98 protein-coding genes, 1 tRNA gene and 5 pseudogenes (1 of these 104 running past the window's edge) are annotated in these 115,343 nt (G+C 62.1%); 58 read left to right on the top strand and 46 right to left on the bottom strand.

What is annotated here, in order from left to right; genetic code table 11:
• A pseudogene (locus ACOJB8_RS14545) lies at positions 1-205 on the top strand (GNAT family N-acetyltransferase); the annotation flags it as partial.
• A gap of 25 nt (positions 206-230) precedes the next feature.
• Here ACOJB8_RS14545 and ACOJB8_RS14550 read toward each other — a convergent pair.
• The 3 genes from ACOJB8_RS14550 to ACOJB8_RS14560 all read right to left on the bottom strand — a co-directional run bounded on the left by ACOJB8_RS14550 (position 231) and on the right by ACOJB8_RS14560 (position 2,471).
• Positions 231-1,583, bottom strand: coding sequence for an MFS transporter (locus ACOJB8_RS14550; RefSeq protein ID WP_475013066.1), 1,353 nt, complete (start codon positions 1,581-1,583; stop codon positions 231-233).
• Positions 1,584-1,740: 157 nt separating this feature from the next.
• A complete protein-coding gene (locus ACOJB8_RS14555; RefSeq protein WP_342946375.1) occupies positions 1,741-2,154 on the bottom strand; it encodes a hypothetical protein in 414 nt (137 codons plus the stop codon).
• An 86-nt stretch (positions 2,155-2,240) separates the two neighbouring features.
• The gene (locus ACOJB8_RS14560; RefSeq protein WP_069266332.1) at positions 2,241-2,471 is read right to left on the bottom strand and encodes a hypothetical protein; all 231 of its coding nucleotides are present in this window, start codon (positions 2,469-2,471) and stop codon (positions 2,241-2,243) included.
• A 295-nt stretch (positions 2,472-2,766) separates the two neighbouring features.
• On the opposite strand from ACOJB8_RS14560, the gene ACOJB8_RS14565 reads away from it, so the two are divergent.
• On the top strand, positions 2,767-4,713 hold the full coding sequence (locus ACOJB8_RS14565; RefSeq protein ID WP_475013069.1) for a putative bifunctional diguanylate cyclase/phosphodiesterase: 1,947 nt from the start codon (positions 2,767-2,769) through the stop codon (positions 4,711-4,713).
• A 139-nt stretch (positions 4,714-4,852) separates the two neighbouring features.
• Here ACOJB8_RS14565 and ACOJB8_RS14570 read toward each other — a convergent pair whose 3' ends face one another.
• Together ACOJB8_RS14570 and ACOJB8_RS14575 are read right to left on the bottom strand one after the other, a co-directional pair.
• Positions 4,853-5,266: a hypothetical protein gene (locus tag ACOJB8_RS14570; protein WP_342946376.1), complete on the bottom strand. Its 414-nt coding sequence runs from the start codon at positions 5,264-5,266 to the stop codon at positions 4,853-4,855.
• A 224-nt stretch (positions 5,267-5,490) separates the two neighbouring features.
• On the bottom strand, positions 5,491-6,240 hold the full coding sequence (locus ACOJB8_RS14575) for a hypothetical protein (protein WP_475013285.1): 750 nt from the start codon (positions 6,238-6,240) through the stop codon (positions 5,491-5,493).
• Positions 6,241-6,525: 285 nt separating this feature from the next.
• Here ACOJB8_RS14575 and ACOJB8_RS14580 point away from each other — a divergent pair, with 285 nt between their 5' ends.
• Positions 6,526-7,461, top strand: a complete 936-nt coding sequence (locus ACOJB8_RS14580) for a metallophosphoesterase family protein (RefSeq protein WP_069266329.1) — start codon at positions 6,526-6,528, stop codon at positions 7,459-7,461.
• Between the two features lie 86 nt (positions 7,462-7,547).
• Positions 7,548-7,844, top strand: coding sequence for a cupredoxin domain-containing protein (locus ACOJB8_RS14585; RefSeq protein WP_069266367.1), 297 nt, complete (start codon positions 7,548-7,550; stop codon positions 7,842-7,844).
• 70 nt (positions 7,845-7,914) lie between these two features.
• Here the strand turns inward: ACOJB8_RS14585 and ACOJB8_RS14590 are convergent, their stop codons facing one another.
• On the bottom strand, positions 7,915-10,161 hold the full coding sequence (locus tag ACOJB8_RS14590; RefSeq protein WP_342946377.1) for an alpha/beta hydrolase domain-containing protein: 2,247 nt from the start codon (positions 10,159-10,161) through the stop codon (positions 7,915-7,917).
• 307 nt (positions 10,162-10,468) lie between these two features.
• On the bottom strand, positions 10,469-10,774 hold the full coding sequence (locus ACOJB8_RS14595) for a hypothetical protein (protein WP_342946378.1): 306 nt from the start codon (positions 10,772-10,774) through the stop codon (positions 10,469-10,471).
• 295 nt (positions 10,775-11,069) lie between these two features.
• On the opposite strand from ACOJB8_RS14595, the gene ACOJB8_RS14600 reads away from it, so the two are divergent.
• The 4 genes from ACOJB8_RS14600 (at position 11,070) to ACOJB8_RS14615 (ending at position 15,834) form a co-directional block, all read left to right on the top strand.
• Complete coding sequence (locus ACOJB8_RS14600) at positions 11,070-12,530, top strand: amino acid permease (RefSeq protein WP_475013072.1); 1,461 nt, start codon at positions 11,070-11,072, stop codon at positions 12,528-12,530.
• 17 nt (positions 12,531-12,547) lie between these two features.
• Positions 12,548-13,300: a hypothetical protein gene (locus tag ACOJB8_RS14605; protein ID WP_475013074.1), complete on the top strand. Its 753-nt coding sequence runs from the start codon at positions 12,548-12,550 to the stop codon at positions 13,298-13,300.
• 342 nt (positions 13,301-13,642) lie between these two features.
• Positions 13,643-15,433: a nitrite/sulfite reductase gene (locus ACOJB8_RS14610; RefSeq protein ID WP_475013077.1), complete on the top strand. Its 1,791-nt coding sequence runs from the start codon at positions 13,643-13,645 to the stop codon at positions 15,431-15,433.
• Positions 15,430-15,834, top strand: coding sequence for a DUF934 domain-containing protein (locus ACOJB8_RS14615; RefSeq protein ID WP_342946381.1), 405 nt, complete (start codon positions 15,430-15,432; stop codon positions 15,832-15,834). The genes ACOJB8_RS14610 and ACOJB8_RS14615 overlap by 4 nt, the downstream gene beginning before the upstream one ends.
• An 83-nt stretch (positions 15,835-15,917) precedes the next feature.
• Here the strand turns inward: ACOJB8_RS14615 and ACOJB8_RS14620 are convergent, their stop codons facing one another.
• Entirely contained in the window at positions 15,918-16,619 is a 702-nt protein-coding gene (locus ACOJB8_RS14620; RefSeq protein ID WP_342946382.1) for a glutathione S-transferase, read from the bottom strand.
• A gap of 146 nt (positions 16,620-16,765) precedes the next feature.
• On the opposite strand from ACOJB8_RS14620, the gene ACOJB8_RS14625 reads away from it, so the two are divergent.
• On the top strand, positions 16,766-17,341 hold the full coding sequence (locus ACOJB8_RS14625; RefSeq protein ID WP_342946648.1) for a TetR/AcrR family transcriptional regulator: 576 nt from the start codon (positions 16,766-16,768) through the stop codon (positions 17,339-17,341).
• 156 nt (positions 17,342-17,497) lie between these two features.
• Here the strand turns inward: ACOJB8_RS14625 and ACOJB8_RS14630 are convergent, their stop codons facing one another.
• Positions 17,498-18,676: a porin gene (locus tag ACOJB8_RS14630; RefSeq protein ID WP_342946383.1), complete on the bottom strand. Its 1,179-nt coding sequence runs from the start codon at positions 18,674-18,676 to the stop codon at positions 17,498-17,500.
• A 598-nt stretch (positions 18,677-19,274) separates the two neighbouring features.
• Between ACOJB8_RS14630 and ACOJB8_RS14635 the strand changes: the two genes are divergently transcribed.
• Complete coding sequence (locus tag ACOJB8_RS14635) at positions 19,275-20,090, top strand: hypothetical protein (RefSeq protein ID WP_475013080.1); 816 nt, start codon at positions 19,275-19,277, stop codon at positions 20,088-20,090.
• A gap of 149 nt (positions 20,091-20,239) precedes the next feature.
• On the opposite strand, the gene ACOJB8_RS14640 is transcribed toward ACOJB8_RS14635, so the two are convergent.
• Complete coding sequence (locus tag ACOJB8_RS14640) at positions 20,240-20,581, bottom strand: BON domain-containing protein (protein WP_069266319.1); 342 nt, start codon at positions 20,579-20,581, stop codon at positions 20,240-20,242.
• A gap of 379 nt (positions 20,582-20,960) precedes the next feature.
• Between ACOJB8_RS14640 and ACOJB8_RS14645 the strand changes: the two genes are divergently transcribed.
• The gene (locus ACOJB8_RS14645) at positions 20,961-21,926 is read left to right on the top strand and encodes a LysR family transcriptional regulator (protein WP_475013082.1); all 966 of its coding nucleotides are present in this window, start codon (positions 20,961-20,963) and stop codon (positions 21,924-21,926) included.
• 34 nt (positions 21,927-21,960) lie between these two features.
• Here ACOJB8_RS14645 and ACOJB8_RS14650 read toward each other — a convergent pair whose 3' ends face one another.
• The 13 genes from ACOJB8_RS14650 to ACOJB8_RS14710 all read right to left on the bottom strand — a co-directional run bounded on the left by ACOJB8_RS14650 (position 21,961) and on the right by ACOJB8_RS14710 (position 37,351).
• Positions 21,961-22,743 carry a substrate-binding domain-containing protein gene (locus tag ACOJB8_RS14650; RefSeq protein ID WP_342946385.1) on the bottom strand — a complete coding sequence of 261 codons (783 nt, stop codon included), beginning with the start codon at positions 22,741-22,743 and terminating at the stop codon, positions 21,961-21,963.
• Positions 22,744-22,786: 43 nt separating this feature from the next.
• Complete coding sequence (gene tcuC, locus ACOJB8_RS14655) at positions 22,787-24,082, bottom strand: MFS transporter (RefSeq protein WP_069266316.1); 1,296 nt, start codon at positions 24,080-24,082, stop codon at positions 22,787-22,789.
• A gap of 276 nt (positions 24,083-24,358) precedes the next feature.
• Positions 24,359-25,099, bottom strand: a complete 741-nt coding sequence (locus ACOJB8_RS14660; RefSeq protein WP_069266315.1) for a 3-ketoacyl-ACP reductase — start codon at positions 25,097-25,099, stop codon at positions 24,359-24,361.
• A gap of 201 nt (positions 25,100-25,300) precedes the next feature.
• Positions 25,301-25,531, bottom strand: coding sequence for a hypothetical protein (locus ACOJB8_RS14665; RefSeq protein ID WP_141710752.1), 231 nt, complete (start codon positions 25,529-25,531; stop codon positions 25,301-25,303).
• Positions 25,532-25,668: 137 nt separating this feature from the next.
• On the bottom strand, positions 25,669-26,106 hold the full coding sequence (locus ACOJB8_RS14670; protein WP_368603020.1) for a hypothetical protein: 438 nt from the start codon (positions 26,104-26,106) through the stop codon (positions 25,669-25,671).
• Positions 26,107-26,412: 306 nt separating this feature from the next.
• Complete coding sequence (locus ACOJB8_RS14675; RefSeq protein WP_069266312.1) at positions 26,413-27,351, bottom strand: LysR family transcriptional regulator; 939 nt, start codon at positions 27,349-27,351, stop codon at positions 26,413-26,415.
• An 87-nt stretch (positions 27,352-27,438) separates the two neighbouring features.
• A complete protein-coding gene (locus ACOJB8_RS14680; protein WP_475013085.1) occupies positions 27,439-28,080 on the bottom strand; it encodes a TetR/AcrR family transcriptional regulator in 642 nt (213 codons plus the stop codon).
• A 102-nt stretch (positions 28,081-28,182) separates the two neighbouring features.
• Positions 28,183-29,046 carry a 4Fe-4S dicluster domain-containing protein gene (locus tag ACOJB8_RS14685; RefSeq protein ID WP_342946388.1) on the bottom strand — a complete coding sequence of 288 codons (864 nt, stop codon included), beginning with the start codon at positions 29,044-29,046 and terminating at the stop codon, positions 28,183-28,185.
• Positions 29,047-29,056: 10 nt separating this feature from the next.
• The gene (locus ACOJB8_RS14690; RefSeq protein ID WP_475013087.1) at positions 29,057-32,035 is read right to left on the bottom strand and encodes a molybdopterin-dependent oxidoreductase; all 2,979 of its coding nucleotides are present in this window, start codon (positions 32,033-32,035) and stop codon (positions 29,057-29,059) included.
• 192 nt (positions 32,036-32,227) lie between these two features.
• On the bottom strand, positions 32,228-32,968 hold the full coding sequence (locus tag ACOJB8_RS14695; protein WP_069266309.1) for an OmpW/AlkL family protein: 741 nt from the start codon (positions 32,966-32,968) through the stop codon (positions 32,228-32,230).
• Positions 32,969-33,287: 319 nt separating this feature from the next.
• On the bottom strand, positions 33,288-35,291 hold the full coding sequence (locus tag ACOJB8_RS14700) for an acyl-CoA synthetase (protein WP_475013089.1): 2,004 nt from the start codon (positions 35,289-35,291) through the stop codon (positions 33,288-33,290).
• Positions 35,288-36,244: a fumarylacetoacetate hydrolase family protein gene (locus ACOJB8_RS14705; protein WP_342946391.1), complete on the bottom strand. Its 957-nt coding sequence runs from the start codon at positions 36,242-36,244 to the stop codon at positions 35,288-35,290. Before ACOJB8_RS14705 ends, ACOJB8_RS14700 begins: the two co-directional genes overlap by 4 nt.
• Positions 36,245-36,280: 36 nt before the next feature.
• On the bottom strand, positions 36,281-37,351 hold the full coding sequence (locus ACOJB8_RS14710) for a VOC family protein (protein ID WP_368684706.1): 1,071 nt from the start codon (positions 37,349-37,351) through the stop codon (positions 36,281-36,283).
• A 350-nt stretch (positions 37,352-37,701) separates the two neighbouring features.
• Here ACOJB8_RS14710 and ACOJB8_RS14715 point away from each other — a divergent pair, with 350 nt between their 5' ends.
• A complete protein-coding gene (locus ACOJB8_RS14715; RefSeq protein WP_069266305.1) occupies positions 37,702-38,457 on the top strand; it encodes a TetR/AcrR family transcriptional regulator in 756 nt (251 codons plus the stop codon).
• A gap of 18 nt (positions 38,458-38,475) precedes the next feature.
• Here the strand turns inward: ACOJB8_RS14715 and ACOJB8_RS14720 are convergent, their stop codons facing one another.
• The 6 genes from ACOJB8_RS14720 to ACOJB8_RS14745 form a co-directional block, all read right to left on the bottom strand.
• Positions 38,476-39,210: a membrane integrity-associated transporter subunit PqiC gene (locus ACOJB8_RS14720; protein ID WP_368727863.1), complete on the bottom strand. Its 735-nt coding sequence runs from the start codon at positions 39,208-39,210 to the stop codon at positions 38,476-38,478.
• Positions 39,207-40,802, bottom strand: a complete 1,596-nt coding sequence (locus tag ACOJB8_RS14725; protein WP_475013092.1) for a PqiB family protein — start codon at positions 40,800-40,802, stop codon at positions 39,207-39,209. Before ACOJB8_RS14725 ends, ACOJB8_RS14720 begins: the two co-directional genes overlap by 4 nt.
• A 15-nt stretch (positions 40,803-40,817) precedes the next feature.
• Positions 40,818-42,203, bottom strand: a complete 1,386-nt coding sequence (locus ACOJB8_RS14730; RefSeq protein ID WP_475013094.1) for a paraquat-inducible protein A — start codon at positions 42,201-42,203, stop codon at positions 40,818-40,820.
• Between the two features lie 103 nt (positions 42,204-42,306).
• Positions 42,307-43,770, bottom strand: coding sequence for an efflux transporter outer membrane subunit (locus ACOJB8_RS14735; protein ID WP_368603011.1), 1,464 nt, complete (start codon positions 43,768-43,770; stop codon positions 42,307-42,309).
• A 2-nt stretch (positions 43,771-43,772) separates the two neighbouring features.
• Entirely contained in the window at positions 43,773-46,946 is a 3,174-nt protein-coding gene (locus ACOJB8_RS14740; RefSeq protein WP_475013096.1) for an efflux RND transporter permease subunit, read from the bottom strand.
• Positions 46,943-48,121: an efflux RND transporter periplasmic adaptor subunit gene (locus tag ACOJB8_RS14745; protein ID WP_342946397.1), complete on the bottom strand. Its 1,179-nt coding sequence runs from the start codon at positions 48,119-48,121 to the stop codon at positions 46,943-46,945. Before ACOJB8_RS14745 ends, ACOJB8_RS14740 begins: the two co-directional genes overlap by 4 nt.
• 235 nt (positions 48,122-48,356) lie before the next feature.
• Here ACOJB8_RS14745 and ACOJB8_RS14750 point away from each other — a divergent pair, with 235 nt between their 5' ends.
• The gene (locus tag ACOJB8_RS14750) at positions 48,357-49,037 is read left to right on the top strand and encodes a TetR/AcrR family transcriptional regulator (protein WP_069266299.1); all 681 of its coding nucleotides are present in this window, start codon (positions 48,357-48,359) and stop codon (positions 49,035-49,037) included.
• A 25-nt stretch (positions 49,038-49,062) separates the two neighbouring features.
• Here the strand turns inward: ACOJB8_RS14750 and ACOJB8_RS14755 are convergent, their stop codons facing one another.
• Positions 49,063-49,245, bottom strand: a complete 183-nt coding sequence (locus tag ACOJB8_RS14755; protein WP_069266298.1) for a hypothetical protein — start codon at positions 49,243-49,245, stop codon at positions 49,063-49,065.
• A 509-nt stretch (positions 49,246-49,754) separates the two neighbouring features.
• Between ACOJB8_RS14755 and ACOJB8_RS14760 the strand changes: the two genes are divergently transcribed.
• Positions 49,755-50,939: a porin gene (locus ACOJB8_RS14760; RefSeq protein WP_342946398.1), complete on the top strand. Its 1,185-nt coding sequence runs from the start codon at positions 49,755-49,757 to the stop codon at positions 50,937-50,939.
• A 221-nt stretch (positions 50,940-51,160) separates the two neighbouring features.
• Here the strand turns inward: ACOJB8_RS14760 and ACOJB8_RS14765 are convergent, their stop codons facing one another.
• Complete coding sequence (locus ACOJB8_RS14765) at positions 51,161-52,348, bottom strand: TIGR03118 family protein (protein ID WP_342946399.1); 1,188 nt, start codon at positions 52,346-52,348, stop codon at positions 51,161-51,163.
• 394 nt (positions 52,349-52,742) lie between these two features.
• Between ACOJB8_RS14765 and ACOJB8_RS14770 the strand changes: the two genes are divergently transcribed.
• The 10 genes from ACOJB8_RS14770 (at position 52,743) to ACOJB8_RS14815 (ending at position 64,704) form a co-directional block, all read left to right on the top strand.
• Positions 52,743-54,491: a hypothetical protein gene (locus ACOJB8_RS14770; RefSeq protein WP_368618411.1), complete on the top strand. Its 1,749-nt coding sequence runs from the start codon at positions 52,743-52,745 to the stop codon at positions 54,489-54,491.
• Positions 54,492-54,813: 322 nt separating this feature from the next.
• Complete coding sequence (locus ACOJB8_RS14775; protein WP_368618410.1) at positions 54,814-56,988, top strand: TonB-dependent receptor; 2,175 nt, start codon at positions 54,814-54,816, stop codon at positions 56,986-56,988.
• A 21-nt stretch (positions 56,989-57,009) separates the two neighbouring features.
• Positions 57,010-57,708, top strand: a complete 699-nt coding sequence (locus tag ACOJB8_RS14780; protein WP_475013099.1) for a MotA/TolQ/ExbB proton channel family protein — start codon at positions 57,010-57,012, stop codon at positions 57,706-57,708.
• Between the two features lie 2 nt (positions 57,709-57,710).
• A complete protein-coding gene (locus ACOJB8_RS14785; RefSeq protein ID WP_475013101.1) occupies positions 57,711-58,109 on the top strand; it encodes an ExbD/TolR family protein in 399 nt (132 codons plus the stop codon).
• 1 nt (position 58,110) lies between these two features.
• Entirely contained in the window at positions 58,111-58,848 is a 738-nt protein-coding gene (locus tag ACOJB8_RS14790; protein ID WP_475013103.1) for an energy transducer TonB, read from the top strand.
• Positions 58,845-60,434: an alkaline phosphatase family protein gene (locus ACOJB8_RS14795; protein WP_368618406.1), complete on the top strand. Its 1,590-nt coding sequence runs from the start codon at positions 58,845-58,847 to the stop codon at positions 60,432-60,434. Before ACOJB8_RS14790 ends, ACOJB8_RS14795 begins: the two co-directional genes overlap by 4 nt.
• A 7-nt stretch (positions 60,435-60,441) precedes the next feature.
• Positions 60,442-61,158: a response regulator transcription factor gene (locus tag ACOJB8_RS14800; protein ID WP_368618405.1), complete on the top strand. Its 717-nt coding sequence runs from the start codon at positions 60,442-60,444 to the stop codon at positions 61,156-61,158.
• 19 nt (positions 61,159-61,177) lie between these two features.
• A complete protein-coding gene (locus ACOJB8_RS14805; protein ID WP_475013106.1) occupies positions 61,178-62,506 on the top strand; it encodes a sensor histidine kinase in 1,329 nt (442 codons plus the stop codon).
• A 592-nt stretch (positions 62,507-63,098) separates the two neighbouring features.
• The gene (locus ACOJB8_RS14810; protein ID WP_475013108.1) at positions 63,099-63,416 is read left to right on the top strand and encodes a hypothetical protein; all 318 of its coding nucleotides are present in this window, start codon (positions 63,099-63,101) and stop codon (positions 63,414-63,416) included.
• A 319-nt stretch (positions 63,417-63,735) separates the two neighbouring features.
• Positions 63,736-64,704 (top strand): Dyp-type peroxidase, encoded by a 969-nt coding sequence (locus ACOJB8_RS14815; RefSeq protein WP_475013288.1) that lies wholly within the window; start codon positions 63,736-63,738, stop codon positions 64,702-64,704.
• A gap of 49 nt (positions 64,705-64,753) precedes the next feature.
• Here the strand turns inward: ACOJB8_RS14815 and ACOJB8_RS14820 are convergent, their stop codons facing one another.
• From ACOJB8_RS14820 to ACOJB8_RS14830, 3 genes are all read right to left on the bottom strand, one after another.
• Entirely contained in the window at positions 64,754-65,128 is a 375-nt protein-coding gene (locus tag ACOJB8_RS14820; protein ID WP_069266294.1) for a TraR/DksA family transcriptional regulator, read from the bottom strand.
• Between the two features lie 37 nt (positions 65,129-65,165).
• Complete coding sequence (locus tag ACOJB8_RS14825) at positions 65,166-65,807, bottom strand: MarC family protein (RefSeq protein WP_475013110.1); 642 nt, start codon at positions 65,805-65,807, stop codon at positions 65,166-65,168.
• 745 nt (positions 65,808-66,552) lie between these two features.
• A complete protein-coding gene (locus ACOJB8_RS14830) occupies positions 66,553-67,977 on the bottom strand; it encodes an aminotransferase-like domain-containing protein (RefSeq protein WP_368603002.1) in 1,425 nt (474 codons plus the stop codon).
• Between the two features lie 320 nt (positions 67,978-68,297).
• Here ACOJB8_RS14830 and ACOJB8_RS14835 point away from each other — a divergent pair.
• The 8 genes and pseudogenes from ACOJB8_RS14835 to ACOJB8_RS14870 all read left to right on the top strand — a co-directional run.
• Positions 68,298-68,423, top strand: a pseudogene (locus ACOJB8_RS14835) (cytochrome d ubiquinol oxidase subunit II); the annotation flags it as partial.
• Positions 68,424-68,755: 332 nt separating this feature from the next.
• The gene (locus ACOJB8_RS14840) at positions 68,756-71,032 is read left to right on the top strand and encodes an FdhF/YdeP family oxidoreductase (RefSeq protein WP_475013112.1); all 2,277 of its coding nucleotides are present in this window, start codon (positions 68,756-68,758) and stop codon (positions 71,030-71,032) included.
• 99 nt (positions 71,033-71,131) lie between these two features.
• Complete coding sequence (locus tag ACOJB8_RS14845; protein ID WP_475013113.1) at positions 71,132-72,520, top strand: cytochrome ubiquinol oxidase subunit I; 1,389 nt, start codon at positions 71,132-71,134, stop codon at positions 72,518-72,520.
• A 4-nt stretch (positions 72,521-72,524) separates the two neighbouring features.
• Positions 72,525-73,532, top strand: a complete 1,008-nt coding sequence (gene cydB / locus ACOJB8_RS14850) for a cytochrome d ubiquinol oxidase subunit II (RefSeq protein WP_342946406.1) — start codon at positions 72,525-72,527, stop codon at positions 73,530-73,532.
• A 133-nt stretch (positions 73,533-73,665) separates the two neighbouring features.
• Positions 73,666-74,577, top strand: coding sequence for a bestrophin family protein (locus ACOJB8_RS14855; protein WP_475013114.1), 912 nt, complete (start codon positions 73,666-73,668; stop codon positions 74,575-74,577).
• A 61-nt stretch (positions 74,578-74,638) separates the two neighbouring features.
• A complete protein-coding gene (locus ACOJB8_RS14860) occupies positions 74,639-74,893 on the top strand; it encodes a hypothetical protein (RefSeq protein WP_141710751.1) in 255 nt (84 codons plus the stop codon).
• Positions 74,894-75,309: 416 nt separating this feature from the next.
• Positions 75,310-76,209 (top strand): LysR family transcriptional regulator, encoded by a 900-nt coding sequence (locus tag ACOJB8_RS14865; protein WP_368602997.1) that lies wholly within the window; start codon positions 75,310-75,312, stop codon positions 76,207-76,209.
• A gap of 14 nt (positions 76,210-76,223) precedes the next feature.
• Positions 76,224-76,745, top strand: a complete 522-nt coding sequence (locus tag ACOJB8_RS14870) for a DUF1269 domain-containing protein (RefSeq protein WP_475013117.1) — start codon at positions 76,224-76,226, stop codon at positions 76,743-76,745.
• Between the two features lie 212 nt (positions 76,746-76,957).
• Here the strand turns inward: ACOJB8_RS14870 and ACOJB8_RS14875 are convergent, their stop codons facing one another.
• The 3 genes from ACOJB8_RS14875 to ACOJB8_RS14885 form a co-directional block, all read right to left on the bottom strand.
• Positions 76,958-77,290, bottom strand: a complete 333-nt coding sequence (locus ACOJB8_RS14875) for a DUF6566 family protein (RefSeq protein ID WP_069266285.1) — start codon at positions 77,288-77,290, stop codon at positions 76,958-76,960.
• A 34-nt stretch (positions 77,291-77,324) separates the two neighbouring features.
• Positions 77,325-77,783, bottom strand: a complete 459-nt coding sequence (locus ACOJB8_RS14880; protein WP_218108667.1) for a hypothetical protein — start codon at positions 77,781-77,783, stop codon at positions 77,325-77,327.
• 570 nt (positions 77,784-78,353) lie between these two features.
• Positions 78,354-78,593: a hypothetical protein gene (locus ACOJB8_RS14885; RefSeq protein WP_368727891.1), complete on the bottom strand. Its 240-nt coding sequence runs from the start codon at positions 78,591-78,593 to the stop codon at positions 78,354-78,356.
• Between ACOJB8_RS14885 and ACOJB8_RS14890 the strand changes: the two are divergent.
• The 4 genes and pseudogenes from ACOJB8_RS14890 to ACOJB8_RS14905 form a co-directional block, all read left to right on the top strand.
• Positions 78,567-78,740 (top strand): annotated as a pseudogene (locus tag ACOJB8_RS14890) (encapsulin); the annotation flags it as partial. The gene ACOJB8_RS14885 and the pseudogene ACOJB8_RS14890 overlap by 27 nt on opposite strands.
• A 41-nt stretch (positions 78,741-78,781) precedes the next feature.
• On the top strand, positions 78,782-81,589 hold the full coding sequence (locus ACOJB8_RS14895; protein WP_475013118.1) for an ATP-dependent Clp protease ATP-binding subunit: 2,808 nt from the start codon (positions 78,782-78,784) through the stop codon (positions 81,587-81,589).
• A 117-nt stretch (positions 81,590-81,706) separates the two neighbouring features.
• Positions 81,707-82,378: pseudogene (locus ACOJB8_RS14900) on the top strand (substrate binding domain-containing protein); the annotation flags it as partial.
• Between the two features lie 46 nt (positions 82,379-82,424).
• Positions 82,425-82,550, top strand: a pseudogene (locus tag ACOJB8_RS14905) (nitric oxide dioxygenase); the annotation flags it as partial.
• Between the two features lie 25 nt (positions 82,551-82,575).
• Here ACOJB8_RS14905 and ACOJB8_RS14910 read toward each other — a convergent pair.
• Positions 82,576-82,815 (bottom strand): hypothetical protein, encoded by a 240-nt coding sequence (locus ACOJB8_RS14910; protein ID WP_069266280.1) that lies wholly within the window; start codon positions 82,813-82,815, stop codon positions 82,576-82,578.
• A gap of 350 nt (positions 82,816-83,165) precedes the next feature.
• Positions 83,166-83,906 (bottom strand): IclR family transcriptional regulator, encoded by a 741-nt coding sequence (locus tag ACOJB8_RS14915; protein ID WP_368684688.1) that lies wholly within the window; start codon positions 83,904-83,906, stop codon positions 83,166-83,168.
• A 195-nt stretch (positions 83,907-84,101) separates the two neighbouring features.
• On the opposite strand from ACOJB8_RS14915, the gene ACOJB8_RS14920 reads away from it, so the two are divergent.
• The 10 genes from ACOJB8_RS14920 (at position 84,102) to ACOJB8_RS14965 (ending at position 95,283) form a co-directional block, all read left to right on the top strand.
• Positions 84,102-84,803, top strand: coding sequence for an RraA family protein (locus tag ACOJB8_RS14920; RefSeq protein ID WP_475013120.1), 702 nt, complete (start codon positions 84,102-84,104; stop codon positions 84,801-84,803).
• Positions 84,803-85,759: a hydroxyacid dehydrogenase gene (locus tag ACOJB8_RS14925; RefSeq protein WP_475013121.1), complete on the top strand. Its 957-nt coding sequence runs from the start codon at positions 84,803-84,805 to the stop codon at positions 85,757-85,759. Before ACOJB8_RS14920 ends, ACOJB8_RS14925 begins: the two co-directional genes overlap by 1 nt.
• A 19-nt stretch (positions 85,760-85,778) precedes the next feature.
• Positions 85,779-86,717 (top strand): SMP-30/gluconolactonase/LRE family protein, encoded by a 939-nt coding sequence (locus tag ACOJB8_RS14930; protein WP_475013122.1) that lies wholly within the window; start codon positions 85,779-85,781, stop codon positions 86,715-86,717.
• An 82-nt stretch (positions 86,718-86,799) separates the two neighbouring features.
• Positions 86,800-88,176, top strand: a complete 1,377-nt coding sequence (locus tag ACOJB8_RS14935; RefSeq protein WP_475013124.1) for an MFS transporter — start codon at positions 86,800-86,802, stop codon at positions 88,174-88,176.
• Positions 88,177-88,250: 74 nt separating this feature from the next.
• Positions 88,251-89,423, top strand: a complete 1,173-nt coding sequence (locus ACOJB8_RS14940) for a porin (protein ID WP_475013126.1) — start codon at positions 88,251-88,253, stop codon at positions 89,421-89,423.
• An 11-nt stretch (positions 89,424-89,434) separates the two neighbouring features.
• Positions 89,435-90,478 carry an amidohydrolase family protein gene (locus tag ACOJB8_RS14945; protein WP_475013128.1) on the top strand — a complete coding sequence of 348 codons (1,044 nt, stop codon included), beginning with the start codon at positions 89,435-89,437 and terminating at the stop codon, positions 90,476-90,478.
• Complete coding sequence (locus ACOJB8_RS14950) at positions 90,479-91,756, top strand: MFS transporter (RefSeq protein ID WP_083245373.1); 1,278 nt, start codon at positions 90,479-90,481, stop codon at positions 91,754-91,756.
• Positions 91,753-92,997 carry an MFS transporter gene (locus ACOJB8_RS14955; protein ID WP_475013130.1) on the top strand — a complete coding sequence of 415 codons (1,245 nt, stop codon included), beginning with the start codon at positions 91,753-91,755 and terminating at the stop codon, positions 92,995-92,997. The genes ACOJB8_RS14950 and ACOJB8_RS14955 overlap by 4 nt, the downstream gene beginning before the upstream one ends.
• Positions 92,998-93,014: 17 nt before the next feature.
• A complete protein-coding gene (locus ACOJB8_RS14960) occupies positions 93,015-94,343 on the top strand; it encodes an MFS transporter (RefSeq protein WP_475013131.1) in 1,329 nt (442 codons plus the stop codon).
• 1 nt (position 94,344) lies between these two features.
• Positions 94,345-95,283 carry an amidohydrolase family protein gene (locus tag ACOJB8_RS14965; protein ID WP_475013133.1) on the top strand — a complete coding sequence of 313 codons (939 nt, stop codon included), beginning with the start codon at positions 94,345-94,347 and terminating at the stop codon, positions 95,281-95,283.
• A gap of 184 nt (positions 95,284-95,467) precedes the next feature.
• Here ACOJB8_RS14965 and ACOJB8_RS14970 read toward each other — a convergent pair whose 3' ends face one another.
• Positions 95,468-95,950 (bottom strand): hypothetical protein, encoded by a 483-nt coding sequence (locus tag ACOJB8_RS14970; protein ID WP_368727844.1) that lies wholly within the window; start codon positions 95,948-95,950, stop codon positions 95,468-95,470.
• 254 nt (positions 95,951-96,204) lie between these two features.
• Positions 96,205-96,345, bottom strand: a complete 141-nt coding sequence (locus ACOJB8_RS14975) for a hypothetical protein (RefSeq protein WP_368610338.1) — start codon at positions 96,343-96,345, stop codon at positions 96,205-96,207.
• A 774-nt stretch (positions 96,346-97,119) separates the two neighbouring features.
• Between ACOJB8_RS14975 and ACOJB8_RS14980 the strand changes: the two genes are divergently transcribed.
• The gene (locus ACOJB8_RS14980; protein ID WP_368602982.1) at positions 97,120-98,340 is read left to right on the top strand and encodes a sensor histidine kinase; all 1,221 of its coding nucleotides are present in this window, start codon (positions 97,120-97,122) and stop codon (positions 98,338-98,340) included.
• A 193-nt stretch (positions 98,341-98,533) separates the two neighbouring features.
• Here the strand turns inward: ACOJB8_RS14980 and ACOJB8_RS14985 are convergent, their stop codons facing one another.
• Complete coding sequence (locus ACOJB8_RS14985; protein ID WP_069266268.1) at positions 98,534-98,917, bottom strand: hypothetical protein; 384 nt, start codon at positions 98,915-98,917, stop codon at positions 98,534-98,536.
• A 246-nt stretch (positions 98,918-99,163) separates the two neighbouring features.
• Here ACOJB8_RS14985 and ACOJB8_RS14990 point away from each other — a divergent pair, with 246 nt between their 5' ends.
• The 9 genes from ACOJB8_RS14990 to ACOJB8_RS15030 all read left to right on the top strand — a co-directional run bounded on the left by ACOJB8_RS14990 (position 99,164) and on the right by ACOJB8_RS15030 (position 105,587).
• Complete coding sequence (locus tag ACOJB8_RS14990) at positions 99,164-99,604, top strand: Hsp20/alpha crystallin family protein (protein ID WP_342946424.1); 441 nt, start codon at positions 99,164-99,166, stop codon at positions 99,602-99,604.
• A 15-nt stretch (positions 99,605-99,619) separates the two neighbouring features.
• A complete protein-coding gene (locus ACOJB8_RS14995) occupies positions 99,620-100,027 on the top strand; it encodes an Hsp20/alpha crystallin family protein (RefSeq protein WP_069266266.1) in 408 nt (135 codons plus the stop codon).
• Between the two features lie 363 nt (positions 100,028-100,390).
• On the top strand, positions 100,391-100,831 hold the full coding sequence (locus ACOJB8_RS15000; RefSeq protein WP_069266265.1) for an Hsp20/alpha crystallin family protein: 441 nt from the start codon (positions 100,391-100,393) through the stop codon (positions 100,829-100,831).
• 40 nt (positions 100,832-100,871) lie between these two features.
• Positions 100,872-101,285: an Hsp20/alpha crystallin family protein gene (locus tag ACOJB8_RS15005; protein ID WP_475013136.1), complete on the top strand. Its 414-nt coding sequence runs from the start codon at positions 100,872-100,874 to the stop codon at positions 101,283-101,285.
• Between the two features lie 80 nt (positions 101,286-101,365).
• Positions 101,366-101,647, top strand: coding sequence for a DUF6566 family protein (locus tag ACOJB8_RS15010; protein ID WP_069266263.1), 282 nt, complete (start codon positions 101,366-101,368; stop codon positions 101,645-101,647).
• A 105-nt stretch (positions 101,648-101,752) separates the two neighbouring features.
• Positions 101,753-102,061, top strand: coding sequence for a hypothetical protein (locus ACOJB8_RS15015; RefSeq protein WP_256094838.1), 309 nt, complete (start codon positions 101,753-101,755; stop codon positions 102,059-102,061).
• A 233-nt stretch (positions 102,062-102,294) separates the two neighbouring features.
• Complete coding sequence (locus ACOJB8_RS15020; RefSeq protein ID WP_069266262.1) at positions 102,295-102,537, top strand: hypothetical protein; 243 nt, start codon at positions 102,295-102,297, stop codon at positions 102,535-102,537.
• Between the two features lie 32 nt (positions 102,538-102,569).
• Positions 102,570-103,163, top strand: coding sequence for a hypothetical protein (locus ACOJB8_RS15025; RefSeq protein ID WP_256094837.1), 594 nt, complete (start codon positions 102,570-102,572; stop codon positions 103,161-103,163).
• A 231-nt stretch (positions 103,164-103,394) separates the two neighbouring features.
• Positions 103,395-105,587 carry a hybrid sensor histidine kinase/response regulator gene (locus tag ACOJB8_RS15030; RefSeq protein ID WP_475013139.1) on the top strand — a complete coding sequence of 731 codons (2,193 nt, stop codon included), beginning with the start codon at positions 103,395-103,397 and terminating at the stop codon, positions 105,585-105,587.
• Between the two features lie 410 nt (positions 105,588-105,997).
• Here ACOJB8_RS15030 and ACOJB8_RS15035 read toward each other — a convergent pair whose 3' ends face one another.
• Positions 105,998-106,717, bottom strand: coding sequence for an alpha/beta hydrolase family protein (locus tag ACOJB8_RS15035; protein ID WP_475013140.1), 720 nt, complete (start codon positions 106,715-106,717; stop codon positions 105,998-106,000).
• A gap of 539 nt (positions 106,718-107,256) precedes the next feature.
• Here ACOJB8_RS15035 and ACOJB8_RS15040 point away from each other — a divergent pair.
• Together ACOJB8_RS15040 and ACOJB8_RS15045 are read left to right on the top strand one after the other, a co-directional pair.
• Entirely contained in the window at positions 107,257-111,129 is a 3,873-nt protein-coding gene (locus tag ACOJB8_RS15040; RefSeq protein ID WP_475013142.1) for an autotransporter outer membrane beta-barrel domain-containing protein, read from the top strand.
• Positions 111,130-111,368: 239 nt separating this feature from the next.
• Positions 111,369-112,553 (top strand): endo-1,4-beta-xylanase, encoded by a 1,185-nt coding sequence (locus ACOJB8_RS15045; RefSeq protein WP_475013143.1) that lies wholly within the window; start codon positions 111,369-111,371, stop codon positions 112,551-112,553.
• A gap of 140 nt (positions 112,554-112,693) precedes the next feature.
• Here the strand turns inward: ACOJB8_RS15045 and ACOJB8_RS15050 are convergent.
• The 3 genes from ACOJB8_RS15050 to selA all read right to left on the bottom strand — a co-directional run.
• A tRNA-Sec gene (locus ACOJB8_RS15050) sits at positions 112,694-112,789 on the bottom strand.
• A gap of 46 nt (positions 112,790-112,835) precedes the next feature.
• On the bottom strand, positions 112,836-114,764 hold the full coding sequence (selB, locus tag ACOJB8_RS15055) for a selenocysteine-specific translation elongation factor (RefSeq protein ID WP_475013145.1): 1,929 nt from the start codon (positions 114,762-114,764) through the stop codon (positions 112,836-112,838).
• A protein-coding gene (gene selA, locus ACOJB8_RS15060) for an L-seryl-tRNA(Sec) selenium transferase (RefSeq protein ID WP_475013147.1) crosses the window boundary here: on the bottom strand, positions 114,761-115,343 show its final stretch. It continues 884 nt past the right edge of the window; 583 of the gene's 1,467 nt are visible here — the last part of the coding sequence; the start codon falls outside the window, past its right edge; the stop codon is at positions 114,761-114,763. The genes selB and selA overlap by 4 nt, the downstream gene beginning before the upstream one ends.

Below are 115,343 nucleotides of genomic sequence, written 5' to 3' on the forward strand. Positions count from 1 at the left end.
GGCCCAGGCCCATGGCCGCGATTTCGACTTTCGGCCGCTGCACGGCGACTACAAGGTGCGTTGGGCGGATCGCGAAACAAAGCACGAATCGCGCATCGTCGTGCTCAACGCACGCGGGCGGCTCATCGAGCTGGCGTTGTCGTGGGCCCAGGCGAGGCGCGTCTATCGAAAACTCACGACCCTTGTGATGGCGCGCCTGAGATGAGTAGCGTGCAATGCATAGGCGCCGCTCACGGCCTCACCGCACCGCCCTCCCCGTGTGTTTCGCCTTGCGGCGAATCGTCGAGCTTTTCCAGCGCCGGGTTGTGAGGGAGGACGAGCGCCGCGCCCGCGCCCACGAGCCCGGCTCCCGCAAGACATAGCAGGCCTGCGCCGAAGCCGCCCGTGCTGTCCTTGATCCAGCCCATTGCGTAGGGGCCGAAAAAGCCCGCCAGATTGCCGAGCGAATTGACGGCGGCAATGCCGCCGGCCGCGGCCGCGCCTGAAAGGAACGCGGCCGGCAGTGTCCAGATCACTGGCAGGCAGCCGAAAATACCGAAGCCCGCAATCGAAAGCGCGAGCATCTTGAGCACCGGATTATCGAGTCCCGCGGCAGCCGCAATACCGGCGGCCGCGACGGCCAGCGCAAATGCGACGTGACGCTTGCGTTCGAGCCGACGGTCGGAATGCCGACCCCACAGCACCATAGAAACGACGCCCACCGCGTAGGGCAGCGCAGTAACGAAGCCCGTCTGCACGTTCGTGAGCCCGAACGCCTTGACGATCTGCGGAAGGAAGAAACTGAGACCGTAATTGGTTGCATTCGCACCGAAATAGATGAGCGCCACCGCCAGCACGCGCGGATTGATCAGCGCCTCCAGCACGCTGAACGAGCGCACCTTCTCCCGATGACGGCGCTCCTGCGCCTGGCGATCGACGAGCCAGCGGCGCTCGTCGTCGGCTAGCCAGCCGGCGTCGGCGGGTTTGTCGGTCAGATAGAACAGCACGGCCACGGAGAGCACGACCGCAGGGATTGCCTCGATCAGATAGACCCACTGCCAGCCCGCCAGCCCCCCTCTACCGTCCAGCGAAAGCAGCGATCCGGATATCGGGCCGCCAATCACCGTCGACAACGGAATGGCCGCCATGAAATAGCCCACCACGCGCGCGCGATATTTGGCGGGAAACCACAGCGTAAGCAGAAAGATGATGCCGGGGAAGAAACCCGCCTCAGCGATACCGAGCAAGATACGCAGTCCGTAGAATACGTGCGCGTTCGACAAGCCGGTGAAGCGGGCGAGGTCCGGAATGAACGCCATCGCGCCCGCGATGATGCCCCACGTGAACATGATGCGCGCGATCCAGCGCCTTGCGCCGAAACGTTCGAGCAGCAGGTTCGACGGCACCTCGAAGAAGAAATAGGCAATGAAGAAGATCCCTGCGCCAAAGCCGAACGCGCTCGCGGAAAGATCGAGTGCCTTGTTCATCTGCAATGCAGCAAAACCGACGTTGACCCGATCGAGATACGCCACGAAATAGCAAAGGATCAGGAACGGCACGAGCCTTGCCATTACGCGCGCCATGGTGCGGTTTTCAAGCTCCATTTCTGTCTCCTTCGAGGCCGGCTCCGCTGCGCGGTTCGCCAATCACGGGCCGGACCGTTCGTCCGTTTGGAATCGTTAAAGACTAGTCGCTCGCGGCGCGATACGAAAGGGTGGTTCACATGGTGGGACATCGACCGCAAACGGCATGACAGCGGAATTAAAGCCTCGGACACGAGAGCACTTGCAGCGGCTGTGCCGCGACCCCGGGCTGGGCGCCACCGGTCGGTGTGCCCTGCGGAGGCGTCGAAACGAGGCGCACGCTGTCTGGACCGGCGTTGGCTAGTGCGTACTTCTCTTCGCTGCCTTGGGGTTGCCAGTACGCGCGAAATACGGGTCCATCGCTGAAGACGAGCAGCGTGCCATGCGTGGCCTGTCCGTCCGACACGAAATCGACCGGTTCGCCGCTGCGCAGTGCGAAGCCGCCGGCGGCGTTTGTTCCTACTAGCTTGCCGCACGGCGGCGCGGCGTCAGGCGTGGGCGTGAGGGTAGGATCTGCGCCATGTGCGGGCTGCGTCGTGAGCAACGCCACGCCGAGACATGACGACAACGCGAGCATAAAAGTCGTTTTCACGCGCAACCTCGTGAACTCGTCATCGATCTTGCGAAGCTCGCAAATCGCATTCCCGCGCGAGAAGGGAACGAATGGCCCCCAGCACCTTAAAAGTCGCCGGAGTCCTTGCCGAGCGTGTTGATATCGATCTCGAGGGCGCGGCAGACGTCGCGCACGAATTCATCCATGGCGGCCGTGCATTCAGGACTTCCCGCCGGGAAGTCCTCGGGGTTCTTCTTGCCTTGCGCACGGCGGATGGCGCGAATGCTTGCCTCGAGCGCGCGCGCCTCTGCCCAGATGGGAGGTTTGTCGGGATAGTCGGGATGTTTGCGCGCCATGGACGGTATTTCGGCAATGGCTACGCGAACTTTAGGCCGGGCCACCAAGCGAACGGCGGCACGTCCATATAGTTGAGGACGCCAAACGTTTGCGCCGAAATCATTGCATTGCGATTGACCGCCCTGGTGCGGGGAAGACCGGTTTAAGGGCACGTTGAAAGCCCCGAAGAATGAGGCGCGCGTCGACGATGAAAAGCCCGTGCGTTGCCTCCAGAAATAACGCGAGCGGTCGTAAACGGGGGTATTACATTTCGTTCCCGGCAGTTGCAACGGGACCGCCCCGACTCGCAAGACCATGTTCAACGTTCTGGCCCAGTATTGGGGAACGATTCGGCGCACTTTCCTCGCCGGAAACAGCGCGGCCCTGAAGCTGGCGCAGTTGCGCGTGATGATCTATCAGCTTCCCATGATGTATGGGCTGCTGGTCGTCAACACGTGGGGCATGGTGCTGCCCCACGAGAACGTGATTCCCGCCTGGCAGGGCGTAATCTGTCCGCTCGTGCTCACAGCATTGTGTTTCGTACGCGTGCTCTCGTGGTTGCGGCTTTCGAGGCTCCATGTGAGTGCGGAAGACGCGGCTACGATCCTGCGCAATTCCGGCAGGCTCGCCTGGGTCTTCTCCATCTCGTTCACGGCATGGTCGCTGTCCCTGCTGCCTCATGGTGGCGCGGCATTCAAGCTTCATGTCGCGTTTTACATGGCCATCACGGTTATCGGCGTCATCTTCTGCCTGATGAACGTCATCAAGGCGGCGTTCACCGTCACCGCCATTGTCAACGGCGCGCTCGTCGTCACGTTCCTGAGTTCGGGAAACGGCGTATTCGAGGCGATCGCGATCGATACGTCGCTGGTTTCGCTGGCGATGCTGATCGTCGCCTTCACACAATTCAAAAACTTCTCGGATCTCGTTGCCACACAAGCCGAAAACAAACGGCTCGCGAATATCGACAGCCTCACGAATCTCCCTAACCGGCGGGCCTTTTTCACCTCGCTCGACAAGCATTTCGATGCCGCCATGGCATCGGGCGGGCGGCTCGCGGTGGGCCTCGTCGATCTCGATGGCTTCAAGTCCGTCAACGATATTCACGGCCACTCGCTGGGCGACCACGTGCTGGCCGATGTCGCGTCGCGTCTCGCCAACGCGGCGCGCGGCACGATCACGCTTGCGAGGCTGGGCGGCGACGAATTCGGCATCATCGTCACGGACGACTGCACGGACGCTGGCCTGTCGCAACTCGGCCGTACCATCTGCGATGTTTTCCAATGTCCCATACTGGTCGGCGAGATTTCGGTTCGCCTCGGAGCGACGATCGGCTTCTCCACCTATCCGCACATTTCACGCAACAAGGCGGATTTGTTCGAAACAGCCGACTACGCGCTTTACGAAGGCAAGCACCGCTCGCGCGGCTCGGTGACGATCTTTTCGGAGACGCACCGCAACGCCATCATTCGCGAGTCGCAGATTGCCCAGGCGCTACGCTCCCCCGATCTCGCCGGCGAACTCGACCTTGCGTTCCAGCCGATCTACTCGCTCGAACGCCGGCGCACCGTCGGTTTCGAAGCCCTGGCGCGCTGGCGAAGCGCGTTGCTCGGCACGGTCCCGCCCGGTGAATTCATTCCTGCCGCGGAGCGCAACGGCGTCATCAACGGCTTGACCCTCGCGCTGTTTACCCAGGCCCTGGCCTGCGCGAAGCAATGGCCGGCGCATATTCGCTTGTCCTTTAATCTTTCCGCGCATGATTTCGCCAGTGAGTCCGCGGTGAAAGAGTTGGCCCGGTGCATCGCCGGCAGCGGCATCGACCCGGCCCGGCTCGACTTCGAGATCACCGAAACCGCGATGGCCAAGGACTTCGACCAGGTCCAGAAAGCGGCCAAGGTCCTGCGCGCGCTGGGCTGCGGTTTGTCAGTCGACGATTTCGGCACCGGTTATTCGAGCCTCTCGTACCTATGCAAACTTCCACTCACGCGCCTGAAGATCGACAGGATGTTCGTGAGCGGTCTCAAGGAGCGCACGACGGCGTTCACAGTGGTTCGCACGCTGCTCAATCTCAGCCGCCAGATGTCGCTCGACTGCATTGTGGAAGGGGTGGAAACGGCGGCCGAACTGCAAACGGTCGCAGCGCTCGGGGCAACGCTCATTCAGGGCTACTATTGTTCGCGCCCGATGGAGGCTTCGGCCGTGTCGGGTTTTCTGGAGCGCGAAAGCGAGGGCGAAACCCTGGCTCGCCTGGCGGGAGCATGACGAGTAGTCCGCATACCAGAACGGCTGCTGAACTGTTCATACGGCTGCGCGCGGCTTACGATGTGCCGAACAATCACGGAGCCCATCATGAAGCGCTTTCATACGGAGTTCCGGTCAAGTCGTGATGCGTGCGCATCGCTCAGCCGGCTAACGCGCCCAGGCAACGGCCGCACGAACGCGCCTGGCCCAGTCGCAGACGCCCGGCGCTCACGGTCACCTCATTGCCGCAATCGCACCGGCAAACCCACTTGCCATCGCCGGCATAGCGATCCGTCGTCAGCTGGCCGAACACCTCGCCGCCTTTGAGCGCAGGCGAGCCCGGCCGGGACCGCCACACGCGGCGCTGCTCGCCGCAGCCGCAATCCCGCGTCTGGCCGCCCTCCACCGCATCCAGCGCGGCCGTGACGTGGGCGCCGCAGCGGCACCGCCAGAGCCACATGCCCGCGCCGCGATATTGAAGCGCGACGAGATCGCCGAAGGCGCGGCCGGACACGTCGCGATACGGCGGAAACGGCCATTCGGGCGGCAAGGGGGGACGGATACGCTGGTTCACGACAGGTAAATGGGATTCGGCGTCCTGGTCTCAAGGGTGTCCGGCCGTTTTCGATGTGCGGGCGTGCGGCCCGGCAAAGAGGGGCGGATCATCCCCCGCGGCCGGCGAGTCACCGCCTCGTTACGGGTTATCTGTGTATTTTGGCATCTCACGTCACGAATGATAAATGGTGAACGTCCTGGCAGCAGGAGCGAACGCCATTTGACCCGCTCAGACATCGCTAGTCATTCCTGAACATCCTGTTCGCACGATGCACTGCGGGCCAGCAAACGGACGCCCACCGACTCTTTGCGCAGCCTGCGGCGCTCCAGCGCGTTGCGCAACTGACCCAGGATCAGCGTGCCGGCAATCAGCGCGAGATAGAGCGTGACGAGAACGTGACGTGCACCGTTGAGGGCGGCCTGATGGACGACGAGCGCGGCGTCGACAGGCGGAAGCAGGTGGCCCGCCCCCTCGACGGCTCGCATCATGTGGATGAAGCCCGCTGCCGAAAGCAGCGGCAACAGGACGAAGAGGATCAGCAGCGTGAGCCGCATGCGACGCGCCCACGCACGGTGGCGCAACCGGAACCACAGCCCGAGGCATCCGTGTATCCAACCAGGCGCTAGCAACGCGAGTTGCAGCCCCTGCGTGCCGCTCGTGAGCAGTACGACGATGACGCGCTCGTAGTTCGGTTCGAAACCATAGAGCGAAGAAGCAAGCCGGGTCGTCACCGCATGCCGGATCAGCAGGAGCGGCAGGCTGAGCCCCGCCCACAGGCGGATCCATTCCGCAGGCGGAAGCGCCCAGTGGCGCCGCCCATATATCGTGTGCAGCGCCAGCGCGAAATGCACCGACGCGGCGCCATACAGCGCGATCGTGCCGGGCGCGCTGCGCCAAAGCCGCAGCGCGAGTACGAGACCGTGTCCGGCAAGCTCGATCGACCAGATGCCGAGCGCGTGATTGACCAGATGCAGAAAGAGATACGTCAGCATCACGAGGCCCGACGTGAGTTGAAGCCGGCGCAGCAAGAATTGAACGTTGATCCTCGCTTCGCTGGCGCGGCGACGGGTCACGTCGACGATGTCCATATTGGTTTCCGCCATTTCGTGTGCCACGCCTGCCATACCGCGAACCCACGCCGGTTATTCCCGTGCTCGACTCGCAAAAAAAACCGGGAATAAAACAGCGGCGCTCGCGGTATTGCACGTGAAGCCCGCCCTGGAGGCGCTCCGAATTGCGCGGGCGGTCGACTTTCTGAACCCCGTCGAGAGGACATCATGTCGTCAGATCTTCCTTCCCAACCGTCACGCCGCAACGCCCTGAAATGCCTCGCCTTCGGTGGCGCCGGCACCGTGTTCGTTCTGGCCGGAGGCGTCCTCACGCCCATGGAACTGGCACTGGCGGCGAGCAGCAAAGAAAACGCCGGCGTTCCGCTCTTTTTGCAGATCAGCGACTCGCACATTGGCTTCAACAAGGAAGCCAATCCCGACGTCGCGGGCACGCTCAAACAGACCATCGACTATGTCAACGCGATGCCCGTCAAACCCGCCCTGGCGATTCACACGGGCGATATCACCCATCTCTCCAAACCCGAGGAATTCGATCTGGCGGCGCAACTCCTTTCCGGTCTCGACATTACGGAGTTGCACACCACGCCCGGCGAACACGATGTGACAGATGGACCGCAAGGCGAATACTTCAAGCGCTTCGGCAAGGCGTCGGACAACCGGGGGTATTACAGCTTCGACCACAATGGCGTGCACTTCATCGCGCTCGTCAACGTAATGCATTTCAAGCCGAACGGGCTGGGCAACCTGGGCGAGGACCAACTTGCCTGGCTGGAAAACGATCTGAAGGGCCGCACGTCGAGCACGCCGATCGTCGTGTTTACGCATATGCCGATGTGGACGATCTACGAACCATGGGGCTGGGGTACCGGCGATGCGGGCCAGGCCATGGACTACCTAAAGCGCTTCGGCTCGGTGACCGTGCTCAATGGCCACATACATCAGATCGTTTCCAAGGTGGAGGGCAATATCACGTTCCACACGGCACGCTCGACCGCCTATCCGCAGCCGACGGCCGGCGACGGACCCGGCCCCGGGCCGCTCAAGGTGGCAAGCGATCAGCTGCCGAAAATGCTTGGCGTCACCAGTATCCGGATCACGCGCCATCCTCTCGCGGCGACGCTTTCCGACACGTCCCTCGCCTGACCTCGCGTCTCGCTCACTGACCAAGGATTCGAGCCATGCTCTCCATTCACTATCGTCGCGCGTTCGCCCTCTTCTACGGGATCGGGATGCTCATGGCCGGGGCCTCCCTTGGCGTGCCTGCCGCCCAGGCGCAGGAGCCCAATGAGATCGACATCAAGAATTTCATGTTTTCGCCGATGGCTCTCACCGTGAAAGCGGGCACCACGGTGACCTGGAAAAATATGGACGGCGAACCGCATACGGTCGTCAACGATGCAGGCGTCTTTCACTCCGCCGCGCTCGACCAGAACGATACGTATCAGTTCAAGTTCGACAAGCCGGGGGTGTACAAGGTGTTCTGCGGGATTCACCCGTATATGAAGGCGACCATTACGGTGCAGTAGAGACCGATGCCGATGCGTCGTCGCGCTTGTTCCAACTCGCTTGCGCGACGCGACGACGTTCGTTCGCAGTTCAAGGATTCGGCAGCAGGGTCGGCGAAATCTGCGCAGCGTTGCTGATGAAGACATTCGTCGCATCGTCCTGCAGCAAATAGCCTTGCTTGACGAGTGCGTTTGCCGCGGCCGCAACCGCCGCTTGGTAGCGTGAGCGGCTGCCGCCATAGAGCGCGTTCAGGGTGGCCCGGCTATCGACGCCGCCTGTCTGCGCGGACGCGTTCACCGCGAACGGAATCGCCGCGCCGTTGGAGATGCAGCCTTCGCCGATCGCGTGGCCGGCACCGCGATAGTTCCACCCGGTGTAGGTTGCAAGCGGTACGCTCACATCCGGCACGAGTACGCCCGTGGTTTCGTTGCCGTTGGCGTCGACCTTGGGGACGAGAATCGTGTAGGGCTGCGCAGTGCTCACGACCGGCACGGCCTTGCTGTAGTCGGTCACGAAGACCTGATTGTATTCGCCATTGAACGTGAGACTGAGCGCTGTCGGCGTCGCGGCGGGTCCGCTCGGCACGGTCACGCTCTCGAGATCAGGGAAGCCCGTCGCGGCTTGCGTCGGCGCGACCAGATTGCCCGATGCCACGGTCGGATATTGCGAAGCGGGCGGCTCGGCGCCCTTGCCGGCCCATGCGACCAGCGCGGGAATCAATGCGCGCTCGACGGGCGTTTCTTCCACAGGCGAGCCCGGCAACTGACACAGACTGCCTGTCGCCGGCACCGTGAAGTTGCCCGTGGTCACGCCGCTGCCGCCGCCGTGCTGCGTGCCCGGCACGAGGTAGTAACGCACATTCGGCGGCAAGTGGATGTCGTTGCCCCGTCCATCGGTGACGACCAGCGACGCGGCCCCGCCCCACCATTCGAATGCGCCGTCGAGTTGCATGATCTTCGGACACGTACCGGAGGCCTCGCAACGCTTCAACAGGCCATCGGTCGCGCCACTGACCGGATCGGTCGTAACCGCGTACGTGAAGGGGAACTGGAAACCCGGCATGAAGTGGTCTTCATGCTGTTTCGACCACCGTCCCGGCTGTGCGAACGCGGCGTTGGTCCACGTGCGGCGTGCAGCGGAAATGATCGGAAACAGTCCGTCGAAAACGATCCTTCCGTGCTTGTCCTCGTTGAACCCTTGATAGAGAAAGTCCTTGATGAAGCGGCCCGACTGCGAAATGCCTTCCCCGATCGCGACGTCGAAGTTCGTATCCCGGGAGCACTTCGACGCTGCACATGCCGCATCCTTCAGATCGTTGAGCGGATTCTGGACGCCCCGCGCATCGGCCCTGTCGTAGCGCAGCCAGGAGACGAGATCGCGCAGCGCCGCAAAGCCGATGCCGTCGATGGTCGGCGCCGCGGCCTTGTAGACGAAGCTGTAAATCGTCCCCGCATCGGGCGTGACGGTCCTGCCGTTGGGACCCGGCACCGACGCAGGCGGCGTGAACTTGACCGAGTAATTCCCTTCATAGACATTGTTCGGCGTGCTGATATAGCTCCACGCCGTCACCTTGGTCGAAGGCGCCGTATAGGTTTGCACGCCGCCCGGAATGCTGCCGTAGGCCGATAGCCACGATTGCCGCGCGGTGAAGGTCACGCTGCCCGTATCGTTGAGATCGGCGGGCGGGTACGTGAGCGGAATCGTCGTCGGGTCGCCTCCCGCATAGTCGGGAATGAACTCCTCGCGCGATAGCGCAGTCATCGGCGAACCGTCCTTGTTGGTGGCCACGGGGAATCTCGTGCCGACCAGACCCGTGCCGGCCAGCGTACTCGTCCCGTTGAGCGGAATGTCGCCTTGCCAGCCGCTCCAGAGAATCGTATAACCGTGGCGCAGCAACGAAGGAAATGTGGACGGCGGGGGTGCCCCGGTATCGAGCGCACCTGCGCCAATGAACGACCCGTCGGCGAGCTTGTTGCCGCGATTCACGACGTCGTAGAAGAGCACGCGCGTGGCGTTCGCCGCGCTTTGCGGACGCAGGATCACGACATCGGTCCAATAGTCGACGTAACCATCGACGCCGACCGGCGCGTTCCTGATGTTGACAATACCGGCATTGAGCGGAGAGCGCGGATCGAGGGCGCCGTGCACGACGGCGGTGATGACCTCGTATGGCCCAGCCGCGCCGGCAGGCGTCGCACCGCCAAACGCCGGTTCGGCAGCAATAATCTGAAAACTCTTGATGAAGCCCGCGCCCCGCTGGCCAGGTTGGGGGCCGTGCGGATCGCTGTGGGCGATTCCGCCGACGAACATGCCACTCGCACCGACAATCAGTAGCATTCCTATATTTCCAGTCTTCATCGTAGAATCTCCTAACCGTGGCGAACATGGCGGAAGCAGAGTCTCGCGCCGTGTCCCTTGAAGAACGGCGAACCCGAGAGAGGCAAGGTTTTCACGCGAATGGTTCAGCATTGCGCATGCATGCTGGACCGACACGCGTGAACAGGCGTGGCGGAAGTCGAATGCTTACGATTGGCCGAAATCGTTTGATATATCTTGCGCGGCCTTGTGTATTTATAACTCGCGCAAACACGATTCCAACTGTCGTTTACGCGTACGCTGGAGGTGCGCGCGCAGGCATCACAGGTCAGCGCTTCGCGATATCGTCGCCGTGCGAGTCCTTATAGACGACCTCGACGTCGACGGTCCGGCCGTCGTCGCCGAACTCGCGCGCCTGCCTGCGCAGCGCGCGGATCTTCCACCAGAGATAGCCGACGACAATCGCGCCCACGCCGAACAGCACGGCAAGCAGCACCAGCGACAGCATCGCTGCCACCACCAGCACGATTGTGCTCACGACGACGGCGGCCAGCCGGCCGAACCATCCGTACTCGCCGATCCGGATCCCTTTCTGGTACGTCGCGCGCTGCGGCGACGGTTTGTCGTTGTCCATTCCACTTCTCCTGGCCGCCGTCCTGCTGAACCGCCCGCGCGAGCGTGGACTCTGCCTGGACAGCGGATCAATGATGCCGACGCATCCCGCGATACGCGTGGCGCATATCCCGGAAGCACATCGTGCAGATGCACATGAAGCGTTCCGAAACATCTCTGCCCCCCGCACGCCGGTCGTCGTCGTTCGGTTAACTGAAAACTTACCCATCGCCCGCTCGCGCCTGTGTCTATTCTAAAGAAGTCAGGCAAGCCGAATCGAGTCGTTTCCAGTCACTGTCGAATGGGGCAAACCTATCATGGCTGACACGAGCTACATGGCGCGCAAGTCCGTCGCCGACATAGTGGGAAGCGCCGAAGCCGAAGGCGGCCGCGCGCTGTCGAAGACCCTGGGGGCGCCAAGCATCACGGCGATGGGCATCGGCGCCATTATCGGCGCGGGCATTTTTGTCCTCACCGGCACGGCGGCGGCACAATTTGCCGGACCGGGCATCATCCTGTCCTTCGTGCTGGGTGGCGTTGCGTGTGCGTTCGTCGGTCTCTGCTACTCCGAACTGGCCGCCATGCTCCCCGTATGCGGCAGCACCTACACGTATACGTATGCGACGCTCGGCGAAGTGTTTGCGTGGATCATCGGCTGGGACCTGATTCTCGAGTACGCCATGGGTGCCGCGACGGTCGCCGTCGGCTGGTCAGGTTATATCGTCAGCCTGTTGCGCAACGTCGGAATCAGCATCCCGCCTACGCTTGCTGCCGCACCCGGCACGACGGTCCAGTTGCCTGACGGCTCGACTGTCGCCGGCATCATCAATCTCCCCGCCGTGCTGATCATCGCGATTCTCACGACGATGCTGGTGCTCGGCACGCGCGAGTCGGCACGCATCAACAACGTGATGGTCGCAGTCAAGCTGACGGTCGTGGCGGCCTTCATCGCCATCGGCGCGTTCTTCGTGCATCCCGCCAACTGGCATCCATTCGTTCCGCCCAACACCGGCGCGTTCGGCAGCTTCGGAGCCAGCGGCATTCTGCGTGGCTCCGCCGTCGTGTTCTTTGCGTTCATCGGTTTCGATGCGGTATCGACCGCCGCTCAGGAGGCGAAACGGCCACAGCGCGACATGCCGATCGGGATCCTCGGTTCGCTGGTCATCTGCACCTTGCTCTATATCCTCGTGGCTGCCGTGCTCACCGGACTCGTTCCATACGCACAACTGAACGTTCCAGACCCGATCGCCAAGGGCGTCGACGTCATTGGTTTCACCTGGTTCTCCATACTGATCAAGATCGGCGCGCTAACCGGGCTGACCACCGTGATACTCGTGCTGCTCTACGGGCAAAGCCGGATCTTCTTCACGATGTCGGAGGACAGACTGCTTCCCCATCTGTTCTCCACCGTCCATCCACGCCTGCACACGCCGCATCGAAGCCAGATGATGATCGGCACGGTCGTCGCCATCGTGGCGGCCCTCACGCCGATCGGCGTACTAGGCGAGATGGTCAGCATCGGCACGCTGTTCGCGTTCGTGCTCGTGTGCGGCGCAGTCATGTACCTGAGGCGCAGCGACTCTGACGCGAGCCGTCCATTCCGCGCGCCCGGCGTGCCGATTGTCCCCATTCTCGGCATCGCGTTTTGCGTGTTGCTGATGGTGGGACTGCCGCTCATCACCTGGGTACGGTTGATCGTCTGGCTGCTGATCGGCATGCTGATCTATATGTCTTATGGCCGGCATCATTCGCGACTACGCAATCCGGAGCGTGAATGACGGAACCGGTGGCTACCATGAACGCTCAGCGCGCGTATTTCGTTCGCACGGCACGGGCTGCAATGTACGCGGCTTCGCTCGCAACGCTTGCCGCCTGCGGAGGAAACGCATGCATTGGCCTCGATGGCTGCGGCGGCACAAGCGTGACGCCGAATGTCACCATCTCCGGCACGGCCGCGACCGGCACAGCGATCGCCAGCGCAACGGTCAACCTCAGTTGCGCTCAGGGCTCGGGGTCCACCCTGTCCGATGGCGGTGGACACTACGCAATCAAGTTCAATGCCACGCCTGCCTGCATCCTCAGCGTAAGCTCCGGCAGCGTGAGTCTGCATTCGGTGGCGTTTGCCGAGGGCACCTTCAATACGACGCCGGAGACCGAGTTGATGCTCGTCTACCTCGCTTCACAACTCGGCACGAGCGAGAGTGGTTTGATCGCGGGATTCCCGACCAACTCACAGTACCAGCAGGTACTGGGTAACGCGTCCGACGTGCAGGCTGCACAATCCGCAGTCGTCACGAATCTGCAGCAGCGCTATGCTGTCACGCTGACGGTACCGGCATTTCTCACGACATCCTTTACGGTTGGCCAGGCAGGTGTCGATAGCGATCTAGTCACGCTGGCGGCAGCAGGCGCGATAGACGCGAATGGCATGCCAGATCCGGCCGCCATCTCGCTGCTGTCGGCGGCGGGCGCCGCGCATCCGCTCACCGCGACGTCCACCCCCTCTTCCGGCACCGGCGGTACTGGCAGCGGCAGCGCAACGATGTGATGTGGACCTGGCGATGTCTGAACGGCGCCGGACCGCTGCGCCCAAAGGCGGTTAGAACCGCGTGCGAATGCCCACCGTTGCCGCGACCTGATTCACCGTTGACGATGCGCCGCTGACCCGACACGTGCTGCTACATCGCCTCGGCGTAGACGCTACGGCAGCGCGGGAAATCAAGCGACTGATCGAACAACAACACGACAACTGTCGTGTCGTGCGGGGCTTCGCCAATGGAACGCTTCTGCTGCGCTCATTTCTGCGGCATCTGCTTCTTGAGACACCGATGCGGACGCGATAACGTCGTCCTTTCTCTGTCCGCCGTATCACGGCATTTCCGCACTCACCATGTACCGCTATAACGAATTCGACAAGGCCTTCGTGGCGAGCCGCGCGGCGCAGTTCCGCGATCAGATCGAGCGTTGGCAGCAAGGCAGCCTGAGCGAGGATGCGTTTCGCCCGCTGCGTCTGCAAAACGGCTGGTATGTGCAGCGGCACGCACCCATGCTGCGCGTAGCTGTCCCGTACGGCGAACTGTCGAGCGCACAGCTTCGCGTGCTCGCTCGCGTGGCCCGCGAGTACGACGAACCTGAGGCCGAGGTATACCGCAGCGCGCTCGATGCGCAACGCAAGCTCGGTACGAGGCGGTTGCCCACGCATCACGCCCACTTCACGACACGCACCAACGTTCAATTCAACTGGATACCGCTTTCGAAGGCGGCGGACGTGATGGACCTGCTTGCGACGGTCGACATGCACGGCATCCAGACGAGCGGCAACTGCATCCGCAATATCTCGTGCGACGAGCGCGCGGGAGTCGCTCCCGACGAGATCGCGGACCCGCGCCCGTTCGCCGAAATCATGCGGCAGTGGACCACGCTGCATCCTGAGTTCGCCTTCCTGCCGCGCAAGTTCAAGATTGCGGTCACCGGCGCGACGGAAGACCGTGCGGCGACGGGCTGGCATGACGTCGGCCTGCGCCTCGTGCGCGACGAACAGGGTGAACTGGGCTTTCGTGTGACCGTGGGCGGAGGCATGGGTCGAACGCCGATGATCGGTGCGCTGATGCGTGAGTTCCTGCCGTGGCGGCACATCATGAACTACATCGAGGCCGTGGTACGTGTGTACAACCAGTACGGCCGCCGCGACAACAAGTACAAGGCGCGCATCAAGATCCTCGTGAAGGCCGAGGGCCAGCGCTTCGTGGACGAAGTCGAGGAAGAGTTCCGGCAGATCGTCGACATCGACGGCGGCCCGCACACGATCGAGCAGGCCGAGTTCGAGCGGGTAAGCCGTTGCTTTATCGAACCGCCGAAGCTCGACACGGCACGTGTCGTCGATACGCATGCCCCCGCCATGCTCGAGGCTGCAGCCACGAGCACGCCACAGCTGCAGCGCTGGCTCGAGCGCAACGTCGCGCCGCACAGGGACCCGTCGCTGCGCATCGTCACGCTCTCGTTCAAGCGCGTGCTGCAGGCACCCGGCGATGCGTCCGCCGACCAGCTCGAGCGCGTGGCGGATCTCGTCGATCGCTTCTCCGCGGGCGAGGCGCGTGTCACGCACACGCAGAACGTCGTTTTACCGTGGGTTCACGCCGACGATCTGCTCACCCTGTGGCAAGCGGCGAACGCGGCCGGCCTCGCGAGCGCGAACGTGCACCTGCTCACCGACATGATCGCCTGCCCCGGCGGCGATTTTTGCGCACTCGCCAACGCACGGTCGCTGCCGGTCGCGCAGAGCATCATGGAACGATACCAGGACCTCGACGAACTGAACGACATCGGCGAGATCGACCTGCATATCAGCGGCTGCATCAACTCGTGCGGCCACCACCATAGCGGGCACATCGGCATACTCGGCGTCGACAAGGACGGCGCGGAGTGGTACCAGGTGACGCTCGGCGGCTCGGACGGGTCGGCACGCAGCGGCGATGCGCGTCCTGGCAAGGTGATCGGCCCGTCTTTCTCCGCGCAGGAAGTGCCAGAGGTCATCGAAGCCTTGATCGGTGCTTACGTCGCGCTGCGCGAGCCGCACGGCGAATGCAACGAGACATTCATCGAGACGGTGCGCCGCGTGGGACTCGATCCGTTCAAGGCGGCCGCCGATGGGATTCGAGCCACGACGGAGGGCACGGCATGAAAACCGCCTCACGCATACGTCTTCTGGACGCTGAGGCTCATGCCGGCGATGTTTCGGCATCCACCTTGATCCTCGCGAACGATGCCGATCCGCTTGCCTACGCCATCGAAATTGCAGCTGCGTCGCGCGTGGAGCTTCAATTCCCGTCGTTCACCGATGGGCGCGCCTATAGCCAGGCCTACCTGATCCGGCGACGGCTCGGCTTCGAAGGCGACCTGCGCGCGACGGGCGAAGTGCTCGTCGATCAGTTGCTCCAGATGGAGCGCATGGGGTTTTCGAGCGCCGTGTTGAGCGCTGACGTGTCCATGGCGGATGCCCTTCGCCAGCTCGAACGCTTCCCCGCGTTTTATCAGGGTGATGCCCTGCGCGAAGCGCCGTGGCGCGGGAGCGCGTTTGACTGACCGCCTAACCTCTTACTGCATTCGTGCGCGTGGCCGTTCTAACCGGTCACCGTTTTGTTGCATCACTGGTCCGTCCCGGCCGGTTATGACGCCCGGGTCAGGGCAGCGAACACCGGCTGATTCATGACGCTCTGACGCTCCAGCATTCTTGCGTACCAGGCCTGAAGCGCATCACACTCCACAGGCACCGGTAGCTTCACAAGTTTCGCAAAGACCAAACCGCCGATGACGGTGATGTCGGCCATCGAGAAAGCCTCGCCGGCGACATAGGGTTGGCTTTTCAGAACGGCATCAAAGTAGCGCATACCCCTCAACGCCTTGTCGCGTTGACGGAACCCCCACTCCGGGTTTTGATACGTCTCGACGTCGGGGCCCAGTCCCGGCGTGCCGTGATGGAAATAGACGCTGACGGCGTCGAGCAGCTCCAGCTCGGCGCGCTTGCTCATCATGTGGATCACGCCCTTTTCGCGCGGTGTGCTGCCGGTGAGCGTAGGCGCGCCGTCGAGCGCGTCGAGGTATTCGGTAATGGCGGTGCACTCGGCGATACAGGTTCCGTCATCGAGTTCGAGCACCGGCAGCGTCCCTGAATAGTTCTTGGCCGCGATGAAGCCGGGCTTTTTGTGCTCCCCCTTGTAAAGATCGACCATCACGAACTCGACGCATGATTGCAGCCGCTTTTCAGCCAGCGCGATGCGGACGCGTGTCGGATACGGCCCTGTCGGGAAGTCGTAAATCTTCATCACTGGCACCTGGGTTGCTTCGAAATTGACGGTACTGGAAGTCATTGCCGGTTCGCTCCATAGTCGGTTGCATTGGATTGGGCCTTGTAAAGACACGTCACTCACGACCCTACCTAACGTTTGTTAGGTTAACAATAGAAGGTACAATGAGCGGTGTCAACACCCATTTCCTGTTTGCGGAGGCTGAAGCAGTGAGAAATGACGCGAGCTCAAACTCGAGGGAGAGAATCCTGGCGGCCGCCACGAGGCTCGCGCAGGCGCACGGCTATGGCGGTTTGAACTATCGTGATCTTGCGGACGAGGTTGGTATCAAGGCCGCGAGCATCTACCACCACTTCGAAAGCAAGGCTGATCTCGGCGCCGCGGTAGCGAGGCGTTACTGGGAGGATTCCGCGGCGGCTCTCGATGACATGCTGGCCAGATCGCAGGATCCGCTGCACTGCCTGCGTCACTATCCAGACACATTCCGCAAGGCGCTTGAGACCGGCAATCGCATATGCCTTTGCAGCTTCATGGCCGCCGAAACTGACGACTTGCCGGATGTCGTGATGAATGAAGTCCTGACCTTTGCCGACGTGAACGTCGCGTGGCTGAGCAAGGTTCTGTCCGCAGCGGCGGTGGTCGGTTCCCGGGAGAGCAAACAGCGCGCTCGCGCTATCTTTGCTGCCATCGCCGGCGCTCAGCTCATTGCGAAGAGCCGTTCTGATATCTCTGTCTATGACGCACTCATCGAAAGCTATCGAAAAGCTGGACTTTTGCCCGCATGAGGCGCAGGGCCTGCCGGAAAAACCGGTACGAGAGACGACCACCTGAGCCGTCCACGATGGCTTGCGCACGAACGGTGGAGCGTCAGCTGCGCGCTCGACAGCGGACCGACGCTGCTACGCCGGCCCGAGCCCGTGTCGGAGGGTATGCACGCGTCTCTAGAATATCGTGCGAAGTCCGACTGCCACGCCCACCTGATTGGTGCGGCCAATGGTGTTGGTCGGAACGCCCTCGCCGTTGACCCCGCCCGGGTAGTCGGCGGAGAAGGCGCCTGTGCCGCGCGCGAAGTCCGTGATCCCGTAGACTTCCGTGCGCTTCGTGAACGAGTATTCGGCGAGAACGGTAGCCGATTGGTTTATCCCCCTGCCGAGGGTGCCGTCGAGCAGTTCTGCGTTGCGCGTCTGCCCGTAGTAGTAGGCGAACGTGAACAGCAGCGCAGGCATGGCGTGCCAGTTCGCACCGATGTACCAGGTGTCGTCGATACGGTTGGGGCTGCCGCTACCCTTCAGTGTCGGCGCGCCAGATTGCTGCATATAGCTATCAGTCAAACCAGTCCGGTCCTGCCCCCGCAGCCAGCCGGCCAGCAGGCGGATGTCGTGGGTGATCTGAAACGCGCCGCTGATGTGCAGGAAGTTGGTCTTGGCGCCATTGATCGAGCTGCCGACACTGGTGCCAACCGAAGAGCCAGTCGCAGATGTCGGAACGGAGACCTGCTGGAAGCCTGCGTTGAGCATGGCTGGGCCGTACGTGTAAGTCAGTTCCACGGCATAGGTGGCGCCGAGACCGAGCGCGCCCGGCTGGTTGCCAAAGCCGTAAAGGGCATTGATATCCAGGCCATCGAAGCTGCCCTTGTACTTGACCGAGTTGTTGACTTCCAGATAAGGGCCGATGCCGTTATACATCCAGCTGTTTTGCCAATAGTTGCCAACGGTCAGTGGGTCGAAGATATCGCCCAAGGTGTCGTAGGCCGGCGCATATTGCCTGCCAAAGGTCAGCGAGCCCCACGTTTTGTTGGACAGACCCACGAAAGCTTGCCGACTGAACAGTGTGCCGGGCACGTGTAGCTGCCCATTGAACGCTTCGAAGCCGTTCTCGAGGCGGAAGATTGCGGACCAGCTGTCGCCCAGATCCTCACTGCCCCTCAAGCCCCAGCGGCTGTGGGTTTCCGGGCCGGACGTCATCGCAACCTGATCATTGCCACCCGGGCCAGCATTCGTCTGATACCGAATGGCTTCATCGACGATGCCGTACAGCGTGACCGAGCTTTGTGCGAATGCCGACGACGCCGCTGCAGCGAACAGCGCGCCAGTGGCACTAAAAATAAGTATTTTTTTCATTGGCAATCCACAGTAATTGATGGGTAACTGGGAAAGTCTTTTCGCGCTCGAACCAAAAGGCCGTGAACGGGAGCGTAGCGTGTCATTTCATTGCCGCACAGCTATTCGTTACAGAGTGTTGTTTATCTGCTGTGCCGGGACAGGTAGGTGCAAATCGTCTGATAACTCTATGTTCGGGAAAACGACCTGGCTGTCGGGTCTTGATGCGCCGCGCCGCTTTGAGCACGCGGCAAGCTATTCATCGCTGCGGCAGTGGCGCTTTAGTATAAGGAATGAATTAAGCGAAACAATACTTTCTTCTGTTGCGCGGTTCACAGGATTTGGCTTTCTGCGAGAGTTCGCCGCAGGATCGAGTCCAGCCTCACACGACCGCTCGCGTACTCGATGGGACCGCCCGGCCGGCTTCTGCGCGTCCGACTTGCTACACTGCGGTGGTACTTGCGCCTGGCGCATTTCACCGCGTAAAAGACACGTCAATCGCCGTTGCCCGTCTGAAACGTCTGAAGCGTCTGAAATGTCTGAAGCAGGTCGAGGCTCTCGCAGGCGACTCCGGGACGGACCCGGTGCCGCACTCCCGAGATTGGCCCGGAGGTTCATCATGTTCACGACATTTTCCCGCCTGTCGAGAACCGTCCTGGTTGTGGCTGTGTGTACTGCATCGACAGCAGCCTTTGCCAGGCACGCGAGGCAGCCAGAGGTGCCCCCCGAATCGATTTCCTCCCTGTTACTGAGCGACGACGAACGCATTGAGTACTGCGCAGAGATGCACCGTGCGTCGACGCTCGAAGAACGTCGGATGGTCGTGGAGCGCATGCGCAGTACGCTCATTCCCCGCGCAAAAGCGCAAAATCTCTCCCTCCCGCGCTGGTTGCTGGAAGGACGTCCGATGAACGGGTTCGGCGGCCCCAATGGCGTCATACCCGGACTGGATTGCGAATCGGGTATCAGCAGACCCCACGCACATGCCGTCGCGCCTGCGCGGCAGGCACCCGACCACAAGACGCCCCCCACTGAGGCGCCGCCCAGCAAGACGCCTGTTCAGGAGATCCCAGCCAGCGACATACCGGTCGGACACGACCGCGGTATCGCCTATGTCACGGGCGGCGTGGGCGAGGATGAAGCCACTACGCTTCGCAGGCTCGCCCCCGGCTATAGCATGCGGGCAACATTCACCGCCGCATCGGGCGAGTATCTCTCGGGTGTCGCCGTGCAGATATTCGGGTCCAACGGGAAGGTCGTCTTTGCCGGCACATCGGCCGGCCCCTACCTGTTCGCGCGGTTGCCCCCTGGCCACTACCGCGTCGTTGCCACATTCGACGGCGTGGAGCGGACTCGCGCGCTCTATGTTCCCACCCGCGGCAGCGTCCGATTCACACTGACATGGTCGACGACGCGCGCGGCTTCGTCCAGCTGAGTTCTCCGGACGTGCCGCCTGCCGCGAAGGCGCGGATGACCACTGATCCTGGACAGCAGCCAGCAGCCGCTCGTGGGGCGGCCATATCAGGGGGAACGGCGAAGCCGCACCCTCGCGCAAACGAAAGGGCGGCCCGCCAAAGGCCAGGGTTACTGACCCACTTCCTTGATGGTCAATGCGTTCTTGACCGAGGTCACGCCGGCAACGCCCTGTGCGACTTGAGCGGCCTTGTCGACCTGCGAGGAATCCGGAACGGTGCCTTCCAACGTCACCACGCCATCGCGAGCGCGAATCACAATATTTTCCGGCTTGATGTCCTTCGCGTGATCCAGTGCGGCACGCACTTTCTTTTCCAATGCGTGGTTGGCCTGCTTCGACGTTTGCGAAGTGGCAGGCGCCGTGCCTGTATCGTTCCCCTGCGCCCATGCGCTGACCGAAGCGGCGACGATCAGTGCGCCACCAGCCAGCTTGATTGCCTGAATACCCTTCATTCTCTTTCTCCTTTTTCAGAGTTACGACGAATCCGAACAGTGGTCTCACAGAGACACTAACGGAACGCAGGAAAACTAATGCAGCTGCGCCGACAGGTTTGTCAGGAAGCTCAAGGCCACCGCATGAATTGTACGAGGATGCTCAATTCTTCGCCGCGCCGGCGGCCGGCACGGCCCGCACGTTTTGCGCCGTAGCGCGGACAGAGGTCGGCCATAAAGAGACAACTGCGTCGCGAACACGAATGTCGTTGTGCGAAACCAGTCCGTCACACTCATGTCGGTGGCAGTCCCAAAGCTGCGGATACGGGCGTCATTTGGGTGGTGGGGATCTCTGCTGAATCATGCAAAATAGTCGGCATCCAGGATGCGGAGGCCGGTTGTGGGCGTGAACGTTGACTTGAATGACTTGCAGGCGTTTCGGGCGGTGGTGGAGCTGGGAAGCTTCCGAAAGGCCGCGGAGGCGGTGAGCATATCCCAGCCAGCGTTGAGCCGTCGGATCGACAAGCTCGAGGAAGCGCTCGGCGTGCGTCTCATCGAGCGCACCACGCGCAGCGTCACGCTCACCACCGTCGGCCGCGTGTTCGCCCAAAGCGCAGAACAACTGCTCGATGATCTTGACGTCGCGCTGCTCGGCATTCGCGATGTTTCATCGAGCCACTTGGGTCATGTGACTATCGCGTGCGTGCCTTCGGTGGCGTATTACTTTCTGCCGAGCGTCATCGCGAGCTATCATCGCCGCTTTCCACGCATCCGGGTCAAGCTCCTCGATTCGAGCGCCAACGAGGTGCTTGGCGCCGTCATCAGCGGCGAGGCTGATTTCGGCGTGAGCTTCATGGGCAGTCAAGAGTCCGAGATCGAGTTCAAAGTCCTGCTGCAGGAGCGGTTCGTTGCTGCCTGCCGCCGCGACCATCCGCTCGCACGCAAGAAGCGCGTGACCTGGGACGAGCTCTACGAACACGACTACGTCTCGGTCGACAAGACTTCCGGTAACCGCCTGTTGCTCGACCAGGCGCTCACTGCCGTGGCGCCGCGAGCACCGAGCGTTTGCGAGACCCGGCACGTGACGACCATGCTCGGATTGATTGAGGCGGGGCTCGGCGTCGCCGCCGTGCCCTCAATGGCCATGCCCGGACATGACCACCCAATCCTCACGAGCGTGCCGCTCGTCGAACCGGTGGTGAAACGACGCGTGGGAATCGTAAGACGGCGCGGACGGCCGCTCACACCGGCTGCACAGGAGTTTCACCGGACGATCATCGAGACGAAGCGTGCCGGCGTCGCACGCAGTGATGCCGTGGGCAACAGCGCGACGACGGCGAAGACGAGAAGGAAGACCGCATCGTGAGGCTGGCTGAGACAAGCCTTCCCATGGTTCCGCCTCAATGCGCGGAGACGGAATCGAGCCCGGTCGATCTCACTTCGGCTTGCACATCGGGCGATGCGAGATAGTCGAGGAGCGCCTTCGCTTCCTTCGGATGCTGCGCGCCCACGGGGATGCCGCCGGCGAAACGCGTGACGGACTGCAGAGACTCGGGAATCTTGCCAACTAAAGTTGCCCCCTGGACGGGTAGCAATTCGCTCACCTGCTGGAAGCCGACTTCGTAGGCACCGTTCGCCACCACCGACGCCACTGGAATGCGCGGAATCATCTTCGCTTTCGACCTGACCTGATCCTCGATACCGAGCTTCCTGAACAACTCTCGCTCGATATAGACGCCGCTCGCGCTGTCCGAGTAGGCAATCGACTTCGCATGCAGCAAGGTCTGCCTGAGGCCTTCCGTCGAGCCGATGTCGGGCTTTGCCGCACCTTCACGCACGACCACGCCGATGCGCGAATCGGCCAGCTCGACCCGCGATCCGGGAATGACCTTGCCTTGCTTGATCAGGTCGTCGAGTGCGTAGCCGACCATGATGACGACGTCCGCAGGCTCGCCACGCTCGAGCCGGTTGGGGATCGCTTCGGGCGATTTGCCCATCGACGGGCCGAGCGCGGTGTCGAGCGTGTTGCCCGTCTGGGAAGCGAACCTCGGGCCGAGCACCTTGTACGCAGCGGTGAAGCCCCCCGAGCTCATGACGTGCAGGTCGGCGGCCTGCACGTTCGCCGCAGCGGCCGAGGTTGCGACGAGCGCTGCCGCGCAAAGTTTCAGAAGCAGGTTTCTCATGGTCGTGGTCGTGCTGGGTTGCGATGCGAGCGGCGGAAGCGCATCAGTGCGCCGGCGTCAGTGTCACTGCGCGGCGGCGATAGAGCGCGAACGTCGCCAAAAGGGCGCACGCTGCGGCCAGGCTCATCCAGTAGCCGGGTGCGGCCTTGTCGCCGGTCATATGAATGAGCGCCGTCGAGATCGCCGGCGTGAAGCCTCCGAACACGGCCGTAGCGAGACTGTAGGCGAGCGAGAAGCCAGCAACGCGTACCTGCACCGGCATCACTTCCGTGAGCGCGACGACCATCGCGCCATTATAGATTCCGTACATGAAAGAGAGCCAAAGGAGGACGAGCAGCATGTTGACGAAGCTCGGCGCGTGAGCGAGCAGCGACAGGGCCGGGTATGCGGTCGCGATAGCGAGCACCGTCATGCCGACGAGGAGCGGCCGGCGGCCGATCTTGTCGGAGAGTGCCCCGCCGATCGGCAGCCACACGAAATTCGACACGCCGACACAGAGCGTCACGAGCAGACTGTCGGCGGTGCTCAGGTGCAGGACCGTCTTGCCGAAGGTCGGCGCGTAGACGGTGATGAGATAGAAGCTCGTGGTGGTCATCGCCACCAGCATCATGCCGGCGACGACGACGGCCCAGTTCTGGACCAGCGTGCCGAATACTTCTTTCATGCTCGGGCGATGCTGGCGCGCCTTGAACTCCTGCGTTTCCTCCAGATTGCGACGCAGCATGAAGATAAACGGCACGATCATGCAGCCGACGAAGAACGGTACGCGCCAGCCCCACGCGGCGATGGCCGGTGCGCTCAGCCACTGGTTGAGCGCAAAGCCGAGGCCCGCAGCGACGACGATCGCGACCTGCTGGCTCGCCGACTGCCAGCTCGTGAAGAAGCCCTTGCGGCCGGGCGTGGCCATCTCGGCGAGATACACCGACACGCCACCCAGTTCGGCGCCCGCCGAGAAGCCCTGTAGCAGCCGCCCGAGCAGCACGAGCGCGGGCGCGAGAAGTCCGATCGTCGCATAGCCCGGTACGAACGCGATCAGGATGGTGCCGCTCGCCATGATGGAAAGCGTAGCGATGAGGCCCTTGCGGCGGCCGACGTCGTCGATGTAGGCGCCAAGCACGATGGCGCCCAGCGGCCGCATCAGGAAGCCGGCACCGAAGACCGCGAACGTCATCATCAACGAGGCGAACTCGCTCCTGGCGGGAAAGAAAACGTTGGCGATCTGCGTGGCGTAGAAGCCGAACAGGAAGAAGTCGAACTGCTCGAGGAAATTCCCGCCTGTTACGCGGAAAACCGCGGCGGCCTTTGAATGTCTGGTCGAAAGGTTAGACGAGGGGTCCATCGAGGTGTCTCCTGAATTCTGGAACATACGCGGCGTTCCGGTCGATTGTGGCTTTCGCCATATTCGCCCGGAGCCGGCAAAACGATAAGTGCAATTTTCTGAACGATTGATGTTCTGTGGTTATCAATCGATGTCGAAGCCGCCGCGACCTTTCGTGCCGCGGCCTCGACTCAACTGGCAGTGGTCAGGGATCCGACGACCAGTTACGCGGCGGAGAGGGAGTGTCGCCGCCACCCGGTTACCCGCGAGAGAGCTAATTGACTTCGGTTGAGATCGTTACCCCATGTGAAGGCCACCATTCAGCGAGAAGTCCGCTCCAGTCGAAAAGGCCGCTTCATCGCTGGCGAGCCACGAGACAATTGAAGCGATCTCATTGGCTTCTCCGAGGCGCCTGACTGGAATGCTCTGGACGATGGCATCAAGCACTTCGGGACGAACGGCCCGAACCATATCCGTCCCGATGTACCCGGGGGATACCGTATTCACCGTGATACCCTTTGTCGCGACTTCCTGGGCAAGCGCCATCGTAAAGCCATGAATGCCTGCCTTCGCGGTCGAGTAGTTGGTCTGGCCGAACTGTCCTTTTTGTCCATTCACGGAGGAGATGTTGATGATGCGCCCCCATCCCCTTCCGACCATCCCGTCGATGACCTGCTTGGTCACATTGAAAAGACTGGTCAGATTCGTGGCAATGACTTCGTTCCAGTTCTCACGTGACATCTTGCGAAACACGCCGTCTCGCGTAATGCCCGCGTTGTTCACCAGCACATCGATCTCGCCGATCTCCTTCTTTACCTTGGCGAAGGCGACCTCAGTTGATTCCCAGTCCGCGACGTTGCCCTCCGAGGCGGTGAAGGAAAAACCGAGTGCAGCCTGCTCGGTCAGCCACCGCTCGCGACGCAATGAATTTGGCCCACAGCCGGCGACTACGGTAAATCCGTCGTTATGGAGCCGCTGGCATATTGCGGTTCCGATTCCGCCCATGCCCCCTGTTACATAAGCAATTCGCTGTGCCATTGTTGCCGCCTCCCATACGCTACGTTGGTAGATCGAAACGCTTTCAGGTACAGCTACGATGAGTCGCGTTTTACACGCACTCGAAAATCGCGTTAGAACTGTTGGACAACTCGCGAAAACCCGAAACTCATTGCTTTACATGCTGATACGGGCGCTTTGCATAACCATCCGCTCTTGCGCGAACGCGAGCGAAGCGAAGGTTTAAGGCGTTGCCCCTGGCGACGGGCCATGCTTTACAAACCCCCGGATTACCTCGGCTGCTCTCAGGTTTCCGCGCTCCTCCAGCTTCCTGGCGAGGGCGCGTGTGAATATTTTCAACTCCTCAGGTCCGTGCGCGGCCTCGAACTGAAGAAGGGTTTCCCTGATGGCTGCCTGCATGCTTTCTTCATGCAGCATGCTTGCGATGTGGGAAGCACTTCGCGCCAGTTCCATATCATGCTCGATCAACCACTGCCTATCCGCCCTGTAGCGACCTGTCGTCATATCCGCACCTTTCGCACTAGTTGTTCGAGACGCGTTCTACTCGAATGTCGACGGGAAGCCAGAGCTGTTCACGCCTAATGGTTCACTCAAAATTGCTCCGACCGCAGCGAATCGAATTCGTCACGGCAAAGATCGCTGAATCGGTTGAGAATGTCGATCGAGCCATCGGCGAGCATTTCGCGCAGTTCGACGAAAGTTTTCTCCGGGGCATCATAGGTGTCCACAATCTTTCGCCCGATCTGATCGGCTTCAATGGAAACCTCGGTGGAGGATTGGACACGCATGCGACTTATCTTAGCGAACAGACTGACGAGTGCGGTAACGTCCGGCTCTTTGTGCTGTAGCGCGTGGACATAGCATTGCGATGCCTGCTCGATGAATTCTCTATAGAGGTCCTGTCGGCGGATGCGGTCGTGCGCGAGCCACTCCGCCCTTGCCTGCGTTCGTTGAGTAACAAGAGATGTCAGGCCGCCAATCGCTGCACCGAACAATGCCGCTGTAGCTGATAAGAGTGTTGCATTCATCGTATTCAATTGGCGACGGGCCGCCTGCCCTCCAATATGTTTGCCAGGACATTGCAGGTCCACGTGCAGTCGGTCGGCAGCGGCATGTGATCCAAAAGCCGTAAGCGCCTCGCCTTCACACTCCCTTCTGTGGTACGCGCACACTCGCGACTGCGCGCCTGGCATGCGACTCCGCCATGACACCGCTCTCTACCGGGACACCAGCAAAGACTGTTAATGACATTAGATTCAATATTGATCGTTATGTCAATAATGCGCAAGACACTCGACCCTCTCAAGAAATCAATTTTCTGAGTGTCTGCTGCATCATTGGTGTTCCCGGACAACCTGTGGGCGAGTGGCACTGCCTTCACTAACCTCGAAGAACGCCGCGGCGTGATCGATAAACGCTCTAACCTTCGCTGGCAACATCGCGCGCCCTATATACGCCAGCCGGACCTCCGCCGCGGTATCCGCGATCTCGAAGTCTTCCAGCAGTCGAATGAGTCGTCCCGACTTGATGTCTTCTTCCACGAGCGCGATGGGAAGCAAACCGATGCCCAATCCCTCCAGAATGACGTCGCGGTTAAAGATCGGATTGTTCGACGATATCTCGTAGTTGATCGGGACGGCGATCTTCTCCTCTCCTGTCCGAAACGTGACAAACGGCTTGTGCATTGACGGCGGAACCGTCACGAATGCATGTTGCTCGAGATCAGCAGGATGCCGTGGCCGAGGATGCGTGCCAAGGTAAGCTTCCGTTGTCACGATGACGAGCGGTAACCGCTGCAGAAGCCGTGTCACTGCCAGATCCGTCGCCAGCATGAATGGCAGCACGATACCCAGATCGTAACCGTCGGCCGTCAGGTCAACTGGCCGCTCGGTCAGCGTGATATCGAGCGTGACATTTGCGTGCTTCCGTCTGAACGACGCAATCAACGGCGGCAACCACGTCAGGGCGGCCGTCGTGTGCGCAACCAGTCGTAACACTCCCGTCGGTAGCCGGCCGTGGTCCGCGGCGCTCGCTTCCATGCAATCCAGATCGTCGAGGACGCGGCAACACCCGTCGTAGAAGCACTCCGCAGCTTCCGTCAACGAAAATTGTCGAGTCGACCGGTGAAACAGTCGCGCCCCGAGGCGCTCTTCCAACGACGCAATCGCACGGGAGACGACCGAGGGTGACAGGCCCATCATTTCGCCAGCTCGCCGAAAGTTTTTGACTTCGACGATGGTGCGGAAAAGGCGCAAACTTTCGATATATTCCATCGTTGAGATAAACCAGGTGTCTCTGTTACGGCATTGCCGGTCGCGCTGAGGACATCGTCTTGTGACGTCTGAATCGCGAACCGATGACTACGGACCGCGAACCTGGCCTTTGACCGTCTGCGTGTTGCACATCCTGACGAACTGAAGTCCCTCAGACAGGCTCATCAGAGCGACCGCGAGCGCATCAGCGCCTCCAGACCATAGCCTGTCGGCATCAGGCACGAACGTCCGCAAGCAGTTGCTGATATGGAAGAGCGTCTCATGCCGCAATACATCAAGACGCTCCCCGAACAAATTGTCTTGACGCGCGAGAAGTTGCGCTTCGATCCAAAGGGGGAAGCAATCGCTGTCAAATTCCCCATTGCCGTAGCAGGCGATCGCGCGTGCCAGCATCTCTTTGGGCGTGCCGCCCATTTCAATGAAGGCCTGCATGTTCTCGCGGGCCAGAACTGCGTCGCGCTGCAACAGCTCAACCAGCATGTCCCGTTTGCCGCGGAAGTTCGAGTAGAAGGCTCCGCGTGTGTAACCCGCCGCCCCGGCAATGTCCTCCACGCTCGTAGCGGCCACGCCCTTCTCAAGGAAAACGGTTCTTGCAGCGTCAAAGAGGCGCTCGCGGGTCTGCCGCTTCCTTTGTGCGTGTGTCAAGCGTTCGTGCTTCATGATGTAGCGCTGGCGAGCGACGCCTTCTGCGTTCACCGGAACCGAGGCGCGCCAGCGGCGGGTTCTCAATGAGTCAACACACGTTCGGATCGCTCTATTTGTATATTACACTCACTTCTGATTTTTTCGTCAATCATAAAATTGAGGGCGTGAGCGAAAGAGATAGTGGCGTCAGGCGGCCTCGACTTCATTGGTCGACCGGGCGAGTTCGATCTCGCCCAGATAGATGCTTTCGCCCAGCTGACAGTCACGCGACGCATCGCCGAAGTCATGGCGTACCTCGATTCGATAGCGCCCGCTGTCTTTGGCCAGTCCTGCGAACCGGAAGTCGCCAAACGCGTCCGTGACGGTATCGGCAACCTTCTGGCCGCCCGTATACAACGCGACTGCGGCCGAAGCCACGCACTCGTCTACCTGCCCCACCCGTGCGCTGACGCTGCCGCCAATAAAGCAGGTATCCCAGCGTTCGAGGCCGCGATACCACACCCGGGGCTTTGTCTTGAGTTTGGGCTCCAGAACCCTGAGCCCTTCGCGTCGCGCTTTGTGTGCCATTGCAGCGTCATCGAGCCTGATGGTTTCGAAAACACCGGTAGGACATGACTGCCCGCATCGCGGCTGTTGCCAACCCTCGTCCAGCAGATGCGCGTCGAAGATCCAGATCTGTGGCAGTTGCAGTGCCTCGTTCCAGACGATCGCCCTGTACGGACAGGCTTTCACGATGTCCTTTCTGCCCCTGGCCTTCTCCGGATCGATGATGACGATACCGTCGGCGCGTTTGCGGATCGCATCGCCACCCACTCGCATGCATGGCGCGTCGTCACAGTGATTGCACATGACCGGCAGGTACGTCGTCTCGACCATGTGCGAGTCGCCCTGGACCCGGCGCAGGATGCGGATGGGGCTTTCGGCATCGACCGCTGCGGGTGCCGCGTACCCGGGAAAGTCGTTGCCCACGTGCTCGTCTCTCGCAGCGATCACGCAGTTCTGGCAGTTCTCACATTGCCCGACGTTGATAACCAGATTCCACTTGCTCATCGTGTGCTCCTCATGCTGCGCGGCCGAGCATGAACGCGTCGGCGCCTTTCCACTTTTCGACCTGCACGAGGCATGAATTCGGGCTCATACTGCTTGTCCCCGCCGTCTGGGGCCGATCAGGCGTCAGCATGTTCATGCAGCCGCCGATCTCGACACGCTCACCGGCGATTTCGATGAGCTGGAATTCAGCGCTCGCCTCGTATGACTTCACGACGCCGACGGCCACCAGTGGCGACACGTCAGCCGCACAAATAACCGCGCCGCGGTCGTTGAAGACCTTGACGAGATCGCGATGGGCAATGCCCCGGGCCGCCGCGTCGGCGGGGCCGAGCCGCAGCAGCCAGAAGCGATGCCCACCGATCAACGCGCGATGATCGTCGACGCTGTTGACCGACGAATGCTTGCCGTCGCAATGAGTGTGGAAGCTGTACCGGCTATGAGTCGCAATCAGTTGCAGCGGATAGCGCTGGGCCAGCTCGCTGCGCAGCCCCTCCCACGACGGGATATACCGGTTCAGCGGCGGCCGCTCGGGGTTGTCGGCGGTGTGCCGCTTCAGCAACTCCGGCACGAACTCGAGCTTGCCGCTAGGCGTCTGCAACCCCATGCCGAACTTTTCGGCGTATTGCGAGGGCATCGGATGCGGTTCCTGCAGATCCTTGCGACGACCTTCCGCGAACCAGCGCATGTCCACCGGATGGCGCAGTTCAGGCTTTTCGGGCGGGACGACAAAATAGCCTTTGCGGCAGAAGTTGCGCCATGAAATGTGATCCGGCAGATCCGACGATTCGAATACCCTCTTGACCCAGTCGAGTTCGCCGCATCCTTCGGTGAACACGCCGCCGAGCCCGAGGCGGGTCAGAATCGCTGTGAAGATGTCATAGTCGGAGCGGGACTCGCCCAGCGGCTCGATGCATTTGTGTTGCATCATCACCATGCGGTGATTGACGGTGTTGAAGCCGTGATGCGCATACCCGCCCGAATTCGACCATTCGCCAATATCCCATCGTTCCAGGGACGTGCACGCCGGCAGAATGATATCGGCGAACTGCGCCTCGCCCTCCATCCAGATCGACTGATTGACGACGAACTCGATGCTGGGGTGCCGGTAGGCGTCGGCCCAGCGTCCGGATTTCGTGACCGTGCTGAAAGCAGATCCGCCATAGCGATAAATCATGTGGATCGGCGAATAGCCGGGCATTGGATAAGTAAACGGCGCGAACTGCGCTTCCTGAGACATACCGTCCCACAGGTATCCCGTTGCATGACCGTTGATGATGGCGTCGGGTAGCTGCTGCCGCGGTACCATCTGCTTGACGGGATTCATGGTCAGAATGTGCGGCATTCGCTGATAGTTGTTCACCGCATTGGCGGTCCACGCGAGATCACCGGACATGCCGCCGTCCGCGTAGCCCGGGAAATAGAAGTGCAGGTCGTGCGGAGCGCCGAGCTCCAGACACCCGAAATTGACGCCTGGTTTGCCCCATCCCTGCATGGCCATCATCATGATCATGCAGCGCGCCCACTGCGCCCCGGTCGCGCCGCGTCCTGCGCCGCCGAACCCCGCACCTGTCATACCGACCGCGAGATAGACCTTCTTCTTTCCCCAGAGGCGCGCGAGCGCCCGCACATCTTTCGCCGGCACGCCAGTCTCGGACTGCTGCCATTCGGGAGTCTTCGGGACCCCATCGGATTCCCCCAGCAGATAGGCGCGCCACTCATCGAAGCCGGTCGTGCGGGTCGCAACGTAATCCTCGTCGTACAGACCCTCCACGACCCAGACGTGCATGATGGCGGTCGCGAGGGCCGCGTCGGTTTGCGGACGCACGGGAATCCAGCGCCCACCCAGCAACTGCGCGGTCGGATTGCAGTGCGGATCGATGTGAACAAACTCGATACCCAGTTCCTTGGCCCATAGCCGCCGCGGCGTGCCCTCGAATCCCGCATATGCCCCGTTGGTGCTTTCCGGGTCGCACGACCAGAAGACAATCATTTCCGCTTCCCTCAGGCAGTCTTCGATGCCGCCATAGCCTGATGGAACGCCCACGCGCATCGAATTGCCAAAGTGATGCATCGCGCCCCAGTACCATCCTTCCCAGCTATCCGGGTTCGCAGCCACCCGGGTGAAGCCAATCAGGTTGGCAAAGCGCGTTAGCGCGCTCAGGTAGTAGCCGACATTGCCCCACTGGTGATGAGACGACATCGGGAACGTAATCGAACCGGGACCGTGAACGCGTTTTTGCCGGTTAATTTCTTTGGCGACGATGTCAAGGGCCTCGTCCCAGCTAACGGGTACATAGCCCGACTTGCCGCGGTTCTGCGGATTGCGTTCCCCGTCGGGATCGAAATCGACCCGCTTCAATGGACGAAGAATGCGCTTGTCCGAATAGACGAGCGACTTGATCGCCAGCGCGTGCGGCGCAACGAGGCCTCGCCGTGGCGGGCTGAAGCGGCGCCCGCGTGCCTCTATCTCCCAACTGGCAGCATCCTTTTCGTCCAGATCGACAGGCGTCACCCGAACGATGCGATCCTCCTTGACGTAGACGAACAGCGGCCCGCCGTTCGTACAGGTGGTGTACCGGCGCGTGCCATCTCGCATCGGCGTGCCCATCGGCAGGCCGATGGTTTGCATCATGCTGAGCGTCTGCATGAACCACACCAGCAGTTCATCGTCGCCCTCCGTCACGACTTTGAAGTTCTTCGCCGCATGAATAATGTCGGCATGATCCTGGCGCGGAGAAAGGAACTCGAGGGCCGTGGCGACGTCCTTGAACAGCATGCTCACGTCCGCATCCTGATACGAGCATGCTCGCGACCGGATGCGACCGTTCCTGATCTCAATGAGGCGACCGAGGCTCCGATCCATCAACCCGATCCAGGCAACCAGGTCTCGCTCCTTGAGGCGTTCACGATAGTCGGGGAAGCGGCGCGCCGTCAGAGCGAGTACCTTCGGCAGCGCGAACAGAATCGATTTGAGTACTTGTCGCTTCATCGTTTCATCCGGAATGACACATCGCTGCAGGGAGAAAAAACAAACGCATGCTTGACCGTAGCTACGTCCAGACACGCGTCAACTGCTTGAACCGAAGGGTCGCTTTCAACCTCTGTGCTGTGCATTGAAATCTCTAATGGTGAAACTCTGCCACCCTCGCAGGCGTCCGCCTGGGACGTCGCTCGTGTTGGGTTAGAACGTGTAGGCGACATTCAGGAAGACATTCACGGGATTGATCCGGATCGTTGACCGGGAAACGATTTGCGTCCCGTTCGCCGTCGTCCCGTCCAGTGTCAAGTGAGTCTTTACGGGAACGTAACCGACACTGGCTCCAACGGACCAGTGGTTTGAAATTGCGTAGTACGCCCCGAGTTCGAATACCGGATTCCATGACGAACTGAGTGATGCGTGCGCAGACCCGCCTGGACCGAGGCTGTCAGTGACAAACTGACTGTTGGTCGTGCGAACCTGTGTGAACCAGGTGTAGTTCACGCCTACCCCGACAAAAGGTCGGAATTTCGATTGGGCGTCGAGCAGGTGGTAACGAAGAACGATAGCGGGCGGCATCGGCCGCGTCGAGCCCAGGGTGCCATACTTCGCGAGCGCGCCATCACCGTCCAGATTCACTGTCAGCGGGAGCCCGATCAACGTGGCAACGCCAATGTGATCGGTGACGTAGTACTCGGTCGTGATCCCCAGCGTATCCGTGGGCGTCGCGTGCGCTCCGGAACCCGGTAGCTGCTGATTCACCGTCATTCCGCCCACGCTTTCCACGGTGAGCGGCGTTGCGCTGCTTTGCGGCGCGACGTGAAGCCACCCTGTCGCCACGGTAAAGCTCCCAGCGGTCTGGGCGTTTGCAGTAACGGCAAGCGCAGCCGAGCAGATACAAACCGCCAGACCGGCGCAGCGAATCGTTCTCCTGTCATTCCTCACGTGTCTTCTCCTGTCTCTTAGGCCGGGATTTTTTGCTCGCACAGTTGTCACGTTCCGCTCAATGAACGGCACTGCGTTGTGTCGGCATTCATCTGTTTTAATCACAACCGGTAATGTCCGGCCAGTGTGTTATGTAGTCCTGCTAAGTTAAATGGGACCATTCTCTGACCTCTCCGATCTTTCCCTCCTTAGCGCCGCCTTCTGAACCGAAACAGAAATCGTCCAGTTGCAGGGTCCGCGGTCGTTCTTGCTGTTAGCGTTACCTTATGATCGTCAGGCTCCCTCAGTAAACGCGCAGCGTATACGCGTGAACGCGCGCCTAGCGTGTCTCGATCTGCTTAGTGCTCTTACTGTCGCCTGCCAGACCTGCCGACACAGACAGCGAAAAGGAGAAAGGAAAACGCCCTAGCGTAGTGCGCGCTAGCTCTTCTGATTCAGCACCGGGGAGATCGACGTGAACTGCAATCCCACGTGACGTGTCATCTGCAACGTTAACGGTCGCATTACCGACGCCAGCCTCGACGAGTGCCGACCGTAACGCGTCTGCCACTTCTCTGCGCTTCAGCGCCGGCTTGAATATCTTGCCGACGGCCGTGAGCGGCATCGAATCGACGACCCGTATGCCCTTCGGAAGCGCAGCGCGCTCGTTGATCCCGGCACGCAGAAACTCGGCAAGCTCCGCTTCGGTTGCGGCGACGCCGGGCTTGAGCTGGACATAGGCGACAGGCAGCTCGCCCGCGTGCATATCGGGACGCCCCAACGCAGCGGCAATCTGGACTGCCGGATGACGATGCAGTGCTTCCTCGATTGCCACAGGGTCGATATTGTGTCCACCCCGGATAATCAGTTCCTTCTTCCGCCCAGTGAGCCAGAAGTATCCGTCGGCATCACGGCGCCCCAGGTCTCCAGTATTGAGCCAACGTTCGCCGTCGCCGAGGTCTGTCCAGATTCCGCTGTCCTGCTCGGGCCTGGAATAACCAACAAACACATTTGGCCCGGAAATCACCAACTGGCCGACTTCATCGCCCGCGCAGTCCCGTACATACCGTCCCGCTTCGTCCACCATCACGGCCTTCATTGCCTGGCCAGGCAGGCACAGACCAATCGAGCCCACCCTGCGCTCTCCAAATGGCGGATTGACGCTGCTGACGCAGGCGCCTTCAGTAAGCCCGTAACCTTCCAGGATGCGAATCCCTGTACGAAGCTCGAAACTGCGAAACAGCTCGACCGGCATCGGCGCGGCGCCGCACAGGCCATACTCGAGCGAGTTGATATCGTTCTCTCCAACTGGGACCTCCAGCAGCGAACCATAGAGCGTCGGAACAGCGCTGAAGAAGTTAATGCGGTAATGCTCGACTATCTCCCAGAAGCGCTTCACAACGCCCTCACCCCGATAGCCTTGCGGCGTGCCGAGGACGACGTGGGCACCACGCGAAAACGCCAGCAGTCCTGTCACCATCACGGCGTTGACGTGAAAAAGTGGCAGCCCGCAAAATATTGTCTTACCCGGGCCGATGGTTTCGCCGAAGAATTGCCCCGCATTCCATGCATTGGCCACTTCGTTGTGATGCCGGCGCATGGCAATTTTCGGTAGTCCGGTGGTGCCGCCCGTGCAGAAGCAGGACGAAACATCATCGATGCTCGGTCGACGTGAGCCGTTGAGCACGACCCCGGACTCGCTCGAGTGAGCGGACGCGAAATCGTGAATCCGAAGCTGCGCCGGAACCACGCTTCGCATACCACCCTCGCCATGCAGCCTGGCGTTCTCACCACGCTGCAGCATCCGTGACGCAAATCCCTTTTCGCCAGGAATCCGGTCGGCCAGGTTGACGAGCACCAGGTCCCGCAATGCGGGGACGCAATGCAATACCGGTTGCACTTTTTGCCACAGTTCAGTCCCAGCCCCAGGAAATGGCGCGAGGGTGACGAGCACACTGGCGCCCGAGGCATTGAGCAGTTCGCCTATTGCATCGCTTTCGAGCAGCGGATTGATCGCGCAGACAATCCCCGCTGCTTCTCCTCCCCAGATCACGAAATGCGTTTCCGGGAGATTCGGCAGCAAATAGGCAATGACCGTGTCCTTTTGCACGCCCAGTCGCGAAAACATGTTGGCAGTGCGCGTGATATCTCGCACCAGTTCGCCGTACGTCCAGCACTCGGGGCTGGCATAGTCGTCGGCTGTCAGGAAGAAAGAGAGCGCGGGCGCCGATGGATTGATGGCGGCGCCCCGGCGGATCATTTCGTAGGTACTCGACGGAAGATCAGCCAGTTGCCCCTGTGCTTCGACAGCAAGGACGTCCTGCGCGTTCGCGACGTCTTTCATGCTGCCTCTTCGACAACGAGGTTACGTTGCGTGCCCAGATTGATGGAGCGGTCGTAGCTGACGATCTGTGCCTCGACAACGTCCCCGATCTGAAGGTACTGCGGCCTGTCCTCCTGCATCTTCAGGAAAAGCCGCCACTTCTCCGCTTCAGGCAACTGCGCGGCAGCGCGTTGCTTCTCAGGTGAAGGAATGCTCAGTGCACAACCGGAGGGCGTACCCGTTGCGAGCAGGTCACCGGTGCGCAGGTCCTGTACGCCAGACAGCTCAGACAGTGTCTCTGCGGGGCCATAGACCAGCCCGGCAGTCGTGTCATTCTGGCGCACGGTTCCGTTGACTGTCAGCGTCAGCACGAGCTCTTTCAACTTTGGCATGTCTTGCTTCTCGAGCAGGCAAAGATAAGGACCGACAGGACCAAAGGTCCGGTAGCTTTTGCCCTTGTAGAACTGCATCTGCGGAATCTGGATATCGCGCGCGGAGTAGTCGTTGACGATCACCGCCCCGGCAATGTACTCATGCAGGTTTTCGTCGGTGATCGTTTCACGGGACGTGATATCGCGTTTGAGGACGAGTCCGAGCTCGATCTCATAGTCGAGGAAGCGCACCGCGTCTGGTTTCACGACGGCCGAGCTGGCCGCAACGATGCAACTCGTTGCCTTCGTGAAGATCATGTTGAATTTCTTCACGTCCGGGTCCATGCCCGACTCGATCATATGTTGGCGATAGTTCGCGCCTTGACATATGAACTGCTGGTCGGTGGTCACAGGCGATAGCCACTGTACTTTTGCTTCGGGAATCGACGGTCCGTTGAGCGTCATAAGCCGCTCTACCGGATTGGCTGCGATAAATGCGCCTGTCGAGCTGAACTCGCCGGGAATCGGCGTGATGACGCCATCCGCGACGACACCCCACTGGGCGCGCCCATCATGAAGGTAATGCAGGACGTGAATTGCCATTGCAGAATGCTCCGGAGTCTGTGAATAGGGTGTGATTCAGGCAAAAAGCTTTGCCAGCGTCCGCAACTTGCTCAGCGTCAGGTCAGGGCTGCGGCGCAGATTTCTGACAAGCGCCACCATGCTCGCGAACGTGAACCTGGGTTTCGTGAAACTGCGCGGCATGGTTGGCCCCCATTGAGCCATCGCCTCGCGGCTTACGGCGTGAATGCCGGTCGGCTCGTTGGCGGTGAACAGGTCGCCGTCGCAGTAGTGTTCGTGCTTGTCGCCCCACGGGTCCTGCCAGTAGTCGAAAATCTGGCTGCCGAGGATATGTCGGCCGATACCCCAGGCGTGCGTCCAGCCCTTATCGCGCAGTACGCGCTGCCCCATACCGACCGCGTCCGCGTCGATGAGCTCGTACGCGCTGTGGCTGTACGTCGCCGCAAAGCCCTGGGCAAGCGCAAGTGTGTGATGATCGGCCGGCCTGTCGCCGAGATCCAGGCGCATGAACGCGACAGCCGGCGACCCGTCGGGAAGCACCTGGACATCGCTCGGGATAAAACCGAAATGGCGCGTGTACCACGCACAAGTCTCCTGATAGTCGGCGAGTTCGAGCACGACATGCCCCAGCCGGATGACTTCCGGGGCATTTTCGGGCGGTCGCTGCGTACCGTTGACCCGGACGGTGGCATCGACGGAATTGAAGGGCAGCGGTAGCCGATGCGGCAAGCTTGACGCTGGCGCCTGGCCCCATACCGCTTCGATAGCGAACCCGGACGGGTCCGTGAGTCGCACCACGTAGCCGCCGCCCGGCAGCGCAGAGCGTTCGACCTCCGATGCATCAGGCAGCTTTGCGAGCGCATCGAGCTCCGCCCGGCCGCCGACTTGCAAGCCAAATCCGACAAACCGCGCTTTCGATGCCCTACGCACTACATAACAAAAATGCGAAGGTCCGGTGCCGCGCAAAAGCAGCATCGCCTCGTCCCGCGATACGGTTTGAAGCCCAAAGTCATTGAGAAAACGCTCGGCTTGCTCGAGATCTGACCGATCGAATACCAGATAGGCCAATGCGGTCGCCTTCGCCGTCGGATGGGGGTGACGAGCCGGTTGTGAAGTAGTCAGTTTCATGGCGGAACGTAATCAGGCGGTTGCGGTGGCCGATGCGGATTCGAGAGATGTCGCGCCGACGGTGCGATAGAGCGGAACGCCAGCCGCTGGATCGCTGGCGGCCTTCCACGGGCGGCAATTCACCGACGCGCAATGGATAGCGGGTCCCGGTGCCGGGATGGGCAGACGGATAACGTGATGCGGGCCGCCTGGCGCGGCGCCATGTCTGATTGCTGTCTCCACAGTCACTCCATCAGTTCTAGTTAGATCGGTCTACGAGGCCGTTGATGACATTAAACTCATGACTGATCGTTTTGTCAATATAGACGTTCGAATCTATACTGCGGAATATGACCAGATCAGGATCCATCATGACGACCACGACAAATCGCCGGGCAGTCAAACGTGCCACGGTGGCAGCACCCGTCGCCCCTCCCCCCCTTGTCGAAGAACGGGAGCCGCGCGGTGCACGCCGCAAGCGTGAGACGCGTGCCCGTCTGCTCGACGCCGCCCTGAGGCTGATGGCGGAAAAAGGCATGGAGGGCGTGGCGATCAACGAAATCACCGAGGCCGCCGACGTGGGCTTCGGCTCGTTCTACAACCACTTCGAATCGAAGGAAGCGATCTACGCGACGCTCGTCGATAACGTTTTCGAAGAGTTCGCGAACATGCTTGACCGCCTTTCGGTGGGCATTTCCGACCCCGCCGAGGTGGTCGCGGTCTCCGTGCGCCATACGGTTCTGCGCGCGCGCACTGATCCTGTCTGGGGACGTTTTCTGATACGCGAGGGTTTTTCTGCCCGCGCGATGAGTCGCGGCCTCGGCCAGCGGCTGCTGCGCGACATCGGCAGTGGCATTGCGGCCAAGCGGTTCGCCGTTGCCGACCCCTTTATCGGCTTTCTTGCCGTGGGCGGAACGGTTCTCTGCGCCATCGCGGCCGAACTGAACTTCGTTGTGCCGGGCGCAAGCGCCGCGGGCGTGCTGAAGGAGCTCGGCTTCAGCGGCGAGCACTTTCCGGAGCGCACGGCCGCGATGTTGCTGCAAACGCTCGGGCTAAAACGCGCGGAGGCGGAAAAGATCGCCGCGCGCCCATTGCCCGTCGTGGACGAAGCTGTCGACGAAAACTGAGATCGGTAAGCCGAACAGCTAGCGCTCGAAGCGCGCAGCTGCCCCGTTGGCTGCCGTTTGCGGGCTGTCCCCGGATTGCGGGCAAGCGAGCGGCGTCTTCTCCGCTCCGCGCGATGCCCCCGCAGTCAGCAATCGACTGCCAGTCGGCCTCGCAGCGAGGCCGCGCACGACCTCGGCAATTTGCCCGGCGACGGCGCCTATCGCATGACGATGGCCGACCACAATCGCCTGATATCCATCCGCCACGGGCTCGCTCACGACGCTGTGACAGGTCAATGTATCGGCGCCTGGCGACGTGCGCACGGCCCATACGACGTCAACCAGCACATGTGAGCCAGGCCAGGATTCGAAGCGCTGGACGTCGACGGCAACCTGATACACGGGGCTGTCCTCATCGCGCATGACCGTCTGTGCGCCCGCACCGCCGGCCTGCTGGCTCACGCCCGCAATCAGCGCATAGCGGAGTTCGTCCGGCAGGGACGACGCCCAGCGATCATCCTCCAGCACCTTGACCTGTGTTGCGTCGACCTGCACCACGAGCTGACTTCGCGCGACGGCGGCCGGCACCCGAACCGGGCGTATATCTATCCGCAACGAAGGGCTTGCTTTGCTGCTCGCCATCGTCTGTGGCGCGTCCGGTCCGAGCGTGTAATAGCGCGTAGCCGGCGAAGCACACGCCGTCAGAACGGCCAGGCCAATGGTGCTCACGGTCTGCGCCATCGCGCGCCACGAGGCGGGTTGCATCAGGTTCATGGCGTGTCTCCCTTCTTGCCGAACAGCAGTGCCTGCGGATGACGCTCCAGGTAATCGGCGAGCGCATTGAGCGACTGCAGCGTGCGCGTTAGCTGCTGCATCGCATCCTGAACATCCGACTGCATCGGCGCGGCTTCGCGCAGCGTCGATTCCGCGGTGCTGAATGTCTTCTGGGCCGCAGCCAGCGTGTCACGGGCTTGCGGTACGACTTCCGTGTCCATGTGCCCGAACAGCCGGTTGGCGTTTTCCAGTGCGCCATTCAGGTTGGCGCCGATCCGGTCGAACGGTACCTGGTCCAGCTTTCTGGCGATGTCCGCCACCTGCACCTGGAGTTCGTCGAGCGTATTCGGTACTGTCGGAAGTTCGATGGGACTGCGACGCACATCGACGCTCGCGCGAGGCGCCTTCGGGAACATGTCAAGGGCGACGTAAAGCTGGCCCGTTATCAGACTCCCGGTCCGTAGCTGCCCGCGCAGGCCCTCCATCACCAGGTGCTCCAGCAATTCGTGACCGCCTGGCGTGTCCGGTGCGGGCAGCGCGTCACTGGAGCGCCGGCTGAGCCGGTCCGGATAAAGTGCCATCGACACCTTCATGCTGAAGCTCTTTTGCGCGTCGTTGTACTCGATGCCAATGTCGGTCACCTGCCCCAGCACGATCCCGCGCAGATCGACGGGTGCCCCGACGGACAACCCGCGCAGCGACTGATCGAAGCGCATCACCACATTGAGCGGCTGGCCGTCTGGCTCGCGCATGGCGTCGGCTTCGTCCGCCGCAAGCCGGAACACGGCCTTGTCGGCAGCGGGCTCGCCGGCGTCCTGCCCCGCCGGAGACTGAAACGCCAGGCCGCCGACAACGACCGTCGCCAGCGACTGCGTATTGAGCTTCAGACCGCTCGAATCGAGACGCAGATCGACGCCGCTCGCATGCCACCACCGCGTATTGGCACTGACGTAGCGGTCAAACGGCGCATTGACGAAGACATTCACGATGACCCCTGCACCGCCGGGATCGAGCGAGAATCCGACCACCTGACCTGCCTGGATACGATGGTAGAAGATGGGTGCGCCGATATCGATCGAGCCCAGCGACTCGCCCCGTAGCGTGTACTGATGCCCCGGCTGTCCGGTCGTGACGATGGGCGGGTTCTCGAGACCCAGAAACGCGGTCCGGCTTGTGGTCGAGCGCCCGATGTCCACGCCGATATACGCGCCCGAGAGCAACGTGCCGAGGCCCGAGATGCCGTTTGCGCCGATGCGCGGGCGCACCACCCAGAACCGCGTGCCTTGCGTCGCGAATTTCCCGGCGTCCTTGTCCAACTGGACGCTCACGAGGACGCGCCGCAAATCGCCGGACAGCCTGATGCCTTGCACCGTACCGATCTCGACGTCCTTGTACTTGACCTTCGTCTTGCCGGCTTCCATGCCCTCTGCGCTATTGAAAGTGACGGTTACGACGGGTCCCTTGTCGGCAATGGACCTGGCCACCAGCGCAACACCGATCAATGCGGAGATGAGTGGCACCAGCCAGATGAGGGATGGCAGCCAACGTTTGCGCGGCTTGAGTTCAGGAGGAGATAGATTGGAAAGATACATCGTTCGAAATCGGTTTCAGGAATTCCGGTGTGTGAGGAGAGGCGCAGCCAGCGCTTCATCGTTCATCGTCGAGACGGGAGACAGCGCGGCATCCGCGTTGTCCCAGATGAGCCGCGGATCGAACTGATGCGACGCGAGCATGGTGAGGATGACCACCGCGGCGAAAGCGAGCGCGGCGGGCCCCGCAGTGACGACGGCGAACGAGCCGAAATGCACCAGCGTTACCGTCAGGGCAACGACAAAGACATCGAGCATCGACCATCGGCCAATGCGCTCGACAATCCGGTACAGACCTGCCCTTTCCCGGGCGCGCCATCCGGAACCTCGATGGGCGGCAACCGTGAGTAGCGTGAGAACCACCAGTTTGAGCATCGGCACCAGAACGCTGGCGACAAAAATGACGATGGCGAGTGGCCAGTCTCCAGACGTCCAGAAGTACGCGACACCACCCAGGATGGTGTCGTCTTCCTGACGGCCCAGTGACGTCGCGTGCATGATGGGCAGCAGGTTCGCCGGAATATAGGCAAGCGCGGCGGCAAGAAGCAGGCTGAGCGTCCGTGTCAGGCTTTCCGGCCGGCGTTCATGCAGCATGTGCCGGCATCGCGCGCAGTGCTGGTGGATCTGACTTTCGCCACGCGTCTGAACGAGACCGCAGGCATGACAGCCGACGAGTCCAGCACGTTGTGCCGTGATGGCGGATGACGAACCGGCCTTGCGCATTCGCACTGGACGCGTGAAACGCCCACGGCCTGAACTCACTCGTGACCAGCGAACCCGGGCCATTCGAGAAAGCGAGATTTCGTCACGGACGGCCCAGAGCCCGCTCGGGTCAAACGAGGCGACTATGCCCAGCATGACGGTGAGCGCGCCCCATGCGAACAGTCCAGGCCCAGGGACCACCTCGGCGACGGTGACCATTTTTACGATCGTCACCAGCACGCCGAGCATGAACACTTCAACCATGCCCCATGGGCGGACGAGTTGCACGACGCGCAACATCCCGTCGAACCGCGGCGCAAGCTTGCCGAGCCGAAGCGGCACCAGTACATATAGGAGTGCGAGCAGTTCGACCAACGGAAAAAGCATCGACGCACAGAACACCACCGTCGCGACGACACGCATGTTGCCCGTCCAAAGCGTATGCACTGCGCCAAACAGCGTCGCCTCCGACGTCATGCCGTTGGCGTGCAGTTCGATCACGGGAAAAGACTGCGCTATGCAAAAGGTGATCAACGCGGCGAGCGTCACAGCGCAGATCCAGTCGAGCGACAGTCCGGCGCCAGGTAGCGCTGTCAGGTTCGCGCCACAGCGCGAACAGGTCGCGCGGTAGCCGCTGACACTGCGAGGTTTGCGAAACAGAAGATCGCATTCGTGGCAGACAATCAGTCTCTGATATTCCATGGAGAATCTAGCGGGAAATGCGGTTGCCTCCGCTGGTGCAACGCCTGCTTGCGGCGCTTGCCCCAGCGGGAACGATCGACTGGCCGTTATCACGAACACGCGTTCATCGCGTAATCGCTGCCGTCTGCTGGGCGGCTGGCAATTCACCCATCGACTGGAACAGCGCTGCCGTATCGCTCATGCGCTGACCTGTGGCGCGCGTGGCGGCGATCTGCGCGTCGAGATACCGTGATTCACTGGCATGTGTCGCAGCCGAAGGCAGCGCACCCAGGCGATGGCGCGACGCGGTATCGTCGAATGCCGTGCGAGCGGCGTCTGCGGCTTCGTCCGTCGAGGCCAATGTCTGCGCGTCGTTATCCAGTGCAGCGAGCGAATTCGCCACGTCCTGGAACGCAGACAGCACGGTCGCCTTGTAGTGCAGCACGGCGGCGTCGTACGCGTCGATCGATGCGCGGCGCTGCGCGAACAGCGCGCCACCATGAAAGATGGGCTGTGACAGGCTGGCGCCGATAGCCCACAGTCCGCCCGCGCCGGAAAGCAACATCGGCCAGCTGAACCCGCCGCGGCCCATTGAGCCCGTCAGCGAGAGGCTCGGAAAGAGTTGGGCCGTCGAGGCGCCCACATCCGCGGCAGCCGCCTTGACGGCAGCGTCCGCTGCCTGGATGTCTGGGCGCGAGCGCAACAGGTCCGACGGCACGGCGACGGGCACCTGCCCGGGCAGCGACAGGCTGTCGAGGGCCGGCACGCTCGGCGCGTTATCGGGCGTGCGGCCCATCAGCACGGCGAGCGCATGGATCGCGCACGCGCGTTGCTGACGCAGCGGCGGCAACGTCGCCGCGATGGCAGCCGCGTCCTGTTTTGACGCAAGCGCCTGTGCGCGCGAGACGGAGCCTAGCGCGTAGCGCTGCTGGTCCTCATGCGCAGCATCGTTGGACACGGCAACGAGCCGTTCGGTAAGTGCGATCTGCCGGTCGAGCGCCGCCACATTGATAGCAGTGCCGACGATGTTCGCGGCAAGCGCGCGACGCGACGCCTCCAGCTCATAAGCCTGCACATTCACACGGGCCGCGCTCGCGGAGTTCGTGTACCGCGTCTGGCCGAACAGGTCGAACGTGTAATGCGCAAACAGTTGTCCGGCAAAAAAATTGTATTGGACCTGCTCGGGCCCAAGGCCCGGCACCACGGCCGTACGCGCGCGCTCGACCTGCGCGGCGCCGTCGATCGACGGCAGCGTCGATGCGCCGACCTGTGCGCGCAATTCCTCCTGCGCGGACGCGAGCGTACGCTGCGTCGCCGCGAGGGTCGGGCTGTTGTGCAATCCTTCGTCAACGAGTGCATCCAGGTCGGAGGACCCGTAGAGCCGCCACCATTGCGAGCCAGGCGTCGCGCCGATTTCGAAGGTCTGCGCAACACCACCGGCGGACACTGTCTTCGCCGGCTGCGCGTCGGCACCGTAATGCTCGGGCGCCGGCATGGCCGGTGGCTCGCCGCTCGGCCCGAACGAGCACGCCGTCATGGCGAGCGCCACAGCCGCGGCAGCCACGGATGTCTTGTAAGTCAAACTCATGATCAACCCTCGGTATGCTCGACGACGACCTGTTGCGCGCCGCGCTCGTCACGATGGACCCTGAAGCAGGTCGCATAGAGCGCGGGCAGGAAAAACACCGTCAGCAATGTGGCAACGGTGATGCCGCCCATTAGCGCGGTCGCCATCGGTCCGAAGAATCCGGAGCGAAGCAGCGGGATCAGTGCGAGCACGGCGGCGGCGGCCGTCAGCATGATCGGGCGGAAGCGCCGCGCGGTCGCCCCGATGATGGCGTCAAAGCGCGCGTGCCCCGCTGCGATGTCCTGATCGATCTGATCCACCAGAATCACGGAGTTACGCATGATGATGCCGAACATCGCGATCACGCCCAGCAAAGCGACGAAGCCAAACGGCTTGCCGAAAAGCAGCAGGGCCGCTACCACGCCAATCAGGCCCAGCGGCGCGGTCAGCACGACGATGAACGTGCGCGCGAAGTTCTTCAGCTGGATCATCAGAAGCGTCAGCACCGCGATGATCATCAGTGGCATTTCCGCGTTGATGGACGTCTGGCCCTTGACGCTTTCCTCGACCGCGCCGCCCACCTCGATGCGATAGCCGACCGGCAATTTGGCGCGCGCAGCGGCAAGCGCGTGCTCGATGTTGCGCGTCACGTCGATGGCCTGCGCGTCGCCGCGCACGTCAGCCTGCACGGTGATCGTCGGCTGGCGATCGCGTTCCCAGATCACGCCGTATTCGAGCCCGTCGCGCACATGGCCGAGCGAGCCGAGCGGAACCGGGCCGTTCGGTGTGGGGACGGCGAGGCTCGTGAGCTTTGCAGGATCGACGCGCTCGCTTTTCGGCGCACGCAGATCGACATCGATCAGCTTGTCGCCCTCGCGATATTGCGTGACCGTGTAGCCGGACAGCGTCATCGCGAGGAAGCTGGACACGTCCTGCGACGTCACGCCGAGCTGGCGCGCGCGGTTCTGGTCGATCTCAAACGAGATCGAGCGCTCGGCCGGCTCATCCCAGTCGAATTGCACGTTGCGCGTACGCGGGTCGGCACGGACCTGCTCCGCGACCGTCTCGGCGATCGAGTGCACCGTTGCAATGTCGTCTCCGCTCACGCGGAACTTGATCGGGAAGCCGACGGGCGGCCCGTTCTCGAGTCGTGCGACACGCGTGCGCTCGCCGGAGAAGTCCATTTCCAGTTTCGCGTCGAGCCAGTGCATCAGCTCCTCACGTGCCTCGACGTCCTTCGCGGTGATGACGAACTGTGCGAAGTTCGGCTGTTGCAATTGCTGGTCGAGCGGCAGATAGAAGCGCGGCGCACCGGTGCCAACGAAGTCGACGTAATGATCGATGCCAGGCCTGCCGTGCAGGACTTTTTCGAGGCGTTGCGCTTCACGCAGGGTGGCCTGATACGAGGCGCCTTCCGGCAGCCTCAGATCGACCAGCAGTTCTGGCCGCTCGGAGTTCGGGAAAAACTGCTGCGGCACGCGGGTGAACGCAATCATGGCAAGCGCGAACAGGCCGCCGGTGACGCCGAGCACGACCCAGCGCCGCTCGATGCACCATGACACCCAGCCCGACAGGCGGCGGTAGAAGCCCGTGTTGTACACCTCCTGCTCATCGCCATGGCCCGCGCCAGCATGAGCCTTGCGCTCGGGCAGCATATGAAAGCCCAGCAGTGGTACCAGTACGACCGCGGCGAACCACGAGACGATCAGCGCGATGGCCGACACCTCGAAGATCGAGCGCGTGTACTCACCCGTACTCGATTTTGCGAGCGCGATCGGCAGGAAGCCCGAGACCGTTACCAGGGTACCGGTCAGCATCGGAAACGCGGTGCTCGAATAGGCAAATGCTGCCGCGCGCATCCGGCTCCAGCCCTGCTCCAGCTTCACCGCCATCATTTCGACCGCAATGATCGCGTCGTCGACCAGCAGCCCCAGCGCAAGCACCAGGGTGCCGAGCGACACCTTATCCAGACCGATGCCGAACAGATGCATGCACAGCGCTGTCACGGCAAGCACGATCGGAATCGTGATCACGACCACCATGCCGGTTCGCAGACCGAGCGACACCAGGCTGACGACGAGCACGATCGCCACGGCTTCTCCGACCGAGCGCACGAACTCGTCCACAGAGTGCTTGACGGCGTGCGGCATGCTCGAAACCGGCACGAGCTTTAGCCCGGCCGGCAGTGTTGCCTGCAGTTCGGCCGTCTTCGCGTCGAGCGCCTTGCCAAGGTCGATCACGTCGCCGCCCTTTTGCATCGTAATGCCGATGCCGAGCACTGCCTGGCCACCCACACGCATCTGCGTGACGGGCGGATCGTCGTAGCCGCGTTTGATGCTCGCGACGTCGCCAAGGCGGAACGTCCGCTTGTTGACCGTGATCAGCATGTCCGCTAGCGCCTGTTCGTCCTTGAATGCGCCGCTTGGGCGCACGAACACGCGATCATCCGCCGTCGTGAAGGTGCCCACCGGCGCGACGGTATTCTGCGCGTCGATGGCCTGAGCCAGTTGCTGCGGCGAGATCGACAGGTTCGTCCGCCGCGCGTTCGAGATCTCGACAAAGATGTGCTGATCGGGGTCGCCGAAATAGTCGACCTTGGCGACGCCTGGGACGCGCAACAGCACCGTACGGAGCTTGTCCGCGTAGTCGTGTAGTTGCGCGGCAGAGAAACCATCCCCTTCGAGCGCGTAGAGGTTCGTGTAGACATCGCCGAACTCGTCGTTGAAGAACGGCCCGACGGTTCCCTTTGGAAGCGTTGCCGCGATATCGCCGACTTTCTTGCGGACCTGGTACCACGTCTCCGGGACTTCCTTGACCGGCGCGGAATCCTTCATCGCGAAAAAGATCATCGACTCGCCCGGCCGCGAGTAACTCTTGATGTTGTCGACATAGGGCGCAGCCTGCAACTGACGGCCGATGCGATCGGTGATCTGCTCCTGCACCTCGCGTGCGGTCGCGCCCGGCCAGTAGGTCTTGACGACCATCGTGCGGAACGTGAACGGCGGGTCTTCCGATTGCGCGAGGTGCACATAGCCGATCACACCGAAAAGCGTGGCGAGGCCGATCAGGAAGATCACGAGCTGCTGATGCCGCAGCGCCCAGGATGAGAGATTGAAGCCGGTTGCGTCGGCGGCTTCCTTGCCGGGAGCGCTGACGGGCGCGCTATGGCGGGTGTTTTCATGGTCGCGGGCGTTCATGTCGTGGGGTCCTCCTGACGCAGCGGAGGCACCACCTGCACATGCTCTCCCGAACTCACTGCATGCACGCCTTGCAACACGACCCGGTCGCCATCGTGCAAACCGGAAGCGATCGACACCGTGCGTTCGTCGAATCGATCAATCGTGACGGGGCGCAGCTCGAGCGTGTCGCTATCTTTGCGAACGACCCATACGGCAGCGTTTTCACCCTGATGGAAAAGCGCAGTCACCGGCAGCGTGTACGGCACGCTCGCAGCATCATCGGCTGCGACAGCGAAGCTCACGTTCGCCGTCATGCCGAGGCGTACTTCGGGACCCGGTGCGGTCAGGGTCAGCTTGATTCGCCACGTGCGGCTTTGGGAATCCGCGGCAGCGGACACCTCGCGCACGGTTGCATCGAACGACTTGCCGGGAAGCGCCGGCAACGACACGCGCGCCTTGTTGCCGACACTGAGCGCGTTGACGGTGCTTTCTGGCGCGTCGCAAACGATGTCTACATCGCCCGTCCAGTCGAGGTGGTACACGGCCTGGGTGGCCTGCACGTTCTGCCCGGTATCGACGTCTTCCGAGGTGATGACGCCATCGTGATCGGCCGTTAGCGTCGCGTAGCGCAGATGATCCGTCGCAAGCGCCATCTGCGCGAGAGCAGAGGTTCGCTGTGCGAGTGCGGAAGCATAGGCGTCCTGCGATTGCTCCAGTTGCGCGGTTGCGATGAGGTTCGCGCGTGCCTGTGCCTCATCGCGGTCAAGCTGCTGCTTCGCAAACACAAGGCGATGCTCCGCCGCATCGAGCTGCGCGCGCGCGTTGACGAGGTTGTTCTGCAAATCGGTCGGATCGAGCAGCGCGACGACCTGTCCGGCCTTCACCGTGTCGCCAATGCGCACGCGCCGTTCAATGACCTTGCCGCCGACGCGGAATGATAGCGGCGTGGAATAGCGTGCCTGCACCTGCGCCGGCAGTGACGCGCTGGCCACATGTCCGTCTGGATGAACAGCGCGTGCCACCACCGGCTTGGGCTCCGGCACGACGGCCTCTCGCTGATGGCATGCGCCAAGGAGGATCGCGCTGCACGCCGCGATGACAACGGGCAACCGGTGCGTCGGCTGGAACAGGGAAGAAATCGAGGGGCGCGCCTGTTTCGGCGCGACGGGTCCGGAAAGTTTCACGATGTTCAAAAGGCAGGTGATGAATCCAGGTGAAAAAGTCATCCGCGCGGACAGATGAGACGGTGCTTGGCCATGCCCTCCGCACGGATGACATTAGACCCATAACTGATATTATTGTCAACTATGAGATGTACATCTAAAATATGAAGAAACTGCGAATTGGGAGGCAGGATTGCCAGATGGCCCTAACCTGAGTGCGAGGCATCGGCCACCGATCAAGGGGCCGGGCGCGAGCCGCGCGCCGATGACGGGGCAATCGCCCCGTCGAGCCCGACGCAAGCACGAGACGCGTGTCCGGCTGCTCAACGCCGCATTCGTGCTGGTAGCGGAAAAGGGAATGGACGGCGTTACGATCAGCGAGATCACCGAGGCCGCCGACGTGGGTTTCGGCTCTTTCTACAATCACTTCGACTCGAAGGAAGGGATCTTCGCTGCTCTCGGCGACTGGCTTTTCGACGAATTCGGAAAGACGCTCGATCACGTTGTCAGCGGACTCTCCGACCCGGCAGAAGTGATCGCCGTATCGGTACGCCACACGCTCATGCGCGCCTGCCGTGAACCGGTCTGGGGACAACTGCTGATACGCGAAGGGCTGTCCGCGCGCGCGCTCAGCAGGGGGCTTGGTCAACGGCTATTGAGAGATACTGCGAAAGGGATTTCAGAAAAGCGCTTCACGGTGGCCGATGTCTTAATGTGCGTTATTTCAGTGATTGGCACTGTGCTCGCTGCGGTCGCTGCTGAGCTTGACCTGTCAGGGTCACCCAAGCCGGCGAATCGTTTGCGCAAGGTCCTCCGGACCCGAGCCGAACAGTTCGCCGAGGACACAGCGGCCATCGTTTTGCAGGCGTTCGGCCTCAAATACCTGGAGGCGGAGAGGATCGCCCGGTGCCCACTGCCCGCGACGTCACAGAACGTGATCGACTGACGGGAAGTGGCACTGCGCCAGGCCATCAATGCATACGCCCGCTCTTTAGCTCAAGCAGACGCTCCAGTTCCAGCAACGCGTCGCCCAGCACGTCAATAGCACTGTTGGGCGTGGACGCCGTCGCAGCACTGCGAAGCGCCTCCTGAACGATCTGATGGACGTTTTCCGGTTTCGCCTTACCGCTCCTGGCGATCAAATACTTTTCCACTAGTACTCCTATAGGTATAACGATAGGTGGCGCTGGAAAGTATATGTGCGTCAGACGTTGAAACGACGAACGCAATTGTCTGTTGTCGCTTCGCGAATCAACGGCCGCAGACTTAAGTCTGTTCACAATTGATCCCCGGCCTTAACGCGGTTCAACACTCAATGTCGTGCCCACGCCACCCGTTCTTGTCGCATACGGGTGAAAGCCGCCTTAAAAATCTGCTTAATTAATCGTTTGCAAATTTTCATGCAAGCAAGTCCCGTCCTCACTGAACCAAGGAAACGCCTACTTAACCAACGTTGTTGCGGTGGCACAACTCGTTATGGAAACGATACGTATGCCGGTCGTCTCGCCACAGGTCGCAAAGTCAAATCGCCGCTCAATTGCTGCAATTTGATGAAAGAACCCATTCTCTTGCAGCACTTATTTTCAAGGGCGATTCGGCTTCTGCGCCGGGCGCGGCTATAGACTGGCGCGATCGTTTCTCTCACGTCATCGAGTGGCATCTCATGAAGAAGATTTCCATTGCCGTCGCCGTTTGCGCAGCATCTGCAGCGTCCGCGGCCAGTGCTCAGAGCTCGGTCACCCTGTACGGCCTGATCGACGCGGGCATCTCCTATACGAACAACGTCCAGAACGGCGCGCCCAGCCACGGTAGCTCGCGCGTCGCACTCGCGAGCGGCAATATCAGCGGCAGCCGCTTCGGCCTGCGCGGCAGCGAGGACCTGGGCGGCGGTCTGCATGCGATCTTCGTGCTCGAAAACGGCTTCAACGTCAACAACGGCACACTCGGCCAGGGTGGTCGCATGTTCGGCCGTCAAGCGTTTGTCGGCCTGACCGGCGATCAATACGGCACCTTGACGATGGGGCGCCAGTATGACTCTATGGTCGATTACGTCTCGCCGCTGTCCGGCACCGCGGGCACGTTCGGCGACTCTGGCTTCGCGCACGTGTACGACAACGACAACCTGCAACATACTGTCCGCTTCAGCAACTCGGTGAAGTTTGCCAGTATCGACTACGCCGGCTTCAAGTTTGGCGGCATGTACGCATTCAGCAACAGCACCAGCTTCGCCGTCGATCGTGCGTACAGTGCTGGCGCGAGCTACAACAACGGCCCGCTGCGACTGGCAGCGGCCTATCTCCAGATCAACGGCTCGGCAGCGGCGAGCACCCCTGCCGGAACAGCGAACCAGAACGTTGCGGCCGACCCCAGCGAGTTCAAGGCGACCGCGGGCGGCGGCAACCTGACGGCGGATGTGCAGCGCACGGTCGGTGCAGGCATCGGCTATACGTTCGGCCCGGCGGCGGTCAACTTTGTCTATACGCACAGCCAGTACCAGAACACGTCCGCGTTCGGCCTGAACCCGGTGAGCGGTTCGACTCACTTCGACAACTATGAACTGAACGTCAAGTACGCACTCACGCCGGCGCTGAATCTTGGCCTCATGGATACTTTCACGGACGGTCATCTGAACGGAGTGAGCAAGTCGAACATCGGCTCCGATCCGAAGTGGAATCAGGTCAACGCGATTGCGCGCTACTCGCTGTCGAAGCGCACGGAAGTGTATGGAGAAGCGATGTACCAGCGCGCGATCGGTCACAACAACGTCGCAGTGATGTACAACGCCGGCGGTTTCTCGGCGACGAGCAATCAGGTGATGGCTGCGATCGGCATGCTGACCCGCTTCTAAGCGGCCGCCAGAACCTTCATACCGCGGCCACCGAGCCGGATTGTTGTACCCGGACTGCGAGACGAGGAATATCGCATTCGGCATTGGCGTAGAACATTGCCCGCCACGTTGGCGGGCAATTTTTTCATCAGCTGCCGCTGCGCGCTTACGGTTGCACAAGCTACGAGGTGGAGTCCTTCGGCTCAACTCGAATCGACATCACGGGGGAACCACGCTGCGGTTCATTGCCCGTTCTGAGCGGACGTTCGTCCTTTGGTGCCATTGACTGGCGCAATGATACCGAAGAGTCCATTGGACTCCTTGTTGGGCCCCGCCGAAAAGTACAGCGCGTCCGGGCTTGAATTGCGCCCGCCTCCGAGCGTCAGCGTCCACAGGCCGTCAATAGCCAGTGGATTGCCGAACTCATTCTCCAGTTGATCGACGAACGTGCCGTCGTTGTCGAAGACATTGATTCGGCCGTTGCCGAAGTTGCCAACGAGGATCTTCCCGCTGAAGCGCCCGAACGCAAACGACGCTCGCGTTACGCCCCAGGGCGAGTCGAGCGTCCCCTGGCTCGCAAAGCGGCGCAGCAGGTGGCCGTCGGTATCGAATACATCGACGAATCCATGACCGCGGCCTGCAACGTCGTCATGCTTCGGACCGTCTTGCTGCGCATAGGTGACGAAAAGGTCCCCGTCGATGTTCGCGATACCAAACGGGGCGTAGCCGGCCGGCATGTTCGGGTCGGCGAAGCCACCGTCGGTCGTCGCGGGCGTGAACAACCCGTTCGAACCGTTCGGTCCGAATACATCGATCCGGCCCGCACGGAAGTTCGTCGCAAAGAGGAATCCCCCTTGCGCGTTCACTCCGAAGACGAGCCCCTTGTAGACGGCCCCGCTGGCGGCGGAGGGATTGGATGAGTTATCGACCGCGATCACAGCATTGTTCGCCGGATTCAATCCACCGGCCCAGGCGGAAATCGTGCCGTCTTCGGTCGCGAAGATGAATACGGCCGGGATGTTGGTACCTGGGACGAGAAAAGACGACGAAGGATTCCAAACTATCCCCGTGGGTGCCGCGGGCGTGGGTTTCGGCGGATTGTTGGGAAAGACGGGATGGCAGGCGCCGGCCGGTATGACGTTGCCTGGCAGCGGGATGGAGACCTGCAGCGCCACCTTTGTGCCCTGGCCGTCATAGAGCGTGGAGCAGCCGGTGGCATTGTCGTTGATCCAGAACGGACTTCCTGCCGGACTAAAGGCGATACCCCAGGCGTTCTGCAGGACCCCGTCGACCTTCGGGGCAGAGCCTGCCAGGTTGGATACAAGCGGTGTGACGACGTAAGCTTCATCGGCAGCAGCATGCCCGATTGTGAAACCGGCGGCTAAGACGATCACGGCCGCCGCTTTGAGACCCCACGAGATCTGAGACATAACTTCCCTCCGCGTCTGACTGGCGAAATATCGCCGCAGGCTAAACGACCGCTGTACTTCAAATATTCCCGCTCGACGCAAAAAATTTCCGCCAGCCACCGCATCCACAAGCCGTCATCACCTGGCGCGTCTGCTTCCTCAACGCGGTTGTAAGCCTTGCGCCATGTTCGTGTCACGCCGGGGTGTGATTCTCCGCTGGCAACCGGGCAAGCGCACGTATTCAAACATCAACGCTCTGTGCCTGGCTCCGGTCGTTGCACGGTCGTCCGCCTCAATTCCGTAAGCCAACATGTCTGCCTCCGGTTCGGTTCACCGTTCCGAGGCCCGGCCGCGTATTGAATCAGGACTGCTACTTTTAAACCGATAACATCTATCCAATGAGAATGAGGGGAACATGAGCAATACGACTTTGCGCCTGCTGCCTATCGCCGCCATCGCCTCGGTTTTGTGCGCATGTGGCGGTTCGAACCACAACAGCACTCCCGCCAGCACGTCGAACGCATCGACCGGCCCCTATACCGCGGGCAATCTGCTGGTGTCGCGCTCGGTCTACGACGCGGGCTTCACCGTGGCGGGCCAACTGCCGAACAACGGCAATCCTGAAGGCACGGGCACGGCCGCTGCGGCGGTCACCGCGGTGACGCCGGGCGGCTTCCCGAACGTATTTACGAATGATGCGAACGACCCCAACTTCGGCGTCACGGCCGAGATCTATCTCGACCAATGGGCGCCGGGCGCCACCAGCGCCGCGCAGACCACGGACATCACGGCAATGGCCAGGCAGAGCGGCTTCGACTTCTCGACGAGCTTCCCGTCGAAATCGGAACTTGGCATGAACGTCTCGCTCGACAAGAGCGCGATCACGTTCATGGGCTACAACGCGCCTATCGATCAGGTCGACATTTCGAACTCGAACACGCCGGGCGTGATCGATCCGACCAACACCGACGTGGCCGCACCGACCTACCGCACGGTCGCGCAGCTGAACCTCGCCAGCAACACGCTGTCGTTCACGCGCACCAACGCCTACGCAGGCAACAACGGCCGCGCAGCGGTGCTCGCCAACGGCATGTACTACATGGTCGGCAACGCAGGCAACTCGGGCTCGAACCCGAACCCGACCTACGGCACGCTCGACACCCTGACGATGGACACCGGTGTCCAGAGCATCGTGCCCGGTAGCGCCTGCGCCTTCACGCAGGTCATTGGCGCATTCAATACGGGCAACGGCAGCACCTACACGCCGGCCGCTGCAGGCACCGCGTGCTCGCTCGCGAGCCTCGGCACCATCACGGACTCGCTTTCGGCCCAGGTGTTCAGCAAGAAGACCAACGCTGGCGGCAACCAGTTCGGCTTTACGCTCGCCTCGGTTGCCGGCCAGGTGTTCGACAAGACCGGCAAGGACGACAATCTGCGCGGCCTCTTCGTCGATCCGAACGGCACGATGTATGTGTCGAAGGGCAGCGGCGGCAACGGCGTGAACACGGTCTACCAGGTCGGCGCGGCAGGTGCGCTCGCCAACGGTGGCAAGCTCCCGCAGAACGCGTCGATGACCATCGTGCCGGGCTTCCCGACCACGAGCGCGGCCACGCTCACCGCCTCCTCGGCCACGACCACGCCGCCGGCATGGACGCTTTCGCAGGGCGTGGGTTACCCGTTCGGTATGTGGGTGCCGTCGAACAACACGAACCTCATGTTCGTGGCCGACGAAGGCGATGGCGGCACCAGCGCGTACGCACCGAGCGGCAGCGGCGGCCTGTGGGTGTACCAGCAGTCGGGCGGCACGTGGACGGCGATCGCGCACATCACGCAAGGCCTGAACCTGGGCCAGCCTTATACGATCACCGACACAGCCGGCACCTACGGCACCGCGGGCGCGAACTACACGACTACGCCGGACGGTCTGCGCAACGTCACGGGCCAGATCAATAGCGATGGTTCGTACACGCTTTACGCGGTCACCTCGACGATCGGCAACAGCCTCGGCACGACGTTCGACGCAGGCGCCGACTCGAACCAGCTCGTTACGCTCAAGCTGAGCGTGAGCGGTCAGACGGTCACGACGAGCGGCTTCACCGTCATGCAGACCGCCCCGTACGGCCAGGTGCTGCGCGGCGTAACGCTCGTTCCGGCGAAATCGTAAGCTGAGCAAGCGCAGGCGTCCGCAGGTGCTTAAAAAATAGCGACAAGACGGCCTCCTCCTCGAGCGAGGCCGTTTTTCATGGTGGCGTAAGCAATGTAAGCAGTTCTTCCTGGAACTGAAACACTTCCCCTTCACAATCCCTTGCTTTTCGGTGCGCGCGCAACAATCGACGCGACCGGAAAAGCCAGTTTTTCCCACGCCTCTCATTCCCGCCCCGACTCCTTAACTTCGTAAGATTGCCATCACGGTCGATTAACTCCTTGTGCATACGATTGCAGCGTTACTCAAGCAGAGCGTCAATCGAAAGCAAGGACTACTACGGATGACACACCCTCACCCGCGGCTGCGCAGAAAGCCGCTTGCACAACTCATTCTGGCTTCGCTTTGCACGACGGGCGCCCCGCTCGCCTTCGCGCAATCCAGCGGAGATCTCGGCTCCGTTCAGAGCACCGCGACTTCATCAGCCGCCGTGAGCGACACCGGCGCATCGTCCAACCCGCAGTCGGCTCCCGCGCAAGCGCCCACACAGGGCTCGCTCACCGCGACCGAGCCGAAGTCGATCATCAACCGGAATTACATCCAGAACAGCACACCGCCCACGTCGAACTACAGCGACATCCTGCAGATCGCACCGAGCGTTTCGAGCATCAACCCGAACGGCCCGGGCCTCATGGAAACCCAGAGCCTGTCGATCCGCGGGTTCCAGGACGGCCAGTACAACGTGACGTTCGACGGCATTCCGTTCGGCGACTCGAACGACTTCACGCACCATTCGACGTCGTTCTTCAGCTCGCAGACGATCGGCAGCCTTGCCGTCGACCGCGGCCCCGGTGACGCTTCGCAAATCGGCTTCGCTACGTTCGGCGGCACTGTCGCCATCACGTCGATCGAGCCGTCGCTCACGCCCGCTTTCAGCGTGCTGGGTTCGTACGGCAGCTGGAACACCTGGCTCGCGGGGGCGCAGTTCAATACCGGCGACCTCCAGCAATGGGGCGATGCGCGCGCCGTGGTCGGCTACAACCACTCCAGCAGCGACGGGTATCTGAACGATGTCGGGCAGCGGCGCGACAATGTCTATTTCAAGCTCGACAAACCGATCGGCGACAACACGGTCGTCACGCTGTTCGCAACCTACAACCGGATCTACCAGAACACGTCGCTCGGCGCGACGGCGGCGCAGATCCGCGAATTCGGCCCCAACTTCGCGCTGAACAACGACCCGACGAGCCAGGCCTACTCAGGCTACAACTTCGACCGCATCAATACCGACTTCGAGTACATCGGAGTGCAAACGTTACTGGGCGGCTGGAAACTCGACAACAAGCTGTACACGTACGGCTATTACCACGACGGCTTCAACGGCCTCGACCCCAACGGCGAGACGCCGAACGGCACCAGCTTCGGCCCGAACAACGTGCCGGCCACGCAGATGGCCAACAACTATCGCGCGTTTGGCGACGTGTTCAACGCACAGCGGGAACTCGGCCCCGGCACGCTGCAGATGGGCGGCTGGCTCACGCATCAGTCGAACTTCCGCGACAACATGAACGTGGACGCCTCGCTGAACTTCGCGCTCGAGCAGTTGAACTTCACGATGCACGACGATCTGCTCACGTTCCAGCCGTATATCCAGTACGCGTGGAAGCTGCCGTACGGGCTCACGCTCACGCCCGGCGTGAAGTACGTGTCGTTTAGCCGGAGCATCGACTCGCCGCTCAATCAGAAGACCGGCGAGCCGCTGGACTTCAGCCATACGTGGTCGAAGGTGCTTCCTTCCGTCACGCTGCACGATCAGATCAACCGCAACTGGAGCGCCTATGTGCAGTACGCTCAGGGCTTTCTCGCGCCGAATCTGAACGTTTTCTACGTGCCGGACCCTTCGGCATCGGGACAGCCCGACCCCGAGCGTACCGACAACTACCAGATCGGCACGACCTGGAAGTCGGACCGCTTTACGGTATCCGCCGACCTCTACTACATCAACTTCCGCAACGCCGTGACGAGCACGACGATCGGCGGCAATACGATCTTCTCTAACGCCGGTGGCGCGGTCTACAAGGGCTTCGAGACCGAAGCGACGTTCTACGCCGGCTACGGCTTCAGCCTGTACGGCAACCTGACCTTCAATTCGGCGAAGCAGAAGAGCACCGGCGACTGGATGCCGAATGCGCCGCAACAAACGGCCGCGCTTGGCGTGATCTACGACCGCGGCCCGCTGCACGGCTCACTCATAGGCAAGTTCGTCGGCCACCAGTATGGCGATACCGGCAACCAGCAGCCCATTGGCGGCTACATGGTCACGAATCTCGCCGGCGCGTACACGATCAAGTCGCCGACTACCTGGATGCGCAACACGCGAATCGGCCTCGAGATCGACAACCTCTTCAACCGGACGAGCATCAACGGGCTCGCAGGCTACACCGTCGCGGACAACACGCCGCTTTACTGGACCATTCCGGGTCGCGCGGTCTTCGCGACGGTGTCCACCGACTTTTAACTTTGACTGGAGTTCCCTTCCATGACTGCCGACACTCTGATGAAACTAGCGAGCGATTCGGGCGGCGTGTTGTACGTCATCGCGGCGATGCTGTTCGTTGCACTGACACTGATCGTCGAGCGCACCTGGTTCCTGCAACGCGTGGCCGCCAGCGGCCGTACGGTCCTCAATCAGCTCGACCGGTCCGGCCGCGTCGATACGGCCACGCTTTCGACGCTGGCGGCCCGCTATCGCGAGCTGCCGGTGGGGCGGCTTCTGTCTGCCGCCGCGCGTATGGGCGGCGAGCACAACCGCGACACGCTCACGGCGTCGCTCGATGAAACGATCATGCGTGAAGCCCCGCGCATCGACCGCTTCCTGTGGGTGCTCGACACCATCGTGACGCTCGCGCCGCTGCTTGGCCTGTTCGGCACGATCGTCGGCATGTTTCACGCGTTTCAGGTGCTCTCGAATCCCGGCAACGCGCCCACGCAGGTGACGGGTGGTGTTGCCGAAGCGCTCGTGGCAACCGCATCCGGCATTTTCGTTGCGATGATCGGCCTGTTGTTCTTCAACGGTCTGCATAACCGTGTGCGGCTCGCCGCGCATCAGCTCGAAACGCTGAAAGTGTCGCTCGTCAACCGCATGGCGGGCCATGCGCACGAGGCGCGCTTCGAGGCCGGCGAGAATGCGCGTGACACGGTACATGGTGTGGCCGCGATCGCCCCGCAGGGAGCGTGACGATGAAGTATTTTGAAGCACGCAAAGCGCGCATCGAGATCATCCCGATGATCGACATCATGTTCTTTCTGCTGGTGTTCTTCATCATGATCACGCTGCACATGATTCCGAACGCGGGTCTCGCCACGCAGCTGCCATCCAGTTCGACCACGCAAACGTTGCCGCCGCCGAAGGTGACGGTCACGCTCGCCGAGGACGGTGCGCTTTCGGTCGACGGCCGCACGCTCACGCCCGCGCAGCTCACGGCGTTGCTGGCCGCGCAGGCCGACCCGTCGCATACCGTCGTGACGATTGCGGGCGCGGGCACCACACGCCTGCAGTATCTGGTCACGACGATGGACGCGTGCCGCGCCGCCGGCGTGAGCCAGGTCGGCCTCGCGGCCCAGCCGGCGGCGAAGTGACATGACAACCTTGTCCACCGCACGCCTCGCGCCGGAAAAGCACCGCCTGTACGCGGCGGCGGCTGTCGCGCTGGTCGTGGAAAGTGCGTTGCTCGCGGGTGCGTGGTTCATGCTCCGGCAGAAAAGCGCCGAGCCGCCGCCTCAGCGGCCGCCTACGCTGCTTGCGCTGACGAGCGCACCGGTGCCGCAGCCCGCGCCCGCTGCAGTTCCCGTTACAACGCCGGTTCCGAAGCCGCAGCCGCCGCATCCGGCGGTTCAGCCGCCACGGCCTCGAGAGACGCCGCCGGTGCGCCGCGTGGTGCATGCCGCTGCGCGGCAGCACGCAGAGGCGCCGCAGCCAAACGTGCCGATACCAGCGCCAACTCCGGCGCCGGCGACCGCGCCAACGGCCGCACCGCCCGAACGGGCGCCGCCGCCCGCGCCTGCTGTTCCGCCCGCGCCCGCACGCGCCAGTGTCAGCTTCGAAAGCGCGCTACGCGCCGCGATCCAGGCCGCGCTGCACTACCCGGAGTCGGCACGCATGGCGGGCATGTCAGGGCGAACGCGCGTCGCGTTCCAGTACCGCGACGGCGTCGTGACGGGCGCCACGGTCCTCGTGTCCAGCGGCATCGGCCTGCTCGACCGCGCCGCGCTGGCCGCCGTGCATGACGCCAACTATCCGATGCCGGAATCCGACTTCGCAGGAAAAACTCTTACCGAACAACTATGGGTCAACTTCAATCTCGCCGATCAGGAATGAATCGTCTGCTGCCTTCCATGGTCACCACGCTCGCCGCCGCGCTCGCCGGCGCTTTCGCCCTCTTGACGGGCAGCGCCGCAGCCGCCGCTTCGTTGCCCGCGCAAGCGAACGTCCACCACGTGCTGCTCGTGAGCGTAGACGGCTTGCATGCGAGCGATCTCGCCCGCTTCGTTGCCGCGCATCCGGACAGCGAACTGGCGCAGCTTGCGGCGCAGGGCGTCAACTACACACACGCCCGCGCGGTCGTGCCGGCCGACTCCTTCCCCGGCCTGCTCGCACTCGTGACGGGCGGCACTCCCGCAGCCACCGGCGTCTACTACGACGACTCCTATGACCGCGCCCTCTCCCCTCCCGGCAGCGACTGCAGCCGCATGGGCACGCGCGTGCGCTACGACGAATCGCTCGACGAGGACGACGGCCACGGCCACGACATGATCGACCCGGCCAAGCTGCCGCGCGACCCGCGACACGGTTGCGCGCCCGTCTACCCGCACGCGTACCTGCGTGTGAACACAATTTTCGAGGCGGTGCGCGACGCGGGCGGCTACACCGCCTGGATCGACAAGCACCCGACCTACGAACTGGTGGAAGGCCCGTCCGGCCATGGTGTCGACGATCTGTTCCTGCCGGAGATCGGCGCGAACTACGAAGGCCTGAGCGACGCGAAGCCCCGCGAAATCACCGGCTCGCTCGCGAAAACCGAGGCTTATGACGACATGAAGGCGCGCGCCATCGTCAACGAGATCGATGGCCGCACTCACGACGGCAGCGCAGCGGCAACCGTGCCGAACGTGTTCGGCCTGAATCTGCAATCGGTCAACGTCGCCCAGAAAATCTACGGCTATCGCGACGCCAACGGCGAGCTCACGCCAGGTCTCGACGGCGCGATCGCGCATGTCGATGCACAGTTGCGCAGCTTCCTGAGTGAACTCGACAGACAGCACCTGCGCGACGACACGCTCGTGATCGTGACTGCCAAGCACGGCAACGGGCCGATCGATCGAGCACGCCTCGACAAGATCGACGAGGCGCGCCTCGCTGGCGTGATCGACCAGGCAGCGCCCGGCGCGCTCGCGCAACTGACCACGGACCACGGCGCGCTCGTCTGGCTGCGCCACCCGTCCGCCGCGCAAAGCATCACCGCCGCGCTGCGTGCGCATGCGCGCGAACTGGGTATCGTCGACGTCATCAGCGGTGAGCGTCTCGCGCTGCGGTTCCCCGCGCCCGCCGCCGATAGCCGCACGCCGGACATCGTGATCGTGTCGCGCAACGGCGTCATATTTACGCCGCCTCACGATGGTAAGCTCGCCGAACACGGGGGGTTCCACGACGACGACACCCATGTCGCGCTGCTCATATCGAGCCCACGGCTTGCACAAGCGGGCCGCAGCGTGACGTGGCCTGTATCGACGACCCAGGTCGCGCCATCGATACTCGCGGCGCTCGGCCTCCCGCCCGATGCACTACAGGCCGTCAAGCTCGAAGGCACACCGGTGCTGCCGGATACGCGCTGGACTGCGACGGGCTCGCTCGCCTATGACGACAAGAACGCCAACGCCGCAGCGCGGCCATCGACCCGCCAATGAGCCCCCGATGAGCAGTCCGTCCTCAAGCCGCTCCCGCGTTCTGGTCGTCGAAGACGACCCCGGCGCGGGGCTCGAAATCACCGCAGCGCTCGAAGACTACGGGTTCGACGCCGAATGCGTGCCCACCGGCTTTCATGGGCTGCTGCGCGCGACCAATGGCGATTTCGATGCCATCGTGCTGGATCGCATGCTGCCGGACCTCGACGGCCTGTCGATTCTCGCGACGTTGCGCAATATCGGCAAGGAAACGCCCGTGTTGATTCTGAGCGCGCTCGATGCGGTGGACGAACGCGTTCGGGGTTTGCGGGCGGGCGGCGACGACTATCTCGTCAAGCCATTTGACGGACTCGAGCTCACGGCGCGACTGAACGCGCTGCTGCGCCGCCGGTATGCGGCAACGAGCGGCACGCCCGCAGCGTCACTGCTACGGGTCGACGACCTCACGCTCGACACGCAAACGCGCATCGTGCGGCGCGGTGCACAGCTCGTCGAACTGAAGCCGCGCGAGTACAGCCTCCTCGAATACTTGATGCGTCACGCGGGCGAGGTGGTCACACGCGCGATGCTGCTCGAGTCAGTCTGGAACTATCACTTCAACACGCAGACGAACGTAATCGACATGCATATCAGCAACCTGCGCCGCAAGTTGAGCTTCAACGGGCGCCTCTCGGCGATGGTCGTTACGGTGCGCAACGCGGGCTACATCATCCATGCAACGGCTTAAGAGGCGCGGGCATGCGCGGATGAGGAGCGTCGGCTGGCTGCTGTTGGCGTTCGTCGGCTCGGCGATCATGCTCTTCGCGCTTCTCTACTGGCTCACGGGCAGCTATCTGCTGCACGAGGTCGACGAACGCCTGCGCGGCGAGTTTGCCGAGTTTCATGCGATCAGTCGCGACCAGGCGATCGCGACCATTGGCGCGCTCAGCCATCGGGACATTGCCAGCACGCGGCCCTATGGCGTGTTCGAGGCGAATGGCATACGGCTCGCGGGCAATGTCTCGATACTGCCGCCGCAGAAGGATCGCAAGCCATTCAACTATACGGAGACGATCCAGGACGGCAACCGCACCGTGACCACGCACTATCGCGGCATCATCATTCCGACCACGAGCGGGTTGCGCATCGTGGTCGGCCATTCGATCGACGAAGTGCTCAGCTTTGACCGCACCCTGCTCAAGACGCTGTGCGCCGGCGTGGCGCTGGCGAGCCTGCTCGCGCTCGCTTGCGGCGCGGCACTCAACCACCTCGCGAACCGCAGGATTGCGGCAATCGGCGAGACCGCCCGCGAAATCATGGCGGGCAAGCTGAACCGGCGGCTCCCGCAGCGCGGCACCAATGACGACCTCGACCACCTTGCCGCGATCGTCAACACGATGCTCGACGAGATCGAACGGCTAGTGGAGGAAGTGCGCGGCGTGTGTGCGGGCGTGGCGCACGATCTGCGCACGCCGATGACCTCCCTGCGTGCTGGACTCGAGCGATCACGCCGGCGCACGGGCACATCCGACGAGTACGCTCGCGCAATCGATGAGGCAATTGGCCAGTCGGACCTCGTGCTCAATCGCTTCAGCGCGCTGCTACGCATTGCGGAAGTCGAGTCCGGCAGCCGCCGCGCGAGTTTTCGAAGGGTCTCCCTCGACGCCGTGATGCGCGATGTCACCGAACTGTATGAGCCCCTTGCGGAGCATCGCGGCCTTTCGCTGACTCTGGATACGTCCATGCCAGTCGAAGTCAATGGGGACTTCGATCTCCTGTTCGGCGCAATCGAAAACCTTGTCGACAACGCGCTGAAGTTCACACCCGAAGGCGGTGCAGTCAAGCTGAGCGCGCGGATCGACGGCGGGCAACCCTTGCTCGTCGTAGCCGATACAGGGCACGGCATCGCACCTGCCGAGCGCGGTGCTGTGCTGCGGGCGTTCTATCGCGGACACACGTCCGGACGCTCAATCCCGGGCCATGGCCTTGGCCTGAGCCTCGTCGCCGCCATTGCGCGGGTTCATGACGCGGCCATCGAGATCCTGGACAACGAGCCCGGATGCAGGATGCAGTTGCGGTTTCCGAGGGCCGGGTAACCCGGTACCTTGTAGACCTTCGGGGATTCGCCATGGGGCGAAACATCCCGCAGAACGAGTGCTCCCGATGAAAGGGAGTCCCAGCGCGCTCCGGCATCCGCGCCCGGCATACGGTCTCGCGCTGCCAAGCCCGGTCGTTGGACGCGTGCTCGCTGGTATTGCGCATCCGCGGAGTAGTCCTGACAGAAGTCGGCCGCGTCTTGCGCTCCATTTGTTCGGCGCTCGCCGCTCTTCGATCGCTTTTCTCACAAGTCCCGACCCGCCACTGCCCCGTATCGAACCGCATCAGCCAGTCGACTCGACATTCGTTATAACATCGTAGACCGTGTTTTAACCGGTACCCTCTGGAGGCAGCATGCGACCCGACAGAATCATGTTTATCCGGCACGCGGATAAGCCCGCCGCAAATGAAGGTATGGGAATCGAAGCGGACGGCAAGCCTGACGCGGAGAGCCTTTGCGTTCGCGGTTGGCAGCGTGCTGGCGCTCTGGCACGATTCTTTTGCCCAATCGAGAAAGCGCATGCGGCGCAACTCAAACCAGCCACCGTATTCGCTGCGGGTGCAGGTCCTTCGAGCAAGAGCAAGCGGTCGATGCAAACTGTGGCGCCCCTTGTTTCGCTGCTGCGTGAGACGTCGCAGGTCGACTACGTCACGACTTATCTGAAAGACGACGGTCGAGCGCTAATGGCAGACGTACTCACTCGCGCGGGCGTCGTGTTGATTGCGTGGGAGCACAAAGTGCTGCCGTCGCTCATCAGGCACATGCCGCGCGCGCCCATCGTCCCTGCAACGTGGCCCGATGACCGTTTCGACGTCGTATGGATATTCGATCGCACCGGGGACAACTGGTCATTTTCGCAGCTCCCTCAATTGCTACTTGCGGGCGACTCGACCGCGCCGATTCGCTAGGCATTACTTTTTGGTTTCGGTCCGTTCTCGCACTACCTCAGATTGGTTTCATCCGATATTAAGAATCGGAGCATGCCGCAGCTTCAGATCGCGCAAAACTACAAGTGATATGACGGAAAGAGACCGTCATTCATAAGTTTATTGCCGTTTTTTCCTGACTTCGGCGAAGAAAGTGGGTGCCCAATGTCTGCCCAAAAAATGGAGAAGCGGCATGGATGTTATCGTGATTGTGTAGCGGCTCATGCCACAAACCTGCCGTCCCTGAACATCGTCCCGATGCGATCCGGCAGTTCGCGTCACCACAGGAGGGCCCTTGAACGTGCCAACTTCGCAGATCCCATCCGCGCAACAACAAGCACTCGCGGTCGAACCGCAAGCGATCGATGCGCCCTGCTCGGCCGCCGCCGCTTTCCTCGTACTCGTGGTCAAGGACGACAACGCGTCGATCGCTCTCGCTCGATCCGTCATCGCCAGCACCGACGATCTTGTCAAAGACGTCCGGATTCGAGCCAACGGTGGCCTCTTTAGCTGCAACGTAGGGATCTCACATCGCGCCTGGGGGCCACTCACCGGGAAGCCGCTGCCGAAGGAGCTCAGACCGTTCCAGGAAGTACGGGGCGCGACTCACACCGCCGTCGCAACCGCGGGCGATCTGCTTTATCACGTACGCGCGGAATCGACGGACGTCATCGTCGAATTCGAAAGAATTCTCCTCGAAGCCTTCGGCACCGCAGTCGAAGTCATTGACGACGTGGCGGGATTCCGTTATTTCGACGGACGCGATCTGCTGGAATTCGTCGATGGCACCGCGAACCCCGATGGTCTCGATCTGCCCGACGCAACAATAGTCGCGGAGGAAGACCCGGAATATGCCGGCGGCAGTTATGTCGTGATCCAGAAGTATCTGCACGACATGGCTGCCTGGCGAGCACAAAGCGTGGAGATGCAAGAAGCCATCATAGGTCGAAAAAAATTCGATAATGTCGAGCTGGCGGACGCGACGACGGGCCAGAAATCGCACAAGACGCTCTGCACCATTGAAGATGCAGACGGAGAACACGATATTCTCCGCGACAACATGCCGTTCGCCGCGCCGGGGCGTAACGAGTACGGCACCTATTTCATTGGCTATTCACGCCATCTGTGGGTGATAGAAAAAATGCTCGAGCGAATGTTTATCGGTGATCCGCCACCGCTCCACGACCGGATTCTGGACTTCTCAAAGGCCGTAACGGGGGTGACGTTCTTTGCGCCGGCGCGACAATTTTTAAGCAGCATCGCAGGGTGATCGCGGCTACTTCCCGTCGCGTGGCGGAGTAAGTGAAAAGCGGGCGAAGTCAGCGGCCGGCATCGCGCTCGCTTTCCTCCTGTACCGTTAGGATTGCCTCGGGCAGTACCTTCAGTCGCTCGATGGGAATAGGTTTGCCGCTTCTATCGGAATACCCATAGGTGCCTTCGGCGATCTTTTCAAGCGCACGCTGGATGTCGGCGATCCTGCGGTCGTTCACGCTGCGCAGCGCCTGATTGGCGATATCCTGCTCCATCTTCTGGGCATCGTCCTCGAACTCCCTCGCCTCGTCGCCGGACGCCTCCTCCTGATTGCGCTCGGCCGAAATCGTCCCTTCTTCACCGCCGAGCACCTCGCGTTGCATCGCCAGCAAGCGCTGACGCTGATTCTCGATGAACGCTTCGCTCAATATCTGGCCAGTCATAGCGATTCTCCCGAAGACCCATCAATGACACTGCGAGCTAGTGAACCAAACCCTTGAATATTGTCGTCAAACTTGCGGCCATCATTTCGACTGCGATGGCTGCCAGTATCATACCCATCAGACGTCTGGCGATTGCCGTCACCTTGGCAGACAGAAAGCGCCCGAGATACGGCGCGGAAAACAACGCAACGGCCAGCAATGCGAGGAACACGACCAGCCCAATGGCGAGACTCCCAATCTCTCCGTTGGCGGCTGCGGCGTGCCCGAACGCGACCAGCGTGGCGATCGTGCCGGGGCCGACAAGAAGAGGCGTCGTCAGCGGGAAGATCGCCACGTCCTGATCATAGCCGCTCTCCCCCACTTCGCGTTGCTGCGGCGTGTGCTGCGCGCTGGGCGAGCCGTGTACCATGTCCAGCGCGATCAGCAATACAAGCAAGCCTCCCGCGAGACGGAAATCGTCGATGCTGACCCCAAACACGTTGAGGATCGTCTCGCCCAGCGTGACGGAGATGGCACAGCCAATTGTCACGCCGATAAAGGTTGTGGCCGCAACGGCCCGCTTCTTCCCGTCCGCCATCCCTTCGGTTAGCGAAAGAAAAACCGGGATGTTCGCGACGGGATTCATGATCGCAAAGAGCGAGGAGAAGACCTTCATCGAAAACGTGAAGTCGATGGCCATGAGTAACCTCGTGATCGCAGTCCACCCTACGATTCCAACGCGTACCGTTCGACGAACGCAGCAGACGCTTCAATCCAGCCCGGGCCGCCCGCCTTCGCGACAGGCTTGTGTGCGCCCCTTCGAGCATATCACCACGAATCGGCCACCGACGGCTTCGATGAGAGTCGGCCCACAGGCTCGCCATCGAGCTTGAAAATGGCAACGCATGTACACAGTACCTGTGCCTGCTGCGCCATGGTCTGTGCCGCGGCAGCAAGTCCCGAAATAAAATCTCCCTCATCTCTTCCGATACTTGGCATCACGTGTAAGTCCGGTGTTCGCGGGCCTGCTGGACCAATCCGTCTTGCTTGCTCGCGCGTGCCGGTGCCATAATCAGTTTCCTGACGACCAGCGGGAGTCAATCGTGGCGCTTGAGCGAAAGAGCCGAAGGCACCGTTTTCTGCACGATCTGAAGTGGATGGCCATTCTCTGGTGCGTCGGATTCGGCGCGACCGTTCTACTCACGCTACCGTTTCATTTTCTCGTTATGGCCATGATGAAGAAGTAGGAATACGCAGAGGGTTATTTCACAGGAATCCACTGCGCGCCGCGCCGCATCAGATCGACAAATAACATTCAAGTTGCGTGGTGCATGCCGTTGACCAAACGTTGACGGCACATCACGGCCCGGTACAAATGTACGACCGCGCGAACTCGTCCGATATTATGACTTTGGTTGCTGGCTTACCTGAGCAGCACGCTTTCCCTATCGCGCGCAAGACGCTGCGAGTTTGCCGACCGTGATGACCGCCTGCTCGATCTCCGGCGACCACGGCGTGCTGTAATTGAGCCGGATATAGTTGCGATAGTTGTCCGAGACGGAAAACATATGGCCCGGTCCGATCGTGATTCCCCGCGCCAGAGCGAGCTGGTAGAGCTTCATCGAATCCACCTTCGCCGGCAATTCGATCCATAACACGTATCCACCCGTCGGACTCGACGTGCGCGTGCCCGCCGGAAAAAAGCGCGCGACCATCGACTTCATCAGATTGGCCTGTTGCGCGTAGTTTTTGCGGATGCGCCTCAAGTGATGCTCGTAACCATCCCGTTCGAGATATTCGGCGATCGCGAGCTGAGGAATCACCGAAGTCGTCAGCGTATTGAGAAACTTCAGCTTTTCGACTTCGTCGCGATAACGGCCGGGTAAAGCCCAGCCGATGCGATACGCCGCTGTCAGACTCTTCGAAAATGAACCGCAGTGAAGCACCATGTTCTTTTTGTCATACGACTTGAGCGTGGTGGGATGCGAATCGCCGAAATACAGTTCGTTGTACACACCATTTTCGATCACCGGTATCCCCGCCTTCGCAAGCAGGGCGACAAGTTCGCGCTTGCGCTCGTCAGGCATCTGAAACCCGAGCGGATTCTGGAAATTCGGCATTACCATGCAGGCGGCAATCGGCCCTGATTCAATGATCTTCTCCAGCGCCTCTATTTCGATGCCGTACTCGGGGTGCGTTGCCACCTCGATCGCCTTCATGCCCGAGCGCTCGATGGCGTGAAGCATGGCGTAGAACGTGGGCGATTCCACGGCGATCACGTCGCCCGGTTTGGCGACCGCCTGCAGACACAGATTGATGGCCTCCGTCGCCCCCACCGTCACGATGATCTCGTTGGGGTCCACGGCCATGCCGTTTTCGAGGTACCGCCGGGCAATTTGCCGGACCAGTTCCGGTGTGCCCGGCGGCAGCGCGTTGGTCACGCCCCATAGTGACTTCCTGCGTCCCGCGGCCGACGCGTAGCGGTTGAGCTTTTCATAGGGAAAAAGCTGCGGGTCCGGATACGGCGAACCGAGCGGCACAGCGTCGTCGGCGCCGATGGAGCGCAGCGTGGACAGCACGAGGCGGCTCACATCGACCGTCGCCGACACCGCAATCGGCCGGCTCGTGCGCAATTCGTCCGAATGCGTGCGTCCTTCGCCCACTCGCGTGCTCACAAAGTACCCGGACTGCGGGCGGCTCTCGAGCACGCCGCGGCTTTCCAGCAGCAGATAGGCGCGTATCACGGTGGTAATGCTGATGCGGTGCTGCTGGCTCGCCTGGCGAACCGACGGCACTCGGTCGCCGGGGCGGTAGACGCCCTTGCGAATCAGCGTCTCGATATCGTCCGCGAGTTTTTCATAGAGTTTCACTGTGGCCTCCCCGGCAATCCCTCACAGCACAGTTCATACAGTGTACTGCGGCGGACGAAACTGTACTCCATGTTCCAGGTGGATTCTGTGTGTCATGCAAGCCCCTCTTAACTTCTACGCTTGCGCCTATCCAGATACCGCGCACACCTTCATGGGCACATCGGGCCGCGCAAGCAACGAAGCTGCGTTCCTCTATCAGTTGTTCGTACGCATGTACGGCACCAACAATTTCCCCGGCTGCTCGAACATGCGCCATGAGGCCACGAGCCGCGGCCTGCCGACAACGGTCGGCATCGGCGATCGTCGCCGTATTCACGCCCGTGGCCGCCGCCTCGGACAGCACCACGCTTACGTCTATGCTGATCGGCATTGGTATCGTGTTTCCGGTCATGATCGGGTACAACCTCTATCTGTTCCGAGGCAAGGTGGTACCGGTCAAGCACTAACGCCTGCGCTCCCGATAGCTAATATCGGTTAGGCGGCAGTTCACGACAACGCGCTGCATCCCTAGAATGGGGTGGAGAATTTTAGCTCCACCTCATTTTTGTTTGGACGATGGTCATGTGACGGTGTCTGTCCAGCAATGGAGATCGAGATATTCGAATATACACAACGATAAAATAAAAAGTCGAAGTTAATAAGTTAATTCTTGTTCCGAATTCGGGATTGCCTAGAATCAAGCGTGGCACGCCGGATATCATCCGCGGACTTGTGCGGTCCCGGTATGGCATTGTCCCGGCTTTTCGCAGCGTGCGTAGAAAACCCAATGGAGTTTCCCATGACGAAACTACGTGATGTGCCCGGCGTCCATCCCTACACCGGCCCCGCCGGCGGCTGGGGCGCGCTCAAAGCAACCGCGCAGGCGATTCACGATCAAATGGAAAGCATCGAGGCGCCCATTACGCTGATGCGGACCAATCAACCCGATGGTTTCGATTGCCCCGGCTGTGCGTGGCCCGACAAGGAACACCGGTCCACGTTCCAGTTCTGCGAGAACGGTGCAAAGGCGGTGACCTGGGAAGCCACCACGAAGCGGGTGACGCCGGAATTCTTCGCTGAGAACACAGTCAGCTCGCTGCTGCAGAAAACGGACTATGAGCTCGAAGACATGGGGCGGCTCACACATCCTCTTGTATACGACCGCGCCACCGACAAGTTTCAGCCCGTCGACTGGGAAGACGCATTCGCGCGCATCGGTGAGATCCTGCGCTCGCTTACGCCGGACCAGGTCGAGTTCTATACGTCCGGACGCGCATCCAACGAGGCGGCGTTTCTGTATCAACTATTCGCACGCGAGTACGGAACGAACAATTTCCCCGATTGCTCGAACATGTGCCACGAGCCGACCAGCGTTGGTCTGCCGCAATCGATCGGGATCGGCAAAGGCACTGTCTCGCTCGAAGATTTCGACTCGACCGAACTCATTCTTTCCATCGGTCACAACCCGGGCACGAACCATCCGCGCATGATGGGTACGCTGCACGAAGCCGCGCGGCGAAACGTGCCGATCATCGTCTTCAATCCGCTGCGCGAGCGCGCGCTCGAACGCTTTGCCGATCCGCAAAGCATGATTGAAATGGCGACGTTCGGCTCGACCCGCATCGCGTCGACCTACTTTCAGCTGGACGCCGGCGGCGACGCGGCCGCGCTCAAGGGCGTCATGAAAGCGCTGCTGCAGATGGAGTCGGAGCAAGGCGACATACTCGACAAGGCGTTCATCGCTCAGCACACCGAAGGCTTCGACGCCTTCGCGGCGGACCTCGAAGCCACTTCGTGGGAAGACATCGAGAAAGCCAGTGGCCTTACGCGGCCCGACCTCGAACATGTGGCGATCGCCTACGCCAAATCGAACGCGACGATCGTCACGTATGGCATGGGCGTCACGCAGCACAATAAAGGCACCGCCAACGTGCGCTTGATCGCCGATCTGCTGTTGCTGCGCGGCAATTTCGGCAAGCCCGGCGTCGGCATCTGTCCGCTGCGCGGCCACTCGAATGTGCAAGGCAACCGCACGGTGGGCATCACCGAAAAGCCGTCGAAAGCGTTTCTCGGGCTGATCGAGAAGGCCTGCGGATTCACGCCGCCCGAAGCGCACGGTCATGACGCGGTGCAAGCCATGCAAGCCATGATCGACGGCAAGGCCAAGGCGCTACTCTGCCTGGGAGGCAATTTCGCCGTTGCGCTACCGGACTCCGAACAGTCGTTTCCCGCGATGGCTGCACTCGACCTGGGCGTGCACATCGGCACGAAGCTCAATCGAACCCATCTGCTCGTTTCGAAGGAAACCTATCTATTCCCGTGCCTCGGCCGCACGGAACTCGACATGCAGGGTACCGGGCGTCAATCCATCACGGTGGAAGATTCGATGTCCATGGTTCATGCATCGGCCGGCAAGCTCACGCCCGCTTCCGAACAGTTGCGCTCCGAACCCGCGATTGTTGCCGGCATGGCGCGCGCCACGCTGCCCGCCACCAAAGTGGCGTGGATGGACCTGATCGCCGACTATGACAAGATTCGCGATCTGATCGAACAGACCGTACCCGGCTTCGAGGACTTCAACCGGCGCATTCGCGTACCGGGCGGATTCCGCCTGCCGCTTCCGCCAACCGAACGGCAGTGGCACACGCCATCGGGCAAGGCCGAGTTCTCCGTCTATGGCGGCGTGAAGGAAGACGCCGACGTGCTGGGTGCGGAAAACGTGCTGCGGCTCATCACGATCCGCAGTCATGACCAGTACAACACGACGATCTACGCAATGGACGACCGCTACCGCGGCGTGTTTGGACGGCGCGACGTGCTCTTCATGAACGCGGACGACATGGCCGCGTACGGCATCGAACACGGCGATCTTGTCGACATCGAAACGGTCACCTCGGGCCGCAAGCTGCGGCTCAAGAACATCACAGCCATTGTGTACAGCATCGCACGCGGTTCCGTGGCGGCCTATTACCCGGAAGCCAACGTGCTTGTCCCACTGGACTATATCGACAAGGAAAGCGGAACGCCTTCGTACAAATCGGTGCCCGTGCATGTCGTGCGCGCGGCGGGAAACTAGTCTCATGGTATTCCGGTAGTCCGGCCGGGTGCCCGGCTTCCCGCGGCCGGCCTGTCCTTGGCAGGCAAATGCAGTCGTCACCAGGAGCTCAGAAGAATCATGGACATCTTCGACGCATTTCATCTCGCCAGGCTGCAGTTCGCATTCACCGTCTCGTTTCACATCGTATTTCCGGCGATCAGCATAGGCATGGCAAGCTTTCTCGCCGTGCTCGAATGGCGCCTCCTGCTCACGGGCGATGCGGCCTATAAGGACATGTACCGCTTCTGGTCGAAGATTTTCGCGGTGGGGTTCGGCATGGGCGTGGTCTCGGGCGTCGTGATGGCTTACGAGTTCGGGACGAACTGGAGTGGGTTCTCGACGATTGCGGGCAATATCACGGGTCCACTGCTCACCTATGAAGTCCTGACCGCATTCTTTCTCGAGGCGGGTTTTCTCGGCGTCATGCTGTTCGGCTGGAATCGCGTGAGTCCGAAAGCGCATTTCTTCGCCACGCTCATGGTCGCGATCGGCACGCTCATTTCGACATTCTGGATTCTCTCGTCAAACAGCTTCATGCAAACACCGCAAGGCTACGCGATTCAGAATGGCCGCATCGTGCCGGTGGACTGGTGGAAGGTGATCTTCAATCCTTCGTTCCCGTTCCGTCTGGCGCATATGACCATCGCAGCCTTTATCGTTGCCGGCTTTATCGTGGCCGCCTGCGGCGCGTGGCATTTGCTTCAGGGGCGGCGCGACGTGCCGGTGAAGCGCAGTTTCTCGATGGCGCTGTGGATATTGCTCTTTCTCGCGCCGATTCAGATTCTGGTCGGCGACGCGCACGGCCTCAATACCCGGGAGCATCAGCCGGCGAAGATCGCCGCAATTGAAGGGCTCTGGGAAACCGAGCGCGGCGGCACCGCGCTCAATTTAATCGGCTTTCCCGACATGAACGCGGAAGTGACGCGTTACGCGATCCGCATCCCGCATCTCGGCAGCCTGATTCTCACCCACAGCTGGAACGGCGAAATTCGCGGACTCAAGGAGTTTCCGCCGGAGGATCGCCCGTTTTCGCCAATTATCTTCTGGACGTTCCGCATCATGGCCGGACTCGGCATGCTGATGTTGCTCACCGCCGTGGTCGCACTTTTGCTTCGTCGCGGCGGCCGCCTTTATGAAGCGCGCTGGTTCCAGTGGTTCGTATTGTGCATGGGCCCATCCGGCATTCTGGCACTACTGGCGGGCTGGATTACGACTGAAGTGGGCAGGCAGCCGTGGACCGTGTACGGCATCGTGCGTACCGTCGACTCCATGTCGCCCATTGGCGCGCAGCAGGCGGGTGTTTCGCTGCTGATCTTCGTGATTGTCTATTTTCTTGTGTTCGGAACGGGCGTCTATTACATGCTCAAGATGATGAAAAAAGGTCCGGCCACCGGAGTGGAAAGCATCGAATCGCTCAAGTATCCGGGACTGCACAATCGCGCACTCGACGCTGTGGTGGGGGAATGAGGCCATGCAAATCGATCTTCCTGTGATCTGGGCAATCATCATCGGACTCGGCGTTTTCATCTACGTGATGCTCGACGGCTTCGATCTGGGCATCGGGCTGCTGTTTCCGTTCTTCGAAGGGAAAGCCGAACGCGAGGTGATGCTCAATACCGTCGCGCCGGTATGGGATGGCAACGAAACGTTCCTCGTGCTCGGTGGCGCCGGCCTCTACGGCGCGTTCCCGATCGCCTATTCAACGCTGCTGCCCGCCAACTACATGCCGCTGATTCTTATGGTGGTCGGCCTGATTTTCCGTGGCGCGGCGTTCGAGTTGCGCGCAAAAGCCACGCGCACGCAACATGCATGGGATCTCGCGTTCATCGGCGGTTCGGCGCTCGCGGCAATGTGCCAAGGTATCACGCTCGGATCGCTGTTGCAGGGGATCAAGATCGTCGACGACAAGTTCGCGGGCGACCCGTTCGACTGGTTCTCGCCGTTTAGCGTTTTCTGCGGTTTCGGCGTGTTGCTCACGTATGCGACGCTCGGCTGCGGCTGGCTGATCCTGAAGACCGACGGCGAACTTCAGCGCAAGATGCGCGTGGTGATGCGCCCGCTGCTCGCGGTTCTGCTCCTCGCGATTGCCATCGTCAGCCTCTGGACGGTGCTAGGCCTGCCCGCCGTGAGACAGCGATGGTTTTTCAGCGGCAATCTCGGCTGGTTCCTGCCGGTGCCGATCCTGGTTGTGCTGTGCGTCGTGGGCATCTACCGCGCGCTTAACCAGAGCCACGAGTCGACCCCCTTCCTGCTCTCCCTGGCAATCTGCTTCCTCGGTTATACCGGCATTATTATCAGCATCTGGCCGTACATCATTCCGCCCTCGCTCACGATCTGGGACGCGTCGTCGAGCCACTCGAGCCAACTGTTCGCCCTCGTCGGCACAATCATCGTGCTGCCGATCATTCTCGTCTACAACGCGATGCAATATCGCGTTTTCCGCGGCAAGGTGCGTGAAGGAGACCACGGCTATCACTGAAGCACATGATTCCTCGCGGCGCGCGCAAGCTCCGAATAACTACGGCGCGCGCCAGCGAGGAAACCTGAATGGATCACGCATGCCTTAAGGCCAGGCGAACGTATTTCCTTATTCCAGATAATAAAAGTCCATCATGATCGTCCGGCCCCGAGAAAACTGGTTCCGGTTGCTGTTCGTCTGGAACGGCTCGGTTCTGTCATCCATCATCCCACAACTGTGCTTCATGGCGGTGGTGAGTACACTGGCGGTCTTCACGCACGGGCGCGTATTTGGAGAAAAGATCCCGCTCAACACCGCGCCCTTCACCCTGTTCGGCGTCGCACTGGCTATCTTCCTCGCGTTTCGAAACAATGCGAGTTATGAGCGCTTCAACGAAGCGCGGCATCTCTGGGGTGTTTTTCTGATCGCGTCACGCACGCTCACTTCGCAGATGCTTTGTTACATTCCGGAGCGCGCAGACACCTTGCGCATCGCCCAGCTGATTGTCGGATTCATTTACGCCCTCAAGCACGAACTGCGCGGCACCGATCCCACGGTGGATTTTCAGCGGCTCCTCGGCCGCGAGCAGGCCGAGATCGTAGGCGGCCAGATCTATCAACCGATGTACATTCTCAACGAAATACGGCGCGAGCTCTCGCTCCCGAAGCATCGCCTTCACACGCCCGACACGAAGTTGTGGATGCTCGACGCACAGATCGACGAACTGGGCAAGGCATTGGGCGGCTGCGAGCGTATCGCCGCAACGCCGATTCCGTTTGCTTATAACGTGTTGTTGCATCGAACCGTCTATGCCTACTGTGTTTTACTGCCGTTCGGGCTCGTGGATTCCACGGAATTTTTTACGCCGCTGCTGTGCGTTTTCATTGCCTATACGCTGATAGCGCTCGAAGCGATTGCCAGTGAAGTCGCCGATCCGTTCAGCGTCGCGCCCAATGCGCTCGCACTCGACGCGATGTCGCGCAATATTGAACGCTCCGTTTTGGAGCTATGTGGATGTCCCGTTCCCGAGCCGGTTTCTCCCGTTCGCCCCTATCAGCTTACCTGAGTGGACACGCAAGCCCATTTGAGCCGATCTCCCTGAAACTGTACGGGTTCGATCATGCGTGGTGGAAAAGAGCCCTGACGGAAAGCTGTCCGTTCTTGAGCGGCAAACGCGGTCCTTCTGGGGCACGACGATCGGCGCGGTGACGGGGGCGCTCATCGGCCTGCTCGGTGGGCCGGTCGGCTCGATTATTGGCTTTGCTATGGGGGCGAGCGCCGGGTTGACGGGCCATGCGCTACGTGCGCTGCTTGACGATGAACCGCCGTATCGCGCTGCAGAAGGAAGTCTTTCACCCTTGCATCGAGATCGGGTTCGCTGAAAATCAGGAATCCAAATTCATTTTCCACGTGGCACGCGATTGACGTAAGTGCCGACGCGAGCGGCAGAAAGCGCAACGCGAGCGCGTCCGCAGCCGTGGCACTGTGCAGGCAGCTTGCGCCAGCGCTCCCGGCACTGGGCGATCCAGTTTCCATAACAGTTCAGGGCTGGCCAGTGCTCCAACTGTTATCTACGCTCTTCACCCGGCGCTCGTGCATCCAAACTGTACTCTACTCAGTGAGTGCGATTTGTGCGTTCCGCGCATGAGTCCCCCCTCTTACTCTTGTTCCATCGCCACGTCGCCTCTTCTGGATGCGACGCAAGAATTGGAGCTAAAGAAATGAGAGGAATCGTATGTCAACGCCACTTACGGAAGGACGCACCGCGAATATCCCCGGCCACGGCAGGGAACGCAATGTGAATCTGCTGGAGGCTATGCGGATTTACGTCAGAGTCGTGGAAAGAGGCAGCATCTCGGGCGCAGCAAGAGATCTGGACATCGGCCAGCCGGCCGTCAGCGAGCGCATCGAGCGGCTCGAAAAGTACCTTGGATGCCGCCTACTGCTGCGCAACGCGCGCGCCTTCAAGTGCACACCTGAGGGAACCATCTTCCATGAACGCAGCAAGGCTGTTCTAGGCGCTGTGGAGCAAGCCGTGGCCGAAGTCTCGAACGACGAACAGGCAATGAAGGGCGCGATCCGTATTGCAGCGCCGCATTGCTTCGGCGAAACCCTTCTGCCGGAGGGCGTCAAGCGTATCCGTGAAAGCTATCCGCGCATCGACATCGAGCTCGTGCTCAACGACAAGGTCACCGATCTTGTCACCGAGGGCGTCGATATCTCGTTTCGTCTCGGACAGCTGGGCGACGGTGCGTACATCGCGTGGCCGCTTGGGGACATCGAACGCGTGCTCGTTGCTTCGCCGGATTATCTGAGCCGCAGCGACGCGATCGACGACCTGGCGGATGTCTCGCAACACAATCTGATCCGTGTGAAGGGTGCTTTCGATGCGGACCTGCTACCCATCTGCCGGGACGGCTCGCTCATAGATTCCGTGCCGGTTCAGACGATCATCAAGACGACGCATTGGCGTCCGATGTATGAACTGGTCTTGGCTGGACTCGGGCTCGGTGTGCTCGAAGCGCCGGCCGTGAAGGACGCCCTCGCGACCGGCGAACTGGTGCGGGTGCTTCCCCAATATGAAGTGCCCGCGCTTGCCCTGAACCTGCTTATCCAGCCGCAGCGTCCAATTGCCCTGCGGGTCCGCAAAGTCGTCGACACGCTCAGAAGCTACATCTCGGAGGCGTTGAACCAATAGTTAATATCGGAATAATGTTCAATGACGCGAGCATCCCGATTGACTATCTTGAAGAGTCCCGGATGATGATCACAGGAGAGGCCATGACTCAGAAACTGATCGTGGCAACGTTTGGCAATCTGGATGTCGCTCAAAGAGCTTCGCGCGATCTGCACAATTTCGAAAAGGACGATGACTTCAAATTTGAAAGCGGCGTGATGGTCGAAAAGACTGCGGACGGCAAGCTGCACGTGCTGACGCAATACAGCGAGCCGCACTGGGGCGTCGTGATCGGCGCAGTAAGCGGTGCGCTGATCGGTCTGTTGGGTGGGCCGCCCGGCGCAATCGCGGGCGCTGTCGCAGGCGCGGGTGCCGGGCTCGCGGGTCGGGCGCTGGAGCACGTTCTGGACAAGAAACTAACGGGCGCGATTGAACTCGAACTCCGTCCGGGGACCTTCGCGCTCATTCTCGAAACCAGGAATCCGCCTGACAATGAAGTGGAGGACGTCGTGCGCGGTTATGGCGGCAAAATCTTCACACAATCTCTATCGTGGTAAGGCGTTGCGTTGCAGCCTGATTCGCACGCGGCACAGCTTCACCATCCCGGGAAAGGGTCGACCGATATGAGTCGCCAACGCCGGACCAGCTTCGGGTCATCGTAGACGAGTGCAAGGTCGCAATCGATCACTACGCCAACAATGTCGACGACAGTTGATGCGTCGCGGTACGGCCACGGTGCATGGCGTGGTTCGACTGCGCTAGCGGGCCCTCAATGCGCATCGAGATCGCGGACGATCTGCTGCGCTTCCTGCGAGGTTTCGAGTCTGAAGAACCAGCGCTCCGCGTGCTCGCGAACGGCGACCCACGAGCGATCCTGGCGGTCGTTCTTTATACGGTCGATGAATTTGCAGCCTCGCTCGAGGCCATCCCGATTGGCCTCCGTCTCCGTCAACCATTCCGGCTGGACGGTGTCAGGGCTGCAAACAAACAACCGGCCGTCGCGACGAATCTCCACGTGCGCGATCCAGCCGCCGCGCTCGTTGTTGCGGGATCGTGTCGTTATCACAAACCCGTTGTACGTCACATTCCCGGTTGGCACCATCCGGGGTCTCCGTGATTACGCAGGCTGCTGGTCGTCAATCCGCCGGCGCGGCCGGCCGTCCGGTCGTCGAGGTTCTCATCTCCTGCACTGCGCGATGAATTGCTTCCGTTAGCGTATTGTTAACTTCAATGAGGCTGCGCATTTCGTCCTGCAGTTTCAGGAGTGCCTCGGCGTCCTTGTAGGTTTGCAATGCCTGCTTGTCGGATGCCGCTGCTGCCACCTTCTGGCCGACCATGATTACCGAAAGCAGTACGAGCTGCAAAAAGGTCTGGGCGATCCACGCAACGAGCGCTGAAATGCCGCTTTGGATTGCCGAGGGTAAGCTCACAAGTGCAATCGCCGCAAAGACATAAGCGCACCACATTGTCCCCACCACATTGGTAATGGCGACCGCAATCTTGCCGTTCAGCCCCACATGTTCGTGCGTAGTCAGGTGCGGCCCGGCTTTTTTGGGCGCATCCACACGCGCGCTCGCCTCGTTATCGAATTTCATCACTGAACTCCGTTGGAAAGCGCTACCGGACCGGCGGCAGCTGACGAAACCAAAAATCAAGACCCCGTGATCAGGTCGGGACCGAACACAGGATTGAGCGGCGCTCTCTTCGCTCCGACGCCACCGACGTATCCTCCGATAATGCCGTTCATGACGTTCCCCTCAGACACGCTGCGACGATCCACGCTTCCGAACTGCGCCGCCCGCATCACTCCCGGGCCGAACGGCGCCTCATGCATTTCGTGTGAGCAATGCAATGCATTTATCGCCACATTGGACAAATCGTACATCGAATTCACCACGCAAAATTGTCGGGTTCCTCTCCCGAACCCGATACCTGATATCGTGAATTGGCTCGGTCATGAATTCGCCGATATAAAGTATCGGATGGCGAGATGTTCACATCCGCTGAATCCGACAATAGAATTCAATCGTCAAATTGTCCCTTTTTGGTTTCGCCGCGATTTCCCCCAACCCCGGGCGCGGTCTTCCGGATAGTCCACGGTGTATTGAAAGGCGGCTTCTCGCCGTACTGAAACAGTGTGATTCAACGTATTGACTGCGTGGATATCACACATCGTTATTCAGGAGTCTCCCGATGAAGAGGCCAGGTACCGAGCCGCAAGCCGTGATGCGTTCCGTCGGCGCCTTCGCGAATTTTATTGCGGCGACGATCGACCTGCGCTTCGAGTTGGCCGCACACTTGCCCGACAACCGCGACGCCACCACCACGGTCGTGAACAGCGACCCCGGCTCTCGCAACTGGAACGCGCGCGCCATGATACACGCGGGGGCGACTACGAGCTCCATTTCGGCGAGGAGCTTTCCATCGGCTATCTTGGCCACACCGACACTACGGTCAGGCTGTATCTGCGTGAAACGTTCACTTTCTTGATGCCAACAAGCGAAGCGTCGGTGCCGGTTGCCCTTTCACAGGCAACGGACGGCGCCCGCTGACTTCTTCAGGTTAACCCCCAACGGTTAAAGGTGCTTCGATCATGGCTACACTCTGCGATATCTGCCACGCTCGCCCCGCTGTTGCGCGAGTCGTTGTGACCGAGAACGGCGAGCGAAAGTCGCTGTCGATCTGCGACTATCACTATCGACAGCTGATGCGCCACCAAAGCATGCTGAATCCGTTCGACTCTCTGCTCGGCGGGGGCGGCGATCTGTCCGGTCTGCTGAGCGGGTTCGGAGACGAGTCCGGACTGAGCGCGAGTGTGCCTCGAGAGTCCGTCGACGCAACCGATGCATTCAGTGAACAGACCATGGAGCTGCTCCAGCGCGCGGCGGAAAAGGCCCACGAGTTACACCGCACCGAGCTGGATACGGAGCATCTGCTTTACGTGCTCGCCGACACCGACGTGTGCGCGGCGCTACTGAAAGAGTTGAAGCTCTCTCCCCAGGACATCAAGAGCTATATCGACGAGCACGCAAAGCACGGGACCGCCAGCGACGACGAATCGCTCGAGAGAATGACCGTATCGCCGCGTCTGAAAAAGGCATTTCAGTTCGCATTCCAGGCCTCCCGCGATCTCGGACATTCCTATGTTGGCCCGGAGCATCTGCTGATCGGCCTTGCAGCCGTCCCGGAAAGCCTGGCGGGCACGCTGCTGAAGAAGTATGGCGTAACGGCTGAGGCGCTGCGCCAGAAGGTCGTAAAGGTCGTCGGCAAGGGCGCGGAAGACGGGCGTGTCGAAACACCCACCGGCACGCCGAACCTCGACAAGTTCGGCCGCGACCTTACCGCGCTCGCTCGCCAGGGCAAGCTCGACCCGGTACTCGGTCGCGCTCAGGAAATTGAAAGCACGATTGAAGTGCTAGCGCGCCGCAAAAAGAATAATCCTGTACTCATTGGCGAACCGGGCGTCGGCAAGACCGCGATTGTTGAAGGACTCGCACAACGCGTCGTGAATGGCGATGTGCCTGAAGTGCTGCGGGGCAAACGCCTCGTCGAGGTCAATATCAATTCGATGGTCGCCGGTGCGAAGTACCGCGGCGAATTCGAGGAGCGCGCCAAACAGTTGATCGACGAGGTGACGGCCAAGCAGGACGAACTGATTTTGTTCATCGACGAGCTGCATACCATCGTCGGTGCCGGACAGGGCGGCGGTGAAGGTGGCCTCGACATCGCGAACGTCTTGAAACCCGCGCTTGCGCGCGGCGAACTGAGCCTCATCGGTGCGACTACGCTCAACGAGTACCAGAAGTACATCGAGAAGGACGCGGCGCTGGAACGTCGATTTCAGCCGGTGCTCGTTCCAGAACCCAGCGTCGAGCAGACCATCGTGATCTTGCGCGGCCTGCGGGACAAGCTTGAAGCGCACCACCAGGTAACGTTCTCTGATGACGCATTCGTCGCTGCCGCGGAGTTTGCAGACCGCTATATCACCTCGCGCTTTCTCCCGGACAAGGCCATCGACCTGATCGATCAGGCCGCCGCGCGCGTGCGCATCGGCGCCACGTCCCGGCCGGCGGACATCCAGGAACTCGAAGCGGAAGTTGCCCAGCTCAAGCGCGAGCAGGACTACGCGTCGTCGCGCAAGCGCTTCGATGAGGCCAAGGCATTCGAGGAACGCATCAACGACAAGCAGAAACAGCTCGATGAGCAGATGGAATCATGGCAGCGTAAAACCGGCACAGAAACACTGGAAGTTACGGTAGCGTCCGTCGCAGAGGTCGTCTCGCGCCTTACCGGTATTCCTGTTGCCGAGCTCACGCAGGAGGAACGTCAAAAACTTCTGAAGATGGAAGACAAGTTGCGAGAGCGCGTGGTCGGTCAGGACGACGCGGTCGTGGCGGTGAGCGATGCCGTTCGCCTGTCACGCGCGGGCCTGGGTCAGGAGCACCGCCCCATTGCAACGTTCCTTTTTCTCGGGCCGACGGGGGTCGGCAAAACCGAGCTCGCAAAGGCGCTTGCGGAGAGCGTTTTTGGGGACGAGCAGGCAATTATCCGTATCGACATGAGCGAATATATGGAGCGCCATGCCGTCGCCCGGCTTATCGGCGCCCCGCCTGGATACGTGGGTTACGACGAAGGCGGACAGCTCACCGAGCGCGTGCGGCGGCGCCCGTATAGCGTAATCCTCCTCGACGAGATCGAGAAAGCGCACCCCGATGTCTACAACGTCCTTCTGCAGGTGTTCGACGACGGTCGTCTCACAGACGGCAAGGGCCGCGTGGTCGATTTCAGCAACACGATCATCATCGCGACGAGTAATTTGGGCGCCTCGATCATCATGGATAACCTCGAGCAGCCAGAGGCGCAGCGCAAGGGCGAAAAGGAGGTGCGCGGGGAGCTGATGAAGGTGCTCAAGGGCCACTTCCGTCCAGAGTTCCTCAACCGGATCGACGATATCATCGTGTTCCATTCCCTTTCAAAGGAGAATATTCGCGCGATCGTACAGATTCAGCTCGATCGCGTAGTTCGCACTGCAGCCGCACAGGACATCACGCTCAAGGTGAGCGAGTCGCTGGTGGACCACCTGGTCAATGTCGGCTATCAACCGGAATTCGGTGCGCGCGAACTGAAACGGCAAATCCGCCAGGAAGTGGAAACACGCCTTGCAAGGGAAATACTCGGCGACACGCTCAAATCCGGCGATAGCGTGGCAATTGACTACGACAAAGAAAGCGAAGAAGTGAAATTTAACAAGCTCGAGCCGGCGGCCACGTCTGAGCCGCAGATAGGCAATGGCGCTGAGTCTAAAGAAGACGCAGACAAGGCCGCACCTTCGACCGGAGCCGCCTCCGGCAAGGGGCGCAAAAAGCGTAGCGACAAAGAGTCGGGGCGGAACGCCAGCTAAATAGTCAGGAATGAAGTGGCGCCCGGTGGTTAAACCGTTAATTCTTTAACCTCCGGCGCCCATTCTCAAATTTTTCTACGGTATTGAACGACATCGGGCGATGGACAGACCCCAACGGGAACCATTCGTATTGGTGCTCCCCATTGTTTCGGCGAAGTGCTGCTGCCCTCCGCGCTGGTATTCGTGCACGAAGCCCATCCGCAACTGGACATTGACCTCGCGTTAAATGACAGGGTCGTCGAACTCTACACCGAAGGGATCGACATCTCGTTTCGCCAGGGTCCGGTGGGCGACGGTACATTCCATGCGTTCCGTCTGGGTCACGTGGAACGAACTCTTGTCGCCTCGCCGGATTATCTCGCCGGGCATCCGCCGATAGGGGAACCCTCCGACCTGACCGGGCACGCGTTCATCCGCATCAAGTCGATGTTCGGCACCGATCACCTACCGCTTGCCGACGAGTTCGCAAAGCGCGATAACGTCGCGATCCGTACCACCATTACGACGAACCACTGGAGGGCGATGTATCAGATGATCAGGAACGGGATGGGGATCGGAGTCGTCGAGACCTTTGCGTGTGTCGACGCGCTCGCCAGCGGAGAACTCGTGCCGCTATTGCCTCAGTATTGTGTCCCGCCCCAGGAACTGCATCTGCTGATTCGGGCGCAAAGACCGATTCCCACGCGCGTGCATACGGTCGCCGAGATCATGAAACAGTGCGTGCCCGATCTGCTCCGCACACTGACCGTGAACGACTGCCCTGAGCGCGAACCATACCGCGCCGGCTAGGCATGATCCATGCCGGGATACAGCGAGTTCGCTTTGGTGGTTCTCACTCGGGCTCCGGCAGATTCACCAGTACAGCCTTTCGGATATGCCCAATGGAAAGAGCTACCGAATTTCGGTCAAATGCGAAGGCGGAGGCGGAACAATTCCGCCGGGGTTTGTTTCGTGCCTGCTGGCCTACTGCGAGGAATGCCGTCTGCTCATACCCCGAGTTCCTGGAACGCATGCCCGTTCGCCTCCAGGTTCTTCAGCGTTTCAGCATCGAGCTCGCTTTGCCAGATGTGACCGGAAAACTGCCACTCTTTTGGGTCGGCAAGATCGGGCAAACCCATGCCTTTGCGCACATAAAGTCCCAGCGTCGGCTTGGCGAGATTGATATAGAAGTCGAACTCCTGCTGCTGTTGCGGTGCGGGGGTCGTTGCGGGTTGCTGCGGTTCCATGAGTCCTCCTCCTGGCGGTGTTGCGAGGACGCCGTGATGCGCATCCCTATTCTTTCCCGGCCTGGGTCAGCCATCGTTTTCACAAAGACGAGGATACATCTTTCGGGCGCAGCATACGCCGTTGGATGAGTAGCTTTCATGTCGATCGCAGGCTTTGCGGACCTCTTAAAGAATCGACGAGCAATGCATCGATACGATAAGATACGTATTCCTATCTAAACCGTAGGAATGTACCCTCGCGTCGCCCCGACGTTCCCCCCCGCGGTGCATAGCCGGGTACGATTTTCACCAGAGAAAACTTTGACACACGAGCCTCAGCAGAAGCTCCAGTCGCAAGCGCAACGCCACGCTCAAGCAGCGGCGGCCTCCCTCCCCGGAGCGAGGCCGCCGTACATCCGCTCGCACAGTCCAACGCTTGCACCGAGTTTCCTCGACAGTTCCGATGCGGCGCGCAGCATCACCGTCGCGATGTCCCCCGACGTACGCGCGGCGTCGAGCCGCGACGCCGGTCCGGAGAGCGTGAGCGCAGCCATGAACTTGTCGCCGGACCCGAAGATGGGTGCCGCGAATGCAGCCGTATGGAGATCGCGCGCCCCCGACGTGAAAAGCGGCAACTCAGGCGTCGTGTCGAATATCGCTTCGCCGAGCCCCCAGAATCTCAAGACCTGACCGATCGCCGTATCGTCGAGCGCGAACACGGTGCCGGGCAGCCGCGTTTCGCGCAGACCTTCGGATGGCTCCGCGCGGAACAGGCAAAGGCGCTGCGAGTGATCGATGACGTAGTACGACGCACTCTCCTTCGTCGACGTCGCGAGCGCATGAAGTGCCGGCTCGACCACCGACGAAAGATGGAACGACTGCTCATAGAGCTTGCCGAGATACAGCACGCGCGGCCCCAGCGAATACGAGCCGCTGTCCGAGCGGATCACGTAGTTCATGCGCTCTAGCGAATTCATCAGGCGATATACAGTCGTCTTATGCATGCCCGATGCTTGCGACAGCGCCGCGAGAGACAGCGACTCGGCACCCGGCCTGAAGATGTCGAGTAGCGAAAGCGCCTTCTCGACAGACTGCACCCCTTCGTTTCCCATCGTCCCCTCTCCAGTTTATGTTGCTCGATTGTACATCGTACAACATTCTGCCCTGATGTTTTACCATGTACAACTGTGTTGTACATTGCGGAGGGTAAACGAGGATGGCAGGTGCGCCCTACGCACCGTTATAGTGATTTCACCCTGTACAACAGTGTTGTACTACGTGCAACACAATCGAAGAGGTTGATTACCATGAGCGCATCTCCCAGCATCACGCGCGCCATCGTTCGCGACATCACGCGCGTCTCGCCCGAACTGGTCAAAGCCGCGTCGCAATTCCAGGCGGCCATTCTCGCCGACGTCGCGGGACGTCGTGGCACGCTGCATGGCCGCGTCAAGCCGGTCGCTCCCGGCATGAAGGTCGCGGGCCCCGCGGTCACAGTGGAGGTTCGTCAGGGCGACAACCTTGCCATTCACGCCGCGCTCGCCATCGCCAAGCCGGGCGACGTCATTGTCGTTGACGGCAAGGGCGACCTGTCGTGCGCGCTCATCGGCGAAATCATGACGACACAGGCCCACGAAAGCGGCCTCGGCGGCCTCGTCCTCGACGCCGCGGTGCGCGACTCTGCCGAACTGGCGAAGAACGGCTTTCCCGTGTTCGCCGCTGGCCTCAACCCGTGCGGCCCGACCAAAAGCGTGGCAGGCCGCGTCAATTTCCAGATTTCCGCGGGCGGCGCGACGATCAACCCCGGCGATCTCATCGTCGGCGATGCCGATGGCGTCGTCGTGATTCCGCGCGAGGACGTCGAGCGCATTCTCGTACTGGCGCAACAGAAGGTCGACGCGGAAACCGCGCGTATCGCCGCCATCCGCAAGCGCGAGGCGCTGCGCCCGGCGTGGCTCGACAAGGAACTGCGCGCAGCGGGCATGCTCGCCGAAGGCGAGGTCCTGTAATGAACGCTTCGACGCAAAAGCCGGCCCTTATCGTCACCGGCGCCGATCTCGCAGCGGAAGCGCTCGAGATGCTGGGCGACTTCGAGGTTGTATTCGCGGGCCGTCAACCGACAGAGGGCGACCTTGTTGCGCTCTGTGCCTTGCACAAGCCCGCTGCCATCATCGTCCGCTACGGGAAGATCAACGCGCGCGTCATGGACGCCTGCGGTGGCAACCTGCGGGTCATCTCCAAACACGGCAGCGGCATCGACGTCATCGACCAGACCGCAGCCGCTGAACGAGGGATCGCCGTGCGCGCCGCCGTTGGAGCCAACGCGGCGGCGGTTGCCGAACACACCTGGGCGCTCATTCTCGCCTGCGCGAACTCGGTGCCGCAGCTCGACGGGCGCATGCGTGCGGGCCATTGGGACAAGTCCACGCACAAGTCTCTCGAACTTGCTGGTCGCACCATCGGCCTCGTCGGGCTTGGCGCAATCGGGCGGCGTGTAGCGGCAGCCGCAACGGCATTCGACATGCGTGTGCTCGCGTTCGACCCGTACGCGAAGGAAGCTCCCGCCGGCGTTGCGCTCGTCAGCCTCGACGAACTCTTCTCCTCTTCCGACATCGTATCGCTGCACTGCCCGCTAACCGACGAGAACCGCAAGATGATCAATGCGCAAGCACTCGGCAAGTTCAAGGCGGGCGCGATTCTGGTCAACACGGCGCGTGGCGGCTTGATCGACGAAGCCGCGCTCGCCGAGGCGCTCTCGAGCGGCAAGCTGCTCGCGGCCGGCCTCGACAGTTTCGATGTCGAACCGATGCCCTCGCCCCATGTGTTCCAGGGCATCGCGAACGTCATTCTGTCGCCGCATATCGGCGGCGTCAGCGACGCAGCGTACGTGAACATGGGTAAGGGTGCGGCGGCGAATGTGATCGCCGTATTCGAAGAGCATTCGCGTAGCGCTTTGCAGTCCTGATCGAAAACGCAGGTTCGATATGTTCTATCTCAAGCAGCCGGAAGTCCGCCAGGCGGACGTGTTCACCCGCATGCCGGAGCACTTGCGCAAAGCAGGCGTGCAAACGGATTGGTCCAGAGCGAATCGCGGCGGGCAGCCGACCGACTCATTCCTTGAAGGTCCGGTCTGGAGCCCGTCCGGCCATCTCTATGTGACCGACATCCCGCACGGCCGTGTGTTCCGTATCTCCGCCGACGGCAAGTGGGAGCTCGTCGTCGAATACGACGGCGAGCCGAACGGCATGAAGCTCGTCGATGACGGCCACCTGCTCATCACAGATTACCGCAACGGCCTGATGCTGCTGGATATCGAAGGCGGCGAAGTCACGCCATATCTCGAGCGGCGCAACACGGAACGCTTTCGCGGCGTCAACGACCTCACGTTCGACTCGAAGGGCAACCTGTATTTCACAGACCAGGGCCAGACGGGCCTGCACGACCCGACCGGGCGCGTCTACCGGCTCACGCCCGAGGGCAGGCTGGACATGCTGCTCGGCAACTGCCCGAGCCCGAACGGACTCGTGCTTTCGCCCGACGAAAAGGTGCTCTACGTGGCGATGACCCGCGGCAACTGCGTATGGCGCGCGCCGCTTCAGGCCGATGGCTCGGTGAGCAAGGTCGGCCAGTTCTTCACGTCGTATGGCCCGAGCGGCCCGGATGGCCTGACCATCGATAGCGCGGGAAGGCTCTTCGTCGCCAATCCGGGGCTGGGTCGCGCGTGGGTGCTGAATCACCTCGCAGAGCCCGAACTGATCTTGACCAGCCCTGCGGGCGCTTCGCTGACGAACCTGTGCTTCGGCGGCCCGGATATGAAGACACTTTTCATGACCGAATCTGTCTCCGGCACCGTGCTGAAGGCCGAGCTGGACATCGCCGGGCCCCTTCCCAAACAGGCAAAAACGCCAAACCAGGCGACCTGAAGAAAATTGCCGGCAGCGCGCAAACGCCAGCCGGCTTCGAGACAGCAAGTTGCATCGAGCAAAGAGCAACTGAGGAGCGCACATGCAGATCTCCCAATCCCTCCGCGAGGCGGTTTCGTCTACGGACAATAAGGATGCCGAATCGACTCCTGCGTCGATGTCGGCCGCACAGCACGCTGAAAGCGAGCGCACGCTTGCGCGCGCGTTCCGGCGCATTCTGCCGTTCATTTTCGCGTGCTATGTGATCAGCTATCTGGACCGCACCAATGTCGGCTTCGCGGCGCTGACGATGAACAAGGATCTCGGCCTGACCGCGCAGCAATTCGGCGTGGGTGCGGGGCTCTTCTTCATCGGCTATTTCCTCTTCGAGATTCCGAGCAATCTGATCATGCAGAAAGTGGGCGCGCGTATCTGGATCGCGCGCATCATGATCACGTGGGGCTTGATCTCGATGGCGACGGCCTTCGTTGTCGGGCCGAAAAGCTTCGCCGCCGCGCGCTTTCTGCTCGGCATCGCCGAAGCCGGCTTCACGCCGGGCATCTACCTGTATTTCACGCAATGGTTCCCGGGCAAGTGGCGCGCGAAAGTCACAGCGGCCTTTCTCGTCGGCATTCCCGTTGCGAACATGATCGGCTCGCCCGTATCCGGAGCGCTGCTCCAGCTCGGCGGCCTGCACGGGTTGCGCAGCTGGCAATGGTTGCTGCTCATGGAGGGGCTGCCCGCGATTGCGCTCGGTATCGCTTGCCTCTTCATCCTCGCAGACCGCCCCGAAAAGGCCCGCTGGCTGAGCCGCGAGGAAAAGGACGTGCTCGCGCATCGCCTCGCGCTCGAACAGCGCAGTATCGCCGGCAAACACGGCTCCAGCCTGCGCGACGCCATGACGAACTGGCGCGTGTTCGTGCTCGCCTTGATCAACTTCTGCGGCATTGTCGGTTCGATCGGCGTGGGCCTGTGGATGCCGCAGATCATCAAGCAGTTCGGCGTCGGCCACGCAACGGTGGGCTGGCTCGCAGCCATTCCCTATGCGCTCGGCGCCGTCGTGATGCTCTGGTGGGCACGCCTCGCGAACCGTGCCGCACATCGCATTCCCTACGTGGCCGGTGCGCTCGTCATCGCGGCCGCCGCGCTCGCGATCAGCGCGATGCTCGACACGCCGCTCCTCAAGCTCGTCGCGCTGTGCGTGACCGTGAGCGGCATCCTGGCGTTTCAGGCGACCTACTGGGCGATTCCCTCCGGCTTCCTCACCGGCCGCGCCGCCGCGGGCGGCATCGCGCTGATCGTTTCGATCGGCAATCTCGGCGGCTTCGTCGGGCCGTCGATGATCGGCGCCATCAAGGATATGTCCGGTGGCTTCACCGTGCCGCTACTCGCCGTGGCCGCCGTGCTGCTGCTCGGCGCGCTGACGATCGCATGGCTTGGCGACCCCGGCGCGGGCGTGGGAGAGGAGCCGAACGCCTGAATCATTTTTTCGCTTTTTCGTTGTCCGCTTCTCGCCAAAATCCGCACGCACTCAAACCAACAACCGGAGACACCATGCAGGAACACAAGACCTACACGACGCACGCCTTCACGCGCACTTCGCCGCGAGCTTTCGCGGCGACGGCAACGGCAGCGGCAGCAACGGCGGCATTCGCCCTCGCGCCGCACGCCGCTCACGCCCAAAGCAGCGTGACGCTCTATGGCATCGTCGATGTGGGCATCGAGCACATCAACAACACGCCAGGCGGCGGCGCGACCACGCGCGAAGTGTCGGGCAATCTCTCAGGTTCGCGCTGGGGCCTCAAAGGCGTAGAAGATCTCGGCGGCGGCATGAAGGCTATCTTCACGCTCGAAAACGGCTTCAACGTCAACGACGGCACGAGCGCGCAGTCGACCAAGGGCCTGGGCGCGAACGCGGCGACCACCTCGCGCCTGTTCGGCCGCCAGGCGTGGGTGGGCCTCACGTGGCATGGCCAGCAGATCACCTTCGGCCGCCAGAATTCGGTGCTCTACGATCAGGCCGTCGTGTTCGATCCGATGGGTGCATCCTCACGCTACTCCACGCTCTCCATCGACTACGCGACGGCGGCCCGCGTGGACAATTCCGCGAAGTACGTGGGCGCCTTCGGCCCCGTGAGTGTCGCTGCGATGTACAGCACGCGCTACGACACCGGCTACGGTAGCGAAGTGCCCGGCGCGCAACTCACGGGCCGCTACTTCGGCGGCTCGCTCACCTACGCGGGCGGACCGCTCGCCGCCAGCCTCTCGTACGAGCAGCGCAACAGCAACACGGTCGCGACCAACACTGCCACGGAGCGCCGCGCCACCGCCGCCGCAACCTGGCTCGTCGGCAGCTTCAAGGCGTTCGCGGGCTATCGCTACCTGCAGGCGTCGCGCGCCTTCCTGCCCGCGAATCCGATCGGCGCCGCCAACGGCTCGCAGTCGGGTGCGGCCAATCTCTGGTGGGCCGGCGCGAACTACGCGTTCACGCCCGCCTTCTTCGTGACGGCGGCCGCCTATTACCAGGACGTGCACGGCAGCAGCGCCGATCCGTGGATGTCCGTGCTGAGCGCCGACTATCTGCTCTCCAGGAGCACCGATATCTATGCCACCGCTGCGTTCGCACGCAACAAGGGCGGCTCCGCGCTCGGTGTGAACGGCTACGGCACGGTCGCGGCGAATTACGACCAGACCGGCTTCGTGGTCGGCATGCGCAAAAAGTTCTGAGCAAGAAAACCATGCAGATCGTCCCCGCCCCGCATCTTCCAGTTCGCGACGCCTGGCTCGCGTTGCATCGCGAAGACGCGCTGCTGCCGGAGCTTCCCATCGTCGATGCGCATCATCACCTCTGGGACCGGCAGACAGGCCGCTATCTCGCCGACGAGTTCCGGCAAGACATGGCAGCCGGGCATCGCATTGTATCGACGGTGTTCGTGCAGTGCCGCTCGATGCTGCGAACCGACGGCCCGGATGCCATGAAGCCCGTGGGCGAGGTCGAGTTCGCCAATGGCGTCGCCGCGATGTTCGCGAGCGGGACGTATGGCGCGATGCGCTGCTGCGAAGCCATTGTCGCCGGTGCGGATCTTGCGCTGGGGCATGACGTCGATGCAGTCATCGAGGCGATGCTCGAGGTCTCCGGGGGCAGATTGCGCGGCATCCGCAACCCGTTGGCGTGGCACGCGGACGAACGGGTTCGCTCGAGCCCGATGACACCGCCGCGCGATCTCATGCAGAACGCGGCGTTCATCGACGGCGTGCGCACGCTGGGCCGGTACGGACTCTCGCTCGACGTCTGGGTCTATCACACCCAGCTCGACGCGCTGCTCGAACTGGCGCGCCTCGTCCCGGACGTCACCATCGTCATCGACCACTTCGGCGGCCCGGTCGGCGTCGGTATTCACGCCGGCCAAACGACGCAGACGAGAGCGGCGTGGTCGGCATCGCTGCGGCGTCTCGCCGCCCTGCCGAACACGCGGCTCAAGCTCGGCGGCGCCGGAATGCCCGTGTTCGGCTTCGACTTCGCCCAGGCCGAGCGTCCTCCTGCTTCGGAAACGCTCGCAGCCGCGTGGAAACCGTACTTCGACGTCTGCATGGAGCTATTTGGCGCCGAGCGCTGCATGTTCGAAAGCAACTTCCCCGTCGACAAGGGCATGTTCAGCTACACCGTCCTTTGGAACGCCTTCAAGCGACTCGCCGGCAGCGGATCGATGACGGAGAGGTCGGCGCTTTTCAGCCGCACCGCTACAACGACATACGGCCTCACGGTACCAGGAGACGAGTAAATGAAAGTGAACACCCCTATCGCCGGCGGGGCGCCCGCGAGTACGAAGCGCGCAGGCATCCGCTCCGTGACTGCGCCTGAGTGGCGGGCGCTGTCTCTCGCGGGACTCGGCTGGACGTTCGAGAGTTACGACTCCTTCCTGCTCTCGCTCCTGCTGCCGACACTCGCCTTGCAGTTTGGCCTCACGAAACCCCAACTCGCCGTGTTCACGAGCATCACGGCCGCCGGTCAGATCATTGGCGGCATCCTCTTTGGCTATGTGTCGGATCGAATTGGCCGCGTGCGCACCGCGCTGCTCTGCATCGGCATCTATTCCCTCTTTTCGGGCCTGCTCGCAGTCGTGCCGAACGAGCACTGGTTCGCCGTCACGCGGCTGTGCGGCGCGCTCGGCATGGGCGGCATGTGGACCGCCGGCGCGGCGCTGGTGGCGGAGACCTGGCACGCGAGCCGGCGCGGCAAGGGCGGCGCGCTCATGCAGATGGGGCTTCCCATTGGCGCGATCATCGCGATCAGCATCGCGGGCATCGTGACCGAACTGAATGGCGGATTGGGCGGTCAGGGCTGGCGCACGCTGTTCCTCATCGGCGCCGCGCCGTTCTTCATCCTCTTCTGGGTTGCGCGCAAAACTCCGGAATCTCCGATCTGGCTCGAGCGCAAGGCATCCGCACAGCGGGCCGCCGCCAGCCGGAACGCGCCGCGCGCACAGCTCAACGTCCGTGGCTTGCTCACAGCTTTCTTCTTCATCTTCTTTCTCCAGTACCTCTACTGGGGCGTGTTCACCTGGACGCCGACCTTCCTCGTCACGGTCAAGCACTTTGATTTCGCACACAGCCTGAAATTCGTGCTTGCACTGCAGTTCGGCGCCATCGCAGGCTTCCTGCTTTTCTCGGCGCTGGTCGACAAACTCGGGCGTCGCCCGATGTTCATCGCGTATCTCCTCGTGGGGGCGGTGGCCGTCGGCGTGTACATCGGCTCGGCGGAGCCGTTGTTGATTCTGTGCGCGATCTTTCTCACGGGGTTCGGCGTCAACGGCATCTTCGCGGGCGCCGGTCCGTTCCTCGCGGAAGTGATTGGTGACACCGCTTCGCGCGGCTTCCTCATGGGCCTCGCCTACAACGGCGGGCGTCTCGGCGGCTTTATCGCGCCTCTCATCATCGGCTCGCTCGCCACCACGCCCAGTGGTTTCGTCGAGGGACTCGCGACGACGATTGTTGCCTTCGCAGCCGCTGCGGTCGTCGTTCTGTTTGCACCTGAAACGCGTGGGAAGACGCTCGCATGAATACGGCGGCACGTCAAAGTGCGTTTTACGACCGGCTCTTCCCGGCGCTCGCGGAGCCCGCGCTGCGTCGCTACGCATGCGGGCAGGTGCTTTCCGTACTCGGCAGCTGGACCCAGAACATCACGCTGAACCTGCTCGTCTATCATCTCTCGGGCAAGGCCTCCGTATTGGCACTCCTGAATTTCCTGCTCTACGGACCTCAGCTGATCGTCGCACCCGTGGCCGGCTCGCGCATCCGCGCCGCGAATGCACGCCGCGCCACGCTCTGCGTACTTGCCACGTCATTGACGCTGACGTCGATCCTGCTCGTTCTGTGGTTGGCTGGCGCACTCGGCGTGAAGCTCATCCTCCTGCTCGCGCTGGCGATTGGCATTTCGAGCGCAATCGAGACGCCGGCGCGGCAGCTCCTGCTCGTCAGCAGTCTGCGCAATCCTTTGCTGACGTCCAACGCGGTCGCCATGAACACGATGGTCTACAACGTCGGACGCATGGTGGGTCCGAGCATCGCCGGGTTCGTCTATCCGCTGCTGGGGCCGGCGGCGGCTTTCGCGATGTACGCGTGCGCGTTGTGCGTGATGGCGATGTGCGTGCGTTCGATCCACCCCGCCAATCTTTCGGCCCGTTCGCGCGCGGACGGAGGCGGACTCCGGGATGCCGTGGGCTACGTCCTCTCGGATATGTTTTCCGCTCGCTACCTTCCGACGCTTGCCTGCATGGGCCTTTTCGCTGCGAGCTATCAGACGCTGGTGCCGCTGCTTGCCGACCACGCCTTTCATAACGCGGCGCGCTATACGGGCATTTTCTTCGCCGCTGCGGGCGGCGGCTCGCTCACTGCTGCGATTCTGCTCTCGTCCGCGTGGGGGCCACGTGCAACCAGGAAGCTGCTCGCTTTCGCACCGTGGCTCGCTGTCACCGCGCTTTTCACGCTGGCGTTCACCAACGATGCCAGCCTTTCCGTGCCCGCTTTCTGCGTGCTCGGCTTCAGCCTCACGTTTTCAGCAACCTCTACAAACGCCACCATCCAGCAGCGGTGCCCGGACCACGTTCGCGGCGGACTCGTCGGCATGTACGGCATGGCCTACAACGGCACGATGCCGTTCGGCTATCTGCTCGTCGGTACCGTGTCCGAAGCGTTGGGCGTGCGTTCGACTTTCACGGCGATGGCGATCGTGCTCGCATCGAGTGTCGTCGCCATTACCGCCCTGCACCATTTCAAGCAACGCCGCACAGGCGCACAATAAACGCATTGGAGACGCGTATGAACATTTCCAGCACTGATTTCGCAACCGAAGTGGAGACCCGGACCATCAAGAAAGTCGTCCTGCGTCTCGTCCCCTTCCTCATGCTCTGTTACCTGCTCGCATTCATCGACAGAGGCAACGTCGGCATGGCTTCGTTGCAGATGAACAATGACATCGGTCTGTCTGCACAGGTATTCGGATTTGGCAGCAGCCTGTTTTTTGTCTCCTATTTCATCTGCGAAGTGCCGAGCAACCTCGCGCTCCAGAAGTTTGGTGCGCGTGTGTGGCTTGCGCGCATCATGATTACATGGGGCCTTGTTTCCGCCGGCACCGCGCTGGTTCGCTCGCCGTCGAGCTTCTACGTGCTGCGCTTTCTCCTCGGTGCCGCAGAGGCCGGCTTCTTCCCTGGCGTGCTCCTTTACCTGTCGTACTGGATTCCGGCGAAGTATCGTGCGCGCATCATCGCGACTTTCATGGTCGCCATCCCGGCGGCAAGCTTTATCGGCTCGCCGATTTCCGCCGTATTGCTGCATATGGACGGATTCGCGGGCATTCGCGGGTGGCAGTGGCTGTTCATCCTTGAAGGCATCCCGACGGTCATTCTCGGCTTGATCTGCCTGAAACTGCTTACCGACAAGCCGACGCAAGCGACCTGGCTGAAGGATGATGAGCGCGAATGGCTCACGGCAGCGCTCTCGCAGGAAAAACGGGAACCCAAAAAAGTCGCTCAGATGTCCCTCGCGAAACTGTTCTGCAACCGCTACGTCCTCTGCCTCGCGCTCGTCGATGTATGCGCGTCGGGCGCGGGGAGCACGCTCTCGGTATGGCAGCCACAGTTGCTGAAGTCATTCGGGCTGACGGTCATGCAGACCGGCCTCCTCAATGCGGTTCCGTACGCGCTTTCCTCCGTCCTGATGGTCTATTGGGGACGTAGCTCCGACCGCCGCCAGGAGCGACGCTGGCACACTGTCATGCCCATGCTGCTGATCGGCCTCGGCCTCTTCGGCACGTCGCTGAGCGGCTCGCTCGGGCCAACCATCGTCATGCTCTGCGCGGTTCTCGTCGGCGCGTACGCCTTCAAGGGACCGTTCTGGGCACTGGCCTCCAGCATGCTTTCGAACAGCACGGCCGCAGCTGGACTGGCCACCATCAACGCCATCGCCAACCTGTTGGGCGGCGGCCTTATGGTCAACGTCTATGGATGGGTGAAGGGCGCAACGGGAAGCTACGCGCTCGCGCTGATGCCGCTCGGCGCGCTCACCCTCGTCAGCGTCGTCACGCTCGTGTTGCTCACGCGCCCCGGCTCGGGCAAGCAACTCCACAAGAACAAAGTCGAAATCGCCTGAGATGCAGACCACTCGCAGAAAGTTTCTCGCCGCGATCGGCGCGGCTGGAATTACGGCCAGCATGCGCGCGTTCGGCGCTGAAGAAGAAGTCTGGTCGACGGGTGTCAATCCGCCGTCGTTCAAAATGCCGGCAGGTGCTATTGATTGCCACATGCATATCTACGACGACCGCTTCCCCGTTGCGCCTGGCACTTCGCTTCGGCCGCCAAATGCGACAGTCGAGCAGTATCGACACCTGCAGAAGCGCCTCGGCATTCATCGCAACGTTGTCGTTACACCGTCGACTTACGGAACCGACAACCGCTGTCTCATCGACGCACTTCGGCAGTTCGACGGCAACGCGCGCGGCGTAGCCGTCGTCGACACATCGGTGACCCGCGAGCAACTCGATGAAATGAATACGGCAGGCGTGCGGGCCATCCGCTTCAACCTGAGCTATCCAGGTGCCACGACCATCGACATGCTTGCGCCTCTCGCAGCGCGTATTGCGCCGCTGGGCTGGCACATCGAACTTGTCGTCCAGGGTGCCAGGCTGCCGGAACTCGCACCACGCCTGAACGCCTTGCCGTGCCCGCTGGTCATCGACCACATCGCGCACATCCCGCAACCGGACGGCCTCGGCTCGGAGGCAATGAAGGCCGCGCAGCGCCTCGTCGACAACGGGAAAACGTGGGTCACGCTCTCCGGACCATACGTGGACACAAAAGCCGGCGCTCCCGCCTATGCGGATGTGGCGCCGGTCGCCAAGGCCTTGATTGCGATGGCGCCCGACCGGATGCTGTGGGGAACCGACTGGCCGCATCCTACGGAAAAAGCGCGCAAGCCGGACGATGCCTTGCTGGTCGACGTCATGGCTTCGTGGATAGGACGAGCGGACTGGCAGGAGAAGATCTTCGTCGAGAACCCGAAGAAGCTTTATGGATTCGTGGGCGCAGAGTGAGCGAAACAAATGGTTGTGAGGGTGTACTGAGGCGGAACGGCCACGTCCGCCGCACGCTTTTTCGCGAAACATTGGGCGCTTTCCTCTGTCGATCGCGCACTGAGATTGCCCGGTTTGATGGACGGATTTGCAGTCGGCGATCTGCGGAAGCATCGTGGCGTCCAATACCTGGTTCCCCTCACCTCTACCAAACCGGAAACACGACGTCTGGTTGCGGCGTAAATTCAATGCCCGAGTCGGGGCAGGATACGCGTCCCCTGACGGCAACCCGCTGTTTCAGATACGGCAGCAGGAGCGTGGGGGATGGTTCGCCCCCCTCTCCAAGAAGGATGTCGGACACCACCTTGTGGTTGCAGGGCGAGGTGGAGGGGCGATCCAGCATGATTGTCGTATAGTCACCCGGCGCATACTCCCCGCTGCCACGCTGGACAGTCCCGGTGATCCAGATGTCGTGTTGCAGGGGCAACGTCGGCAGCGGCGGGCTGGCTGACATGGCGTTCTCTGACCATAACCCGGCAATCACAATTGCCGGGACCAAGGCGCACAATCGTCTGTTCATGGTACAAGCCTCTTGACGTCCAGTGACGCTCCCCTGCATGTCACGTTTTCTTTTCACTTCCCTGAAGCATGCCGCCGTGCGTACGTGCCTCACGACGAGCGTGTGCATACGGATCTCCAGTCCGTTGCGTATCTCGACTCTCAGCCGTTCCATTGAAGCACTCCCCTTCGCGCGGGTACCGGTATCGCACCCTCCATGCGGTGCTCGCGCGAAAACCGCTCCGAACGCGGCGCTGAACGCTTCGTGGGACGGCACCGGGTGCACGGCGCGAACGACGGCATACCGTCGTGGCAAACGGTGCCCGCGGGGCAACCGCCCTGCCAACGGCGGCACAGGCTCGACGTGAACTGGTGAAACGTCAGCTACCCGGCGGCGATGCGCTCCGACAGCGTGCGCCGGGCACGCTGCGCAACCGGCTGGAAAACGCCGGACACGGCGACGATCGTACGGGGGACGTGCCCGAACAACGTAGTCGAAGCCGGGCGGAAATGAAGGCAGCTCATCGTATTCTCCTTCGACGCAGCAAGGAAGAGAACGGGCTTGCGCGCTCCAGTTCGCCTGCCATGCTGCGGGGCAAACAAATCGAAACACGCAGCATGCAACCGATCCATCACCGGGCACACTGCCAGAGCTGGATATAAGTTAGTTTCACTGATGAAAATTTTCAAGGTGGCGCGATGGGTCCCGCTCACCTGGACCCGACATCCCGGATTACCGGACGCTGAAAGCCGGCGTTGCCTGTCGGACGGATCGCGTCAGGATATCCGCCCGTGGCTCACGGAGGACACCACCTTTTCACGGTGGCGGGCCTGAGCGCAGCCGGGACCGGCTTGATAAAGACAGTCGTTCCACTGCAGCGGCCCCGGCATCGAAGGTGGCATCGCCGTAGGAAGCAGAATCCGGATGTGTGCCAGCGCAGGATGCGCCCGGATCTGGCGGCACAGCTCACACACCGGTCAGCGACATCGTCCGGTCCGTTATGATCAGATCGGTGGCTGGCGCAGGGCATGGTTGAGGGCCTCCACGCCTTTGTGTGCGCAGTGCACGCCGTACCCGTTCGAGGGTGAACATGAGGCAGTAGGCGTCGGGCAGTTCAGGCGGGTCGTCGACAGGCAGGATAGAAGGTATTCTGCTGGTCGGTGGACTTGTTTCCGCCAGGCGGAGCAAATTGCGTTCCCGGCTGCCATCCTGGTCATTGTCCATAGACGGTGCGAGGAAACGATAATGTGTCCTCCCACGCAGGTCTTTCGAAATGGTGTCACGCATTGGTACGGATCATGACCGATTCTCAAACGGGAACTACCCTGCAGGCCCTCGCCGGATTTCTACGACGGGAACAGGCGCGCCTGACGGAAAGATGGATGCAGGCCGTCGCTGCCGATGCCGACCTCATCGAAGCCGACCGGCTGACGTGGGAGCAGCTGGCCGATCACCTGCCCGCTATCCTGAGCGGCATCTGCATCGCGCTCGAAGAGCAGGATCTCCAACCAGTCGAGCGGGCCATTGAACGCAATGCGAGGCAGCACGGGAACGTGCGCTGGCAGCAGGGGTACCGCGTTGATGAACTCGTGCGTGAACTGGAGCTGTTCCGGCAGGAACTGGCCGCCGCCGTCCGGGCATTCGCGGCGTCCGACGACACGTTCACACGCGACCACGAATCCCGCGCCCTGCATCTGATCGACGAGGCGCTCAGCTTTGTCACCCTGACATCGATCCGCGAGGTCATCGGCGAGCGTGACCGGACCATCGCCGAATACACGAGCCAGCTGGAGCGTGCTAACGAGGAACTGCGTGAGCAGCAACGCGAGGTCGGCGAACTGTACCGGTCGCGCATGCAGGTCACGCGCGGCCTCGTGCACGACCTGCGCAACTTTCTGAACGCCTTTTCGATCGACCTGCAACTGATTGCGCGCGTTCCGTCCCGAGCCGAGGCCGGACTTGCGCTCGCGACCCGGCAGGCGGAGGACATGAAGCAGCTGGTCGACGAAATGGTGGAATATTCGGTTGTCGTCGGCGACAGCAGCCAGATCTGCATCGAGCCGGTTGATCTGCCCATGCTGTTTGACGAACTGGTCACGAACGCCCGTCCAGCGATCGAAGGAAAAGGCCTGCGTCTGTCCGCCTCGCTTGAGGCCGGACTGGTCCGTGTGCAGTCCAACCGCATCAAGCTCAAGCAGGTTGCGCTGAACCTGCTGTCGAATGCAACGAAATATACCCGCGAGGGGGGAATCGAACTGGTCATCGCGAGATGCGGTGACGGCCGGTGGTTCATGCGCGTGGCCGATACCGGTGTCGGCATTGCGCCGTCAGATACGGAGCGCGTGTTCAGGGAGTTCGAGCGGGCCGCCAGCGACGACATCCCGGGCGCCGGCCTGGGTCTGGCGATCGTCAGGGAGCTGTGCCACGCACTCGAGGGCGAGATCCACTTCGAGTCCCGCGAGGGTCAAGGCACGACCTTCGAAATCCGCTTTCCGGTCGACCTGAAGCCGCGAGGCTGACGCGGCGCCCGCCCGGCTCGTGATCCGAACGGATGTAAGCAGGGTGAGCGCCTTTCGGTCAGTGTTCCCGGCGGGGTCGATATCGCGGATCCAGCCCGACCTGCTCCGCAGGACGGCCTTCGGCCGACGCCTCACGTCCTTGTCGCGCCGGGGGCACACTCCGGCGGCTGCCATCGGCCCGTCTGCAGCCCTGTCACTGGATCGGCGGTGCGGTGCCCAGCTTTTCGGCCAGCATCCGCTCGTACACGCCGAAGTGGAGGTCCACTTCAGACTGATCGACTGCGGTAACGATCAGGGTGATCTGGTCCGGCAGGAGACCAAGCACGCCTGCGATAAACGTTTCGAGCTGCGGCGCGCATACCTTGTCCTTGGCGACGGTCGTCCCGATCGTGACTTCATAGTTTTTTTCCTGTCGGCAGACCACCTCCACCAGGCGCGCGCGGGCGCTCATGTTGTTGTCGACCGCAGTCCGGATGACGTCCACCGCCTTACGCATTGCTTCCGTCGGAAAACCTTTGGTCGAGCGCAGACGCACGCGGTGCGGGCCCAGGGTCAACCAGTCGGTATCGAATTCCATCGTGTCCTCCGCTTGCTACATGTTTCCGCCGCGATGATATGAGCTGGCAAAATTTTTTCAAGGTGCAACGCTGCTTTTGCTCCTTGAAATCCTCGCCAGAGTACCTATCTTAGGATTCGCTCAGGCAGACGCGCGGGTTTCCGCGTCCCGTGCGCTGCGTGTTTCGATTGTTTGCCAGACGCTGGCAGGCGAGCTGGAGCGCGTAGGCCCGTTCGCCTCCTTGCGTCGTTCAAGGAGAACTGCATCATGAGCGATCTCTATTCTGGATCCGACCTCTTCAGCGAGTTCGACCGGCTGCAGCAGCAGATGGCGAGCCTTCTCGGTACTTTCCCCTCCAGTCTCCGGGCGAGCCGCTTCGGCACGTTCCCGCCCGTCAATATTGGCGCCACCGACGACTCGATCGAGATTGTCGCGTTTGCACCGGGCATCAATGCGGCGGAGCTCAACGTATCGATCGACAAGGGACTGCTGACCATCAGCGGTGAGCGCAAGCCGGCACAACCGGATACCGGCGAGGACACGCGCGTTTATGCGCAGGAGCGCTTCACTGGCGCGTTCCGGCGGGTCATCGAACTGCCGGAGAACGCGGACCCCGACAAGGTTCAGGCACGCTACGAGAACGGTTGCCTGTCGATCGCCATCGGCAAGCGCGAATCTTCGAAGCCTCGAGCCATCACAGTCCAGTAATCCAGGGAGCTGAAAATGAGCGATACCACCGAACTGAGCAGGCGCGACCCGTCAGCGGTCGCGCGCAGCGAAAGCCGGCCCTCCGCACGGCGGATGACGATTACTCCCGCTGTCGATATCTACGAGAACACCCAGGGCGTCACGTTGTGGGCGGACCTCCCCGGTGTTACCCGGGACAAGCTCGATGTGCGAGTCCACGACGGCAATCTCGCCATCGAGGCTGAGGCGGTTGTGCCGACACCGGCAAATCTGCGGCTGCAGCATGCTGAGGTTCGTGAGCCGCGCTTCGCGCGCACGTTCACGCTCTCCCCGGACTTCGATACCTCGAAGATCGAGGCGAGCCTGAAGGACGGCGTACTGAAGCTCACGATTCCGCGCCGCGACGAGGCGCGCCCGCGACGAATCGAAGTGCGGACGGGCTGAGGTCGGCGCGCGGGCAACAACGGCAGGAAGCACCGGGTGGCGGCTGCCTGGCTGCCACCCTCTGACAGCGGAGGCCCGTCGACGGCAGATAAACGGCGGCGCGGGAGGCAAGTAGAGCGGCAGTTGCACGGTATCGATCTGCTCCTGAAGCCTGTCGAAAAGGTCCATAAAGCCCCCGGTGACATGTTGCAGGGCCACTTGAAATTTCCGTTCCTTGCGCTATTTTATGCATCGCTCAGGCAGTCGCGATCAAGCGCTGCGTGTTTCGATTTGTTTGTCGGCGGGGGTTCCCACGGGCAGGCGGACTGGAGCGCGTGGTTCCGTTCGTCTTTCGTGCGCGGCCCCGGTTTCAGGGAGCCAGTCATGAGCGATCTTTTCTTCAGCACCGATCTGCTGGGCGAATTCGACCGCCTGCAACGGCAGATGGCCAGCGTCTTTGCGGGCTTGCCCGCGAGCCTGCGCGCCACGCGCAGCGAAACCTTTCCACCCGTCAACATCGGCAGCACCGACGACAGCCTCGAGATCGTCGCGTTCGCGCCAGGACTCGATCCCGCCGCCATCAACGTTTCGATCGACAAGGGGGTGCTTGCGATCAGTGGCGAGCGCAAGCCGCCCGGACCTGAAGCGGACGATCAGACCCGCGTCTACGCCACGGAACGCTTCATGGGGGCATTCCGGCGCGTGATCGAGCTGCCGCAGCACGCGGACCCCGACAAGGTCAGTGCGCGCTATGTGAACGGCTGCCTGACGGTGAGCGTCGGACGTTCCGAGGCGTCGAAGCCACGCGCCATCGCCGTCCAGTGAGCCCGGCGCAAATGGAGTACGTGAAAGCACGGAGGACATCATGAACGACAGCACTGAACTGGCCGCCCGTGAGTCGCGCACTGACGTTGCCTCGCGCGAGGGTGCGCAACCTGCGAAGCAGCTGACCCGGATCTCACCTGCGGTTGACATCTTCGAGGACAGCCGCGGCATCACGCTATATGCCGACCTGCCTGGTATGCCGCGCGAAAAGCTCGACGTGCGCGTGCAGGACGGCAGTCTGAACATCGAGGGCGAGGCAGTGATTCCCGTTCCATCAGGACTGCGCCTGCAGCATGGCGAGGTGGTCCACCCGCACTTCAGGCGCGCCTTCACGCTCAGCCCCGATTTCGACGCCTCGCGCATCGACGCACAGTTGCGCGATGGCGTCCTGAAGCTCACCGTTCCTCGTCGTGAGAAGGCAAAGCCGCGACGCATTGAGGTGAACGTTGGCTAGGCGTATGCACAGGGGCAAGGCCGGTCATGCGGCGTGGACCGGGCGGCCCGCGCCGCGTGACCTGTCACGCGGAGGTATTTATGGACGACGTACGCAGCGAATGCTGGAGGGGCTTCGTGATCGAGACCCGCGCGTTTCCGGTTCGGCACTATGCGCTGCCTCATGCCGGCCGCGATACGTACGTGGCCGTCGTGCGCATCCGGCACGCGGAGCAGATGGTCGCGGACTGGCATCTGCCGCGCTACGCCCAGCACTGGGCAAGCGTGGACGAGGCGCATCGGGAGACGGTCGAGTACGCGATACGCGCCATCAACGCAGGCTGTCTGAACGACACGGGTTCGCCGGCGCGATTCCTCGCGTGAGCGCGCCGCGTTGCATGGTAGCGCAGCCCCTTTCCGGCTTGCACTACGTTTCGTTTTTCTGCAGGGGACCGCTGCTTTCGGGACCCTGCCTTACGGGAGAAGAAAATGCTCAGTCCACACGAATTTGCGACCCTGATGCTGGTTCGTCAGGCGCCGGACCAGCTCGACATGGACCGCGCCGAACTCGACGCGCTGCTCGAACGCCAGCTGGTCATGCTGGAACATTGCGCCGAGGGCGCACGCCGCGCATACCTGACCGGGAAGGGCCGAACGTTCCTCGACGCGCTTCACCCGGGCGACGCAGCCCGCCGAAGCCGGAAGACCGCCGGCAACGGCAGTGGGGAGAGGCCGGAGCCGTCCCTCGTGCCGGGCAGCCAACCGGCGGATATCGTGTTGCCGGGACATGCAGGCTGAATGGGTGTGCGATCACAACGCCTGGCTTGTCATCTCCGCGGTCGCGTGTGGGCGCGAGGTTACCGTGAAATTCTCCGGTAACCCCGGTGCGATACAGGTCGTCGTCGGGCGTCCAACCGATGGCCACCCGAGCGTGCAGGTCGGGGAATGACACGTGCTGCGCTTGACGGACTGGACGCGAATTCCGCGTGTCCGGTGATGTTTCGGAAATGATGCTCAGCTGGAGATGTCATATGCAAACGGACAAAGTCATCGAGTATCACGGCTGCGAGGTCCGGCCGGTGGTCACCGCCACCGGGAGTGGCCGTTACGCAGCCGCGGCCGTCGTCACCGACCGGGCGGGCGAAATACGCACGCTCGGTGTCGATGGAGATTTTGCCAACGCCCAGGAGGCACGCGATGAAGCGCTGGAGCTTGCCGTCGCGTGGATCCAGCAGCGCTCGGTCGTTTCAGACCGGTATGTCCGACGAACCTAGCCGCCAATCAGCAACTGCCGTCCGGACGCACGGTGAACAACGGCGGATTCGAGGGTCGATCCGAGTCCGGTTCGCCGTGCTTCCGGAACTGTTTGGGCACAAGCCACATCAAGGAAAAGAGAATGACAGATATTGCAGTCATCGATCCCGACGACGAAGACGCGCTTTATGAACGCATCCGGCTCCTGCTCTTTAGCGCTGACCTGCCGGTGCAGCGTCTGCAAGCCGACATCGACGATATCGGACGTTTCACCACGCCGGATGTGCGCTCACCGCATCTGCACCTGGTCGAGGCCATGCCGCCGCTTACGCCCGCTGCGGAAGCGATCGTGCGCGCCATGATCCGCGCATACGGCATGGAGCTGTTCGGGCGCGGCAGCGCGAATTCCGGGCTGCGTGCCTTGATCAAGGCTGGACCGGTCAAGTTTGGACAAACTGCCTTGATGCTGGGGCCTGACGCCCCCGTTCCGGTGCGTGCCCGTCCACTCGTCGAGGCGTTCAACCGAATTTTCGAGCGCTACCCCGAAAGCGGCTTCCCGCAGGCGCGATACTTTCTTTCGGCTATTGGGCTGCCAGTCGGCCGCGACATGAATTCGCGAGTGCGTCGCTCGCTCCAGCGCAACTAGCACAGGCGTCGTACAGCCAAATATCCCGCGTCGGGAACTTCGCTTCATGTCATAGCGGTCACCGAAATCATCGGGCTGATGCGTCACTGGAAATCGATCAGCACGGAACTGGAGTGTATGCAGCGGAACGATTTTTGCTGGGCATAACGTTGCTCGCACCGCTTTGGTCTTTCGGCGGCCGAGGCCTCCGATGCGCAAGGGCGCAGGCGATCCATACCTCCGGTGTCATCGATGAAAACTACCGACGTATTGACGGCAGGATCGGGCGGCCATGCCGACCACTGCGTGCACTTCTATGAAGACGACGCGCCGCTGATCCGGCGCGTCGCGGACTTCGCGGAAGAAGGGCTGGACGCCGGCGGCAGCGCGATCCTGATTGCAACGGAGCCGCATCTTGCCGCGCTTCGGGCGCGCCTGAGCGGTCGCAGCATCCGCGGCGATCCTGAGGCCCGCGAGTCGTCACTCGTCATGCTCGACGCGCAGACGACGCTCTCAGGTCTGAGCGTTGACGGCTGGCCGGACGAGCGTCTGTTCAATTCGACGGTCGGTGCCATTGTCGCCCGCGCTGCGCGACGCAGCGGACCCGTGCACGCGTTTGGCGAGATGGTCGCGCTGTTGTCCGCGCAGGGCCGGCATGACGCAGCCCTGCGGCTCGAGCACCTGTGGAACGCGCTGGGCACCCGGTACCACTTCTCGCTGATGTGCGCCTACCCGCAACGCCTCTTTCCGACTGGCGAAGAAACTGGCGTTTTCCGGCACATCTGCGACGCCCATACGCGCGTGCTGCCAGACGACATTTTCACCGCCGATTCGCCAGCGGAGGCATTCCGGCACACTGCGCTCTGGCGGCAAAAAGCGGGCGCCCTGGAGGCGGAAATCCTGCGCCGGCAGCGCGCCGAGCGACAGCGTGACGGCATGCTGATGAATTCACCTGTCGCCTCCGCACTGCTCGTCGGTCCCGATCATTGCTTCCGCCTCGCGAATCTCGCCTACGCGGCGCTGGCGGGTCATGATGACGTCATCGGTTGCCGCTACGCCGACGTGTTTCCCGGGGATCATGAGATCGTACAGGCGTTGCGGCGCGCGTTCGCGCGCGGCGAGGCGGTCGTCATCGACGAACACCGCCGTCACGGAGCCGCTGGCGCTGGGCGCGTGTTCACCGTGCACATCAATCCGCTGCATCCGGAAAGCGGCCAGACCGTCGACAGCCTGATCCTGACGGCCGTTGACGTTACGGAGCATGTGCGTACGCGTGAACGGCTGGAACGACTGCATGCGGAACGGGCCACGCTGGTCACTGATCTCGAGCAGGCAGGTCGCGTCAAGGATGAATTCCTCGCCATGCTGGGTCACGAACTGCGCAACCCGCTGGCACCGATTGTCACCGCGCTGCAGCTGATGCGGCTGCGCGGAGAAACGGCTGTGGCCCGCGAGCATTTGATCGTCGAGCGCCAGGTGGACCACCTCGTCCGTCTGGTCGATGACCTGATGGATGTTTCCCGCATCACACGCGGCGACGTGGTGCTGAAAAAGGAAGCCGTCAATGTTCGGGAGGCGATCGCGAAGGCAGTAGAAATGGCAAGCCCGTTGCTCGAGCTGCGCGGGCACGCCCTCGAGGTCGATATCGGGAGCGACATGATCTGCGACGCAGATCCCGTGCGCTTCGCGCAAATCATCAGCAATCTGCTTACGAACGCGGCACGTTATACCGATGCGGCGGGCAAGATAAGCGTAAGAGCTTCATGCGACGGTCAACATGTCCAGATCCGCGTACGCGATAACGGCATGGGCATCGCACCGGACTCGCTCACGCAAATCTTCTTGCCGTTCTATCGCGGCAACGCAGCCGACGGACGCGGTGCAGGCGGACTGGGGCTCGGTCTGGCGCTCGTGAAAAATCTCGTCGAGCTGCACGGCGGCTCGGTGCGCGCGACGAGCGACGGGCCCGGATGCGGCAGCGAATTCACCGTCGAGCTGCCGCGCGGCAACGTCGAACCGCTGCCTGCCGATGCGAAGGGCGGTATGGCGACTGTGACGGCAGCCGCGGGGCGGCGGGTCCTCGTGGTCGACGATAATGAAGATGCGGCCCTTGCGCTCGCCGAGTGGCTGCGGATCCATGGTCATATCGTAGAGACGCTTCATGATCCGGTCGCAGCCCTGCAATGCGCGCCGTCAATCGATCCTGACGTCGTCGTGCTCGATATCGGCCTTCCTGGCATGGACGGTTACGAACTGTGCAGGCGCTTACGCACCCTACTCGTCTCGCGGGCGCGCACGTACGTGGCGCTGACCGGCTACGGGCAGGACGGCGACCGGGCGCGCAGCCGCGCCGCAGGCTTCGATCACCACTTCGTGAAGCCGTTGCAGCCGCTCCTGCTTCTGGATATGATCCTGGCCTCGCCAGCAGGCAGGGAGCGAAGGTGATGCCATCTTGCCGATCATTGCGGTTTGTTCGCGCGCACACCGACGTTCATTCCTCACAGCCTGGGCCCTCGCCCCTCCGAGCCGTATGTGAGCTCGCCAGGAAATATCGCGGACGGCAAGCCGGCTCCGCGACGCACGCCGCCCGCATGGGAGCGTCCAATCGGGACGCCTCGGGACAGTACACGGTCTTCCGGCGCCCTCGCCTGTTACCCGCGCCCCGATCTGCGCGACTCCTCGCAGGCTTCATGAGTTTTAGTTTTCCTGGAAAATCGACACTCAATGTGGTCCTTGAGTAAGTATTCCTATCTAAACCGTAGGAACGTACCCCCGCGTCGCCCCGACGAACGGACGTTCACGCACTCCCAATCGGGCTCTACCCGGTCTTCGGTTCAGTTGAAGTCTTTGTAGATTTATCGACTCGCGCCTGATTTGCTGGACCAGGTACCTGGCACGAACTCTCCTTCGGCGAAGAACCACGCCGACATCGTCCGTGCCAACTCGAGCACGACTTCCGCGTCGGTCCGGCCGGAGGATGCGCGCACGTGGAACGAATGATCTGCGTCGTCCACCACATGCAGCGTGGCGCGTGGCCCCAGCGTCTCGACGACCGACCTCAGCAGGTGAAGCTCGGCCAGCTTGTCGCGCGTGCCCTGCAGGAAGAGAATCGGCACCGTGACGTCCGCCAGGTGCCGTGCCCGCTCCACGCCGGGCGCGCCCGCCGGGTGCAGCGGGAATGCGACGAAAGCGAGGCCACGCACGCCGTCGAGCGGTGCGATGGCTTGGGCCTGGGACGTCATGCGGCCGCCGAACGACCTGCCGCCCGCGAAGAGCGGCAGGTCTGGCAGCCGCCGGCGGCCCTCTGCGACTGCTGCCTGCACGGCAGCATGTGCCACGGCCGGCGAGTCCACCCGCCTGGAGCCCCGCTCCATGTACGGAAACTGGTAGCGCAATGTGGCGACATTGGCCGACGCAAGCGCGTCGGCCAATGACGACATGCCGGCATGCTGCATGCCCGCACCGGCACCGTGCGCGAAGACATACAGGGCTCGCGCGTCCTCCGGCACTCGGAGGAGCGCAGAGACCTTGGTGCCGTCGGGCAGTGCCAGGGAAAGCGATTCTGGGTCGTCCATGGTATTCAGGTCGTGTCGTTGTGGCCATTGCGCCGATTCTGCATCAAGCGGTGTAATTGCACGCCTGCATCATTGTCAGCGAACTGTTACGACACTGCAATCAGCGTCAAAGGAAGTTCTCGAAGGGCAGTTCATTTAAAGGGCGAAGCGGCCAATCGTCGCCACCGCTAATAATATTTAGGTATCCAATTTACTGAATGCAAACATATTGAATAACATGCATTTTGGTTGCGTTCACGCGTGTTTAGGAGATGGTAGATTCGCAATCGAATCCTTCCGGGTTTCTTCTTGACAATTCGATCTGCCTACCTATTATTAGCGAGGCTTAATTACAACTCAACCGACAGGGCACAACCAGTAGGGCAATGACTGTTCGGGGCCTCGCTGTCCAACATTTATCGTCGATGGGTCGGTCTCCCAAGGTCGAGTTCGTCTGACCTGGCAAGCTTCCACCGGCGGGTATTGGAGGGGCTGGCATGGCTGCAAGATCGATTCGTCGCGCATCGTTAAACACTTTTGCAGGCGTCGCGCGCGGTCAATTGGCGACATCGCTGACGACGCGGCATCAGCGGCTCAACCCCCTCAACATCCTCCATGCCGTCTGGCTCCTGGGCCTGTCACCCGCGTCGGCGCTGGCACAGCAGATACCCACTGAACTGCCCAATCTCTCCGGGAGCGGAACCATCGACACTCCCCCCAACCACGTCCTGATTGTTGGCACCGACGGCACCGACACCGCTTTCTCCGGCACAATCAACAACGCTGGCGTTGCGAGCGATCCCGTGTCGCTACAAGGCCAGTTTGTCAAAACCGGGGCCGGGACGATTACGATCAACGGCGCGACGATCCAGGGCGGCTCGGCTTTCGTGGTGGGCGGTGGACTGGCGCTCACCAACGGCAGCACCGCGATCGACTATCTTTCGCTGGGCACCGGATCGACGTCTTCGGGCACGTTGAACGTGGGCGGCGGCACGCTCACGTTCAACTCCGCGCTTCAGGTCGGCGACTTCGGCGGCACTGGCACGGTGACGCAGACCGCGGGCAACGTCGTCTTCGGTACGCCGGGCACGCCGGTGTCGCTGAACATCGGCAATCAGGGCGGAACGGGCACCTACAACCTGTTGGGCGGCACGGTCACGTTCGGCAACAGCGTCACCGACTTCGTGACGCTCGGGCGCAATACGCAAGGCAACCCGAGCAGCGGCACGCTCAACCTGAGCGGCGGCACCTTCAACGTGGCCAACGGGTCGCTGTTCCTCGGCTCGAACGTCGCGTCAACGGGTACCGAGGGCACCGGTACGATCAACCAGACCGGCGGCACCCTGGCAATCGGCAACGGGTCGAGACTGTTCCTCGCGGCCGCCGGCAACGGTACGTACAACCTGTCGGGCGGCACACTGCAGATTGGCGGGAATTCGCTGTTCGGCGACTTCAACAATCTGGGCGGCACGTATGCATTCAACCTCGGTGGCGGAACGATACAGGTGGTGGGTTCGGTGCTGAACGCAGGCGTCAACGCAACGCTGGTCGGCGGCACGACGTCGACCATCGACACCAACGGCATCGGCGCGACATGGTCCGGCGTGCTTTCCGGAAGCGGCGCGCTGACCAAGGTCGGCAACGGCGTTCTCACGCTGACCAATGCGAACACCTATACCGGCATGACGACCATCTCGGCCGGCACGCTGGCGCTGACCGGCAACGGCAGCATCAATCTGACCAGCGGGATGTTGAACAACGGCACCTTCGACATTTCGGGCGTCACGACCACGCCGATACCGGGGATCCCGACCGGTGTCGTGCCGCTGCCGAACCTGTCCGGCAGCGGCACCGTGATCGACGGCACGAACATCCTGGTGGTTGGCACCGATAACACGAACACCACCTTCTCCGGCACGATCGTCAATACCGGCACGGTGAACGACGCGCTGCACGGCATCTTGGTCAAGACTGGCACAGGGACGTTCACGATCAACGGCGCGCGGATTCAGGGCGGCTCGGCTTTTGTCGTGGGCGGCGGACTCGCGCTCACCAGCGGCAGCGCCGCGATCGACTATCTTTCGCTGGGCCTCGGCAATGCGCTGGCGACGCAGGTGCCCGGATCGACGTCGTCGGGCACGTTGAGCGTGAGCGGCGGCATGCTCACGTTCAACTCCGCGCTTCAGGTCGGCGACTTCGGCGGCACTGGCACGGTGACGCAGACCGCGGGCAATGTCGTCTTCGGTACGCCGGGCACGCCGGTGTCGCTGAATATCGGCAATCAGGGCGGAACGGGCACCTACAACCTGTTGGGCGGAACGGTCACGTTCGGCAACAGCGTCACCGACTTCGTGACGCTCGGCCGCAATACGCAAGGCAACCCGAGCAGCGGCACGCTCAACCTGAGCGGCGGCACCTTCAACGTGGCCAACGGGTCGCTGTTCCTCGGCTCGAACGTCGCGTCGACGGGTACCGAGGGCACCGGTACGATCAACCAGACCGGCGGCACCCTGGCAATCGGCAGCGGGTCGAGACTGTTCCTCGCGGCCGCCGGCAACGGTACGTACAACCTGTTGGGCGGGACACTGCAGATTGGCGGAAATTCGCTGTTCGGCGACTTCAACAATCTGGGCGGCACGTATGCATTCAACCTCGGTGGCGGAACGATCCAGGTGGTGGGTTCGGCGCTGAACGCAGGCGTCAACGCAACGCTCGTCGGCGGCACGACGTCGACCATCGACACCAACGGCATCGGCGCGACATGGTCCGGCGTGCTTTCCGGAAGCGGCGCGCTGACCAAGGTCGGCAACGGCGTGCTCACATTGTCCGGCCAGAACACCTATACCGGTGTGACCAACGTTCGCGGTGGCGTGCTCAATCTGACCGGCTCGTTGCAGTCGCCGGTCAATGTGGAAGCGAACGGAACCCTGGGCGGGGCAGGAACGGACTTGAATACCGTCACCAATGCCGGAACGGTTGAGCCGGGCTTCGGTCTCCCAGCGGGGCAATTCGGTGTGGTGACCGTCAAAAATTATGTGGGGGCCGGCGGCACGCTCGCGCTGCGCACGTTCCTCGGTCTGGATGGCTCGCCGTCGGACAAGCTCGTCATCAACGGCGGCCGCGCCGACCCTTCAGCCGTACGCATCACGAACGCCGGCGGCTCCGGTGGGTTGACGACGGGCAACGGCATTCTCGTCGTCGAGACAACCAACGGTGGCACCACGGCGTCGGATGCCTTTACGCTCGCTGGCGAGGCGCGCGGTGGCGCGGAAGACTATCGTTTGTTTCGCGGTGGCCTCAACAGCAGCAATCCCGAGGACTGGTTTCTGCGCTCCTCGTTCGTCGTGCCGCCTCCACCGGGGGGAGGCGAAGAGGAACTGGAACCGGGAACCGGCACCGGGCCCCCACCGGATCCGCTGCCGCCTGGCATCTACCCGATCATCGGGCCGGAACTCGCCACCTACGGCGTCGTGCAACCGGTCGCCCGGCAGATGGGTGTCGAGATGCTCGGGACGCTGCATGAGCGCATCGGCGACACGCTTACGACGCAGAGCGGCGCAGCGGGCGGTTCGGGCTGGGCAAGCTCCGCATGGGGACGCGTGTTCGGCGGCCAGATCGACAACCACTACGAGGCCTACGCCGATCCGCGCGCGAGCGGCGGAGTCGGAGGCTTGCAGACGGGTCTCGACGTATGGCGAGGAAGCTTCCTGCCCGGCCATCGCGATGCGGCAGGCGTCTACTTTGCATACGGCTACGGCAGTGCCGATGTCGATGGCCTCGTCACCAACGCCGCGACAACCGGATACGTGCTGGAGCACACCGGCTCGATGCATCTGAATGCCTACACAGGCGGTGGCTACTGGACGCACTACGGCCCCAGCGGCTGGTATCTCGATGCAGTCGTGCAGGGTACGCACTACGACGGCGCCGCGACCACGCAGTTCGCGAATCTGCCGGTTCAGGGTACGGGCTTCGTGACATCCCTCGAGGGTGGCTACCCGATCCCGCTGCCGCTCGGCCCGGGTTTCGAGCTGGAGCCGCAGGCGCAAATCATCTGGCAGCATGTGTCGTTCTCCGACACGAACGACGGTCTGGGCGACGTGTCCCTCGGCTCCACGTCGGGCGCGACTGGCCGTCTCGGCGTGCGCGCGAAGTGGACCATCGAAGGCAGCCATGAAGCGGTGTGGCAGCCCTATATGCGTGCCAACCTGTGGCGGGATTTCAATGCCCAGGCCACCACGACCTTCGGCAATGAACCGGTGCCGCTGAATGTGCAGGCCACGCGGCTCGAGCTCGCCGGCGGTGTCACCGCCAGGATCAAGGATCGGCTGAACCTTTACGGACAGTTCGGCTACCAGTTCGCCGTAAGTGGAAGTAGCAATGTCCGCCGCAGTGGCGTCGAGGGCGATCTCGGCGTGCGCTTTCTTTGGTAGGTAACGCTGTAGCTAGCGCTGCGACGTGTCGAGCGGCGCAGTCTATGTCGCGCGTACTCGACATCGATGCGCAGTTCTCGTTCTCTCGTCAAAAGCCGCCGCTGCACCTCGCGCGCGTCAGGTAAACCCCGCATGGCAGCCTTGAAGTCCGGTGTTTAACATCCCACGACGTTACCGGTAACGTCGCATGGTACGCAAACATGCTTTCTGGCGAGGCACATCACTATAAGGAGACGGGAATGCGTCCATCGGGAGTCGCCGTGCGTGCACTGTACGCAGGCGTCACATTGCTCACGATTGCGTCGATCTCAGGTTGCGCGCACAACCAAACGGCTGCCACCCTCGATGGATTGCCGCTCGCAGCCGCTCCCACGCAGGCCGTGCCGCAACTGAAAAGCGTGATGGCCGCGCATTTCAAGGTAGGCGCGGCGATTGAACCCGATTCCATCGACAGTCCCGCCGACGCCGCGCTGCTGGCCGTCCAGTTCTCGAGCCTGACCGCCGAGAACAAAATGAAGCCGGGCACGATAGGCGTGGCCGCAGGCGAGTACAACTTCGCGCCGGCCGACCAGATCGTGGCGTTCGCGCAGGCGCATGGCCTGGCCGTGCGTGGGCACACGCTGGTGTGGCATTACAGGAGCGGCGAATGGACCGAGGCGCCGGACTGGTTCTTTGCAGGCGACGCCAAAGATCCGCATTATCACGATATCGTCGCGGCACGGCTCCAACGCTATGTGACCGATGTCGTCACGCATTTTCGCGGCAAGGTCTATGCATGGGACGTCGTGAACGAAGTCATCAGCGACGACCCGCATCAGGTCTATCGCGAAGACAGCCCGTGGTATCGCGCGCTCGGCAAGGACTACATTGCAATTGCGTTCCGCGCCGCGCGTGCGGCCGACCCTGACGTCAAGCTCTATATCAACGAGTACAGCACGGACGACGCGGCCAAGCGCGCGAAGCTGCTCTCCGTGATACGCGATTTGCGTGCTCAAGGCGTGCCGATCGATGGCGTCGGGCATCAAATGCATATCAGCATCAACTGGCCGCCGCTGCAAAATATGAAGCAGGCTTTCGACGACGTCGCCGCCCTCGGACTCGAAAACCAGGTGACGGAACTCGATGTCAGTCTCTACAGCGACCCGGGCGCATGCTGGAGCCATCCGCCTGCGTGTTTGCCCGATCTCGGCCAACCGGTGCCGAACGACGTGATGCGTGCGCAGGCGCAGCGGTATCGCGCGGTGTTCGATCTGTTCGAGCACGAGCCAAGCATCAAGGCCGTCAGCTTCTGGGGCTATTCGGACAAGCACACGTGGCTGACCTCCATACCGGTGCCGCGTACCAATCTGCCGCTGCTATTCGACGCGAACCTGAAACCGAAAGCCGCGTTCTGGGCAATAGCCGATTCGTCGTGGCAGCCGTAAGGCGGGTGGCGAAATTGATAGTCCACGATCTTTCCGCCGACGTCCAGGCATCCGTCATATTGCGGCGAGAGAGCTTCGAACAGAACGCGGTCGTCTGGCGGCCATCGGAAGAGATATCGGACCAGGCCGTAAGGCCCATATGGCGGAAGGCAGCCGGAGTCGAACCGACCCGGGAGCGGCTGACGCCCCCAACCGGGTTTGAAGCCCGGCCGTACCACCGGATACGAATGCCTTCCTTCGTGAAACCCAATCACCTGCAACCACACGCACATATCGATGTGCCTACAACCATTCGCGCATCCGGCTATCGTGCCGTAGCAGATGCGTATCGCGCTGAAAGCGAGTATATCCAACGCGGTCGAAGTACTCCAGAATCTGGATCGCACGTTTGCGGCCCAATGCCGTGGCGTCGCGAAACGCCGCGGCGTTGACCGCACCGCCCTGCTCCGCGGCAATCTGTGCGACGGCACGCGCGAGCGTCTGCACCATGTCGCGATCGTAGAAGAGATCGCGCACGACCTGATACACCATACCCAGGCGCGCAAGCTTGCGCAGCAGCGCACGCACCTTCTCTTCCGGCTGCCGCGTCTCACGTGCGAGATCCCGCACCCACGGCGGATCGAAACGCCCTTGTGCGAGCATCGGCATGAGGCGCGCGGCGAGCGCTTCGTCTTCGGCGTCGAGCGTCACCGCGTGTGACGGCAGATGCAGCCACGGCCCGCTGCGTGCCACGCGCCCCTCGCGCTCGAGCGCTTCGATCGCGGCGCGCCACACCGCATCGCTCACGAGCGGCGCCGCCATGCGGCGCAACCGTGCCGCGTCCGGCCCCTGCTCATCGGGCGAGCGCGCATGAAACTCGGCGAGCGCCTCGACAATGCGTTCGGTGAGCCTCGACCAGTGCGCGTGTGCGATCACCGCGCCTTCGTCGTCGCGTCCTTGCGGTGCGATGGAAATCGCATCGGCGGGCAAAGCGAGCGCAGCGTCGTCGTAACCGGTCAACCGCGTCAACGTCGCGCGCGCAATGCCACGCGGCGCTTCTTCGATCAGCGGCGCCAGGCTCGCTTCGTCGAGCCATGTGCGCAACGCGTCGAGCCAGGCACGCCGTTCTGGCGTCCGGCGCCGCCGCGACGGACCGAATGGATCGAGCACACGCCCGCCACCTATGGTGTGGTTTGCCTGCGCGTTGCGGACAATGAAGCGGTCCCCCGGCAACGCGTGCAACGGCGCTTCGAAGACGAGCTGCACTCGGGCAGCCGCGCCCGGCGCGAGCGTTTCGCCTTCGAGCAACGCAACGTTCGCCACGCGATGCGTCGTGCCGAGATGCACATGCAGCGGCGACCAGTGCTGCAACGTGATACCCGCGTCGTCGAGCAACTGCAGTTCGACGTCGAGACGCACGGCCGGCTCGGCCAGCCGCGCATCGACGATCCAGTCGCCGCGCTCAATCTGCTCTTTGTCGATGCCCGCGAGATTGAGCGCGCAACGCTGGCCGGCGTGGCCTGAATCGCCCGCCTGTACCGCTCGGTTCTGCGCATGCAGGCCACGCACGCGCACAGGCGTGCCGGCAGGTGCGAGCACGAGCGCGTCGCCCGCCTGTACGCGCCCGGCGAATACGGTACCCGTCACCACCGTCCCCTGGCCCGTCAGCGTAAATACACGATCCACGGCGAGGCGAAAGAGTCCATCGTCTCGTCGCGCCCGCCATGTACTCGCGCGCTCGCGCAACCAGGCGTCGAGGCGCGCCACGCCGTCGTCATGCGGCTGCGTGGCATTGGTCTCGAATACGGGTGCGTCCGCAAGCATCGTGTCAGCAAGCCACGCGGCGATTTCGGCACGCACGGCGTCGAGTTGCGCCGCATCCACGCGATCGCACCTGGTCAGCGCGATGGCGCCTTGCTGCACGCCCAGCAGTTGCAGAATGGCGAGATGCTCGCGCGTTTGCGGCATCACGCCGTCGTCGGCCGCAATCACGAGCAGCGCCAAGTCGATGCCGCACGCACCCGCCGCCATCGTATGGACGAGCTTCTCGTGGCCGGGCACGTCGATGAAGCCCAGCACGTCGCCGTTGGCGAGCGGCAGGTACGCATAACCCAGTTCGATCGAAATGCCGCGCGCCTTCTCTTCTTTCAGGCGGTCGGTATCGACGCCGGTCAACGCGCGGACCAGCGTGGTCTTGCCGTGGTCGATGTGACCCGCCGTGCCGACGATCACAGACGCAGCTCCGCGAGTTGCGCCACGAACGCCGCTTCGTCCGCGTGTTCGAGGCAGCGCAGGTCCAGGCGCAGGGCGTCGTCGGCAATACGGCCGATCACGGGACGCGGCAGTTCGCGCAAGGCGCGTTCGAGCCTGAGCAGCGCACGGCCACTGCCGCCCTTCCCCGCATGGCGCACGACGAGCCCGCTGCTCGGCAGCACGTCTACGGGCAGTGCGCCGCTACCGATCTGGCTGAACATCGGCTCGACGCTCGCCGCATACGCTTCGCCTATGGCGCGCTGAAACGGGGGCAGCGCGCGCTGCGCGGCCTCTTGCATTTGCAGGGCGGGCCGCGTGAGCAGGCGCAGCGTAGTGAGCCGTTCCTGCAGGAATTCGGGCGCTCGATAGAGCCGCAATACGGGCTCGAGCGCAGCGAGCGTGAGCTTGCCGACCCGCAACGCGCGCTTGAGCGGGTGCTTCTTGATCTTCGCAATCAATTCCTTGCGACCGACGATCAGTCCCGCCTGCGGGCCGCCCAGCAGCTTGTCGCCGCTGAAGGTAACGAGGTCCGCGCCCGCTTCCACGGTCGCGCGCACC

The organism is Paraburkholderia sp. BR10141, from assembly GCF_056155635.1.

What these genes read in the sequence shown, in the direction of transcription:
- ACOJB8_RS14550 (WP_475013066.1), bottom strand. Translation starts at nt 1,583, where the DNA reads ATGGAGCTTGAAAACCGCACCATGGCGCGCGTAATGGCAAGGCTCGTG.
- ACOJB8_RS14560 (WP_069266332.1), bottom strand. Translation starts at nt 2,471, where the DNA reads ATGGCGCGCAAACATCCCGACTATCCCGACAAACCTCCCATCTGGGCA.
- ACOJB8_RS14565 (WP_475013069.1), top strand. Translation starts at nt 2,767, where the DNA reads ATGTTCAACGTTCTGGCCCAGTATTGGGGAACGATTCGGCGCACTTTC.
- ACOJB8_RS14575 (WP_475013285.1), bottom strand. Translation starts at nt 6,240, where the DNA reads ATGCTGACGTATCTCTTTCTGCATCTGGTCAATCACGCGCTCGGCATC.
- ACOJB8_RS14580 (WP_069266329.1), top strand. Translation starts at nt 6,526, where the DNA reads ATGTCGTCAGATCTTCCTTCCCAACCGTCACGCCGCAACGCCCTGAAA.
- ACOJB8_RS14585 (WP_069266367.1), top strand. Translation starts at nt 7,548, where the DNA reads ATGCTCATGGCCGGGGCCTCCCTTGGCGTGCCTGCCGCCCAGGCGCAG.
- ACOJB8_RS14590 (WP_342946377.1), bottom strand. Translation starts at nt 10,161, where the DNA reads ATGCTACTGATTGTCGGTGCGAGTGGCATGTTCGTCGGCGGAATCGCC.
- ACOJB8_RS14595 (WP_342946378.1), bottom strand. Translation starts at nt 10,774, where the DNA reads ATGGACAACGACAAACCGTCGCCGCAGCGCGCGACGTACCAGAAAGGG.
- ACOJB8_RS14600 (WP_475013072.1), top strand. Translation starts at nt 11,070, where the DNA reads ATGGCTGACACGAGCTACATGGCGCGCAAGTCCGTCGCCGACATAGTG.
- ACOJB8_RS14605 (WP_475013074.1), top strand. Translation starts at nt 12,548, where the DNA reads ATGAACGCTCAGCGCGCGTATTTCGTTCGCACGGCACGGGCTGCAATG.
- ACOJB8_RS14610 (WP_475013077.1), top strand. Translation starts at nt 13,643, where the DNA reads ATGTACCGCTATAACGAATTCGACAAGGCCTTCGTGGCGAGCCGCGCG.
- ACOJB8_RS14615 (WP_342946381.1), top strand. Translation starts at nt 15,430, where the DNA reads ATGAAAACCGCCTCACGCATACGTCTTCTGGACGCTGAGGCTCATGCC.
- ACOJB8_RS14620 (WP_342946382.1), bottom strand. Translation starts at nt 16,619, where the DNA reads ATGACTTCCAGTACCGTCAATTTCGAAGCAACCCAGGTGCCAGTGATG.
- ACOJB8_RS14630 (WP_342946383.1), bottom strand. Translation starts at nt 18,676, where the DNA reads ATGAAAAAAATACTTATTTTTAGTGCCACTGGCGCGCTGTTCGCTGCA.
- ACOJB8_RS14635 (WP_475013080.1), top strand. Translation starts at nt 19,275, where the DNA reads ATGTTCACGACATTTTCCCGCCTGTCGAGAACCGTCCTGGTTGTGGCT.
- ACOJB8_RS14640 (WP_069266319.1), bottom strand. Translation starts at nt 20,581, where the DNA reads ATGAAGGGTATTCAGGCAATCAAGCTGGCTGGTGGCGCACTGATCGTC.
- ACOJB8_RS14650 (WP_342946385.1), bottom strand. Translation starts at nt 22,743, where the DNA reads ATGAGAAACCTGCTTCTGAAACTTTGCGCGGCAGCGCTCGTCGCAACC.
- tcuC (WP_069266316.1), bottom strand. Translation starts at nt 24,082, where the DNA reads ATGGACCCCTCGTCTAACCTTTCGACCAGACATTCAAAGGCCGCCGCG.
- ACOJB8_RS14660 (WP_069266315.1), bottom strand. Translation starts at nt 25,099, where the DNA reads ATGGCACAGCGAATTGCTTATGTAACAGGGGGCATGGGCGGAATCGGA.
- ACOJB8_RS14665 (WP_141710752.1), bottom strand. Translation starts at nt 25,531, where the DNA reads ATGGAACTGGCGCGAAGTGCTTCCCACATCGCAAGCATGCTGCATGAA.
- ACOJB8_RS14670 (WP_368603020.1), bottom strand. Translation starts at nt 26,106, where the DNA reads ATGAATGCAACACTCTTATCAGCTACAGCGGCATTGTTCGGTGCAGCG.
- ACOJB8_RS14675 (WP_069266312.1), bottom strand. Translation starts at nt 27,351, where the DNA reads ATGGAATATATCGAAAGTTTGCGCCTTTTCCGCACCATCGTCGAAGTC.
- ACOJB8_RS14685 (WP_342946388.1), bottom strand. Translation starts at nt 29,046, where the DNA reads ATGAGCAAGTGGAATCTGGTTATCAACGTCGGGCAATGTGAGAACTGC.
- ACOJB8_RS14690 (WP_475013087.1), bottom strand. Translation starts at nt 32,035, where the DNA reads ATGAAGCGACAAGTACTCAAATCGATTCTGTTCGCGCTGCCGAAGGTA.
- ACOJB8_RS14700 (WP_475013089.1), bottom strand. Translation starts at nt 35,291, where the DNA reads ATGAAAGACGTCGCGAACGCGCAGGACGTCCTTGCTGTCGAAGCACAG.
- ACOJB8_RS14705 (WP_342946391.1), bottom strand. Translation starts at nt 36,244, where the DNA reads ATGGCAATTCACGTCCTGCATTACCTTCATGATGGGCGCGCCCAGTGG.
- ACOJB8_RS14710 (WP_368684706.1), bottom strand. Translation starts at nt 37,351, where the DNA reads ATGAAACTGACTACTTCACAACCGGCTCGTCACCCCCATCCGACGGCG.
- ACOJB8_RS14715 (WP_069266305.1), top strand. Translation starts at nt 37,702, where the DNA reads ATGACGACCACGACAAATCGCCGGGCAGTCAAACGTGCCACGGTGGCA.
- ACOJB8_RS14720 (WP_368727863.1), bottom strand. Translation starts at nt 39,210, where the DNA reads ATGAACCTGATGCAACCCGCCTCGTGGCGCGCGATGGCGCAGACCGTG.
- ACOJB8_RS14725 (WP_475013092.1), bottom strand. Translation starts at nt 40,802, where the DNA reads ATGTATCTTTCCAATCTATCTCCTCCTGAACTCAAGCCGCGCAAACGT.
- ACOJB8_RS14730 (WP_475013094.1), bottom strand. Translation starts at nt 42,203, where the DNA reads ATGGAATATCAGAGACTGATTGTCTGCCACGAATGCGATCTTCTGTTT.
- ACOJB8_RS14735 (WP_368603011.1), bottom strand. Translation starts at nt 43,770, where the DNA reads ATGAGTTTGACTTACAAGACATCCGTGGCTGCCGCGGCTGTGGCGCTC.
- ACOJB8_RS14740 (WP_475013096.1), bottom strand. Translation starts at nt 46,946, where the DNA reads ATGAACGCCCGCGACCATGAAAACACCCGCCATAGCGCGCCCGTCAGC.
- ACOJB8_RS14750 (WP_069266299.1), top strand. Translation starts at nt 48,357, where the DNA reads ATGACGGGGCAATCGCCCCGTCGAGCCCGACGCAAGCACGAGACGCGT.
- ACOJB8_RS14760 (WP_342946398.1), top strand. Translation starts at nt 49,755, where the DNA reads ATGAAGAAGATTTCCATTGCCGTCGCCGTTTGCGCAGCATCTGCAGCG.
- ACOJB8_RS14765 (WP_342946399.1), bottom strand. Translation starts at nt 52,348, where the DNA reads ATGTCTCAGATCTCGTGGGGTCTCAAAGCGGCGGCCGTGATCGTCTTA.
- ACOJB8_RS14770 (WP_368618411.1), top strand. Translation starts at nt 52,743, where the DNA reads ATGAGCAATACGACTTTGCGCCTGCTGCCTATCGCCGCCATCGCCTCG.
- ACOJB8_RS14775 (WP_368618410.1), top strand. Translation starts at nt 54,814, where the DNA reads ATGACACACCCTCACCCGCGGCTGCGCAGAAAGCCGCTTGCACAACTC.
- ACOJB8_RS14780 (WP_475013099.1), top strand. Translation starts at nt 57,010, where the DNA reads ATGACTGCCGACACTCTGATGAAACTAGCGAGCGATTCGGGCGGCGTG.
- ACOJB8_RS14785 (WP_475013101.1), top strand. Translation starts at nt 57,711, where the DNA reads ATGAAGTATTTTGAAGCACGCAAAGCGCGCATCGAGATCATCCCGATG.
- ACOJB8_RS14790 (WP_475013103.1), top strand. Translation starts at nt 58,111, where the DNA reads ATGACAACCTTGTCCACCGCACGCCTCGCGCCGGAAAAGCACCGCCTG.
- ACOJB8_RS14795 (WP_368618406.1), top strand. Translation starts at nt 58,845, where the DNA reads ATGAATCGTCTGCTGCCTTCCATGGTCACCACGCTCGCCGCCGCGCTC.
- ACOJB8_RS14800 (WP_368618405.1), top strand. Translation starts at nt 60,442, where the DNA reads ATGAGCAGTCCGTCCTCAAGCCGCTCCCGCGTTCTGGTCGTCGAAGAC.
- ACOJB8_RS14805 (WP_475013106.1), top strand. Translation starts at nt 61,178, where the DNA reads ATGAGGAGCGTCGGCTGGCTGCTGTTGGCGTTCGTCGGCTCGGCGATC.
- ACOJB8_RS14810 (WP_475013108.1), top strand. Translation starts at nt 63,099, where the DNA reads ATGCAAACTGTGGCGCCCCTTGTTTCGCTGCTGCGTGAGACGTCGCAG.
- ACOJB8_RS14820 (WP_069266294.1), bottom strand. Translation starts at nt 65,128, where the DNA reads ATGACTGGCCAGATATTGAGCGAAGCGTTCATCGAGAATCAGCGTCAG.
- ACOJB8_RS14825 (WP_475013110.1), bottom strand. Translation starts at nt 65,807, where the DNA reads ATGGCCATCGACTTCACGTTTTCGATGAAGGTCTTCTCCTCGCTCTTT.
- ACOJB8_RS14840 (WP_475013112.1), top strand. Translation starts at nt 68,756, where the DNA reads ATGACGAAACTACGTGATGTGCCCGGCGTCCATCCCTACACCGGCCCC.
- ACOJB8_RS14845 (WP_475013113.1), top strand. Translation starts at nt 71,132, where the DNA reads ATGGACATCTTCGACGCATTTCATCTCGCCAGGCTGCAGTTCGCATTC.
- cydB (WP_342946406.1), top strand. Translation starts at nt 72,525, where the DNA reads ATGCAAATCGATCTTCCTGTGATCTGGGCAATCATCATCGGACTCGGC.
- ACOJB8_RS14855 (WP_475013114.1), top strand. Translation starts at nt 73,666, where the DNA reads ATGATCGTCCGGCCCCGAGAAAACTGGTTCCGGTTGCTGTTCGTCTGG.
- ACOJB8_RS14870 (WP_475013117.1), top strand. Translation starts at nt 76,224, where the DNA reads ATGTTCAATGACGCGAGCATCCCGATTGACTATCTTGAAGAGTCCCGG.
- ACOJB8_RS14875 (WP_069266285.1), bottom strand. Translation starts at nt 77,290, where the DNA reads ATGGTGCCAACCGGGAATGTGACGTACAACGGGTTTGTGATAACGACA.
- ACOJB8_RS14880 (WP_218108667.1), bottom strand. Translation starts at nt 77,783, where the DNA reads ATGAAATTCGATAACGAGGCGAGCGCGCGTGTGGATGCGCCCAAAAAA.
- ACOJB8_RS14885 (WP_368727891.1), bottom strand. Translation starts at nt 78,593, where the DNA reads ATGGAGCTCGTAGTCGCCCCCGCGTGTATCATGGCGCGCGCGTTCCAG.
- ACOJB8_RS14895 (WP_475013118.1), top strand. Translation starts at nt 78,782, where the DNA reads ATGGCTACACTCTGCGATATCTGCCACGCTCGCCCCGCTGTTGCGCGA.
- ACOJB8_RS14910 (WP_069266280.1), bottom strand. Translation starts at nt 82,815, where the DNA reads ATGGAACCGCAGCAACCCGCAACGACCCCCGCACCGCAACAGCAGCAG.
- ACOJB8_RS14915 (WP_368684688.1), bottom strand. Translation starts at nt 83,906, where the DNA reads ATGGGAAACGAAGGGGTGCAGTCTGTCGAGAAGGCGCTTTCGCTACTC.
- ACOJB8_RS14920 (WP_475013120.1), top strand. Translation starts at nt 84,102, where the DNA reads ATGAGCGCATCTCCCAGCATCACGCGCGCCATCGTTCGCGACATCACG.
- ACOJB8_RS14925 (WP_475013121.1), top strand. Translation starts at nt 84,803, where the DNA reads ATGAACGCTTCGACGCAAAAGCCGGCCCTTATCGTCACCGGCGCCGAT.
- ACOJB8_RS14930 (WP_475013122.1), top strand. Translation starts at nt 85,779, where the DNA reads ATGTTCTATCTCAAGCAGCCGGAAGTCCGCCAGGCGGACGTGTTCACC.
- ACOJB8_RS14935 (WP_475013124.1), top strand. Translation starts at nt 86,800, where the DNA reads ATGCAGATCTCCCAATCCCTCCGCGAGGCGGTTTCGTCTACGGACAAT.
- ACOJB8_RS14940 (WP_475013126.1), top strand. Translation starts at nt 88,251, where the DNA reads ATGCAGGAACACAAGACCTACACGACGCACGCCTTCACGCGCACTTCG.
- ACOJB8_RS14945 (WP_475013128.1), top strand. Translation starts at nt 89,435, where the DNA reads ATGCAGATCGTCCCCGCCCCGCATCTTCCAGTTCGCGACGCCTGGCTC.
- ACOJB8_RS14950 (WP_083245373.1), top strand. Translation starts at nt 90,479, where the DNA reads ATGAAAGTGAACACCCCTATCGCCGGCGGGGCGCCCGCGAGTACGAAG.
- ACOJB8_RS14955 (WP_475013130.1), top strand. Translation starts at nt 91,753, where the DNA reads ATGAATACGGCGGCACGTCAAAGTGCGTTTTACGACCGGCTCTTCCCG.
- ACOJB8_RS14960 (WP_475013131.1), top strand. Translation starts at nt 93,015, where the DNA reads ATGAACATTTCCAGCACTGATTTCGCAACCGAAGTGGAGACCCGGACC.
- ACOJB8_RS14965 (WP_475013133.1), top strand. Translation starts at nt 94,345, where the DNA reads ATGCAGACCACTCGCAGAAAGTTTCTCGCCGCGATCGGCGCGGCTGGA.
- ACOJB8_RS14970 (WP_368727844.1), bottom strand. Translation starts at nt 95,950, where the DNA reads ATGCACACGCTCGTCGTGAGGCACGTACGCACGGCGGCATGCTTCAGG.
- ACOJB8_RS14975 (WP_368610338.1), bottom strand. Translation starts at nt 96,345, where the DNA reads ATGAGCTGCCTTCATTTCCGCCCGGCTTCGACTACGTTGTTCGGGCAC.
- ACOJB8_RS14980 (WP_368602982.1), top strand. Translation starts at nt 97,120, where the DNA reads ATGACCGATTCTCAAACGGGAACTACCCTGCAGGCCCTCGCCGGATTT.
- ACOJB8_RS14985 (WP_069266268.1), bottom strand. Translation starts at nt 98,917, where the DNA reads ATGGAATTCGATACCGACTGGTTGACCCTGGGCCCGCACCGCGTGCGT.
- ACOJB8_RS14990 (WP_342946424.1), top strand. Translation starts at nt 99,164, where the DNA reads ATGAGCGATCTCTATTCTGGATCCGACCTCTTCAGCGAGTTCGACCGG.
- ACOJB8_RS14995 (WP_069266266.1), top strand. Translation starts at nt 99,620, where the DNA reads ATGAGCGATACCACCGAACTGAGCAGGCGCGACCCGTCAGCGGTCGCG.
- ACOJB8_RS15000 (WP_069266265.1), top strand. Translation starts at nt 100,391, where the DNA reads ATGAGCGATCTTTTCTTCAGCACCGATCTGCTGGGCGAATTCGACCGC.
- ACOJB8_RS15005 (WP_475013136.1), top strand. Translation starts at nt 100,872, where the DNA reads ATGAACGACAGCACTGAACTGGCCGCCCGTGAGTCGCGCACTGACGTT.
- ACOJB8_RS15010 (WP_069266263.1), top strand. Translation starts at nt 101,366, where the DNA reads ATGGACGACGTACGCAGCGAATGCTGGAGGGGCTTCGTGATCGAGACC.
- ACOJB8_RS15015 (WP_256094838.1), top strand. Translation starts at nt 101,753, where the DNA reads ATGCTCAGTCCACACGAATTTGCGACCCTGATGCTGGTTCGTCAGGCG.
- ACOJB8_RS15020 (WP_069266262.1), top strand. Translation starts at nt 102,295, where the DNA reads ATGCAAACGGACAAAGTCATCGAGTATCACGGCTGCGAGGTCCGGCCG.
- ACOJB8_RS15030 (WP_475013139.1), top strand. Translation starts at nt 103,395, where the DNA reads ATGAAAACTACCGACGTATTGACGGCAGGATCGGGCGGCCATGCCGAC.
- ACOJB8_RS15035 (WP_475013140.1), bottom strand. Translation starts at nt 106,717, where the DNA reads ATGGACGACCCAGAATCGCTTTCCCTGGCACTGCCCGACGGCACCAAG.
- ACOJB8_RS15045 (WP_475013143.1), top strand. Translation starts at nt 111,369, where the DNA reads ATGCGTCCATCGGGAGTCGCCGTGCGTGCACTGTACGCAGGCGTCACA.